Source organism: Pseudonocardia wallangbongensis (genome assembly GCF_054486945.1).
Window position 1 is genome coordinate 1 of record NZ_JBRERS010000017.1, and the last position, 115343, is coordinate 115343.

A 115343-nucleotide genomic window follows, 5' to 3' on the forward strand; every position below is an offset into this window, starting at 1 on the left:
CCAACCAGAGGGCTCGGCAAGATCAGGGATCATGCCGCCAGACTCCGCGATCCAGTCCCGTGCCCTGGTCTCCGACACTCCGACCAGCTCCGCGGCGTCAGCGACTGACACCCCCGCCAGCCGTGCCCGCCAAAACGCCCGCACCCGCTCCCGTGGATACCGCCGAGACCCTGCCATCACAATCACCCCAGTTCAGAAGGGTGTTGCGATCACTCCTTGAATCCGCCCTTGAGCTGAGGCCTGTCACGTCGATTTCGAGGCTGTGGACACGGGCCCGGCCAGGACGAGGCGGGAGGCCGGCCGCGACCGGTCGGGCACGGCGCGCCCACCGCAGCGCTGCACCGTCGCGACAGGCTCATCGGCGATTCGGCGACACCCTCCGGGAGCGGTCGGAGAACCGCAAACGCTGATCAAGCCTGGGAGCGCGCCCCCGCTTCGGCGACACCCTCCCTGCGGCTCTCACGATCGTGCTGATCAGGGTCGGCGCGCCGATGTGCGGCGTTGCACGCTGATCCGAGGTTCGGGCGCTCAGCGCACGGCGCGCAGGTCCAGCGCCAGCTCGTCGGGCGCCCCGTCGACCAGGCGCACCGGGATCCCCCAGTCCTGCTGGTAGCGGTGGCACGCGGCGAACACGCCGTCGCCGTCATCGCAGGCCGCGGCCGCGACGCTGACCTGCAACACCCCCTCGGCGGGGGCATCCGGGGCGAACCGCAGCGTGCGGGTGAGGCCCGGGGACGTGCCGGCGCCGTCGGTGAGCAGCTCCGGCGGGGATGCGGCCACGGTGAGCGATGCGGGGTCGCCGAACCGGGCGTCCAGGTGCTGGCCGGTGGGTGGCGTGAAGTCGATCCGCAGCGCGAGCGTGCCGGGGGCGAGGTCGGTGCGCGCCCGGCGCACGCGATGGGCGCCGGCATCCACCCGGGAGCTCGCCGGGATCGCCAGGCGGACGAGCCGGTGCGCCGCCGACTCGACCACGACGAGCGTGTCCCCGTCGACCAGCAGGTCGCTGGGCTCCCGCAGGTCCCGCGCGAGGGTGCTCACGGTGCGGGTGGCCGGGTCGTAGCGGCGGACGGCGCTGTTGTAGGTGTCGGCGATCGCCACCGACCCGTCCGGCAGCACCGCCACGCCGAGCGGGTGTTGGAGCAGGGCCTCCCCGGCCGGGCCGTCCCGGAACCCGAAGTCGAACAGGCCCATCCCGACCGCCGTCGCCACCTCTGGTCCCGCGGCCGGCGCCGCCTGCACGGTCCGCAGGGCCGAGATCTCGGAGTCCGCCACCCACAGCGTGCCGCCCGGGCCGGTCGCGAGGCCGGACGGCTGCGCGAAGAAGGCGTCCTCGAGGGCGCCGTCGCGCAGGCCCTCGTTGGTGGTGCCCGCGAGCACCGTGACCGCGCCGGACCGCGGGTCGAACGACCACAGCTGGTGGCTGCCCGCCATCGCGACGACCACCCGGTCCTCCCACCACGCCAGGTCCCACGGGGACGACAGCTCGGCCGCGCCCGCACCGACGTCCACGCGCGTGCGCAGCTGCTCCCCGGTGCCCGCGAGCGTGGTGACCGCGCCGTCGGCGAGGCGCACGCCGCGCAGCGCGTGGTTGACCGTGTCCGCGACCACCACGTCGTACCCGGCGACCGCCTCCGGCAGCAGCAGGAGCCCCTGGGGCTCCGAGAACCGGGCGGGGGAGTCGGTGAACCCGCGCTTCCCGGTGCCGATCCGCCGCCGCTCGGTGACCAGGTCGGGTTCGAGCTCGACGAGCTGGTGGTGCGCGGTGTCGGACACGAGGAACGTGCCGCCGGGCAGCGCGATCGCCTTGCCCGGGAAGCGCAGCGCGGTGGCGGGCTCCGCCGGGGCGACGTACGGGCCGTCGCCCCGGTGCAGGGTGCCGGCGGCCTCGTGCTCGGCCACCAGCTCCTCGATCAGCACGCCCAGCCCGTGGGCGTGCCCCTCTCCGGACAGCTGCGCCACGACGTAGCCGGTCGGGTCGATCACCGCGAGGGTCGGCCATGCCCGCGCGGCGTACGCGTCCCAGGTGACCATCTCGGGGTCGTCGAGCACCGGGTGGTGCACCGCGTAGCGCTCCACGGCGGCCGCCACGGCCTCCGGGTCGGCCTCGTGCACGAACTTCGGCGAGTGCACTCCGACCGTCACGAGCACGTCGGCGTAGCGCTCCTCCAGCTCCCGCAGCTCGTCGAGGACGTGCAGGCAGTTGATGCAGCAGAACGTCCAGAAGTCGAGCAGCACGATCTTCCCGCGCAGCCCGGCGAGCGTGAGCTCCGCGCCGCCGGTGTTCAGCCAGCGGCGCCCACGCAGCTCCGGCGCCCGTACCCGTGATCGACCCACGAGCATGCCAAACGCGCAGCGTCACCGCCGTGTTCCGATGGCGTCGGGACCCTCGAACTCACCGTCGCCTGGGTCCCCGCAGGTGTGTGGACGTGCTCAGCGCTCCTCGGCGTCGCGCGCCTGCTGCGCCTTGAGTTGGGCTGATACCTCTGACCAGCGGAACCGGTACCGCCCGCCGGGTGTGGTCACCGCCGGGGTGACGAGCCCGCGCGCGACCCAGCGGCCGACCGCCCGAGTGGTGACGCCGAGTCTGCGAGCCACCTCACCGGAGGTGATCAGCTCCTCGTCGCTCTCGGGCACCGCCCGACGCTATGTCGAACTGGCGCCGTATCGGGCCCGACTGTCGCAACGGTCGCAACGGTCGCATTAGTCGCTATGATGTGCGCCGGGGGTGCGACGCCATCGCGTCGAGATCCGGAATGACGGCCGCCATGGGGAGGACCATGTGGGCGACACCGAGTGGCACTACGAGCGTGTGGTCGTGGCATTGGCCGAATGGCCTGGGCTGGTTCGAAGGCTGCTCGCGCAGCATCCCGCATCCGGAAGGTGTTCGATCTGCACGATCCCGAATGGTCGGGCAGCGGGCCCGATCCCGTGCGTGCCCCGTGTGCTCGCCGAGCGTGCCGCGGCACTCATCGATACTTCCAACCGGACGAACGGCGCGTTCGTGCCCCGTAGACATCGGACCACACCGCTGTGATCGGCGAAACGCGGATCTTGCGCCCAGGTGCGGTCGTCAGGTCCCGATCCTGACGATCAGGGCCTGCTCCCCGGCACGACCACTGCGCGACGAGCGCGCCGGATCAGTGCCGTTCGCGCTCGCAGAGCGACACCAGCATGAACACGATGGTGAGCACGACGATGATGCCTATGAGGTCGAGCCAGGTCATGAGGACCACATCCTGCGGCCGCTGATCGGTTCGGAGCGCGGCCCTGCAGTGTCCTCGCTCCGCGGGTTGCGTTGGTTACGGCACACCCCGCGCCACCCGCGCCCGGGCACGCCACCAACTCCAGGCGGCCACGCAGACCGCGAGCCAGGCGCCGCCGACCAGCCAGCCGGCGACCACGTCGCTGAACCAGTGCACACCCAGGTAGAGGCGGGTGAGGCCGACCGCGCCCACCCACAGCGAGGCGGCGGCCACCAGCCCGGCCCGGACCGCGGGGGCGCGCCCGGGCCAGGCCAGCACGACGAGCGTGCCGATCACGACGATCGCCGTGGTGGCGTGCCCGGACGGCAGCGACTCGCTCGCCGCGTGGACGAGCCGGTCGTCCGCCGGGGGCCGGGGGCGGTCCAGCAGCTCCTTCAGGGCTCGGAAGACCAGCTGGGCGCCCGCCATCGCGCCGACGACGAACACGGCGTCGGCGCGGCGGTCGAGGAACCAGAGCCGGGTGCCGACCACGACGGCGAGTATCGCCATCGCGGCCGTGCTGCCCAGGTGGGTGACGGTGACGGCCGCGGCGGTGAGCAGGTCGGTGCGCGACTCGACCGACCCGTCGAGCACCGTGGCGTCGAGCCGGGCCGGGCCGACCCCGCTGAACGCGGCCCAGAGCCCGGCCAGTGCCCCGACTCCGAGGAGGGCGGCCACGACTACGCCGGTGGCCGGGCGGGGCCCAGCCGGCGGCGCGGGCCCGTTCAGGCCTGCGGGCCGGTCGTCCGGATCGGTGGGTCGAGCCATCCGTTCCTCATGGGTCAGGCGGGGCGGCCCCGCATCTCCCGGTAGCGCCGCACGAGCGCCGCGGTGGAGGCGTCGAGCCCGGCGGTGTCGGCCTCGTCCGCCGCCAGCACCGGGGCGAGCTGCTTGGCGAGCACCTTGCCCAGCTCCACACCCCACTGGTCGAACGAGTCGATGCCCCAGATCGTGCCCTCGACGAACGTGACGTGCTCGTAGAACGCGATGATCTGACCGAGCGTGGCGGGGGTCAGCTTCGCCGCGAGGATCGTGGAGGACGGCCGGTTGCCCGGCATCACCTTGTGCGGCACCACGTCGGCGGGTGTTCCCTCGGCGGCGATCTCCTCGGCGGTCTTGCCGAACGCGAGCGCCTGGGTCTGCGCGAACAGGTTCGACATGAACAGGTCGTGCATGTCGCCGTCGGAGTCCACGTCGATCACGTGGTTGGGTTGGGCGAAGCCGATGAAGTCGGCGGGCACGAGCCGCCTGCCCTGGTGCAGCAGCTGGTAGAAGGCGTGCTGGCCGTTGGTGCCCGGCTCGCCCCAGAAGATCTCCCCGGTGACCGTGGTGACCGGGCTGCCGTCGCCGCGCACCGACTTGCCGTTGCTCTCCATCGTGAGCTGCTGCAGGTAGGCGGGCAGCCGGTGCAGGTACTGGCTGTAGGGGAGCACCGCGTGGGTCTCGGTGCCGAAGAAGTTGACGTACCAGACGTTCAGCAGCCCCTGGATCGCCGGCAGGTTCTCTTCCAGGGGGGCCTTGCGGAAGTGCGAGTCCATCGCGTACATGCCGGCGAGGAACTCGGCGAACTGCTCCTTCCCGATCGCGACCATCAGCGAGAGCCCGATCGCGGAGTCGACGGAGTAGCGGCCGCCGACCCAGTCCCAGAAGCCGAACATGTTGGCCTCGTCGATGCCGAACGCGCTGACCTCCTTCGCGTTCGTCGAGACGGCCACGAAGTGCTTCGCCACGGCCGACTCGTCGCCGAGCCCGTCGACCAGCCACTGCCGGGCGACCTTCGCGTTGGTGAGCGTCTCCAGCGTGGTGAACGTCTTCGAGGAGACGATGAACAGGGTGGTGGCCGGGTCGAGGTCCCTCGTTGCCTCGACGATGTCGGTGGGGTCGATGTTCGAGACGAACCGCATGGTGAACGAGCGGTCGGCGTACGCGCGCAGCGCCTCGTACGCCATCACCGGGCCGAGGTCGGAGCCCCCGATCCCGATGTTGACGACGGCGCGGATCCGCTCGCCGGTGTGGCCGGTCCACGCCCCGGACCGGACGGCGTCGGTGAACTCGCCCATCCGCCGGAGCACGGTGTGGACCTCGACGGGCACGTCCACGCCGTCGACGGCGAGGGCCGTGGCCTCCGGCGCCCGCAGCGCGGTGTGCAGCACCGCGCGGTCCTCGCTGGTGTTGATGTGCGCGCCCGCGAACATCGCGTCGGTGCGTTCGGGAAGCCCGGCCGCGCGGGCGAGGGCGGTGAGCAGCGGCAGCGTGTCACGGCTGATGCGGTGCTTGGAGTAGTCGAGGACGAGGTCGACCCCGGTGGCGGTGAGCGCGGTGGCGCGCTCCGGGTCGCCGGCGAACAGCTCCCGCAGGGTCCGGCCCGCGACGGCCGTGTGGTGCTCCGCGAGGGCCGACCACTCGGGGGTGGCGGTGATGTCGGTCATGGACACGGGGCCATAGTGCCGCGTCGTCAGGATGCCGTCGCGGTCGGGACGCGCGAGCCGTCACCCGTCCGGTCCCAGAGGGCGATGCCCCCGAGCAGCCCCGAGATGTTGGGCACGATCGTCCGGTTCGGGCCGATCGTGTCCGGGTCGAGCCGTTTCGCGTTGCCGCCGCCGACGTACATGTGGTCGGGCAGCACCATCGCGTCGAACGCGTCGAGGGCCTCGTGCACCCGCTTGCGCCACTTGTCCTTGCCGATCTTGTGGCGTTCGTTGTCCCCGCAGGCGACCTCGATGGACGTGCCGCCGAACGTGCCGTGCGAGAGCTCCATGTGTGGCAGCAGCGTGCCGTCGAAGAACACCGCGCACCCGATGCCGGTGCCGAGCGTGATCACCAGCTCCATGCCGTGGCCGGAGATGACGGCGCAGCCCTGCACGTCGGCGTCGTTGGCCACGCGGGTGGGCTTGCCGAACCGCTCGACGAGCGCGGTCTCCAGCTCGAAGCCGGTCCACAGGCTCACCAGCTCGGCGTCCGGCGGCTCTCCCGGGCCACGGCGGGAGAACGCCGGCACCTCCCGCACCCGGCCGTTGCGGATGGCGCCCGGGAACCCGACGGACACGCGGTCGTGGTCCGGCTGGGTCGTCACCAGTTCGGCCAGCTCGTCCAGCAGGACGGGCGGCGTGCACGGGTACGGCGTCTCCCGGCGCGTCCGCTCGGACACCGGGTCGCCGCCGGCCGTCAGCACGATGGCCTTCAGGCCGGACCCGCCGATGTCGATCGCCAGCGTGAGTGGTCCGTCCATCGCTGCGTCCTCCTCATGCACCTGCCCCACGCCCGGGGACGTTAACCGGCGGCGGGGGCCGGCGCACGCTCCTGGGGCCGCTCCTTGCGGCGTGCCGTGCGTGCCGCCTCGATGTCGGGGCTGCGGTAGAGCCGTTCCGGTACGCGGGCCAGCGTCGAGGGGTGCACCTGCGGGCCGAGGCCGTAGAGCTTCTGGAAGCTCATGATCAGCGGGCGCCACGCGTCGGGGTCGATGTGGTCGTCGGTGCCGGGGAGCCGGACGCTGTCGTGCACGAGCACGCGCTGCACCCGGACCTCGACGGCGACCACCGCGCCGCGCTGCCGCTCGTCCTCGTCCGCGAGGGGGTGCACCGCCTCGACGACCACCTCCATCGCCACCGGGCACTCCGCGACCCGCGGTGGCCCGACCGTCTCGGACGGCACGGGGGACAGGCCCGCCCGGCCGAACTTGTCGGCGACGTGGACGTAGCCGCGCTCGCGCTTGCGCGGCGGCACCGGGTCGGAGCCGGTGGTCAGCGCGAGCCGGTCCACGGCCGGCGCCAGCGCGTCCGACGGCAGGTTCAGCACGGCCTCCCCGGTGCGCAGCATGTTGCGGGTGGTCCGGGAGCTCGCGCCGATGCCGAGGATCGCGCGCCAGCCGAGCCAGAACGCCGAGGAGATGGGCGCCAGGTTGGCCGCCCCGTCCTCGTTCTCTGTGGACACGAGCACGACCGGGGTGCCGAAGTACAGGATTCCGGGCTCGATCGCCTCGTGCACCGGGGTTTCCGTCGTCATACGTCCAGGGTGGGAGCGGCCCCGGGCCCGTGCTGGCGGGAATCGGTCGTGCTGATCGACTGGCACCGGCCGGGGTCCGTGCGGGGCCGGTCCTTATTGTGTGGCGGTGCCGTGGAGCGTGGAGCGGGTGCTCGCCCTCGCGCCCGACCCGGCGTCCGCCACCACCGGACGTGGTCAGGCGGTCCCGGCGACGTGGACCGGGCTCGGGGCGTCCGAGGCGGCGGTGTGGGGTGCGTGCCGGGGGAGCGGGAAGCAGCCCTACGAGGTCTGCGTCGAGCTCGCCGGGCCGGCGTTCCGGTGCACGTGCCCCAGCCGCAAGGTGCCGTGCAAGCACGTGCTCGGCCTGCTGCTGCTGTGGGCGCAGGGCTCGGTGCCGGCCGGGGCCGAGCCCGAGTGGGTGCGTACCTGGCTCGCCGACCGGGGGGCGGGGGCTCGCCGCCCCGCCGGGTCGGCCGGAGAGCCGCCCCGCGACCCCGAGGCCGCCGCGCGGCGGGCCGAGCAGCGGGCCCGGCGCATCGCGGCGGGGGCCGCCGAGCTGCGGGAGTGGCTGACCGACCGGGTCCGCGGCGGGCTGGCCGGGGCGGACGCCGAGGAGCTCCACGGGGTCGCCGCCCGCATGGTCGACGCGCAGGCGCCGGGCCTGGCGGGCGGGCTGCGGCGCGCGGCGGGCGTGATCGGGCGCGGCCGGGACTGGCCGGGGCGGTTGCTGACGGAGCTCGCGCTGCTGCACGTGCTGGCGGAGGCGAGCACCCGGCTCGCCGAGCTGCCCGCCGACCTCGCCGCCACCGTCCGCACCCGGCTGGGGTTCCCCACCGACACCGCCGATGTGCTCGGAGGTGGGGAACGCGTCGCCGACGAGTGGGTGGTCACCGGCGTGGTCGACGAGGTGACCGAGCGGCTCACCACCCGCCGCGCCTGGTTGCGGGGGCGGGAGAGCGGGCGGCCCGCGCTGGTGCTGTCGTTCGCCCCGCCCGGCCAGCCCCTCGACCGCTCGCTGCCGGCCGGGCACGTCGTCCGCGGCGAGCTGGCCTTCTACCCCGGGGCCGCGCCGCTGCGGGCGCTCGTCGCCCGGGCGGACGAGCCGGTCCGCGCCGGCCGTCCGGACGGTGACGTGGTGTGCGCCGCGCTGGAGTCCGTCGCGCAGGCGCTTGCCGTCGACCCGTGGCAGGACCGCTGGCCGCTGCTGCTCGCCGGCGTCGCCCCCGCCGCGGACGGCGGCGGGTGGCTCCTCGTCGACGCCGGGGGTGCGGCGCTCCCGCTCGACGAGCGCGTCGACCCGTGGCCGCTGCTCGCCGTGTCGGCAGGCGCCCCCGTCACGGTGGCCGGCGAGTGGACCGCCGCCGGGCTGCGGCCGATGACCTGCTGGGACGGCGACCGGACCGTGCGGCTGTGACCACCGCCTGGGACGAGCTCGTGAGCGCGTCGCTGCTGGGCACGCAGCGCCGCCGGTTCGACCCCGGCGGGCTCCCCGCGGTGGTGCGGCCGCTCGTGCCCGACTCGCCCGAGGCCGCTCTGCTGACCGCCGCCGCGGTGCTCGCCACCTACCGGCGGGCCGGGCGCGTCCCCGCGCGGCCGGACGCCCGACCGGCCGCGGCCGAGCGCGACGAGCGCCCGCTCGTCCCACCCGCGGCGCGGCGGCGGCTGCTGCGGTTGCCCGCCGAGCTGCTCGCCGAATGGCTGGACGCCGTGCGCGAGCGGGGCCTGCGGGTGCCGCCGGAGCACCTGCCCGCGCTCGCCGACGCCGCGCGTACCCGCCCGCCCCTGCGCGCCCCCCTCGCGGGCGCCGCCGGGCCGGCCGGGGCCTGGCTGGGGGAGCGCAACCCGGCGTGGGCCTTCCTGGTCTCGGCGGTTCCGGGCGCGGTCGGCGACGAGGCCTGGGAGTACGGCAACGCGCTGCAGCGGCGGGACTGGCTGGACCGCGCCCTCGCCGCCGACCCGCCCACCGCGCGTGCGGCGCTCGCGGCGACCTGGGCGAGCGAGCCGGCCGGCGTCCGGACCGAGTTCCTGGCGGTGCTCGCCGAGCACCTGGGCTCCGGCGACGAGCCGTTCCTCGAGGCGGCGCTGGACGACCGCGCGGCGCCGGTGCGGGAGGCCGCGGCGGACCTGCTCGCGAGGCTGCCGGGGTCGCGGCTGGCGGCGCGGATGCGGGAGCGGGCCGCTCGGCTGGTGCGGGCCGATGCGGGCGCCCTCGCCGTCACCTTCCCGGACCTCGACGACGAAGCCCTCGTCCGGGATGTCGGCGGCCCGCAGGCGCACGCCGCCCGGCTGCCGGCCGACCTGCTGCGCGCGGTCGTCGCCGCCACCCCGCTGGAGCACTGGGAGAGCTACGGCGCGCCGGCCGAGGTCGTGGCGCGGCCGGTCCGCGGGTGCGAGCCCCGGGTGCTGCACGCCGGCTGGGCCGAGGCCGCGGCCCGCGCGCGGGACGCCCGCTGGGGTGCGGCGATCCTCGCCGCGATCGACCCGGCGGCCGTCGACGGCCCGGTCACGGGGATGGTGCGCCGCCTCCCCGCCCCGGTGCAGGGGCCGGCGGTCGCGGTGCTCGCCGCGAAGCTCCCCCCGCACGTGATGGCCTCCGCCGTGGGGCGGCTGCCCGCCCCGTGGTCTCCTGAGCTGGGCACCGCGGTGCTGGACTGGATCGCCACCCAGCCCGGCAACCGCGGGCTGGGCGCCGCCGCCCGGGCCGCGGGCGTCCGCGTGCCCCGGGCGTGCCTGCGCCACCCCGTCGCCACCGGCCCGCTGCCGATCGGCTCCGCGCCGTGGTGGCGGGAGCTGGCCACCACCCTGACCGTCCGCCGCGAGATGCACGAGGAGCTGGACCGATGACCCAGGCAGTTCTGCGGCCGCACGCCGAGCAGGACCACGCCGACGAGCTGGCCGCGCTCGCCGCGGCCGACGACCGGCCGCGCCCGCCGTCGTGGCGGCTCTCCCCGTGGGCGGTGGTCACGTACCTGCTCGGCGGCACCGTGGGCGACGGCACCGCGATCACGCCGAAGTACGTGGGGCCGCGGCGGCTCGTCGAGGTCGCCGTGGCCACCCTCGCGACGGACCGGGCGTTGCTGCTGCTCGGCGTGCCCGGCACGGCGAAGACCTGGGTGTCCGAGCACCTGGCCGCCGCGATCAGCGGCGACTCCACGCTGCTCGTGCAGGGCACGGCGGGCACCGCGGAGGAGGCCATCCGCTACGGCTGGAACTACGCGCGCCTGATCGCCGAGGGCCCGAGCCCGGCCGCGGTCGTGGAGAGCCCGGTGCTGCGGGCCATGCGGGACGGCAAGATCGCCCGGCTCGAGGAGCTCACCCGCCTCGCCGCGGACGTTCAGGACGCGCTGATCACGGTCCTGTCCGAGAAGACGATGCCGGTGCCCGAGCTGGGCACCGAGGTGCAGGCCCGGCCCGGCTTCAACCTGATCGCCACCGCCAACAACCGCGACCGCGGCGTCAACGAGCTCTCCAGCGCCCTGCGCCGCCGGTTCAACACGGTCGTGCTGCCGCTGCCGGACAGCGCCGACGCCGAGGTGGAGATCGTCGCCCGGCGGGTGGCCCAGCTGGGCGCGTCCCTCGAGCTGCCGTCCGAGGTCACGGCGCTCGCGGAGATCCGCCGGGTGGTCACCGTGTTCCGGGAGCTGCGGTCCGGGCGCACCGAGGACGGGCGGACGGCCGTGAAGTCGCCGTCGGGCACGCTGTCCACGGCCGAGGCGATCAGCGTGCTCACCGGCGGCCTCGCGCTCGCCGCGCACTTCGGCGACGGTGTGCTGCGCGCGCCCGACGTGGCGGCGGGGATCCTCGGCGCCGTGGTCAAGGACCCGGTTGCCGACCGTGCGGTGTGGGTGGAGTACCTGGAGACGGTGGTCCGCGAGCGCGAGGGATGGGCGGACTTCTACCGGGCGGGCCTGGAGGTCACGGGCTGACGCCCGGAGCCGCCGGGGTTGGCCGCACAAACCGGGTGGGGCCGGCACACATGGTGGGGCGTGTGTGCCGTGCCGCGAGGGTGTGTGCGGCCGGATGGAGACCTGGATGCTGGACCACGGAGGTCATGGGATGACGCAGGTGCGGCTCTTCGGGATCCGCCACCACGGGCCCGGATCGGCGCGGGCCCTGGTCGCGGAGCTGGCGGCGTTCGCCCCGGACGTCGTGCTCATCGAGGGACCGCCCGAAGCCGACGCGCTGGTGCCGCTGGCCGCCGACCCCGGCCTGCAGCCGCCGGTCGCGCTGCTCGCCTACGTCGTCGACGACGTCTCCCGGGCCGCGTTCTGGCCGTTCGCGGTGTTCAGCCCCGAGTGGCAGGCCATCCGGCACGCCGTCGCGGCCGGCGTGCCGGTCCGGTTCTGCGACCTGCCGGCCGCCCACCAGTTCGCCCTCGCCGGCCGGGCCGGTGGCTCCGCCGACCCCCTGGGACGCCTCGCCGCCGTCGCCGGGTACGACGACCCGGAACGCTGGTGGGACGACATGATCGAGCACCGCCGCGAGCCGGCGTTCGCCGTGATCGCCGACGCCATGGCCGCCCTGCGCGCCGACCAGCCGACCGAGGAACACGACTCCCGGCGCGAGGCCTACATGCGCGGCGTGCTGCGCCGCACCCGCAAGGACGGCTTCGAGCGCATCGCGGTCGTCTGCGGCGCGTGGCACGTGCCGGCCCTGACCGACCCCCTCCCGCCCGCGTCCCGCGACCAGGCCCTGCTGCGCGGGCTGCCGAAGCGCAGGACCGCCTGCGCCTGGGTGCCGTGGACCCACGGTCGGCTCGCCGCGGCCGGCGGCTACGGCGCCGGCGTGACCTCCCCGGGCTGGTACCACCACCTCTTCACCACGGAGGAGGACGCAACCGCGCGGTGGCTCGCCGCGGTGGCCGGCGTGCTGCGCGCCGAGGACCTGCCCGTGTCCACCGCGCACGTGATCGAGGCCGTGCGCCTCGCCGACACCCTCGCCGCGCTGCGGAACCGGGTGTCCGCCGGGCTCGCGGAGGTCACGGACGCGACCCTCTCGGTCCTGTGCGGGGGCAACGAGGTGCAGCTCGACCTCGTCACCCGCAAGCTCGTCGTGGGGGAGCGGATGGGCGCCGTGCCCGACGACGCCCCGCTCACGCCGCTGGCCGCCGACCTCGCCGCCACCACCCGGCGGTTGCGCCTGCGGCGCGACCCGCAGCCCCGCCAGCTCGACCTCGACCTGCGCAACCCCGGCGGGCAGGAGCGCTCCCGCCTGCTGCACCGGCTGCGCGTGCTGGGGATCCCGTGGGGCCGTCCCGCCGCGAGCGCCCGTCGCAGCACCGGCACGTTCCGGGAGACGTGGGAGCTCGCCTGGCAGCCGGAGTTCGAGGTGGACCTCGTGGCGGCCGGCGTGCACGGCACCACCGTTGCCGGGGCGGCCACCGCGCGCGTCCGGGCCGCCGTCACCGACGCGCCCGCGCTCTCCGACGTCACCGCCGCCGTGGAACGCTGCCTGCTCGCCGACCTGCCCGAAGCCCTCCCGGACGCGCTCGCCGCCCTGGACGCCCGGGCCGCGGGCGACGCGGACGTCGCGCACCTCATGGCCGCCTTCCCGGGGCTGGCCCGGGCCACCCGTTACGGCGACGTGCGCGGCACCGACACCGGCGCGCTGCGCGCCGTGGCCGAGCGGGTGCTGGCCCGGATCTGCGCCGGGTTGCCACCCGCCGCCCACGGCATCGACGAGGGCGAGGCGGCCCGCCTGGCGGGCCTCGTCGACGGCGTGCACGACGTCACGGGCCTCCTCGGCGAGGAGGCCACCGGCCGCTGGCTCTCTGCCCTTTCCCGTCTGGCGGAGCGGCCGTCGCTGCCCCCGCTGCTCGCCGGCCGGCTCGCGCGCATGCTCTCCGACGCCGACCGGATGGCTTCTGGGGAGGTCGAGCGGCGGCTGGCTCGCGCGCTCACGGCCGGTACACCCCCGGCGCACGCCGGCGCGTACGTCGAGGGGTTCTTCGCGGGCGGTGCGCTGCTGCTCGTGCACGACGACCGGCTGCTGCGGGTGGTCGACCGCTTCATCGCCGAGGTGGCGGCGGACCAGTTCGACGAGGTGTTGCCGCTCCTGCGGCGCACGTTCGGGGCGTTCGCCGACCCGGAGCGGCGGGCGATCGGGGAGCGGGCCGCCGCACTCGACGGCGCCGCCCCGGCACCGCGCGTCGCCGACGGGCTGGACGAGCGGCGGGCCGAGCTGGTGGTGCCGGTGTTCGCGCGCCTGCTGGGGGTCGGTTCATGACGGACGACGAGCGGCTGCGGCGCTGGCGCCTCGTGCTGGGCAGCGGCCCGGAGGAGACCGCGGACGGCACCGGCGTCGCGCTCGGGCCCGAGGACCGCCGCGTCGACGCCGCCCTCGCGGCCCTCTACGACGGCGGGGGCGGCGAGGGGAACGGCCCGCGCACGGGCGGCCTCGGCGGCTCGTCGCCACAGGTGGCGCGCTGGCTGGGCGACATCCGCCAGTACTTCCCGACGTCGGTGGTGCAGGTGATGCAGCGCGACGCCGTGGAGCGCCTCGGCCTCACCCGCATGCTGCTGGAGCCGGAGCTGCTCGCCGCCGTCGAACCGGACGTGCACCTGGTCGGAACGCTGCTGTCGCTCAAGGGCGTGCTCCCGGAGCGGACGAAGGAGACCGCCCGGGCGGTCGTGAACACCGTGGTGGCCGAGCTGGAGCGCCGCCTCGCCGACCGGGTGCGGGCCGCCGTCACGGGCGCGCTGGACCGTTCCACGCGCACCCGCCGCCCGCGCCCCGCCGACATCGACCTCGCCCGCACCATCCGGGCCAACCTGCAGCACTTCTCCCCGGACCTGGGCACGATCGTGCCGGAGCGGCTGATCGGGCACGGGCGGCGGCACCGCAGCGTGCAGCGCGACGTGATCCTGGCCGTCGACCAGTCGGGCTCGATGGCCGAGTCGGTGGTCTACGCGGGCCTCTTCGGCGCGGTGCTGGCGTCGATGCCGGCGCTGCGCACCCGGTTCGTCGCGTTCGACACGGCCGTCGCCGACCTCACCGACGAGCTGGGCGACCCGGTCGAGCTGCTGTTCGGCACCCAGCTCGGCGGCGGCACCGACATCAACCGGGCGGTCGCCTACTGCCAGTCCCTCGTCACCCGCCCGACGGAGACGCTGCTGGTGCTGATCAGCGACCTGTACGAGGGCGGCACACGGGCCGAGCTGATGCGCCGGATCGGGGCGCTCGCCGGCGCCGGTGTGCAGGTCGTGACGCTGCTCGCCCTGTCCGACAGCGGGGCACCGGCCTACCACCACGACAACGCCGCCGCCCTCGCGGCGCTGGGCGTCCCCGCGTTCGCCTGCACGCCCGAGCTCTTCCCGGACCTGATGGCGGCCGCGATCCGGGGCGAGGACCTGACGCAATGGGCGGCCACCGCGCTCGCCTGACGCATTACCGTCGGGAGCATGCGCGCACTGGTGCTTGCCGACTTCTGGAAGCTGACCGTCGACGACGTGCCGGAGCCCTCGCCGGGCCCGGGAGACGTGCTGATCGAGGTGGTGGCCACCGGGATCTGCGGCTCCGACATCCACGGCTACACCGGCGAGAACGGCCGCCGCGTGCGCGGGCAGGTCATGGGACACGAGACCGTGGGCCGGGTTCTGGCCGTCGGGCCCGACGCCGGCGCCGACCTCGCCGTCGGCGACGCGGTGACCGTGAACCCCGTGCTGTGGTGCGGAGAGTGCCGGCAGTGCGGGATGGGGCGCGAGCAGGCGTGCCCGGACAAGACGGTCATCGGCGTGACGCCCGAGCTCCGGTCGGCCTTCGCCGAGCGGATGGCCGTGCCCGCCCGCAACGCCGTCAAGCTCCCCGCCGGGATGCCGATCGAGCACGGCGCGCTGGTCGAGCCGCTCGCCGTGGGGTACCACGCGCTGGTCCGCGGCGGGTGCGGCGCGGGCGAGTCCGTCCTCGTCATCGGCGGGGGACCGATCGGGCAGGCCTGCGTGCTCGCGGCGCGGCGCCAGGGCGCCGAGCGGGTGGCCGTCTCGGAGCCCGCCCCGCACCGGCGGGAGCTGAACGCCCGGCTCGGTGCGGCCGTCGTCGACCCGTCGGACGGCGACGACGTCCCGGCAGCCGTGCGGGCCGCGCTGGACGGGGATCCGACACTGGTCGTCGACGCCGTCGGCACCCCGCAGACGCTCGCCGCCGCCTTCGCCTGCGCGCCGATCGGCACCAGCGTCGTGCTCGTCGGGATGGGCGCGCCCACGCTCGACGTCGCCGCGTACGAGATATCGACGAAGGAACGGTCCGTGGTCGGGAGCTTCTGCTACAGCGCCGCCGAGTTCCGCGACACCGCGCAGTGGGCCGCCACCGCGCCCGACGCCCTGAACGCGCTCATCGAGGGCCGCGCCGACCTCGACGGCGGCCCCGCGTCGTTCGAGGCGCTGGCCCGTGGCACGGCACAGGCGAGCAAGATCCTCGTCTTTCCGGGCGGCGTGGGCGCATAATTTGCGGATCCGCAGTTTCTGCGGCAGCATGCCGGTATGGCGGAGAGCGGGATCGACGCGAGCGGCGTGGACGCGGTGCGCGGATGTCTGGACGCCGCGGCGGGGCTGCCGCCGATCGAGGCCCTGCCGCACCTGCGGGAGGCCGCGGAACGGCTCACCGACCTGCTCGACGAGACCCTGGCCGCCGCCGTGCTCAGCGGGCAGGCCTCCCTGCGCGCCGCGGGTGCGCGCGCCGGGCTGACCGAGAACGCCGTCGGCCCCCGCCTCGCACGCACCCGCGGGCTCGCCGCCTACGCCGACGAGCGCGGCCGCGTCACCGCGGCGGCGGTGGCGCGGGCGAGGTACGACCACGAGTCCGGCACCCCGCGGCCGGCGCCGCGGACCACGGCGATGCGGTTCAAGCCGCGTCGCCCGACATGAGGGGAGACCGGGGATGACGCGTTCCGACCTGACCCACATCTACTTCCTGCTCGACCGCAGCGGGTCGATGCAGTCGATCAAGTCCGACACCGAGGAGGGCTTCGCCGCGTTCGTCGACGAGCAGCGGCGGACGCCGGGTGACTGCCGGGTGACGCTCGCCCGCTTCGACCACGAGTACGACGTCGCCTACTCGGGCGTCCCGGTGTCCGACGTGCCGCCGCTCGCCCTGGAGCCGCGCGGCCGCACGGCGCTGTTGGACGCGATGGGCCGGCTCGTCACCGACGCCGGCACCGAGCTGGGCGCGCTGCCCGAGGACGAACGGCCGGGCACCGTGATCGTCGCGGTGATGACCGACGGGCACGAGAACGCCAGCGGCGAGTGGACGCACGCGGCGGTCAGGTCGCTCGTGGAGCAGCAGACCTCGGTGTACTCCTGGCAGTTCCTGTACATGGGTGCCGACCAGGACGCGATCGAGGTCGGCACCCGGCTGGGCGTCGACGCCCGGTTCGCCGTGACCTACAGCCGCGGCCGGTCCAAGGAGGCGCTCGCGAGCGCCGCGGGCAAGGTCAGCCGCCTGCGCAGCGCCCGGCGCGCGAACCGGGCCGCGGTGCTCGAGGACTACACCGACGAGGAGCGGTCCCGGCTCGGCGACCGATCCGAGGTGTAGGACTGACCCGTGAAGATCGTCGGATACGAGCTGTTCCCCGTCGCACCCCGCTGGCTGTTCCTGCGCGTCGACACCGACGCCGGCATCAGCGGCTGGGGCGAGCCGATCGTCGAGGGCCGAGCCTCCACCACGGCGCGCGCGGTCGAGGAGGCGATGGAGTACGTCGTCGGCCAGGACGCCACCCGCATCGAGGACCACTGGCAGGTCCTCACGAAGGGCGGGTTCTACCGCGGGGGCCCCGTCATCAACTCGGCGGTCTCGGGCATCGACCAGGCGCTGTGGGACATCGCGGGCCGGGCGCTCGGCGTGCCGGTGCACCAGCTGCTCGGCGGCGCGGTGCGCGACCGGGCCCGCGTGTACGGCTGGGTGCACGGCAGCGAGCCCGCCGAGCTCGCCGACGCGGCGCGGGCCCAGGTCGAGAAGGGCCTCACGGCCGTCAAGATGAACCCGTCGGAGCGGCTCGCCCCGCTCGACACGCCGGCCGCGATCCAGCGCGTGATCGACCGCGTCACAGCGGTCAGGGACGCCGTCGGCCCGCAGGTCGACGTCGCGATCGACTGCCACGGCCGCTTCTCCACGGCCATGTCCCGCCGGGTCCTGCCGCTCCTGGAACCCCTGCGGCCGCTCTTCGTCGAGGAACCGGTGCTGCCCGAGCACACCCGCGACCTCGGCGCCGTCGTGGCGGCCACGACGATCCCGGTCGCCACCGGCGAGCGCCTCTACTCCCGGTGGGACTTCCGCCCGGCGTTCGAGGCGGGGATCGCGGTCGCCCAGCCGGACGTGAGCCACGCGGGCGGCATCTCCGAGACCCGCCGCATCGCGGCCATGGCCGAGACCCACGACGTCCTGCTCGCCCCGCACTGCCCGCTCGGCCCGATCGCGCTCGCCGCCTGCCTGCAGGTCGACTTCGCCGCGCCGAACTTCCTCATCCAGGAACAGTCGCTCGGCATCGGCTACGGCGACTCGAGCGGCCTGCTCGGCTACCTCGTCGACGCGGCCCCGTTCACGTTCGTGGACGGCAGCATCGAGCGCCCCACCGGCCCCGGCCTGGGCATCGAGGTGGACGAGGCCGAGGTGCGGCGGGCGGCCGAACGCGGCCACGACTGGCGCACGCCGTTGTGGCGCCACCCGGACGGGTCGCTCGCGGCCTGGTAGTCACCCCTGGAGGGCGGAGCGCTCCCACCGGCCGTCCGCGTCCAGCTCGAGGAGCTCGTCGTGCACGCGGCGCAGCGAGCTGCGGTGCCCGATGCTCACGATGACGGTGTCGGGCAGCTCCTCGCGCAGCAGGTTGTAGAGGCTCAGCTCGAGGCCCTCGTCGAGGGCCGAGGTGGCCTCGTCGAGGAACACCACCTTGGGCCGCACCACCAGGATCCGCGCGAACCCGAGGCGCTGCTGCTCGCCCGGCGAGAGGCGGCGGGCCCAGTCGTCCACGTCGTCGAGCTGGTCGTCGAGCTGGGGGAGGTGCACCTGCCGCAGCAGCCGCGCCGCGTGCTCGTCGTCCATGTCCTTCGCCGGCCCCGGGTAGGCCAGCGCGTCGCGCAGGGTGCCCAACGGCAGGTACGGCTGCTGGGGGAGGAAGAGCGTCCCGTCGTCGGGCGGGCGCCGCACCGAGCCGCTCGCGTACGGCCACAGCTGCGCCAGGCTGCGCAGCAGCGTGGTCTTCCCACCGCCGGACGGGCCGGTGACCAGCAGCGAGGTGCCGCCCGCCACATCCAGGTCCAGGTCGTCGACGAGCACCCGGTCGTCCGGGCGGCGCACGGTGAGGTCGCGCACCTGCAGGTCGTCGCCGTCCTCGACGTCCGCGGTCGGGAGCGCGCGGGCGGCGCTGTTGGCGTCCATGAGCTGGGTCAGCCGGTCGAGGACGGCCCGGTAGCTCGCGAAGTCGTCGTAGGCGTTGCGGAAGAACGACAGGGAGTCGTGCACCTGACTGAATGCGGTCGAGGTCTGCGTCATGTCCCCGAGCGTGATCTCCCCGGAGAAGAACCGTGGAGCCTGGATGATGAGGGGGAACGGCTCCGCGATCTGGCTGACCGTGACGTTGAAGCCCTGGAACTTGAGGCTGCGGAACACGATCGCCCACATGTTGCCGATCACGTCGCTGAACCGGGTGCCGAGGACCGCGCTCTCGACCCGCTCGCCGCGCTGGAAGGCGACGTTCTCCGAGTTCTCCCGCAGCCGGACCAGGGCGTAGCGGAAGTGAGCGTTGAACCGCTCGTTGAGGAAGTTCAGCAGGATCAGCGGCCGCCCGATCCGGAACGCGATCACCGACGCGATGATCACGAAGATGTAGGCGAGGAACGTCATCGCCCGCGGGATCTCGACGCCGACGAGGTTCAGCGGCCCGGACAGCTCCCAGAGGATGAGTGTGAACGAGACGAGGGACACCAACGAGCTGATCGCTCCGATGCCGAGCGTGATCGAGTCGACCGGGAACGTGTGGATGTCCTCCTGGATGCGCTGGTCCGGGTTGTCCACGGCGACCTTGGTGTACCGGCCCTTGTGATAGGCACGGCCGTCGAGCCAGTCACTGATCATCCGGTCGGTGAGCCACACCCGCCAACGGATGATCAGCGACTGCTGGACGTAGTAATCGATCAGCGCGCGTGCGATGTAGATCGTGGCGAGGACCACGAAGATTCCGATGTACCGCCAGAAGGCTGCAACGTCGAGGTTCTGCAGCGCCGTGTACAGGCCGTTGAAGTAGTACGACTGCAGCACGTTGAGGCGAACCGCGGCGATCGCCAGCAGCAGCACGAGCAGCACCGTGATGAGCGGTCGCCACCCCTCGTCGCCGCGCGGGGAGAAGTAGGGGAAGGCGAGGCGCCGGAACTGCCGGCCCCACACCGTGTACCGCGATAGCAGGGCGACCAGCACCGCCGAGCCCAATGTGGTCGCCACGAAGACCGCGACTACCCAAATGAGGCTGGTGAGCCACTCGGTCGACCAGTCCAACTCAGTGCCCACGGGGCCTCCCCGCTTCTCGATCCTCCGGCGGGATCATCAGGCCGCGGAGCCTAGTCGGGCGCCGTTGAGCACGGTCGTGAGGACCGTGAGCAGTGCGCACGGCTCGTCGTTACACACGTTCGGTAACGGCTTGATCACGATGAGCGGTCCCTCGCGCGGGGTGACTGACCGCGTACGTGCAGTTGCACGCTCGCCTGTTACCGGGGGTTCAGCTCGTCGACAGGATCCGTTCGGCCGCCGCCACGATGGTCTGACAGGGCGTGTCCGGACGACTCCGTCGGGTTAACTGCCGTCACCCCCGGAGGTAGTCCGATCACAGTCCGTATGGAGGTATCAGTTGAACCGCCCGCTTCCCCTGCCAGCTCGTGACTGGGCACTTCTGCTCACGCGCGTCCTCATCGGCGTCGTCATGTTCGCGCACGGCTACCAGAAGATGGTGATCAACGGCATCGGCCGTACCACCGAAGGCTTCGAGAACCTGAGCATCCCGCTGGCGATCGTGTCGGCGTCGTTCGCCACCGTGGTCGAGTTCGCCGGCAGCGTGATGCTGATCCTGGGCGCGCTCACCCCGGTGATGTGCGGGCTGCAGCTCGTGATCATGGTCGGCGCGGCCGTCTTCGTGCACGGCGCCAACGGCATCTTCGTCGCGAACGGCGGCTGGGAGCTCGTCGGCGTGATCGGTGCCGGGCTCCTCGCGGTCGGGGCGGTCGGTCCCGGCCGCTTCAGCATCGACCACCTCATCCGCGGCCGGCAGGCACAGCACCGCCGCGAGGTCGAACGGTTCCACGCCCCGCAGCCGATGATGGCGCCGCAGGTGGCACACGTGACGGGTCACCGCCGCTGAGACGACCCCGCGCGGGTCGGCATGTCGAGTGGGGTCGCCTCTCCCCGGTAGGCGGCCCCACAGTGCTGTTGGGGCGGAGTGCGACGATGATCCGGTGCTCCGCCATGTCACGGCCACGCGGTACGTCACACCGCTGCGCGAGGGCGGGTCCCTCCCCGGGTTGATGGAAGCCGACGACCTGGGCACCTACGTCGTCAAGTACACCGGCGCCGGTCAGGGCAGGAAGGTGCTCGTCGCGGAGATCGTCACCGGCGAGCTCGCCCGCGGGCTGGGTCTGCCGGTTCCCGAGCTGGTCACGGTCGAGCTCGACCCGGCGCTCGGCGTCGCCGAACCGGACCAGGAGGTGCAGGAGCTGCTGCGCGCCAGCCCCGGCCTCAACCTCGGCGTCGACTTCCTGCCCGGCGCACTCGACCTCGATCCGCAGGCGTTCCCGGTCGACCCCGCCTTCGCCGGGCGGGTGCTGTGGTTCGACGCGCTCGTCGGCAACGTCGACCGGTCGTGGCGCAACACCAACATGCTGTTCTGGCACGGCAATCCGTACCTGATCGACCACGGCGCCACCCTGACGTTCCAGCACGCCTGGCCGGGCGCGGCGGCCTGGGTGGCGCGGACGTACGACGCGGCCGACCACGTGCTGCTCGGCTGCGCACCCGACCTCGACGCCGCCGACGCCGCGCTCGCCCCGCAGCTCACAGCGCAGATCGTGGGCGCCGCGGTCGACGCGGTGCCGGACGAGTGGCTCGCCGGCGAACCCGGCTTCGCCGACGCCGCGGAGGTGCGCGCGGCCTTCGTCGCGCAGCTGCTCGCCCGCCGGGACTCGCGCGACGGGTGGCTGCCGGGCATCCGCGCGGCGATCGATGAACGGGCCGCCGCCACCGGCCCGCCCGCGACCAGGGGTCCCGGGAAGCCGTTCTGGGTGGGCCGATGACCACGAGGCACCCGTTCGAGTACGCGCTGCTCCGCGTCGTGCCGCGGATCGAGCGCGGCGAGGCCATCAACGCCGGGGTCGTGCTCTACAGCCGGCCGCTGGACTTCCTCGGCGCCCGCGTCCACCTCGACGTGGAACGCCTGCGCGCGCTGGACCCGGCCGCCGATCCCGCGATGATCACGGCCGCGCTCGAGGCCGTGCGGGCGCACTGCGTGCACGAGCGTGTCGAGGCCCGCCATGCGGGGCCCGCGGGCCGGGAGGACCGGGGTCGCCGCTTCCGCAGGCTGACCGCGCCGCGCAGCACGATCGTCCAGGCCGGCCCCGTGCACACCGGCCTCACCGCCGACCCGGAGACGGAGCTGGAACACCTCCTCGCCACGCTGGTCCTCCCACTGCGGTAGGGATGGGGGCATGACCGACGCCGTTCCGCCCGGACCGTTGACCGACTGGCTGCGCCGCGAGGTGCCGCAGGTGGCGGTGGGGGACGGGCCGGTGGTGGTCGAGCGGATCTCCGGCGGCCACTCCAACCTCACCTACGGGATCACCGACGCCGCAGGCGGGCGCTTCGCCCTGCGCCGCCCGCCCACCGGGATGGTGCTCGCCACCGCGCACGACATGGGCCGGGAGTGGCGCTTCATCAGCGCGCTGGCACCCACCGCGGTGCCCGTGCCCCCGCCGGTGGCGTTCTGCGCCGATCCGGACGTGATCGGTTCGGACTTCTACCTCACCGAGTTCGTCGAGGGTGACGTGCTGGGCGACGAGGCGTCCGGCCACCGGCTCGCGCTCGCGGTCCGCGGGACCGCAGGCCTGGACGTCGTCGACGTGCTGGCCGACCTGCACGCGGTCGACCCGGATGCCGTGGGCCTCGCCGACCTGCGCCGGCCCGGGCGCTACCTGGAACGCCAGCTGCGTCGCTGGCACCGGCAGGTCCACGAGTCGGGCGTGCCGGACCTGTCCGCCGTCGACGCCGCGCACGCCCGCCTGGTGGAGCGGGCCGCCGGGCTCGCACCGTCGGAGCCGTGCATCGCGCACGGCGACTTCCGGCCGGGCAACCTGGCCGTCGGCCCGGACGGGAAGGTCCGCGCGGTGTTCGACTGGGAGCTCGCCGCCATCGGCGACCCGCTCGCCGATCTCGGCTGGCTGATCGCGTCCTGGGGCCGCCCCGGCGACGAGGTGCCGGCCACCATCCCCGGCCCCAGCCTCGTCGAGGGCTACCCCGAGCGCGCCGACCTCGTCGCGCGCTACGCCGAGCGTTCCGGCCGCGACCTCGCCGCCCTCCGGGACGAGCTGGACGTCTACGTCGCCTTCGCCCGCTGGCGTTCGGCCTGCATCGGTGCGGGCGTCTACGCGCGCTACGTCGGTGGCGTGATGGGTGGTCGGGCGGAGGCCGACGGCGGGGCCGCCCGCCTGGCGTCCCTGCAGCAACAGGCCGAGGTCGCCCTGGCCGCGCTCGGCGGCTGAGCGGCGCACCCAGGCCCCGACTAGCGCGCACCCAGGCCCCGACTCGCGGAACTCGGGGGCCACCCCGCCCGCGAGTCGCGGTGTGAGTGCGCGCGAGTCGGGGCCTCCGTGCGGGCGAGTCGGGATCAGGCGCCCACCGTGGCGGGGGAGAGGCGCACCGGCATCGCCGCGAAGCCGCGCAGCACCCGCGTGGGACGGCGGCGGGGCGCGCCGGCGAGTGCGAGGTCGGGGAACCGGTCGAAGAGCGCCCGCAGGCCGACCTCCCCCTCCATCCGGGCGAGCGCGGCCCCGAGGCAGAAGTGCGGGCCGCTGGAGAACGCGAGGTGGTCGCCCGCGTTCGGGCGCGTGACGTCGAACCGGTCGGGGTCGGCGAAGACCGCCGGGTCGCGGTTGGCGCCGCCGAACATGAGGACGACGACCTGGTCGGCGCGGAACCGCTCGCCGGCGACCTCGGTGTCGCGCTGCGCGATCCGGCCCGTGCGCTGCACCGGGGAGTCGACGCGCAGCACCTCGTCGACGGCGCGGGGCCAGTGCTGCGGTTCGGCGCGGAGCAGGGCGAGCTGGTCGGGGTGGGCCGTGAGGAGCCCCACGCCGTTGCCGATGAGGTTCACCGTGGTCTCGAAGCCGGCGGCGAGCAGCAGCATCGCGATGTTGATCAGCTCGCCCTCGCTGAGCCGACCTCCGTCGTCGCGCGCGTGCACGAGCGCCGAGAGGATGTTGTCGCCCGGGTGCCGGCGCAGGTGCGCGAAGTGCCCCTCCATCCACGCCTGCAGGGCCGCGAGGTCCCGCTCGGACCGGCGGAACTGGGAGTAGGTGAGGCCCGCGTCCAGCGACAACGCCGCCCCCTCGCCCCACTGCAGGAACTGCCGGCGCATCTCGGTCGGCGCCCCGAGCATCTCGGCGATGACGGTGGCCGGCAGCAGGCTCGCGTAGTCCTGGACCACGTCGGCTGAGGGCCCCTTCGCCGCCATCCGGTCCAGGAGCTCGGCCGCGATCTCCTCCGTGCGCGACCGGAGCGCGGCCACGGCCTTCGCGCTGAACGCCCTGGTGACGAGCTTGCGGTAGCGCGTGTGGTCCGGCGGGTCGGTGGCGAGCATGGACGGCGGCTCCACGGGCCCGTGCGGGCCGCGACCGCCGGCGGCCACCGCGTAGCGCAGCGCGGCGGGCGCCCGCCCGCTCGGCCCGCCGACCACGCCGAAGTCGGGGCTGCGCAGGATCGCGGTGACGACGTCGTGGTGCGCGCTGTTCAGCACGATCCCGTTGTCGACGACGCGACCCGTCGCGCGGATCGTCGCGTAGTGCGGGAACGGGTCGGCGACGAAGTCGGCGTCGAGCATGAGGCGGGCCGTGATGTCGCCCTCCCGGCGGCGCTTGCCCAGCGCCCGCCGGATGAACCCGTGCCGCACACCCCACCGGATCGCCTGCCGCACCGGTGCAACCACGCTCATCGCGACCTCCCCGATCGTCACCCCGCACCGAAGTTACCGCCGGTAAGTCGATCCTGGCCACCCGGTGCGACGAGCGTCGGGTACGACTAGGGGGTGACCGACCCGCGCCTCGTGGCCGTCAGCGACCTGCACGTGCGCTACCCGGACAACCGCGCCGTCGTCGACTCCCTGCGCCCCGCCGGCGACGGCGACTGGCTGATCGTGGCGGGCGACGTCGCCGAGCAGGTCGAGGACGTCACGTGGGCACTGGGCCTGCTGCGGGAACGGTTCGCCCGCGTGCTGTGGGTGCCGGGCAACCACGAGCTGTGGACGCGCGGCAAGGACCCGGTGCAGCTGCGCGGCGTGCAGCGCTACCTGGCGCTCGTGCAGGCCTGCCGCGAGCTGGACGTGCTCACCCCGGAGGACCCGTTCCCGACATGGGACGGCCCCGGCGGCCCGGCCGTCGTCGCACCGCTCTTCGCCCTCTACGACTACTCGTACCTGCCGGCGGGCACGACGACGGCCGACGAGGGCCTGGCCGCCGCGTACGCCGCGGGTGTGGTGTGCACGGACGAGCACCTGCTGTACCCGGACCCGTACCCGGACCGGGCGGCGTGGTGCGCCGCCCGGATCGAGGAGTCGGAGCGCCGGCTGGACGCCTGCGACCCCGGCCTGCCGACGGTGCTCGTGAACCACTGGCCGCTCACCCGCCATCCCACCGACGTGCTGCGGCACCCCGAGTTCGCGCTCTGGTGCGGCACCACCCGCACGGCCGACTGGCACGTCCGGTACCGCGCCGCCGCCGTCGTCTACGGGCACCTGCACATCCCCCGGGTGACCTGGGAGGACGGCGTTCGCTTCGTGGAGGCCTCGCTCGGCTACCCGCGCGAGTGGCAGCCCCGCGACCAGCGCAACGGCACGGTGGTCACGGAGCTGCTGCCGCGCCAGGTGCTGCCTGTGCCGCTCGCCGAGGTGCAGCGGTGAGATGATCCCGGCCGTCGGGTGGCAGCCCGCGCCGTCCGGGTGCCTGTGGCAACCTGGCCCGATGAGCCAGGAACGTCTCGAGGCCAGCCGGATCATCGACGCGCCGGCGTCGGAGATCTTCCGGATCCTGCGCGACCCGAAGGGCCACGTGGCAATCGACGCGTCCGGGATGCTGCAGGATGCCACGGGCGAGGCGGTCACGGGCACCGGCGACACGTTCGTGGTGCACATGGACCGGGAGGCCCTCGGCGACCGGCCCGAGATGGGCCGCTACGACGTCACCGTGACCATCCGGTCGTTCGTGCCGGACGCCGAGATCAGCTGGACGATCCTGGGCACGATCCGCCCGCAGATCGGGCACTACTACGGCTACCGGCTCGCGCCGGCCGACAGCGACGACCCGGCCGGCGCCACCCTGGTCACCTCCTACTACGACTGGTCCGAGATCGACGAGCGCTACCGCGGCCGACTGCAGTTCCCGGTGATCGACCCGGGTTCGCTGCGGGCCACGCTGGGCATTCTCGACCGCACCGTCCGTCGCCGTCGCTCGGGGTGAGCTGCTGCCACGCCAGGTCCGGCCCGCCCCTGACGCTCAGGCACGCCGCCCGCCGTAGCGGCGGCGGAACTTCTCGACCTGGCCTGCCGAGTCGAGCACGCGCTGCGCGCCCGTCCAGAACGGGTGCGAGTACGCGGTGATGTCCACGCGGATCAGCGGGTAGGTGTTGCCGTCCTCCCAGGCGACCGTCTCCCGCGACGTCGCCGTGGACCGGGTGAGGAACGCCTGTCCGGTGGATCGGTCCTGGTAGACGACGGGGCCGTAGGCGGGGTGGATGTCGCGGCGCATGGCTGCCTCCTGCGATGGCTGGGCTTCGCGGACACCACAGTAACGATAATGGTTGTCGTTAAATTCCAGCCCGGCGGGCCGCGTAGGAGCGGAGGGCGCGCAGGAGGTCGATGCGGCGGAACCCGGGCCAGAAGCTGTCGCAGAAGTGCAGCTCGGAGCGGGTGGACTGCCAGATCAGGAACCCGGACAGCCGCCGCTCGCCGCTCGTCCGGATGATCAGGTCCGGGTCGGCCCGGCCGGCGGTGTACAGGTGTGCGGCGATGTCGGCATCGGTGAGCCGCCCGGCCAGCTCCCGCGCCGTCGCGCCGGCCCGTGCCTCCTCCTCGAGCAGCGAGCGGACGGCGTCGACGATCTCCTCCCGGCCGCCGTAGGCGATCGCGATCGTGACGTCGGCGTCGGTGGCCCGCCCGGCCGTGACCTCGGCGGCGTGTTTGAGCGCCTGCGCGGTGGAGTCGGGGAGCAGGTCGAGCCGGCCGGCGAGGTGCACCCGCCACGGGCTGCCCGGGCGGGTGAGCTGTTCGGCCACGACCTCCTCGACGAGCCCCATCAGGTGGGCCACCTCGTCCGAGTGCCGCTTCGTGAGGTTGTCGGTGGACGCGACGAACACGGTGACCTGCCGGATCCCGAGCCCTCGGCACCAGCCCAGCAGCGTCGCGACGTGCTCGGAGCCGTAGCGGTGCCCGACGCCCGGGTCGGCGAACCCCACCTGCCGGGCCCAGCGGCGGTTGCCGTCCATCACGATGCCCACGTGCCCGGGGCGGGGACGGCCGCGCAGGAGCCGCTCGATCCGGCGCTCGTCCAGCCGCCGGATCGCGTCGATCACACCCATCCGGCGACCGTACTGCCGGCGCGATCACGCCAGGTCGTGCCGGAACTCGAACAGGGCGCCGGTCTGGTCCGAGGGCGCGGGCCACGCCTGCTGGGAGGTCGGCTCGAACCCGTCACGCTCCTCGGCCGTTCAGCGGAACGCGCCGGGGCACGACCTTGCGGTGGCTGATCCGCCAGCCCGCGCCGTCGTCGACGACCGTGTCCTCGTACGTCCCGGTCGCGACCGTGCCGTCCGCGTTGACCCCGATGAACTTGCAGCGCACGCCGACCGTGCCGTCCTCGCGCTCGGCGACGACGACGTTGGTGACGTGGTGGCCGAGCGGGTTCCTCGCACCCAGCGCGAGCGCGGCCGCGCGGATGGCGTCGATGCCGTGCAGGGCGCCGCCGCCGAGCTCGGACACGTCGTAGACGACCGTCGGCGTGAACAGGATGTCGAGCCGTTCGAGGTCGCCGTCGTCGAACAGGTGCCCGTGCAGCGAGATCAGCTCGCCGATCGCGGCCCGGTCCTCAGGGGAGATCGCCACTGAGCCAATCCTCCAGTTCCCGCACGTACTGGGGCGCCCACTTCGGCGTCCAGCGCAGGAAGTAGACACCCATGGACAGCGCGTGGACGGCGCGCCCGAGCCGTACCCGGGACTCCCAACCGGCCGGGAGCGCGCACACCTCGTCGTAGGCGGCGAGGAACGCCGCCCTCCCTTCGGGGAACTCGCCGAAGATGTGCTCGTCGAGCTTCCCGAAGTCGAGGAAGCGGTCCGCGAAGAGCCCGTGCTCGAAGTCGAGCACGCACGCGATCCGCCCCTCGCGGAGGACGAGGTTCTGGCGCCACAGGTCACCGTGGGTCAGCGAGGGCGTGTCGTCCGCGGGCACGGCGTCGACGGCCCGGTGGAGCGCGGCCGACACACCGCTGCGGCCCGCCGACGTGAGGTCCGCCGGTGCCTCGGCCAACCGGGCGTCGACCAGGGCGTGCAGGAAGCTCGGGCCGTCCGGGTACTTCTCCGTGCCCAGTACGTCGCCGAACCAGGGGCCGGAGCACGAGTGGATCCGTCCGACGACGCGGCCGAGGTCGTCCGCGAACGCCGCGCGTTCCGCGGGACCCATCGACTCCCACGCCTCGTCGGCGGGAGTGCCCTCCTGGAACTCCTGCACGAGCACCGGCCGCCGGAGCGCCGCGCTCCTCGGCACGAAGGCGCGGAACCGCACCACGGGGACACCGCCGTCGGCGGCCCGGCGGGTGGTGGCGATCAACCGGCGGACGTGCTCCGGATCGGTGTCCCGCACCGGCGTCTTGACCAGCAGCGGGCCCTCGTCGGTGTCGGCGACCCACTGCCGGCTGGTGTAGCCGGCGTCGAGCGGCCGGAGCCCCACCACCCGGGTACCGGGGCACGCCTCGGCGAGGGCGCCACGGACGGCTTCGGAGGTGATGGGTGCTTCGTCGACGTCGGCCGTCACATCTGCGGATGGTATCGGTGCCCCGAAACGAGAAACGGCCTGGCTGGGAGCCAGGCCGTTCATCGTGGTGGGCGATACTGGGATTGAACCAGTGACCTCTTCCGTGTCAAGGAAGCGCTCTCCCACTGAGCTAATCGCCCGAGGCGGAGGCGGGAATCGAACCCGCGTACAGGGCTTTGCAGGCCCTTGCCTAAGCCACTCGGCCACTCCGCCGGGTCTGGATCCTGGTCCTCCGAGAGTTCCGTGGATTTCCGATCCGTGGAGGTCCGACGGGACCGAGGTTCCTCCGAGCGGACGACGGGACTCGAACCCGCGACCCTCACCTTGGCAAGGTGATGCGCTACCAGCTGCGCTACGTCCGCATGTGCAGCGTTTCCGCTGCGGTGATGGGAGAACCTTAGCGCAGGCGCTGAGGGGGGTTCAAACCGCCCCCCTCCGGTCGCGCAAGGGGTCTCTGACCTGCAGCTCAGTCGCGAGCCGGGTCGTTGAGAAGATCGGAGAGAGCCATGTCGAAGTCCAGCCAGGAGTACTCGCTGTCCGCCGGCACGGCCAGGTAGGTGCGGTGCAGGAAGTCGCCGAGGGCCTGCGCACACGTCGTGAAGACCGCGTGGCCGGACGGCGACGACAGCTCGAGCTGCACCTTGCCCGGGCTGAGCGGCACCGGCTGGACGCGCACGTCGCCCGTGCCCGCCGGACCGATCAGCCCGTCGTGCAGGAGGTCGCGAGCGAACACCCACTCGACGGCCGTGGTGGAGCCGGTCCGGAACGACGCCTGCACGGCGTAGGGGTCCCGACTGCTGTAGGTCAGTTCGACGTTGACGGGCACCGCCGGGGCGTCCGGAGCGATCAGTTCGAACACCGCCGGTGAGCAGATGACCGTGTGCTCGTCGCGCATCGTGCGTCCTCTTTCTGGGTCCCGCGTGGTTCGTCATGCTGGAAAACGACCGTCCCTGGAAGGCGTGACGGGTCGAAGTCGGATGTCCCCTCGACGCGGGCCATCGGTCACTCTGACGGCGCAGTCACCGACGACGAGCGGTTCCGCACGTGCGATGTGCGGCACCCGTCCGTGGCATGGCTGCCCGGCGGGCGGAGCGGCGCCACCCGGCTCAGTACGATCGGCGGCAGACCGGACGAGGGGGTGGGGAACCTTGAACAGCGCCGAGAAGGAGAAGCGACCGGGCTTCCGGGCACGCATCGAGGAGAAGCCCACGCTCCGACGCACCTACCGCGTCGGCGTCGCGGTGCTGGGCGGGATCGTCCTCGCCGCCGGCGTCGTCATGATCCCGTACCCCGGTCCGGGGTGGCTCGTCGTCTTCGCCGGCCTCGCGATCCTGGCCAGCGAGTTCAACTGGGCCCGCCGCGTGCTGCACTTCGCCCGCGGCAAGTACGACGCCTGGACCGCCTGGCTCGCCCGCCAGCCGATGCTCGTGCGGCTCGCCGTGCTCGCCCTCACCGGCCTCGTCGTCCTGGTCACCCTGTACCTGCTGAACGCCTTCTACCTGATGGCGGGGATCGTGGGACTCGACCACTGGACCTGGTTGCGAAGCCCGTTCTTCGCGTGAGGTAAGGTCTTCGACGCAGGGGCGATTAGCTCAGGGGGAGAGCGCTTCGTTCACACCGAAGAGGTCACTGGTTCGATCCCAGTATCGCCCACCGCGCCAAAAGGCCCCTGACCTGCGAGGTCAGGGGCCTTTGGCTACTCAGGAAGATCGTCCTCACCGTCGACGGTAGCCGAAACGGTAGCCAAGTCTGTTCGTAGCCACCTCGCCGACCGCCCCCCGTCCTAGGTTGGGGACTCGGTTCTGTCGTCGAGGTGATCGTCGAGGGCGTCCAGGAACAGGCTGCTGACGGTCTCCGCCGCGTCGTGGTGGAGCTCGGGGACATCCTCGGTGTAGGTGTCCAGCGTGAAGGCCACCGTCGCGTGTCCGAGGCGCTCGCTCACGATCTTGGGATTGACACCCGCCCGCAGAGCCATGGTCGCGTACGTGTGACGCACGTCATGGAGTCTGATCGGCGGAACGCCGGCGCGGTCGACAAGACGGTTGAACTGCTCGGTGATCGTGTCGGGGTGGATGGGTCGGCCGTCGGCCCAGCAGACGAGTAAGCCGTGGTCGCGGTAGTCGTCCTCGAAGGCTCGCCGCTCCGTCTCGAGCATCTGCAGATGGGTCGTGAGCGCCGCTGCCGTTTGCCGATCGAGAGCGAGTACGCGGCGCGACCGTTCGGACTTCCCGTCCGAGGCTTGAGCCTTGCCGTTCGCTACGACACGGGTCTCGAAGACCGTGAGGGTCCGCGCTGTGAGGTCGAGGAGGTTGATCGGGGCGCCGGCGACCTCGGAACGGCGGATGCCGGTGGTGGCGAACATCAGCCACATCGCGTAGAGCCGGTCGTCGCGTGCGGTTGCCAGGAAGCGCTTGAGTTGTTCGGGTGTCCACACGTTGTGCCGCTTCCGGCTGCGCCGTATCCGTGCGGCGCCCTTGACGGGGTTGACGTCGGCGTACTGCCACTTGACGGCGTCGCTGAAGGCCCGGTTCAGCATGATGTGGATGCTTTGCACGCTGCGGGGCTCGAGGCCCCCGGTCGCACGTGGACGCGGCAGCCGGCCCGCCCGGAAGCGCTGACGCGCACGGACGCCGGCCGAGTAGCTGACCTTGGCCGCCGTGGCAAGTTCTCGCGGGCTGGGCTCAGCTCCCTTTGCCATCCCGGAGCGCCACACGTCGTGCATGGTCGAGTTCGTGTCGCGGCTCCGCCGTCCCTCCTCCAAGAGGTGGGCGTAGAGGCGGTTGATCGTCTCGGTGGAGATGTCCTGCAGCTTTCGATTTCCGATGATCGGGATGACGTAGTACTTGGCGTAGGAGCTGTAGTTGCTGTGGGTCGTGGGTTTGACCGAGATCTTGATGGCGGTGAGCCACTCGTCGAGGAACTGCTGAACGGTGCGCGGCGAGTTCTTGACATAGGTGCTTGCTCGGAGCTTGGTGTTGGCCTCAGCGAGGGCCTCCCACGCCTCATCCTCGGTCAAGAACCCGCTTCGGGAGTCTCGGCGCCGTTCGCCGGTGAGTGCGTCAGGCCCGAGGTCGATCAGGTACGCCCACTTGCGTCCTCTCGGGTACACCGTGCCCGAGATCCCACGTCTCGAGCGCTTCCGGTTCTGGCTGGTGCTCATCCGACGCCCCGGACGCGCCGGCTCAGGCAGGCTTCTCGACGAGGTCGCGGAGTCGGTCGCGGATGACGTAGATCCGGCCGCCGAGTTTCCTGATCGGCAGATGGCCCTGTTCCGCGTACCGGTAGGCCGATGCGCGGCTGATGCCGAGTACCTCGGCAGCCTTCTTCACGCTGATCAGCACTGGCAGTCCGTCGAAGTCGGCCATCGTTCCTCGCTCCTCGAGATCCCCGAGTTGTGAAGGGCGAGGTCGAGCCTGATGCGTGAGACGTACTGATCCGTGGTCTGATCGAGCAAACGCAGTCGTCCCTCGAGGCCAGCGCGGCTGCCGTGAGAACTCGGAGTGACGTGGGTGCGCCGAGCAGGTTCGGGCAGTCAGCAGCCGTCGACCGTGGTCTGTTCGCCATACCGGCGACGTTGATCGGTTCAGCGCGAAGTGCGGAGAAGTCACGCGAGGTTGTCCACAGGCCAGCACAGCTCCTGGGTGTCGCTACGCGGCCTGTCGCGGATCTCGTCCTGCAGGAGCGAGATATGCGAGAAGCGATGCTTCTCGCGCTGTGCCGAGGAACGAGGGCGTTCCTCGGCAGCTGTAGCGGCTCCATGCAGCCACGCTTCGACCACGGGGTTGGTGAGCATCGCCGGGATGAGCCGACCTGCTGACAACATCGAGCGTCGGCGGCGAACCCGTGCTGACGCGCCCCGCACGGCGCAGGTCGTCGTCCGGTTCGCTCCGGCCGAGCTTGCGCTCGTCGCCGCAGCGGCGGACCGCGACGAGCTCGCTGTGGGCGCGTGGATCGGCGATCTGGCCTGCAAAGTTGCGCGAGGCAACGTCGACGCGGTCCCTGTCGCCTGGGCGGACGTGGTGCGGATCCTGCTGCGGTACGGGCCCGACTTGCCGGCGACGCGTGAACGGCTCGACGAGCTCCTGGACGTAGCGGTCGCGCGATCGATGTCGTGATCACGAAGGTGGTGCATGGCTGGCGGGTCGGCGGGCTGCTCGCGTATCTGATGGGGCCCGGTCGCGCCGAGGAGCATCGTCGGCCAAGAGTGGTTGCGACGTGGGACGGGCGGGACTCGGGGTGGCAGCCGGCGGCAACGGGCCCGGGGGAGTGGGATCTGGAGCTGGGCCCGCTGATCAGGGCGATGCGGGCCCCGGGCATCGGCGCGGGGCTGCCCGACACCCCTGGTCCGGATAGCCCGCGGGGGTACGTGTGGCATTGCTCGGCGCGCGTCGCTGTCCACGATCGCGTGCTGAGCGACGCCGAATGGGCCGAGGTCGCCCGGGATCTGCTTCACGGTGCCGGTGTTGGGCGCCGGGGCGACAAAGGGGGTCCGCGGTGGGTGGCTGTTCGGCACGCCGATGACCACATCCACATCGCTGTGGTGCTGGTGCGGCAGGACACCGGGCGGCGGTTCTGGCCGCGCCGGGACTTTCCGAAGCTGCGGGTGGCCGCTCGCGAGATCGAGCAGCGGCTGGGCCTGACCTTGACCGCGGCGGCGGACGGCACCGCGCCCCGCGCTCCTGGCCGGGGCGAGCTGGAGAAGGCGGCACGGACAGGTCGGGATGCCGCCCGGCCGGAGCTGGCGCGCGCGGTGAAGGCGGCAGCGGTAGCGGCACATGACGTCGCGTCGTTCGAGGCCGAGCTACGCGGAGCCGGGTACCTGGTTGAGATTCGCTTCGGGCCGTCGGGGGATCCCCTGGGCTACAAAGTGGCGCGTCCCGGGGATGTGACCGCCGCCGGGTTTCCGGTCTTCTATTCGGGCAGCAAGCTGGCGTCAGATCTGTCGATGCCGCGGCTGCTGCGCCAGTGGGTCGGGGTGCCAGCGGGGTCGGTCGACGCTGCGGACGTTCTCGTGGAGGCGCGGTACGCCGTCGATCGGGCGCGGCGGACACTCACGGCGTCCCGACGCGGTGCCGCGGGCGTGGACGTAGACGAGATCGCCCACGCGACGCAGGACGTGTTGACGGCGGTGCGCGGGCACACGCTGGCCGGCCGCGATCTGGGATCGGTGGCTGATCTGTTCGATCGGGCGGCTCGGATCCCGGATCGTCGTGCCGGGGAGCAGAGCCGGGCCAGTGTGAGTTTGCGGTGGGCTGCTCGGCAGTTGATGCGGCGTCGTCGGGTGCTGCCGCACGACGAGGTGGCCGCCGGAGTCGCGATGGCGATCGCGCTGGCGGCGCTGCTGCAGGAGATCGCGGCCTGGCAGCGGGAGCGTGGACGAGCGCACCAGGCCGCAGCCGCCGAGGCGTCGAGCGAGGCGGCGCGGACCTGGGCGGCGGCGTGGCCGCCGCGTCGGAATACCCCGACGGTAGCCGGATCGCGGGTGGTCGAGGTCGACTACCCGCCGGACCCGCGGCAGCCACGGAACCGGACACCGCGAGATCGAAAATCGCGACAACCCCGGGCCTGAACCCGGAGGCCTTCGGATGCGGGGAGGACGCGGTGCACGAGCGGCAGTTCGTCGGGGTCGTGCTCACGCTGCACGGCGTCCAGGACTTCGCCGTCGTCGCCCATCACGCCAGCACCCCGGAGGCTGCGGTGAGCGTGCGGATCGGCCGGATGCTGATGTACATCCACGATCGGCCAACCGCTGCGCGGTTCGCGGCTACCTGGCGACGATTCAGCCACGATGCCCTGAGACTTCCGCGGGAGTCCGGCCGCCCTCGGGTACCGCCCGCCGCGCAGGACGATCGCGGTAGCGCAGAGGCCGCCGTACTGATCGATGCTCGCGGCGCGCCGCCGGCGTCGGGGCAGATGCTGCGGCCGACCGGACGAGCGTCCACGCTGCGCATTCAGCTCGAGCGGGTGGTCTTCGACGTCCGGGACCTCGGCGCGTTCGCCTCGACGAAACGCGCTTTCGCCGACGCCGAGGCTCTCGCCGCATCCGCCTTGCCGGATCCCGATCCGGATGCGGCCCGGCGGTCCGTCTTCGAACGGGCGGCCCAGGCGCTACCTGCGGATCGCCGACCCCGACGGGTCGCGTCGCCGCCGCGATCTGATCCGACTCGCGCTCCGGTGCGCGCTCCACGTCTCGGAAGGGCATGGATGTCATGACCGCGGACTATCCATTGATGACACTGCCGAGCTACGAGCTGTACCAGCTCGCGCACATCGCGACCTTCCTCGCCGATGCGCTCGCCCGCCACCGGCGCGCCGCACAGAGGCCCGAGCGGGAGGCCGCCACCCGCGACATCGCGGGTGGCCACGCCGCATTCGATGAGGCAGTCGGGGCGGACCGGGCGACGCCTGCGGGAGAGCTGCCCCGCACCATCGACGTCGCCACGTACAAGTCTGCGCGCGAGATGGTTGAACAAGGACCGCGCCAGGCGGACGTGGTCTCACTCGCCCCGACCGGACGCAGCGAGTGGGCGATCGTCGGGCACGTGCCGGGCATCGGTCCGGTCGGCGGGCTCGTGCCCAACGAGCCGATCGCGAACGCCCTGCGTCAGCACCTGCTGACCCAGCCGGTCTCCGACCTGGTGGCGTGGGCGGTGACGGATAAACCATCCCGCGTGCCGAAACTGCCGCGGCAGGTTGACCTGGCGGCGTTCGTTGAGAACCTTGATTCACAATCGCCGCGCGCCCGGGCCGTCGCCCGGAGCCTGCGTGGCCTGAACCGACGCACCGACGCCGCCATCCGCGGCCGGTTCGCCGGGATCGACCTGGACGCCCCGCTCGTCGTCGCTCCACCGGACTCGCCATCGGCCGCCCCTTCCGCGGCGCCGAGGGCGACGGCGTCACCGGCACCGCGCCGAACCGGACATCGATCAGCTGCCGGTGCGGTCAAGAAACGAGGACGTGACGTGGTCGCATCGCGACACGTCTGCGGACTCGGGCCTCAGGCGACCAGCGGAGCTGCGAACGCCCCCACGACGAGTGCGGGACCGTAAGGCACTGGATCGCCATACCGTTGTTCCCTGGTGGCCGTGAACAGCACAACGGTGATCGCCAGGAGAGCCATCGCGCAGACCAGTCCGACGAACAGGCCATGCGGATGCAACGTCGACAGCGACGCGGCCAGACTCGGGAGGAGCTTGACGTCTCCCCAGCCCAGGACATCGGTGTTGATCGACTTGGCTAAGAGGGCGACTGCGAGAATGCACGTGCTGGCCTCGATCGCCGGGCCGACCGCTGTGGTCCCGGCGCCAATTGCGATGAGGGCTGCCCCCATCGCCAGTGTGCCAGTCAGCGGGTTGGGCAGCCGGCGCTCGTCCAGATCGACCACGGCGGCCGCGACGCCAAGGACGATCAGTGGCACGAACCCAGGGCTACCGGACACCGCAACGAGGAGACCCACAAGTACGGTCACCGCGACCGTCTCCGGTGAGGTGGTGGGGCGAGCGGAGATTCGGGTCGCCGCGACGAGCCGGATCGTGATTGGGGCGAGTGCGGCTCCGCTGACCGCGGCGGTCATGGCGACTGGCAGCTCGTTCATGACCGTCGCCGTGGACCGTGTGGGAGCAACTCGTTAAGAACGGCGAATGTCTCGGGCGGAAGCTCCTCCGGGACGTCGAAGCCGCGTGCATCGAGCAGGATCGCCGCGTAGCGCTCCATCTCCCCTTGTCGGTCTTCCGCGTGAGCGATGCGCATGAGATCGGTCAACGGACGGTCGAAGACGACGTCGACGTCAACGCCCCGGGCCGTCTCGGCAGTTCGCCGAGCGAGTTCGAGGTCGCCGGCTGTCAGGGCGATCTCGACGAGCTCGTGTGCAGCGTCCACGAGGAAGCCGGGGATCTGCAGGTCGTGGCGTTGGTCGTGATTGTTGAGCCACGCATAGCCGCCTGGGCGCAGAGCGCTGAGGACCGGACCACGGATCAACCCAAGGGCCTGCTCGTAGTCGGCGGCGGCTCCCTCGTGGGCGGCGGCGTGTCGTGCCTGGGCTCGCTTGCGCAGGCGGCGGAAGAGATCCCAGTCCAGGAGGTGGCCGCGGAGCCGGTAGGTGCTGTCGCTCTGCATGTCGCTGACGTATGCGCGCTCCGGGTCCCCGTCCAGGCCGCGCCCGGCCCATCGGCGTGCCCCGTAGAAGGCGTGCCGGACGGTGGCGGGGTCGATCTTGTGCCCCTCGGGCCACAGGTCGGTCATCGCCTTCTGCATGGTGACCCCCAGCGGGTGGAGGCTGAGGTAGACGAGCACCTCGGTGAACCAGCTCGGCCGCACCGACGGGAACTGGCCAGGCGCCCGCACCACCGGCTCGCCGAGGATGCCGATCAACGGTACGTCCGGTGATCCCTGGGTGGCCCACCGATCGAGATCCTGGTCGAGGTACGGGTCCTGTTGGTCCACGATCGCTAGGCGCCGGACGGCTTCCGGGTCCGCCGGCGACGTTGCCGCCTGCTTGGGCGGGTCGCTAAGGGTTCCGTCTTCCTGCATCCCTTCCGCCCACGGCTCGGCGCCTTCCGCCGGTTCCGCCGGCTCGTCGGGCTGTGTGGTCGGCGCGAGGATCTCGGCCAGACCAGTACCGGTGCTTCCCGACATGATCTCGGCGGACCATGGCCCGTCACCGATGTCGGCCATCAGCAGCTGACTGCCGTCGGTGACGTGTACTTCGTGGCCGGCGAGCGCGACGCCGGCGGTGACGACGGCGACCGGCGCGCGTTCCTCTCCGCCGATCTCGGATGCGAGGTCGGCGAGCTCCGACCGTTCCTGGTCGGTCGCGGGACCGGTCGCCAGCAGCACGACCGGGAGCCAGGCATCGGGGGCGATGCCGCCGAGGCGGCCGTGCAGAAGCGATGGGACCTCGACCTGCGCGATGGTGTCGCGCGCGGAACGCAGACGGGCGCGCACCTCGGCCAGGCCCGCGGCGATGTCCGGCAGCACGCGCAACCGTTCCGGGTTCAGCGGGATGAGCTCGGCCCCGAATCCGACGAGCAGCACCTCGCAGTCCTCGCTCCACGGACTGTTCGCCAGCTCCGCTGCCACGTGCCGGAGCAGACCGGTGGCGAGACCGAGGCCGCCGGTGACGTGTGCGACTCCGAGTTCCTCGAGGTCCACGAACAGCGTTTGCTCTTCGAAGCCAGTCGCGACCGAGACGAGCGCAGGGAACGGCGCGCAGTACCCGCGGGACTCGTCCGGCGCGACGGGTAAGGCAGCGGTGCCCGGAGCCGACCAGGACCCATGCCCGAGCGGCTCGAACGGCTCCGGCAGCGCGACGTCGAAGCTCAGGGACACGACCGCGCGCTCGGCCTCGAGCATCGCTGTGCGCAGTCGGGGCGGGTCGAGCTCGGTCCAGTCATTCAGCGCGAGGCCTCGCAAGATTGCGTCGAGGAACGCGATATCGACCAGCGGTTCCGCAGCCGCGGCGAGCCACTCGGCATAGCCGGCCTCGTCGCTCGGCACCGCGATCCGGTGATACGGCCGGCGGGCACGCAACTGGCGACGTCGCCGTACTGCCAACGCGGCCACGGCGCCCGCGACGACAAGCGACGATGCGCCCAGGACGATCGTCGGCATGGCCACGTCGTGATCCGAATCGGCCTCGGGGGCTCCGACCTGCTCTCCTGCGTCGTGCGTGGGAAGCGATGCTCCGCGATCTGGTCTTGATGCGTCCTGTTCCGGTCGCATCGGCAGCGCGGGTTGGGTGGTCGCGACTTCTGGTGCGCGCTCGTCGGGCGGCGTGCGTGGAGATGGCGCGGGTGCGGGCCGCCGACTCGTCCGGTCGGGAGGCGCAGGCTGCTCATGGGTTGGGGCTGGCTGCCGCTCCCGGGCTGGCTGGCGTCGCTCCGGGTCGGGGGTTGTGGGTGCTGCGGCGTCTGATTGGGTCGATTCGGGCAGCTCCAAGGTCCAGCCAGGAAGGATGAGATCGGGTCGGGACAGCGTCCGGCCGTCCGGCTGGAGCCGGCCCCGGTTCTCGTCGAACAGCTCCTCCGCGCGGCCGGGGTAGTCGAGCCGGTCCGCGGCGATCCCGCTGAGTGTGTCGCCAGGACGGACGACGACCATCTCGCCGTCGAGAGCTGCGTCGGCCGGAAGCTGCAGCCGCCAGCCGGTCCGTAGGAGCGACGCCTCGCTGAGCTCTTCGCCGTCGGGCTGCTCTCGGCCGGCATTGAGCGTGTAGATCTCCCGCCAGCGCAGTGGATCGCCAAGGGCCTTCTCCGCGATCCGCCAGAGGGTGTCCCGTGGCTGGACCTCGTACTCGGGCCCCTCGCTCGACGCGGTGGCCGACGCGCCATCCGGCGAGGTGCGCAACGAAGCAGCAGCGGACAGTGGGGCCGGCGCAGCGGAGGCGGTTGCCGACCCGACCGACAGCAGCGCCCCGACGAGGAGCGCGGCGATCGTCCGGCTCAGCCTGAGCCCGGGCAGCTCGACCCGGACCGTCGGCCGGTGCCGCACGACGCCGACGAACTCCGCGATCAGCGACAACGTCAACTGCGCCCACGCCGCGGCACCAACGAGCAGAAGGAAACCCACCAGCAACCGGCCGTCGTCGGGGCGGACCAGGAGCGCCAGAAGATCCTCTGGGGCCGGCCAGTCCACGGCGAACGCCACCCGGGCAACCATCCAGAGCACAGCCGGGACACCCGCGACGATTCCGAGGATCGCCACAGCGGCGAAGACCGAAGAGACGACTCGCCCGATGGCCCTCATGGAGACCCGCCCTCCGGAAGTACGGGCACGAGGATCGCCTCAGCGGAACCGCGGCTGGTGAACTCGTCCCGACCAACGAGCCCCAGCAGCACGGCCGAGCGGCGCACCGTGACCTCCACCTGGATGCGGTCGGGCGCGATGATCACCACGTCGCCTTCGACACCCGCGGCATCGAGATATCGACGAGCCGACTCCGCAGCAGGCCCCGGGTCGACCCTGATGACGCCCTGTGCGAGACCGGCCGGGTCGAGTTCCTGGCCAGCGGCGCGCGCGGCCTCCTCGGCGAGTGCATCGGCCCGCGCGACGCCTTGTGCGGCGCGGACCCCGTCGATCGCGAACCCGACGACCAGCATCATCGCCAGCACGCTGATCGCCATCGGTGTGCTGACCGAGCCGCCTCCGCGATCCGCGGTCATGTCCGCTCCCGGTAGCGATCGATCGGGCTGACGAAGTCGGCATTGATGTCGTGACTGCCGGGAAGTCCGGGGATACCGACGTCGGACCACCGGACGGCGCATGTCACCCGCGCACGCACGACGGCCTGCGTGCCGAACGGAGCCGACGGTGGATCCGGCTCGACCCTCACGTCGAGCTGATCGCAGGCAATCCCTTGGCCATCGAGAACGCGACGTGTCTCCGCCTCCGCCGCGACCTGGCCGGCCGTCGGATCACGTTGCACGGACGCGATCCGCGCGGCCCCTCGTGCCGCCTGGTCAGCTGCTGATTCGGCCGCCGCCACGCGCCCTGCCGCTGTCGTGAACGCGAGCAGCAATCCGACGATCACGGTCAGGATCGCCGCTTCGGTCGCCGGCGCGCCGCCGCGTTCCACACCGCTGACGGGGCTGTTCATGGCGTCACACGCTCCACCGCACCTGTCGCCTCCTTGGTCACTTGCAGCGACACACCAGGCACGACCGACAGGGCGTCGCCACTGACGCGCACGCGCAGCAATCCAGTCGCTGGGTCAACCTCGGCCGCGACCGAGGGTGACTGCAGGCTGGTGCCGGCAGCGCGTCGCAGGAACGCTTCCGCGTCACGGCGAGCCTCGACGACGGAGGACGCATTGACGTACCGCCCGGCACGGAGACCGTCCTCCGCCGCCGTGAGTGCGAGCTGGCCGGCGTAGAACACCAGGGCCACCTGGACCACTGCCATGATCATCACGAGCATCGCGAGCCACAGCAGGGCCATCTCCACGCTGGTCGAGCCGCCGCGCTCGGGCTCGTCGACCGACAGCGTCTGCGCCGCCATCAGGTCATTCCAAGGCCCCGAGCTTCTTGGCCACGAATGCGCTGACACCGGCGACGATCGCGCCCGCGACCAGTGCGCCCCCGGAGATGTGGAAGCCCTCGTCGGTGTTGCGGCCACCGCCGCGCTCGTCGATCGGTCCGAGTCGCTGTTGCAGCCAGAACACGAGGTTCGTGATGTGCAGGTTCGCGGTGGTCCACATGGCGTTGTCCTCTCCTCAGATGGTCAACAGTGCGACACCGGCCGGGTACAGGACCCAGGCCGAGATCAGGAAGACCTGCAATGCACCAGGGGTGCTCATCCGTCCGCTGGCCCGATGCGCCTCCGCGTGCTCCTCGGCGCGCAGCTCGTCTTGCAGGCTGTCCGCGCGAGCAAGCAACGTGTCGATGACGGCGCCGCCGTCCTGTCCTGCGGTTGCGGCGATCGTCGAGAGATCGGCCAGCTCACCGATCTCGACTCGCTCCCCGAGCCGCCGCAGGCCCTCCCACGGCATATGCCCGGCGCGAGCCGCGTCGTCGAGCTCGTCACGGATCCTGCGCATCGCCCAGCCGTCAGCCAGGAGCTGGGCGGGAACGGTCAGGGCAGTCACCACACCCGCGCCGCCCCGTCGCAACAGGCTCACCTGCTGCAGGTAAGCGACGAGCGCGTGGCGCAGCTCCTCCCGTGCTGCTTCCGCGCGGTCGGAGACCTGTCGGCCATAGGCGCTCCAGCCAACGACGACGCCGGCGATCGTGAAGCCGGCGGGAACCACGACGTGCATGCCGATGTCGAGGGCGGCCAGCACGGAAGCGAGCGCCGGCCCCGACGCCCCGTACAACGCGGCCGCCTTGACCCGGCCGAGCAGGAACCGTTCCGAAGTCCACCCCAGCAACGTGAGGTCGGCAGTCGGCACGTGTCCCGGCAGGCGGCGCGCCAGTCCGAGCGGGTCGCACCGGTTCCGCGCGAGCCGCGCTGCAGGCGTGCGCTCGTCGAGAGCGGCCAGGGCGTCGCCGAGCAACGGCCACCCCCGCACGAAGGCGGACACACCCAGCGCGACACCGATTCCGAGCACCCCACCGGCGAGGAGAACGACGACGAGAACGCTGTTCATCAGCGTGCCTCCGCGCCGAGGAGCCGTGGCGCGCGCCGCCCCAACGCCATCCGCCGCATCCATACGAGCAGACCGACCGTTCCCGCCAGCAGCACAGCCATGACCAGCTGTCCGGTCACACCGCTGTACGGCGCGGCGAACGAAGGCACCAGCGCCAACATCACGAGCATCACTGCCTGGATCAGCAGCAGCATCTTGATCGACTGGCGGGACTCGGCTCGCGCCGACTCGATGTCCCGGCGGGCTCGGACATCTCGGGCCACGCCGTCGGCCAGCTGGCGCAGCACACGGGCGACACCGGCGCTCTGCTGGTGCAGGGCGAGCATGACAGCGGCCGCCACGGCGTCACCGTCGCGGTCGTCGAGCGAGTCCGCGAACTCCCGCATCGCGGTTGTCGGATCCGCCCCCTCGTCCGCGATCCGGTGCGCGAGGGTCGCGACAGGTCGAGCGATGAGCTCATCGACATGCGGCGCGGTGACCCGGATGGCCTGTGCCAGCCCCACCGCGCCGCCCCCGACGAGGGTGTCGGCCATGCGTCGACACCACGCCTCCAGGGCCTCGGAGCGCGAAATGCGTTCCTGAGCCACCGATGCGGAGCCGAGAAGCCAGGGTACCCAGAGCCCTACCGCCATCACGGCGACACCGACGACCGGCCAACCGGTCAACACCCAAGTCGCCACTCCTGCCGCAGCCCAGGCCATCAGCCGAACGCGCCTCCGGACCTTGTCCGGTCCTCGTGGCCGCACCGTGGCCAGAGCCAGAGCGATGCGTCGTCGCCAGAGTGAGGGCGCCGCCACGGGGGTCGGCAGGCCGGCGAGAATCAGCAGCACCCCGATCAGGGCAAGGGCGCCGGCGACGGCCGCGAGGGCGCTCACCACGACCGTCCCGCAACGTCCGGCCAGTGGTCGATGCCCGGCTGGTGGAGGAACGTCAGCGGCACCCCCGCCTCATCGAACGCGTCCCGCCGTTGCGGCAGCATCTGGAACCGACCTCGCGGATCCGCCCCGCCCGGCGACGGCGCGAAGATGCGGTTCGTCGTCAGGCAACCCACCTCGTTCATGCCGGTGACCTCGACGATCTCGGTGACGAACCTCCGCCGCCCGGGGAACACCGGATGCGCCATGTGCCGCATGTGCACGACGTAATCGATGCCGGCGGCGAGGAGGCGCGTGATGTAGCTGTCCGAACAGTTGGGTCCCGCGCCTTCGAGAGCCGCCACGATGAGGCGCTCGAGAGCGTCGGTGGCGGAGTTCGCGTGCAGGGTGCACATCGAGCCCGGCATACCGGCTGTCATCGCCTTGAGCATCGGGAGTGCCTCCTCGCCGCGGACCTCGCCGACGACGATGCGCGTGACGGACATCCGCAGTGTCTGGTGCAGCAGCTGTGACAGCGACACCTCGCCGGCCCGGGTTCCGGTGGCTGCGTCCGTCTCGGTCGAACCCGGTCGCGCTTGCATCGCGTACAGCAACGATGGCGACCTCGGCAGCCGGTGCAGGTCGAGCTCATACTCCGTCTCCAGCGTCGCGAACCGCTCATCTGGTGCAATCTCTCGCGCGAGCGCGCGCAGCAGCGTCGTCTTCCCGACCGACGGCGGGCCTGTGATCAGCACGTTGCGCCGGGCCGGGACGAGTGCGCGGAGGAACCGAACCATGCCGACCGAGATCGTCCCGCGGTGCAGCAGATCGTCGAGTGTCACGTCGACCAGCCGATGGCAACGGATCGTGACCGTTGGCCGGGGGACGACGTCGCGCAGCGCCGCCAGCCGTGACCCGTCCGGCAGCTGCATGTTGAGCATCGGCTGCGCCGAGGAGAATGCGCGCTCCGACGCTCCGTGGTGCGCCGCGACGTACTGCAGCTGCGCGATCAGGTCGTCGTCCGAGTCTGCAACCGGTTCGGGCGCTCGCCGGATCGAACCGTCGCGCAGGCGGAGCAACGGAACCTCGTTGCCGGTGATGTGGATGTCCTCGACGTCGGGCAGGTCGAGCAGCTCCTGCAGGCGTCCCAGCCCCCAGATCGAGTTCTCAACGGCCTGCACCACCCGCGCCTCGTCCGGCCTTGTCAGGGGTGAGCTGCCGGCCGTCATTCGTCGGCGGGTCTCAGTGGCAAGCTCATCCTCGATCCAGCCCCGGACCAGCTGGCGCTGGTCGGATCCGCTGAGAGCGGCGCGCTGGGGATGCTCGCTCAACCGTCGCAACACGGTTGTCCGAATGCGCTCGACGACGGTCCGATCCAGGTGGATCGGTACCTGCTGTGCCAGCTGGCTCGTCATGCCGTGACCTGGATCGAGGGCGCGGCGTGGGCGAGCCGGTGTGCCTCGCGCTGCAGCGCGCTGCGCCGGAAACCAGGACGGGGCTCGTACCCCTCTGTCCACACGCGAGCAGCGCGTGGGTCGAATGGCAGTCGACCGAGAAGGGGCGTTCTGCAGGCCGCCGCGATGTCCATCGGAGAGTAGGGCTGCCCAGGAGCGACCACGAGGACCCACATCGCGGTTGGCTCGGGTAGCACCTCCTCCCGCAGGAGGGCGGCGAGCCGGGCCGTGGACCGTACCGCAGGCAATGTGGACCACGTGACGATCACGACGTGGTCGCTTCCCTGCAGCAGCGGTGCGATGCCGTCACCGGACAGGTACCGGCCGCCGTCGCACAGGACGTCGGAGTCGCCGAGATTGCGAAATCCGGCTGCGAGCCTGGACCACGGGACGGCGGCCGCCTGACCCGGTTGGCCAAGCCCGGCGAGGACTGCCGGCCCGTGGTCGACCGACACGGCCAGGCGGCGCAGGACAGCTTCGACCGGTTCGTGACGTGCCTCGATGACCAGCTCCATGACGGTGGAGCTCGAGGGCCAACTGCCACGTCCCAAGCCGGCTGCCATGTCGCCGCCGGACGGGTCGGCGTCGACCACGAACGCTGGACGAGGCCACTCCGCGGCCAGCGCGAGTGTGGCCGTCGTGACTCCAGGACTGTTCTTCGCGGATACGAGCGTGACCAACATTGCGATTCACCCCCTCGCGACCAGGACGAGCACCGTGCGGTCGTCACCGGCGGCCCGCGCAAGCGAGGGGACGATGCGTTCCGGCACGAGCAAGTCGACCGTGCGCCGCCCGGATAGGTCGGGCGCGCCAACAGCCAGAACGACAGCACGCACGGTGGAGCCGGCCTCGTCGAGCTGGACCACGAGCACCTCGTCACGGACAGCCAACGGTGTCGTGGGGAGCTGGCCCGGACCGACGGCCAGCCCGATGACGGCATCCCCGTCAGCCGGGATTGGCTCGGCGCGCAACGCGTCCGGCGGAAGCGGCTGCCCGGCGAACAGGTCGGTCGCCGCCGTCCGGCCTACCACGGAGTCCACGTCGCTCCACCGGACGCTGCTGAGATCGGAACCTGCGGACAAGGCGGCCGGCCGGACGTCCAAGTTGGAGATCACCTGTCCGAACGGCACGGGCCGAGCCAGTGCCACCACTGCGATTTGCCGTGTTGCTTGTTGGAATGCGAACCAGCCCAGAAGCGCACCCATGACGCCGAGCAGCACGCCGAGCATGAGCAGGCGCGATGATCCGCGCCGCCGCAGTCGAGGCCGTGAAAATTGCTCGTCCTGCTCCGCGGCCGGTCCCGCGGCCGGCATCACTGGCCCGCTCCGCTCACGAGCACCTGGACTTCGCCCACGATGACCGATTCCTCAGTGGTGAGGCGCACCGTCTCCGTCCCGACAACGGGAGACCCCGCAGAGAATCCGCCCCACTCCACCTCCCAGATTCCCGTTGCCGTGATCGGCCAGCGGCCGTTGCCGTCCGTGCGCTCCGGAAGCGAGCGCAGCGTGTACGTATAGCCGCAATCCGGGGATGGTCCGCCTTCACCGGACCACGCCGTGCCAGATCCGGGGCACCGAACCTCTGCACCAGGAGGCCCGAGTGTCCATTCGACCGCGGCGAGCCGGGCCGTCGCCGTGACACTCGACGTGCCGGCACTCGCCGTCGCCGACACAGGACCCGATCCCTGTGGTCCGGGCTCGATCCACAGCCACACCGGCACGCCGACGTATGCGACTTCGGACACGGACATCTGAAGCTGGGGCGGCTCCAGGTTCAGCAGCTGGACCGCGCGTTGAGCGAGTACTGCCGGCGAACCGGCAGGCTCGAGATCTTCCGGAATCGGGATCTCCTCGAAGTTGCGTACTGCGCTGCCCGTGCGCCCGCCCGCCAGCAGCGGGACGCCTCCGAAGGAAGGCGGTTCTGGCTTTCGTGCCGGCTCTCCGCTCTCGTCCGAGGGCGGTGTCGGATCCTGGCGAGGAGTCGAGCGACGGTCGCGCGGACCTCCTGTATCCCGTTCGCCGGCACGTGGCCCGCCGGGTCGACCCGGGTCAGCTGCTTCCACGAGGCAGCGCCCCGCCCCGTCGATCACTGCGCACCGGCCGGTGTCCGGTGGCGGTAGCTGCGATGGCACGAGCGGAGTCGGGAGTGGCAGTACCGCCAACCCGCATGCGGCCAGGGACGCGATCAGCATGGCTCGTCCGCATCCGGTGAGGTCTGCTCAACGAGCCAGCGGTCATCGACCCGGACGATCAGGGCCCGGAGCCGGAAGCGTTGGGGCTGGTTCTCGAGATCGTCGAGGACCGTCCCGTCCGCGCGAATCAACCGCGACTCGCCGATATCGACGCAGTCGAGCACGGTGACGCGTTCTGGTGTGCCGTTCTCCACCACGGGGGACCGCCTGATCGTCCCCACCGTGTGCGCGGGGATGCTCGCGTAGTTCTCGACGTCCGTCAGCGCGGTTTCGAGCGCCTGGCCACGCGCCACGGCTTCGAGATCCCGGCGCCAGCTCCGGTCGTCAGGAGCAGCCCGCGCGGCATCCGAGACTTCCCAGTACTCGAGGTACGCCGCGAGCGCGGAGTCATACGGCGACGGCAGCGATCGAGACGGAGGAATCGGGGTCGGTGGCGGCGGCACAACAGGCTCGCTGCAGCCAACCACCGCAAGCGAACCGGCCACGGCGCCGCAGAGCAGCGCCAGCGATCTCCGTGCAGTCACGCCATCACCTCCAGTGCCCGCGGCTGATGGTGGTGTGGCGCGTGGCCGCACCGTGGTTGCCGCGTGGTCAGCGCTATGAGCTCTGCCAGTGGGGCCTTGCCGATGCGCTCTGGCCTACCAGACGGCCGATGAGTTCGTGGCGTTTTCGTGAAACTGCTCCGCTCCTTCTCCGACCACGTGGTCGTCACGACTCGAGCGGAGAGTCCCGCGCGGGTTCGACCGACGGAGGCGCAATGCCTGTTCCCGCGCGTGAGCGCTACCTCCTGTACATGGCCCTGCGAATCGCCAACGGAGGAGCTCGTGTGTTCCCGCTGAGTCCGCGTAGGAAGGTGCCTGCGCTTTCGAAGGACTGGCTGACGCTCGCGACGCGGGATCCCGCTCAGCTCCGCCAGTGGTGGCGAGATCGGCCGTACAACATCGGCGTCGTGACCGGCGGGCCATCCGGGCTCGTCGTCATAGACCTCGATGCGCCGCCCCGCATCGGCGAGCCGCACGGTCGCCAGGTACTTGCTGACCTCGCTCGCGAAGCCGGCGAAGAGATCCCGGCCGACACACGGATCGTGAACACACCGAGCGGCGGACAGCATCTGTACTTCCGGCTGCCAGACGGGCTCGAGCTGCGGAACACAGCAGGCTTCCTCGGACCGCACATCGATACCCGTGCATCCGGCGGGTACGTCGTCGGCCCCGGCTCCTTCGTCCACAAGGGCCGGTACCGGCTGGTCTCCGCAGCCGATCCGCAGCCGCTTCCCGGCTGGCTCCTCGATCGGCTCCGCCCGCGCACACCCACCGCGGGACGGGGTGGATCGGTCGTCGGCGCCCGCGTTCGGTCGGCGTACGTTGCGGCCGCGGTGCGGGGCGAGGTGGAGCGGGTCGTGCGGGCTGGCGTTGGAAGCCGCAACGACACACTGTTCCGTGCGTCAGCCAGGCTCGGCGCGTTCGTCGCCGAGGGCGGACTCTCCGAACCGGAGGCGTGGCGTGTTCTGCGAGATGCGGCAGCGGGCCACCTGAGGGTCGCCGGTTTCAGCGCTTCGGAGATCGACCGGACGATTCGGTCGGGTCTGACCCGGGCGTCGCGAGCCCCAATCCCCACCTCTCACAGACCCGGCCTGCGACGCGACGGACCGTCATCGTGACCATGCCGAACCGACCCCGGTCGCCATCCCGGTCCGCGGCCGAGCGAGCCGCTCGCGTCGACGCGCTGAACGCGAAGCTCACCACCGCCGTCCAGAACCTCACCACCAGCGAACAGTGGACGACGATGTTGCGTACGGCGGCCGCGTTCCACAGCTACAGCCCACGCAACATGCTGCTGCTGTGGATGCAGGCGCAGGAGCGCGGCGTAATGCTCACGCAGGTCGCTGGATACACAACCTGGCGCCGGCTCGGTCGATCGGTGCGGGCAGGCGAGCGCGGCTTCGCGGTCCTTGCGCCGGTCACTCGTCGTGACTCCGAGCAGGACGGGCGAGAGGACGAGCCGACGCCAGCCGGCCGACGACGGATGGTCGGCGTGCGGGTCGCACACGTGTTCGACATCGCCCAGACAACCGGTCAGCCCCTACTGACGCTGCACGCGCCCGGCATCCTTCAGGCGCCCGACGCTGGGCGTCTATGGGGACCGCTCGCGCGCCTCGTCGCAGGGCACGGTTACGGGCTGCTGCGGTTGCCGGAGTTGGGAGACGTGCAGGGCTGGACGGATCACCGCGGCCGTGTCGTATCGGTTCGCCCCGACATCGACGACGCTCGGGCCACGGCGATACTGGCGCACGAGCTGGCGCACATCCGTGCCGACCACGAGCACCGTCCGATAGGCCGAGCTCAACGCGAGACGGAGGCAGAGTCGGCTGCGCATGTCGTCCTCACCGCGTGCGGCATCGATACCACCTCACTCGCGGTGCCCTACGTCGCCGGCTGGAGCCGCGGCGACCCCGAGGTGATCGGCAAAGCCGCCGAGACCGTCCACAAGGTGGCTGCAGGCATGCTGGCCGACATCGAGCGCCTCGCCGAGGACGCCGCGGTAGCACGCCGCGTACCAGCCTCGCGCCGGTCGTTGCAGGACGAGCGTGATCCGCAGCGTTCGGCAGCGATGCCTGCGCCGCCTGGTCCCACCGCCACGGCGTAGCTTCGGGGTTGTCCACACCCGAATGCCGCAAAGTGGTGTGCGTACAACGCTGGTCCGACACCCTCCCGCCGTGATCCCTGCCCTCGTCGTCGGCGTGCTTCTGCTCTCAGCCGGCTGCGCGACTGCGCCTGATGCGGTCTCCAGAGCGGAGTGGGACGGCTGCAAGTCGGTCGCCGTCGAGTACCAGCACGGTGCGGACCGCACTGTGCTGTCCATCAGCGCTCTGGAGTGCCATCGCAGCGACGGTGACGCACTGTTGCCCGCCGCGGAGGCACTCGAGGTCCTCCAGCGCTCCGCCTGGCGATCGAACGGACCGCGGTTCGACGCGGTGTACGGGACCGTCTATCACTTCGCTGAGGACGAGGGCGTGCTTCGTCCGCGGTCCGCGACAATCGATCGGGCGGCCCTCGCCGGCCGATGGGGTCCGCGGCCCTCACACCTCGAAACGCGTTCCGGCGACGAACGCCGCCGAGATACAGGCTCGCTCTGGGCTTGGTTGTTCGCCGCCTTTGCTGGCGTATGGCTCGTGGCGTTGGTGGGCTATGTGCGAGCGGTGCGGTCGGGACGCATTCTAATCCTCTTCCTATCGGCGCCACCACGACCACCTTGGTAGGCCGGCGGTCAAGTGGGAGTGCCGGCGGCATCTCGGAGCACCGCTGCCAGGCTCGGAAAGTCGCCTTCGAGTACGGCGGCTGCTGCCCTGAGCTGGTCGGGGCCGGCGACGGCATGCAGGAGTTCCGTTGTCGATCGGCCGCTCCCTCTGCCGCCCTTGTGTCTGTGGTGCGGCCACGGTTGCTGGACTCGCACCACGTCATCGAGGATCGCGTCGACTTTTGCAGCGGTCTGTGGTCGTCCGGGCCAGGTTGCGGCGTTCGTCGAGGATCATCAACCGGGTATGCGCAACGGGATTGCCGATCTTGATCCGATCTGCCGAGACGAGCTGGCTGAGCATCGGCGGACTGATCCCGATGGTGTCCGCGAGCCGAGCCTGGCTGATGCCATAGTCCTCGGTCAGTCCTTGAACAAGTGTGCGGAGCGGCGCGCCATAGAGGTCCCGTTGTCGCTCTCGGATGATGGCCCTGCGGGCGGCGGGCGTCGCGATGAGGGAATCGACCATGCCCAGATGGTTACAGCTGTGCCCGGAGTTTCGTGGCCGAATGGGAACATTCGCAAGCGCGGCGCGGGGGCGCGGTGCCGCGTCGCACGGCCCGACTTTCCATGCCGGCTACAGCTTGGGATCCACCGGCTTTCGCTCGGCCACCCGGCGTGCCGCGTCGGCCAGGAGGTACAGCCCGCAGGGCCATGGATCTGCCGAGCGCGTCTGCCACCGGCAGGTGGAACACCGCCCCTCTCGGTCAGGAACGTGTGCGGCCAGGAGTTCGCTCCAGACGCGCACCATGGGCGCGAGGGCGACTGCTGCGGCGCTCGGTGCGGAGGAATCCATCATCGGCCTTGCCTCTCGTGCCGCAGACGACGGATCGCACGGCGCCCGCGGACGATCGCGCACCACCATCGCAGGAACATCCAGTCGGAGCTCTCGTCCCGCCATGACGGCCTGCGTGACACGCGATGGACGCGGTGTGCGTTCCGGTGCCGAGCGAGTTCGACCCGGGTCCTGGCAGGACGGGATAGCGTGACCGCGGCGGCATCGCGCGGCACGCTGATCGTTCGCGTATCGCCGATCGTGAGCTCTGGGAAGTAGGTGGTGAGCGCGCGACCGCTGTGTCCGTGGACGGTCACCACCACGGGCACGGTCTGAAGCGCCGGGCCCCAGGCGAAGCTCACCGGTCGCTTCCCTTGACGATCAGCCTGTGCCGAGGGCAGTAGGTAAGGATGGAGATGTCCGGCGAGGCGCGCGGCGTCCCCACGGAGCGTGTGAGAACGACTGGGGCAGCGCTCGTGTCAGCACCGGATTCGTCGCGGCCAGGAATGGTCATTTCGCTCGCCTCGGCATGCACAGGTAGCAGCTCGTTCGCTCCGGCTCGGCCATGGACGCAGCGATAACCCACGAGCCGCAGCACGTGGGGTACATGCCCGTGTCCCGCCACTCCACGAGCGCGTAGTCCGGGACGAAGTGCTGCTGGCCGTCGCGGTCCGTGACCGGGACGACATTGACCAACCGGCTAGATTCTCTCCGCACGGGCGATGAGCAGGAACCCATAATCGGCAGAATACAACCGGCACGGGCGACTTACTAGAGGGCGCTCCCAGCTTCCTCGGTGGACCTACGGCCATGCCAGAATCCGCACGTGGCACAGGGACCGACCGTGCGCCGTCTCCAACTCGGGCGCGAGCTGAAGCGGCTGCGGGAGCATGCCGGCCTCCTCCGCGACGCCGCGGCGGAAGACCTCGGGCGCGACGCCTCCACCATCTCCAAGATCGAGAACGGCAAGATGACGATCTCGCTCGGGGATGTGAAGAGCCTCCTGGCGCTCTACAACGTTTCTCTCGAATCGGATGAGGCCGTCCGCATCCTGGACGTCGCCCGCGAGGCCCGGAAGCGGTCGACGCACCGAGTGCCGGACTGGGTGCGCGCCTTCGTCGGTTTCGAAGCCGAGGCGGTCGAGATCAAGCAGTTCGAGGTCGGGCTCGTGCCAGGTCTGCTCCAGACGGAGGCGTACATCCGTGCCATGACGGAGGCGGGCGACCCGACGCGCGACCCTGCCGAGGTGGAGCGGCTCGTCGCGATCCGACGTGAGCGGCAGGCCCGACTCACCGGTGACAACCCGCCACGCCTGTGGGTCGTGATGGGTGAGGCCGTCATTCGGCGCCTGGCCGGCTTCGGTCGAAAGGTGATGCTGGAGCAGTTGGAGCACCTGGTCGCCATGGCGGAGCTGCCGACGGCCTCCGTGCGGATCATCCCGTTCGCCGCCAGACCGCACCCCTCGATGGGCACGTCGTTCCACATCCTGCGGTTGCCCGACCCACCCGGCACCGAGGTCGTCTACCTGGAAGACCTGTGGAGCGCCGACTACGTCGACCGCGACTCGCAGGTGACCGCGTACGTACAGGTGTTCGATAGGCTTTGTGACGCCGCGCTTGACGCTCCGAGCACGGCAGACATGCTCAAGGAAGCAATAGGTGAGCTCCGATGATCGACCTGGCGGGAGTGGCCTGGCGGAAGTCCAGCTACAGCAACGAGAATGGCGGAGCATGCGTGGAGGTGGCCGACCTGCCCGACGGCAGCCGAGCCGTGCGCGACTCGAAGGACCACGGCCGGGGGCCGATCCTCCGGTTCGCCGCTGGTGAGTGGCAGGCGTTCATCCTCGGCGTGAAGGATCGCGAGTTCGAGTGAGCTGGGCCGCCGCGGCTGGTCGCGGCGCTCCGTTTGTATTCCTCGATCTCGCTGCGTGCAGCTAGGTCGATCATCAGACGCTGACCTCACCCGCAGTCCACCGAAACCTGGCTCACAACAACGGCGTCTTCGCCACCGCGTGTAGTCGCTGCATCTGAGCCTTGAGGATCACCACGTGGAGGATCACGCCGACGACGGTTCGGTCGCGCGGTCGTCCGTGGCGTGACGCCCGGCTGCGTCGGACGAGAGGTCGGAGCATGGACTCCCCGGCTCGGCCCCGTGGCTAGGGCCGGACGCGACGGACCGGATCTTGCGGCGCATGTGCAACCACATCAGGAGTCCGCCGAGGATGGCGGCGCCGATGATCGGGAGCGAGATGAACCAGCTGGTGGGTAGACCACTGAGCAGCGGGGTCTCCTGACGTGCGAGTGGAGCCGGTGCGGAGCTCGGACTCGCCGGGGGCTGCGCCGCTGCCGAAGCGGCGGCGGAATGTGGCTCCTCCTGGCCGAGGAACTCGCGCAGCATCCCCGTATTAGTGATGATGTTGAAGTTCTGGGTGAAGAACGGGATGCTCATTTGGGAGTTCACCCCTACCACTTCACCACGTGAGGTGAGAGCCGGTCCGCCGGATGTCCCTGGCGCGAGGTCGGCATTCGTTTGGAACACTGCCGAACCGTTCTGGTACTGCCGTGCAGTGATGGTGCCGGACGAGCTGACGGGTTGCAGGCGGGAGTCCTCCAGTGTCTTTGCGGGGTTGCCGCCGCTGAGCAGGGCGTCGAGGTCGATGCCGTCGGTCTGCCCGACGTTGAAGCCCGGGAAACCGATGGACGTCACGCCGTCCCCGAGGGCCGGCTCGTCGGCTGCGATCGGCAACGGTTGTCCGGGTGGTTTGCCGTGGAGTTCGAGTTTGGCGGTGTCGCCTTCCTCGGCGGGGCGGAAGCTGTGCACGCGAACTTCGGTCGGTGCATCGATGACGCGCCCTTGGAGTTCCCGGGGTTGGAACACCAGAACTGTGCGCACAGGCTCGGGCCGGTTCGGCGGTGGGGGAATCGGCATCCCGGTTCCGGGGTCGAACTGCAGGTCCTGCTGGTCGAGGGCAAGTCGACCCTCCGCCGGATCGACGCAGTGGCCTGCGGTGACGATCGTCGACGGAGTGTCGAAGAAGCCGGTGCACAGTGACATGACCGGCATCTCTTCTTCCGCGGCAGGATCGGCTGGTTCGGGCATCATCCAGGCGAACGGATCTTCCCGTTCCCGCCAGAGAGTGATCACTCCGACGATCGACCGTTGGGCTTCTTCGACGGAATTGGGTGTGGCCGGCTGCGGTGCGCTCGGCAGAGGGGGCGGCTCCGCTGCCGCCGACGGCACGAACAACGTCGTGGCGGAGCAGGCGATTGCGAGTGGCAGCGCCAGCCTACGCAGCCAGCGCGTCGACGCTAGCGGAGTCGATGTGGTGCTCATGTCGAGTTCCTCGTCGGGCTCGCGATGGTGCGACGGCAGGTTGGGGCCGTCGTCGGCGGCGGCGACGTAAGGCCCGTCGTTGTTATCGTTCATTCCGTGCTCCTCTCGATTCTTTGGCTGCGCGGCGGGGATCGATCTTGGAAGGGGCGCCTTCCGATCATCGATATCTCGGCACGGCTGGTCGATCCTCGTGGCCGTTTGGGAGATGTTCACCCGAATGGCGCACACTGATGGTCGCTGTGTCTCGGTGACCGGGTCTCACTCCTACGAGGTCACACTGAAATGAATGTGGTCGTAGTGGCCTCCCGTTGCGTCGTGGACGTCGTAGATTCCGCCGCCCGAGTAGCGGCGTCCCCAGCCGTCGTTGTCTGGGGTAGTGGGTGACCAGATGCGGCCTTGCCAGATGATGTAGCGAACCCGAAGCGGGTCAGCATGAGCCCGCAGCCAGTTGGCCAGTCGCCAGCCGTCCGTCACGTCCGATTCCGCGGGAAAGGCGCCGGGTTGCGCCGGGAAGAAGTCGCAAGCGCGGCCGTGGCCGTGGTCGCTGGACGGGTTCCAGGCGTGTTCGTCCCAGCAGGTGAAGGAGCGGATGGGTGCATCGGGTCCGGGAGTACCGAAGGCACGCAGGATCTCGTCGAGGGCGTGCTCGGCGGCCGGAGTCAGGCAGCCGCTGCTGCTGGGATCCGGTTCGGTACATCCAGCTGAGTTGCCGGAGAACGCGGTGGGTGTGGGGAGGCCCTCGAGGGAGGCGGGGACGGGTTCGGCCGTGAGGCGCTGTGCCTGGGTTCGCACCGTGGTGACGTACCTCGTGATGGTGTCGGCGCAGGCAGAGTCGCAATCCGCTTCGCCTGTGCTCGGCATCCCGGTCGCCGAGCCGGTCACGCGAGTGCAACCGGCGATGTGGCAGACGAGGAGGGCGTCGAGCGGGTCGGTGGGTTTGCCGGTGTCGGCCAGGTGGGCGCGGATGCGGCGCAGGTTCGTGCATAGCCAGGGCAGTGCGACCTCGAGGTGTCGAACCGCGTCGAACACGTCGGCGTCTGCCGGAGGAGGGTCGGCAGACCAGGGTTTCCCTCCTGCGGAGATCCATGTGGCCTCCCGAAACTGGTAGAGCCCTGCCGCGCGGCCATCGGGGTTGAAGGCGTGTGGTTTCCAGCTTGACTCGACCTGGATGTGCGCCGCGGCGAACGGCAGCGGGAGCTCCGGGCACTCGCTGGCCAGGATTCCTTCGAGCGCTGGCAGCAGGCGCGCAGCGTCTGGGGAGAGCCGGGAGGTGTCGATCGTCGCGCCGTCGGCCTGCCCATCGGCGACCCCGCCGATCAACAGCCCGACCACCAGGATCGGCGCGACCATGAGTGCGACGAGGCCTCCGCCACCGGCGATCGCCGTTCGAGCTGCCCAGCTCATGGCGACGGGTCAGTAGTCGGCAGCGTCGGCAGCGGAGCGTGTTCGTTGAGGGTGCGGTATCGCTCGTTGTGGCTGCAGTCGGCGAACGGACCGAGTGGGCTGAGCAGTTCGCGGAGGCAGGGGTCGAGGTGGTCGCGGATCCAGAGCGAGAGCGCGACGCCGGGCTCGGCGGCCAGTTCGGTCCAGGCGCGGTGCAACGCCCCGAAGCGGAAGACGGCTTCCGGGTGCTCCCACCAGACGGGACACCATTTCAGCTCGCCGCGCATTGGGCGGGCGATGACGCCTGCGACGCTGCGGTGTACCCAATCGATCAGGGTCCGATCGTCCAGTTGGTCTGGCGCGGTGTCCGTGGCGCCGTCGGCCGCAGGTTGCAGATCGTGGCGGAGATCGGTATCACCGTTGATGAGGTCGTCGAGCAGGTCGCTCTGGTGTGCGCGCCACGCCTCGAGGGCGTCGACCCTGGCGAGGAGTTCGGTGAGCGCCCTTGCGACGTCGTCGGTCACGGCTCCTCCTGCGGCGAGATGACGGGGTGATGCGGGCCGAGGGCTGCGGAGGCGGCCGCGCGGAGCTCATGCAGCGCGCTGTCGGCATAGGAGCTGATGTGGCCGGCGTCCTGCTCGCGATACCAAGGCAGCAGTTCGCCGAGGCCAGCCGTGCGTCCGGTAGCAAGCAGGACCGCGTGGGTCTTCGGCATTGCGCGCAGGGCGGCTGCGGACAGGATCGGCTGGCGGGCGGTTGAGTACTGGCGCGACGGGCCGCCGGAGCGGCTCAGGCTGATCGACTGCTTCTCGACATCGTGCTCGCCGATGAGGCCCGACAGCTTCTGCAGGAACGCGTGATCGTCGACCCCGGCCCCGACCAGCTTGAGCGTGGCTGCCGACCACAAGGCGTCCATACCTTGCACGCCCCACACGCCGACGCCCTGCTGGTAGCTCTGCAGCATGGTCATGACCTGTATCCCGCGGGAGCCGAAATGGCTGTAGAGCTGCGGGAGCTGGCGGATCGGGCAGATGTTGGCGGCCTCGTCCAGGACGGCGACCACGGGCGGGTCGACGCGTCCACCTCGGGCCTGCGCGAGCAGTTCGGCGACCTCGAGCATGCGGTCGACGAGCGCGGCGACGACCGGTGCGGCGGTTCCAGCACCTTCCTTGGAGAGCAGGTGCAGGGTGGTCGGTGTGCGCTCGGCGGTGGCGAGGATCTGCCACGGGTCGAGTTCGATGATCTCGGGCCCACCGGGATCGCGCCAGGTTTCGGTTGGGGTGATCCAGCGCAGGATGCGTTCGGAGGTCAGTGCCTTCGTCGCCGTGCGCGCGGTCTGGAAGATCCCCTTGGTCGTGACCTCGGCGCCGGAGAGGCTGGCCTCGAGGTCGGCGGCCTCGAGACCGGCCCCGGCGCGGTCGAGGGCGTTGACCGCGTCGCGGCGGCCGATCTGCAGCCAGTACAGAGCGTCGCGCATTGTGCCGCTGGTCAGGGCTGCGGCGAGGAAGGTGCCGGTGAGGACCTGCTCGCCGGCCGCGTGGAAGAACGGGTCGCGGCGCGTCCCGCCGATGGTCTGCATGAAATGGCCTGCGAGCCGCGTAGCGGCTTCGAGCCGGGCGGCTTCGGGCGCATCGCGGATCGAACGCAGCGGGTCCCACCACCAGGTCTGGGGGCAATAGACGATCTCCTGCGGGTCGAACGTCCATACCGGGCCACCCCGGGAGCGCATCCTTGACGTGAGTGCCCACAGGTCGGCCTTGTTCGACGTGGCGATTGCCAGGCCGGGCGCTGACAGGACCGAGGGGACCGCGATCGCGCTCGTCTTGTTCGCCCGTGGGCCCATGATGACGAGGGCGACGTCCTCCCACGACATTTGCACATCCCGGCCACCGACGCGCAGCAGTCGGATCCCGAGTTGAGCCGCGGGCACCGCGTCCGCGCGTTGCAGCTTCGGGCGAAGGTCGCGTGCCTTCAGCTCCGCCTCGCGGCCAGCGAGGTCGCCGAGCTCGCGAGGTCGCAGGAGCGGTTCGTGCCGGACGGATCGGCGTCGCAGCACGATCACGGTCGTGGCGGCGCCGCCCTCCGCGACGATGAGTGCCGCCAGCACGGTCCAGAAGGCCGGCGCGCTGGCCGGCGCAGGGAGGGCGCCGGAGGCGAGGACGAACGGGAGCTGGAACCCGAGCGGTGGCGGCGCCCAGCTCCCGGTGCTGACCAGGGCTGCAGTGCCGGCGGCGATCCACACGTCGACGGACAGCAGGCCGACGCCGCCCATGGCGCCGAGAAGCATTAGCGGTGCAGCCGCATCTCGGACGAGTGCGCCAGGCAGGCCGGTCATCGCCGCTGCCCTCGCCGGTGGAAGGCACGGTCGGTGTCGTAGAGGGCGGCTTCGGTCGGAGTGAGGGTCAGTGCGACCGGTAGTCCGATTCGCTGGCCGGACTTGATCAGGTACTTGCCCCTTCCCGGGTGCGCCCGGCCGGTGTGCCAGGTCGACGGCGCGGCCCAGGAAGCGATCAGCGCCCGTTCGCCTTCGGTCAGCGAGGTGATGCGGGCGAGTCCGTCCAGCTCGGTCTCCGCGAGGCCGCCGAGTAGCAGGATCGCGTTGCGGGACACCAGCCCGCGGGCCTTGGCCCGGTCGGACTCGCTGGGAAGGGCTTCGAGGTCGTCGAGCGAGTGGGTGATCTGGAACGAGACCACGCCGCGGTGGCGGCCGAGGCGGGTGATGCGGTCGGAGCGTTCGACCAGTCCTGGTGCGACCCGCAGGGCGCGCCACAGCTCGTCCTGGACGAGCACGACGTTGCGCGAGGCGGTGTTCGCAGCATCGACCACGCCGGCTGACCAGGCCCAGGAACAGAGCATCGCGGCGGCGACGACGTCGTCCTCGTCGTGGTCGAGGGCGCTGATGTCGAGCGAGAGCGCGGGGGTCGTGGCGTCGGCGCGCACTGTGGACGGACGGTCGAACAGCCCGCGGATGGCGCCTTCGCAGAGCAGCCCGAGGGTGTTGGAGAGGTCGCGGGTGAGCCAGGCGTAGTCGGAGGCGCCACGACAGGCTGCGATCCGTCGCATCGGGTCCGGACCTTCGGCGAGGATGCGCAGCACGTCGGGCACGACCGGGTCGTCGGTGGCTTCGGCGGCGAGATCGAGTGCGGTTCCGAGCAAGCGACGTTCGGTCGGGGTGACGTCGGCACGTCGGACGATCGTGATGAGGGCCTCGACCAGCGACAGTCGGCGGGCGCGGACGGTTTCGGCAAGCCGGAGCCGGTGGCTGCCGGTTGCGCGGGTGAGCTCGGCGTGGAGCGGGCCGTCGTCGAGTGGGTTGAGGCTGTGCAGACCGCGCCCGATCCGCCAGACCGTGCCGCCAAGGGCGGTGACGAGCGGGCTGTACTCGCCCTTAACATCACCGGGAATGACGGCGCGCATGCCGAAGCCGATCAACCCGGTGAGCATCCGCTTGGTGATCGATGACTTGCCGATACCGGGCTGTCCCTGCACCCAGATCCCGGTGTTGGACACCAGGCCGGTGCGCAGCCAGTGGGCCGGGTCGAGCCCGATCGGTTCGGCGGTGTGCAGGTGACGACCGAGCGGAACGCCGCGGACATCGGTTCCGGCGGACACGGCGAACGGGAACAGCCCGCACAGCTGGCTGGTCGTACCCGAGAACCCGGCGCCTGCCTCGACGTGGCCGGCGCGTCCGCCGCCGCGAACTGCCCACCCCCAGGCTCGTGGTAGGGGTCGGGCGTGCATCAGCGCGCTCCTCGGTGTGCGAGGAGGTCGACCGGGTCGATGCCGACGCCGAGTGCGGCGGCGAACCCGGCGGCCTGCGAGCCGCGCAACCGGCGTAGCCGCAGCTTCGCCTGGCCTGCGCGTTGCTCGACGTCGGCGACCGCGGCGTCGAGGTCGGCGTCGTGCTGGACGGTGGTGGTGATGTACGCGGTGATCTGACCGACGCCGGCGCCTTCGGCTTCCTCGCGCGCGGACTGCACTGCGCGGTCGCGATCGTCGCGTTCCCGCTGGGTTTCGTCGCGGCGAGTGCGGGTCGCCCAGGCGCGGCGGATCTGGCCACCCGTGACTTCGGCCTCGACCTTCGCTGCGGCCTGGTCGGCCGGGTAGGGCTGGTAGAGCCAGGTGACGCGGCGTCGGAACGGGCCCGGGGCGAGGAGCGGGGCGAGCACGGTGGGGCCGACCGCTTGGCGTGGAGCCTCGCGAAGCGCCCAGCTCACGGAGAGGCCGCTGTCGTGACGGTAGTGGTCCCACCGCTCGATGGCGGCGACAGGGCCGGCGTCGGCCCATGCCAGCAGCTGCGCGGCTTCCCCGGCAGCGGTGACGTCGCCGTGGACGGCCGGGTCGAACGCGGCGCGGATCCGCCCGGTGAGCCACCCGACCGCGGCGCGACCGAGCACGGCGACGCCGCACGTGCCGAGCGTGAAATCCAGCCCGGGGAGCCACCGCCCGACTTCGATGATGGCCGCGAACAGGTCGGCGGGCTTCGGGGTGGCACGGTTCGGGTCTAGGCACACGGTGAGGCGGACGTCGACTGCGGCGCAGGTGGCCGGGGTCGCCCGAACCAGCTCGTCGAGCACCCGCTTGGCCAGTGGGGGAGCAGCAGGGTCGAGCTCGCGGGCGACGTGATCGGGCACTGTCGTCCCGCCGGCCGGGACTGTGTCGACGGTGACCGCGACGTGCCGTACCAGCGGCTGGTAGCCGAGGTCGGCCAGGAACGCGCCCCAGGATGCGACCCAGGCGTCGGTCTGATCTCGGTCTGCGAGATCCAGGCCGATGGGGGAGCACCGCAGGACCGCGGAGAGTGTCCCGGTCCGGCGGTTCCACAGCAGAGCGTGCCGGCCGCCACGGCCGTCGTCCACGTCGAGGGGGAGGAGTGGGGCGAGCACTCCGGGCAGGTCGGCGGCGCGTGGATGTTCGGTGAGCACTCCCGCGGACAGTTCGGTCCATCCGGCTGCCCGGGCCCGGGTGAACCTGGCCCGTCGCACGAGGACGTCGGCGAGACTGACCCCGCCGATGCGCACGACCACACCCGCCACCACGACCGCCGCGGCCGCCGCCAACGGCAGCGCAGCCGTCGGGGCGATCGACGCCGCCAGCAGTGGGACGAGGATCGCGACGAACACGGTGATCGTTGCCGCGGAGCTGAGCCCCGCGACGCCCCACCCGCGTTCGGCCCGCCAGTTGCCGTAGAGTCGCGGCTCCACCGGCCGGGTCTCCCGGCTGTTCATGCCGGCCCCCCACCTTGCGGGGGCGCGCCGGTCATCCGGTCAGAAGCACCACGGGCTGCGGCCGTGCCGGCGGCAACCGCGAGTCCTGCTGCGCCGGCCCGCCCGACGACGGTGGCCGCCCCGGCCGGCTGCGGCGACGCGTGAGTGGCCACCGAGCCGGGACCGGTGGCCTCCATCGCCGCCGCGCGTCGCACGGCGGGGGACTGTCCGTAGCTGCGGGCCATCGTGACCGCGCCGACCGCGCCGAGGAACCCGGATCCGCCGTTGGAGGCGCCGCCGATCTGCGTACCGGTCCAGGAGAAGAACTTCAGCATCACCGGCATCGCGATCACGGCCAGCACCAGCACCATCAGGCCGGTGATCAAGGTGCTGATGTTGCCCGGTGCGTTCGAACTGGTCGTCGACAGGTAGGAGAAGCCGATGTAGTAGATGAAAGCGGCGCCCGGCTTGTAGGCGACGATCGCGATCAGCCACACGATCAGCCGGGCCAGCCAGCCGCGGGTGGAGCGGGTCAGCGAGCCGGACGCGGCCAGCGGCAGCATCGCGGCCAGCACCAGCAGCCCGGCCTGCCGCATCGCCATCAGCACCCACTGCACCAGCGACAGCACCGCGGAGACGACCGCGACCAGCAGGATGACGAACGCACTCGCGGTGCTGGAGGTCAGCGCGTCACGCATCAGCAGCGCGAAGTTGTTCGCCGCGCCATCAAGCAACTGCTGGGCCAGCGCGTCCCCGGCACGCAGCGCCGACTGTAGGATCGTGATTCCCAGCGCGGACACGACGGCGAACCGGAACAGCCCGGTCACCACCATGACCAAGGGCTCGCCCTTGCGGCTCACGATCATCCGGATGGCCTGCACCAGAATCGAGCCGACGAGGATCGTCGCGACCAGCGGCGCGGTCACGTCCTGCGCAGCAAGCACGGCCGAGTCCGCGGGGTTCACGCTGTCGGTTTCCGCCCACCACGTGGAGGTGGTGACGACCAGGTCGGCGGCGCCGCGGGCGACCTCGGTGACGAGCGCCTGGAACGTCGAGGAGATCGCCTGCCCAGCCTGACAACCCAGGTCGAACGTCCCGCACTCCTGCGGTGGCTGCGCGATCACGCCGTCCGCCCGAGAAGTGTGTAGCCGGCGGCAGTGGGGTGGATCGATGGCCGTGGTAGTGGCACACGGAGCCGCCAGTCGCCATCGATCCACCGCAACGTGGCGTCGACGCGAGAGAGCCCTCCCAGGTCCCGGGCCTGGGGAGTCTCGGCCAGCAGCGACACGACGACGGCGCCGCCGCGTGGGTCGCCGGCGAGAACCCGGTAGTACAGTGCCCGCGGTTGCAGCGCTGCCCGGGAGGGCGAATCCGAGACCGGCAGCGTCAAACGCAGCCGGGCCAGTGTGGCCGGGGTATCGCCAAAACACTGTTCTGAGACCGTTGCCTCGGCGATCGCGCCAGCGACCGGGGAAACGCGGGCGGTGAGGTTGCTGGCCGCGATCGCCGCGCCCAGCTCATCGCGCGCGAACCCGATGCTCCGCCCGTCGCGACGGACCCGCGGCCCGTGCGTGTCCGACACCGCCGCAACGCCGCCGGGAACCAACTCGATCGCCACTCGCGGTGAAGCCGGCGCCGGTGCGGGCCGGTCCGCCGTGAGGTAACCAACCGTGCCGATCAACAGCATCGACACCGTCATTGCTGCGGCGATGGCAAGGTTGCGCCGCCACGCCGCCCAGCCTGAAATCGGGGCACTCATAGCTGGAACGCCCCGACGATGAGCGCCGCGACCGACGCCAACCCCAGCCCGCCCAGCACCCACGCCGACCCGACCAGGCCCTCGTAAGCCGTGGCTGACCGGTTGCGTCTGCCGATGATCAGCATCAGGGCGCAGACCAGGATGCCGACCAATCCAGAGAAGAGCACACCCCACTTGAGCCAGCCGAGCAGTTGGGACGCGAGCTCGGCCAGGCCCGGTGGGGGAGACGGAGGGGGGTCCGGCGGCGCGGCGTATGGCGTGATCATCATGCGTTCCTCCCGATCATGGGGACGGGTCGCGATTGCGGCACGGCCTGCCGGATGGCGGCGGGTGGGCGCGGGGCACCGAGCGCGGCGCGTAGCTCGCGGGCCGCGATGGCGTAGCGGCGCAGCGGGCGGGGGAGTTCGGTCAGCGGCCGGGTGAGCAGGTCGCGGACGTCATCGAGTGGCACCGCCAGCTCTCGCCACCGCCGCACGAAGGGCAGCACCACCACCGCGGCGGCGTGGGGCTCCAGCAGCCTCAGCCGGGCCGCGACCGGCCGGCTGCGGCCGGACACGTCGGCACCGGTGACCGCTACAACCGGCCGGAGCTCGCTGGCAGCGAGAACCTGGATGGCCCGCGAGGCGCGCAGGATTGAGTCCCCAGTCGCGCGGCAGACCAGGACATCCACCGGCTTACCGGTGAAGACCCCGCGGTCCACGCCCGCGATTGCCCGCGCCACCGTGGTCGCGCCGACACCACCAGCGACGCCGGCGACCCTGGCCCGCCGCGCATCGCGCTGGGGAGCTGCCGGTCGCCCGCCGGTACTGGACATGTCCGCTCCTCGCACCCGGAATTCGGTGCAGGACGATGACGAGCGGACGTGGTCACGCGGTGGTGGGCCCGTGGTCGGTCAAGCAGCGCCGAAGACCACGTCGTGACCACAGAGGTCGTCACTGCGGTCCAACGCTCGGGGGCGTGGATCGACACCCGTTCTCCGCACGTTTCAGCGCCTGCTTGACGGAGGCATGGGAAACGAATCGACGAGGAAGCGGCCGTTGACAATTGGACACAGAAACGTAGCGCACCTGCGCAATGCAGGTGTTCATATTGCGAATGCTGCTTGACTTCGGGCCGGTCTGGCCATTGACTTCGAGAGTAGCTGCGCAGCGGCTCTTCCAGTGCAGCCGCCGCTTCGCCAGGAAGGCGCGTACTTCTTTCGCCCGTTCCTCGGTGCTCGCCGTCGAGTTGGATCGCCCTCGGTGATGGCAGGTCTCAACCTTTGATCGACATCTCTTGTAGCGACGCAGCGTCACGGGCGCGCCCACGATGATCTCGTGCACCAGGTCCGGACGAGGTTGTCGAGTCCTGCGCTCCCGACGACCTCGTTGATCAGGTCCCAGTCCGCGGTCTGCTCGCCGGTGATGCTGGGGCGGCGGCGCGCATGCTATCGGGCCCGCCCCTGTGGGCTGTCGGTGCGGATCGCTCCCGCGTCCGCGAGGCGCCCGACGGCTGACCACCGGTGAATGGAGGGGGACACCTCGCCGAGCGGCGTCAACCTTCGGGCGCCCGCGACTCGCCCTCGATAGGCGACAGAACTTCGTCCGGTCGAACCGTTGACAACTACCTTTGTGTGCTGCCACCCTGCATCAGGGTTCCTGATGGTCGAGTGGGACCGCGGCCAAGGCGTACCGCGAGCAGCTCGAGTCGGCCCGTTCCCGGAGGTGCACATGGGTGTGCGCGACGCGCAGGATGTCTCGCGACGCGTCGCCGACGTCGTCGCGGGTTGTTCTGAGCGCCGGGTGCCCGAGGGCGCGAAGGCGGCTGCGGCCCGCTCGTTGCTCGACGCCGTGGGCGTCTCGTTGGCGGCGACCGGCCTCGGGGAGGGCACCGCGCCCTTCAGCGAGCTGGTCCGTGCGGAGGCCGGCCGTGGCGTGAGCACGCTGCTGTGGGACGCGTCCCGGGTGCCCGCTGCCGCTGCGGCGTTCGCCAACGGTGCACTCGCGCACGCGCTGGACTTCGAGGACGCCGTGGACGGTCTACCGGTGCACCCGAACGCGCAGGTGATCCCCGCGGCACTCGCACTCGCCGAGGAGTACGACGCCTGCGGGGCGCAGCTGCTCGCGAGCGTGGCCCTCGGCTGTGATGTCACCTGCCGGATTGCCGACCTCGCCGGCGAGCGAATGGCCGTGCGGGGGTGGTATCCGCCGCCCATCGCGGGTGCGATCGGGGCCACCGTCGCGGGTTCGTTCCTCGCGGGGCTGACGGCCGAGCAGGTGGTCGACGCGCTGTCGCTGGTGATCTCGCAGAGCACGGCCAGCGGTGAGGTCAAGAACAGCCCGGACTCCCTGATCCGCGGGATCAGGGACGCGTTCGCCGCGCAGGCGGCGGTCCGCGCGGTGCAGCTCGCGGGCCGTGGCGTCCGCGGGTTCGCCGCCCCGCTGGAAGGCACGGCGGGCTTCTTCGCCGCCTACGCGGGGGCCGACATCGATCCGGGCCCGCTCCTCGACGGTCTGGGCGAGGACTTCCGGGGTACCGGGGTGAGCTTCAAGGCCTGGCCGAGCTGCCGGGGCACCCACGCGTTCGTCGATGCCGCGCTGCGGGTGCGGGCGGAGGCGGACCTCGACGCCGTCGAGGCGATCGAGCTCGTCGGCGCGCCCGTCAACCGGATGCTCGCCGAACCGCTCGCCGCCAAGCGGGCGCCGCGCACGGCGATCGACGCGAAGTTCAGCCTGCCGTTCACGGTGGCACTGGCCCTGGTCGACGGCGGTGTCGGCCTCGGCTCCTTCGCGCCCGACCAGCTGCGTAGGCCCGACCTGCTCGCGGTGGCGCGGAAGGTGGCGTTCCGCCCCGAGCCGGCGTGGGACACGCCGGAGCGCATGACCTCCGGCCGCCTCACCCTGCGCTACCGCGACGGGCGCGAGCACACGCTCGAGGTCGCCCGGCCGCCGGGCGGCCCGGACGCGCCGATGTCCACGGACGCGCTGGTCGCCAAGTTCGTCGACTGCGCCGCGCACGCGGTGCACCCGCCGACCGACCCCGAGGGCGTCGCCGCGCAGCTGCTGGACATCGGCGCCGCGCCGTCCGTGCGCGGCCTGTTCGCGCGCTCGTTCCCCGAACCCGCGATGACCGGGAGCAGCTGACCATGCCCGTCGACGTGCTGTTCGTCGGAGACCTGATGCTCTCCGCGCCCGACCCGGAGCGGTTCTTCGCCCCGACTCGGGAGATCCTCACCGGCGCCGACCTCGCCGTCGGTCACCTGGAGTGGCCGCACACCGAGCGGGGCCAGGTGTGCGTGGTGGACATCCCCGCCCCGGCGAACCCGCCGGGCCACCTCGACGCCGTGGCGGACGCCGGGTTCGGCGTGCTCACGATGGCGAGCAACCACATGTTCGACCAGGGCCCGTACGGCGTGGCCGACTCGATCGACGCCGTGCGGGCCCGCGGCATGGAGCCGGTCGGCGCCGGCACGACCATCGAGGAGGCCCGCCGCCCGGCCGTCGTGCGCAGGGGCGGCATCACCTTCGGGTTCCTCAGCTACAACGCGGTGGGGCCGCGGGAGTCGTGGGCGACGGCGGTCAAGGCGGGCGTCGCCCCGATCCGCGTGCTCAACCACTACGAGCTCGACGTCGCCTCCCCGGGCAGCGCGCCCGCGGAGTTCACCAGCGTCGAGCAGGAGTCCGAGGAGGCGATGCGGGCCGACATCGCGGCCCTCGCCGCGGCCGTCGACGTCGTCTGCGTGTCGATCCACAAGGGGATGGGCTTCGTCCACGCGACGCTGGCGTCCTACGAGCGGCCGCTCGCGCGTGCCGCCGTCGACGCGGGCGCCGACGTGGTGATCGGACACCACGCCCACATCCTGCGCGGGGTCGAGGTGTACCGGGGTCGCCCGATCTTCCACGGGATCAACCACTTCGTGCCCGCCTACACGGCCGAGACCGACCCGCTCGGCGGGAAGCGCCCGCGGCCGCGGCGGGCCCCGAGCATCGGCTTCTTCACCCCGGACCCCGGGCGCGCCCCGTTCCCGTTCCCCCGGGACTCCCGTCACACGATGATCGCGCGGGTCGCCGTCGACGGCGACGGGATCGTCGAGGCCCGCTTCATCCCCTGCTACCTCGACCCCGATTCGGTGCCGGTGCCGTGCCACGGCGCCGACGCGGACGCCACGGCCGACTACGTCGACCGCATCACCCGCGACGCCGGCCTGTCCGCCGAGTTCGTCCGGCGCGGGCCGCACGTCACCTTCCTCGACCGCGCGAGGACCGGGGAGCGCGCATGGGCATGATCGTGCTGCGGCGGCTGGTGTTCGCGATCCCGCTGCTGTTCGCCGTCTCGCTGGTGACGTTCACGCTGATCGCGATCGCGCCGGGCGACGCGGCCCGGGTGCTCGCCGGGCCGGAGGCGACGCTCGCCGAGTACGAGGCGCTGCGCCAGGAGCTCGGGCTCGACGACTCCTTCGTCGTGCAGTACGGGAACTGGTTGTCGGGCGCGCTGCAGGGCGACCTGGGCACGTCCATCGTCAACGGCCAGGACGTGGCGCAGGCGCTCAACCAGCGCCTCGGGGTGACCCTGTCGATCGTGATCCCGGCAGTGGTGATCTCGTCGCTGCTCGGGATCCTGATCGGCTGCCTCAGCGCCCACCGCGGCGGGTGGCTCGCCCGGCTGGTGGACACCACGGCGGTGGTCGGCAACGCGCTGCCGAACTTCTGGATCGCGCTGGTCCTCGTGACGTTGTTCGCGGTGACGTTCCCGATCTTCCCGGCCATCGGCTACGTCGGGCTGACCGACTCGCCCGCGGGGTGGGCGCGCTCGCTCACGCTCCCGGTGCTCAGCATGGTCATCGGCGGCCTCGCCGGCACGGCGAAGCAGACCCGCGACGCCATGCTCACGGGCCTGTCGGCCGAGTACACGCTCGCGCACCGGGCGGACGGGGTGAGCGAGCGAGTCATCGTCTACCGGCACGCCCTGCGCAACTCGGCCGCGCCGATCATCGCGATGGTCGGCCTGCACTTCGTCGGGGCCCTGGGCGGCACGGTGCTGGTGGAGAGCATCTTCGGGTTGCCCGGCCTGGGCGGGCTCGCGGTGAGCTCCACCGCCACCCACGACATCCCGACGATCCAGGGCGTCGTCATCTACTTCGCGGTGCTCGTCGTCCTGGTCAACCTCGTCCTGGACCTGACCTACCGCCGGATCAACCCGAAGGTGGCGTTGCGGTGAGCGCTCCCACCCCCACGGCCCTTGCACCGGTACCCGCGGCCGAGGCCGCGCCCGCCCGGCGCCCGGGCCTGCTGACGCGGTTCCTCCGCAAGCCGGTCGCCGTCGTCGCCGCCGTGTTCCTGGTGCTGCTGGGCCTCGCGTGCGTCGCGGCGCCGCTCGTCGCCCCGTACGGCGAGAGCGAGGCCGTCCTCGCCGACGCCTCCTCCGGCCCGTCGGCCGCCCACCTGCTGGGCACCGACAAGCTCGGCTACGACATCTTCAGCCGGCTGCTCCACGGCGGCGCCCACACCCTCGGCCCGGCGGCCCTGTCGGTGGTGATCGCGTGCCTGGTCGGGGTGCCCGTCGGGATGGCGTCGGGTTTCCGGGGCGGGCGGCTGGACCGGGTGGTCGGCTGGGTCCTCGACGGCGTGATGTCCATCCCGTCGACGATCTTCCTGCTCGCGGTCCTCGCCGTGTTCCCGCACGACCTGACGGTGGCGATGGCGTTCTTCGGCCTGCTGATCTCGCCGCCGGTCGCCAAGGTGGTGCGGTCGGTGGTGCTCGGCGTGCGCGCGGAGCAGTACATCGACGTCGCCCGGGTGAGCGGCATCAGCGACGTGGGGATCCTGTGGCGCCACGTGCGCTCCAAGCTCGCCGGTGTCGTCGTGGTGCAGCTGACGCTGGTGGCCGGCGTGTCGATCCTCGCCCAGAGCGGCCTGGAGTTCCTCGGCCTCGGCCCGCAGCCGCCGACGCCGACCTGGGGCAACCTGGTCAGCACCGCCGCCGACTCCATCCACCAGCAGCCGTGGCTGCTCGTGCCGACCGGTGGCCTGATCGCGCTGGTCGTGCTCGCGCTGTGGTCCGTGGGAGACGGGCTGCGCGACGCGCTCGCCGAGCGGTGGCAGGGCCCGCCCACCACCCGCAGCCGCCGCGCTGCCCCGGCCGCGGCGCCGGGCCGGTCGACGGCGGTACCCGTCGACGACGGGGTGCTGGTGCTCGACGGCCTGACGGTGAGCTTCGGCGACGGTGCGGCCCGCACGCCGGTCGTCCAGGACGTCGCGGTGAGCGTCGCGCCGGGGGAGACGGTGGCGCTGCTCGGGGAGTCGGGGTGCGGCAAGAGCGTCACCGCGCGGGCCGCGGCCGGGCTGCTGCCGAGCGCCGCGCACGTCGACGCGGGATCGGTGGTGTTCGACGGGACGACCCACGACCTGGCCGGGCAAGACGCCGACCTGCCGCGCGGCGCGGGCATCGCGATGATCTTCCAGGAGCCGGTCGCGGCCCTCGACCCGTCGCTGACCGTCGGTGCCGTCCTGACCGGTTCGGTCCGCCGCCACACCGGGGTGGACCGCAGGGCCGCCCGGGCCCGCGCGCTCGAGCTGCTGGAGCAGGTCGGCATCCGCGACGCCGAGTCGGTGCTCGCCCGCTACCCCCACGAGCTCTCGGGTGGCATGGCGCAGCGCGTCTGCATCGCCCGCGCGCTCGCCGGGAACCCGAAGGTGCTCATCGCGGACGAACCCACGACGGCCCTCGACGTCACCGTGCAGGAGGGTGTGCTCGACCTGCTGCGCGAGCGGCAGGAGGAGACCGGGCTGGGCATCCTGTTCGTCACCCACGACTGGGGCGTGGTCGCCGACATCGCGACGCGCTGCGTGGTGATGTACGCGGGCCAGGTCGTCGAGGTGGCAGGAGTGGACGACCTGTTCGCCGACGCCCGGCACCCGTACTCCCGCGCGCTGATGGCCGCGAACCCGGCGGCCGCCCGCCCGGGCGAACGCCTCACCGCGCTCCCCGGCCGGGTGCCCGCGGCGTCCGAGTGGCCGGTCGGGTGCCGGTTCCAGGCCCGCTGCCCGTGGGCGGCCGAGGAGTGCGGCCGCGCGCCGATCCCGCTCACGACCGGCGCCGACGGGCGCCAGGTCCGGTGCGTCCGCTGCGAGGAGGTCGCCGGTGCCGGATTCTGACCTCGCGCTCGACGTCCAGGGCGCCTGCATCGACTACGGGCCGAGGAAGCGCCGCGTCCGCGCCGTGGAGGACGTCTCGCTCACGGTGGCGGCGGGCGAGACCGTCGGCCTGGTGGGGGAGTCCGGTTCGGGGAAGACCTCGGTCGCGATGGCCGCGCTCGGGCTGGTGCCCCTCAGCGCGGGCAGCATCCTCGTCAACGGCCGCACGGTCGACCCGCGGCAGCGGGGGAGTGTGGTCGCGGCCGGGGCGCAGGCGGTCTTCCAGAGCCCCTACAGCTCGCTGGACCCCGCGATGCCGGTCCGGGCGATCCTCGCGGAGGCGGTCGCCCACCTGCGGCTGCCGCGCCACGGGGTCGGTACGCGCGTCCGCACGGTGCTGGAGGAGGTCGGGCTCGACGAGCGGGCCGCCGAGCGCTACCCGCGGGAGTTCTCCGGCGGGCAGCGCCAGCGCATCGCGATCGCCCGGGCGATGATGGCCCGCCCCCGGCTGATCATCTGCGACGAGCCCACCAGCGCCCTCGACCTGTCGGTGCAGGCGCAGGTGGCCAACCTCCTGATGGACCTGCAGGAGCGGCACGGCATGAGCTACCTGGTGATCAGCCACGACCTGGCGCTGGTGCACCACCTCGCGGCCCGCATGTACGTCATGCACCGCGGCCGCATCGTGGAGGCGGGATCCGCCTCCGAGGTCTACCGATCGCCACGGGACCCGTACACGAGGGCGCTCATCGAGGCCGCCCCGCTCCCGGATCCCGCGGCTCAACGTCGACGGCGGGTCCGGGCCGCCCCGTCAGAGGTGGAGTTGCAACGATGACGTCGTTCACGCGCAGCGCGGTCCGGAGACCGGCGCTGGCACTGGCGGCGATGGCCCTCGTGGTCGGGTCGCTCACGGCCTGCGGTGGCGCGTCCGCCGCCGGGGGTGACACCACGCTGGACATCCAGTTCGCCGGGCCCCCGATCACCGGCCTGGACCCGGCGAAGTCGGGCGGCGGGGGATCGATGATCTACAACACCCTCGCCTACGACCCCCTGATCTTCATGCAGCCCGACGGCACGCTGGTGGCGGACCTGGCCGAGTCGTGGCGGTGGGCCGACGACCGGTACACGGTGTTCGAGCTGACGCTGCGCACCGGCGTGAAGTTCAGCGACGGCACCGAGATGACCGCCGAGGGCGTCGCGCAGTGGCTGCAGTACTTCAAGGAAGGCAAGGCCACGCAGAGCTCCAACCTGGCCACGATGACCGAGGCCCGGGCCGTGGACGCGACCACCGTGCAGATCACGCTGAGCGAGCCGGACCCCGACTTCCCGGCGCTGCTGTCGCAGCAGTACCCCACCGGGCTCGTGGCCGCTCCCGCCGGGATGAACGAGCCGGGGTCGCTGGACGCCGCGACCAACGGCACCGGCCCGTACGTGCTCGACCCGGGCGAGACGGTGACCGGCGACCACTACACCTACGTCCCGAACCCGCACTACTGGAACCCGAACGGGATCGTCTACGACAAGGTCGTCGTCCACGTGATCTCGGACCCGAACACCATCGTGTCCGCGATGTCGGCGGGGCAGCTCGACATCGCCCTCGGCAGCCCGAGCACGGCCACGACCGCCGAGAGCGCCGGGATCGAGGTGCAGTCGGTGCCCGGCCGGGTCGTCGGGCTCTACCTGCTCGACCGCGAGGGCACCCTCGCCCCGGAGCTCGGCGACGTGCGGGTCCGGCAGGCGATCAACTACGCGATCGACCGCGAGTCGATCTCCGCGGCGCTCAACCCCGACGGCTTCGCCGATCCCACCTCGCAGATGGGCCTGCCCCAGCAGGCGGGGTTCGACCCGGCGCTGGACGCGATCTACCCCTACGACCCGCAGAAGGCGCGGCAGCTGCTCGCCGAGGCCGGTCACCCGGACGGCATCTCCTTCGAGGTGACCTGCGCGGCGGTGCTCAACCTCTGCCCCTACGCCCAGGCGGTGGGGACCTCGCTGGCGAGCGCCGGGATCACCATGACCATCAACGAGGAGTCGGAGGTCTCCTCGTTCAACCAGAAGTTCGCGGGCGGCGAGGCGCCCGCGGTGATGTTCCAGTCCAGCGGCCCGGCCTTCCGCATGGCGCGGGGCCTGACCCGCCCGGACGTGCTCGCCAACCCCTTCGACACGCAGGACCCGGAGATCGAGGCGGCCTACCAGCAGCTCGCGACGGCCGGGGAGGACGCGGCCGGGCCCGCCTGGCAGGCGCTGGTGCGGCTGCTGGCCGACAAGGGCTGGTTCGCGCCCGTCGAACGCCCGCACACCGTCGTGTTCTCGAAGGGCGTCGACAACGTCACCGTGACCGAAGGCTTCCCCGCCTACTACTCGGTGATCGACCCCACCGGTACGCACACCTGGAGGCCCGCGCCATGACGCTCGCCGGGACGACGATCGCGGACACCACGCGGGGCAAGGTCGAGGGCACGGCCGAGGACGGCGTGCACCGGTTCCTCGGCATCCCCTACGCCGCCCCGGTGAGCGGGGCGGGCCGGTTCCTGCCGCCGCGGCCCGCCCCGGGGTGGACCGGCGTCCGGGAGGCCGTCACCCCCGGCCCGATCGCGCCGCAGTTCGCCGTGCCGAGCCGCCCGGCGCTCGCCGAGCAGGGCGAGGACTGCCTGGTCCTGAACGTGTGGACGCCCGCGCTCACCGGCGACCGGCCGGTGCTGGTGTGGATCCACGGCGGCGGGTTCTTCACCGGCACCGGCTACATGCCGCACACTGTCGGGGCGGCCCTCGCGAGCAGCGAGGACGTGGTGGTGGTGTCGCTCAACCATCGGCTGGGGCTGCTGGGGTTCCTCCACCTCGCCGAGCTGGGCGGGGCGGAGTGGGGGTTCGAGGCCAACCCCAGCCTCCTCGACCTGGTGGCCGCGCTGGAGTGGGTGCGCGACAACATCGCGGGCTTCGGCGGCGACCCGGGCCGCGTGACGGTCTTCGGCCACTCCGGCGGGGGCGGCAAGGTCACCTCGCTGTTGACGTCACCGGCCGCGCGCGGCCTGTTCCACCGGGCCGGGGTCCTCGGCGGGCCGCCGTTCGGCCTGAAGGATGCCGGCCGCGCCACGCTCGAGGCCGAGCGGACGCTGCGCATGCTCGACCTGGACCGCGCCGACCTCGCGGCGCTTCAGGACGTGCCGCTCGACCGGCTGCTCGACGTGCAGGGCCGCCTGGGCGTCGGGCGGGGGCCCACCGAGGACAGCATGCGGTTCGCGCCGGTGGTGGGCACCCCCTCGGTGCCCGCGTACCCCCAGGAGGCGCTCGCCGCGGGCGTCGGCGCCGACGTGCCGCTGCTGATCGGCACGGCGCGCGACGAGGCGCGCTTCATGCTCGCCGCGCATCCGGGGTGGCTGGATCCCGGCGTGGACGTCGACGACGACACCGTGGTCCGGCTCGTCGAGCCGGGTGTCGACGACACCTCGGCCGCGGCCGGCGTCGTCGCCGGCTACCGGGCCCGGGCCGGCCGCGGCACCCGCAACGTCGACCTGCTGATGGACGTGCTCAGCGACCAGTTCACCGTGCGCTCCGCGCGGCTCGCCGACGCCCACCACGCCGGCGGCGGCCGGGTACGCGGCTACTTCTGCGACCTCGACCGGGATGAGCCGCTCGGGGCGTTCCACGGGATCGAGGTGCCGGTCTTCTTCCGCACGGTCGGCCTCGGACCGGTCGGCGCGTCCGGACCGGCCCTGGAGCGCGCCGCGGCGGTGATGGGCGCGGCGCTGGCCGCCTTCGCCCGCACCGGCGACCCGGCCGACGGCGTCACCGGCGCCGGGGTCGCCTGGCCCGCCTACGAGCCCGGCGCCCGCACCCAGCTGCGGTTCGGCGACGACGGGTTCGACGCGACCAGCCGGTTCGCCGACGAGCGGGTCGGGTGGTGGCACGGGGTGTCGACCTCCGGGCGGACCGATCCGTGGGGGCGGGCGTTCGCGGCCGCCGCGGAGGCCGGGTGACGGCGCTGCCCGGTGTGAGCGCCCCCGGTGTGACGGCCCTGCCGGATCCCGGGCGGGCGTTCGGGGCGGGCGACGCCGGGGCCGGCCACCGCCAGGAGGAGTTCCTCGTGGCGGGGGTGGCCTGCGGGGAGCCGTTCCGGACGCGGGTGCTGCTCCGCCGGCCCGAGGTGACCGCGCCGAGCGGGGTGGTCGTCGTGGAGCCGATGCACTTCGGCGGCGGTCGCCCCGTCTGGGACCACGCCCACGTGCAGCTGCTGCGCGCCGGCCACACCTGGGTCGAGGTCGCCTGCCAGACCACGCCCGCGTACCGGCGGATGATCCCCAGCGACCCGGACCGGTACGCGGGCATCCGGCTCGCGGGCACGCCGACGGCCGGTGGCCCGGAGGTGGGGCCCGATGCCGATCTCCGACGGGCCTCCGACGCGTTCGCCCGCGAGTGGTGGGAGAGCAGCCCGCAGCTGTTCGAGGTCCTCACCTCGGTGTTCGCGCTGCTGCGCGCGGGCGGGCTCCCGGGCGTGCGGGCGGAGACGATTGTGCTCGCGGGCGCCTCGCAGACCGGTGGCGTCGTGCGGCGGTACGCCCGGCTCGCCGCACCCGGCGGCCCCCTCGCGGGTGCGGCCCGGCCCGACGGCCTGCTGCCCCTGCACAGCGGCGGCACCGCGCTCCCGGCGGAGCTGGACCTGCCCACCGTCGAGCTGCTGGCCGAGTCGGAGATCGAGTCGGTGCGCTCGGCGGCCGGCCTGCCCGGCCAGGGGCGGGACCTCGCGCACCGGGACTGCGCCGGCCCTTCCTACCGCTGCTACGAGGTGCCCGGAATGGCCCACGTGGATTCGCGCGACCGCGTCCCCGCCGCCGCGCCGCCGCCCGGCTCGCGCTGGAGCCGCTTCCCGCACGCGCACATGGTGCACGCGGTGCTCGAGGCGCTCGTCGCCTGGATCCGCGACGGCCGGGAGCCGGCCCCCGCCCCGTGGCTCGAGACCGACGCCCGCGGCCGGCTGGTCCGGGACGCGCTGGGGCACCCGCTCGGCGGGCTGCGGCTGCCCGCCGTCGAGGTGCCGCTCGCCCGGATCCGGGTGATCTCCGACGGCGCGCGGTGGTCGCGCGGGCACGAGTTCGCCCTGGGCGCCGACGAGCTGCGGGCGCGGTACGGCAGCGCCGCGGCCCACCTGCGCGCCTCGGGCGAGGTCCTGGACCGGCTCGTCGCCCACCACCACTACCCGCGGGCGGACGCACAGCGCTGGCTCGCCGAGACCTCGACCGAGCTCGCGGCAACCTTGGAGGAACGCACCATCGTGAACGCCCGGCACATCCCCGAGGACTTCGACCCGGCAGCGACCGACGACCCCGACGAGGTGCACGCGCTGTACCGGGGCCTGCGGTCGCGCTGCCCGGTGGCCCACACCGACGCCTACGGCGGCTTCTGGGCGCTGACGACCCACCAGGAGGTGCGGGCGGCCGCCCTGGACGACGCGCGGTTCATCTCCTCGGTGAAGGCGGTGGTGCCCAGCGACCCGCGCGGGCTGCGGCGGCCACCGCTCAACTTCGACGCCCCGCGCCACACCCCCTTCCGCAGGGCCCTCGACGCCACGCTGTCGCGCCGCAGGCTCGCCGGCCTGGAACCCGCGCTGCGCGCGCACGCCGTCCGCGTGCTCACCCCGATGCTGAAGCGCGGCACCGGCGACATCGCGCAGGAGTTCGGCGCGCTCTACCCGGCCTGGGTGACCACGGAGTGGCTGAACCTGGACCCGGAGCTCGCCCCCGCGCTCGCCGAGACGGCCGCGCGGTGGGTGCGGGCGTGGCGGCAGCAGGACGCCGAGGTGGTCAACACCATGAGCGGTCGCATGTACGAGATGGCACGGGCGCTCGTCGCCGACCGCCGGGAGCGCCCGCGCCCCGTCGAGGAGGACCCGGCCAGCTCGCTGCTCGCCCAGCGGGTGGACGGCGAGCCCCTCGACGAGGAGCACATCGTCGGCGCGCTGCGCCAGTCGCTCGTGGTCGGCATGGTCGCGCCCCCGATCGTCGTCGGCTCGATCGCCACCCACCTCGGCACGGACCAGGAGCTGCAGCAGCGGTTGCGCGCCGAACCGGACCTCGTCCCCGCGGCGCTGGAGGAGTTCCTGCGGCTCTACGCGCCGTACCGGGGCTTCGCGCGCACCGTGGTCGAGCCGACCGTGGTGCTCGGCCGGGAGATCCGGCCCGGTGAGCCGGTCACCCTGACCTACGCGTCGGCCAACCGCGACGCGACGGTGTTCGACGACCCCGACGAGTTCCGCCTCGACCGGCCCAACATCGCCGACCACCTCGCGTTCGGGCGGGGCCGCCACCGGTGCCCCGGCGCGCCGATGGCGCGGTTGATGTTGCGGGTCGCGCTGGAGGAGCTGCTCGCGCGCACCGCTTCCTTCACCGCGGTCGGCTCGCGGGAGGGCGCGCGGATGCCCGAGCTCGGCATCGTCTCCTCCCACCTCGAGTTCGTCCTCCCCGCTGATGGGCGCTGACGGCTCGCCCGAGAACCACCTGGTGGCCGTGCCGCCGCGGCCGAACGGCACGGCGCTGGTCTACTGCCCCGGCTACGGCGCCGGCGCGGTGCCGCCGCTCGCACCGGCGGCGCTGCCGGCGTCGGCCCTGACCGAACGCGGCTACCTGCTGGTGGCGGTCCCGGGAGCCCCGGGCTGGTCGGTGACCGAGGGCATCCGCGCCACGCTGTGCACGGTGGAGGCGCTGCGGCGCCGCGGGGACGTCGACCGCTGCATCGTGTGGGGCCAGTCCATGGGCGGGCTGGCCGCGGTGGCGATCGCCGAGACCCCGGACTCCGGTGTCGACGGCGTGATCTCGCTCTGCGGGTCCGTGGCCGGGCCGGTGGCGATGCTGAACCAGGCCCTCGACGCCGCGTGGGTCGCGGCCGTCCTGGGCCGGTGGGAGAAGATCGACCTGATCGGGGAGGTACCGGACGCCCAGCGCGCCGCCCGGGCGCGCGTCCTGCTGCGGCGGACCCACGAGACGGCCCTCGGCCGGGCCCGGATCGCGCTCGCCTGCGCCGTCGGGCAGCTGCCGACCTGGTCCCGGCCGGGCACGCCGCGGCCCGTGACGCCGGCGGCACGGCAACGGCAGCAAGCCGCGATCTTCGAGTGGGCCGTGCTCGCGCCGCGCAACGACCTGCGGGCCCGCGCGGGGGGCACGTTCTCCTGGAACACCGGCGTCGACTACGCCGCCCAGCTGGCCCGCAGCGGGTACGCCGACCTGGTCGGGTCGCTCTACGCTTCCTGCCGTGCCCATCTCGCCGCCGACCTGGACCGGCTCGCGGCCGCCCCTCGGATCGGGGCCGACCCGGAGGCGGTGGCCCGGATGCACACCATGATCACGCCCACCGGCCGGCTGCGGGTACCGACCCTCACCGTGCACCAGAACGGCGACGCCGCGCCGGTGGTGACGCAGGCGATCGCCTACCGGGACGCCGTCGCCGCGGCGGGCCGCAGCGCCCTGCTGGCGCAGCGCTTCATCGACCGGCCGGGGCACTGCAGCGAGGCGCCCGCCGAGCTGCTCGGGAGCATCGCCGAGCTGGAACACCGGCTCGGCACCGGAGACTGGCCCGCGGCGGAACCGGACCGGTGGGGGAGTCCGCCGGACCACGGGTTCCTGCGGCCGTCGGGTCCGCGTGACGGCTGCGATGGTCGCTGAAGCGGCGCCGTCGCGCCCGCCGCGCCCGCGCCTGGGCCCCGAACCGCAGCGCCTGCTGGTCATCGTGCTCGGGGACTACTGGTACTGGCGCCCCGAGCCGATCCCGTCCCAGGTGCTGGTGGCGGTGCTCGGGGAGTTCGGGATCACCCCGGTGGGCGCCCGGGCCGCGGTGCGCCGGCTGACCCAGCGCGGCCTGGTGCGCCGCACCAAGATCGGCCGGACCACGTCGTACGGGATCCCGCTGCGACCGGCCGCGGTGATCGTGGCGCGGCTGAAGACGCTCTTCGACGTCGCCGGTGCGGCGCCGTGGGACGGGCGCTGGACCGGGGTGGCCTACTCGGTGCCCGAGGAGGACCGGGAGGCCCGCCGCAACCTCCGCGACGACCTGCGGCTGCAGGGGTTCGGCCCGCTGTTCGACGGCCTGTGGGTCTCCCCGTGGGACCGGCGGGTGCCCGCCCACTCGGCGGTGGAGCGGCACGGCGTCGAGGCCGCGACGGTCTTCCGCACCGAGCTGGACGGAATGTCCCCCGCGGCGATCGTCACGCGCGCCTTCGACCTGCGCGACCCGGCCGAGCGCTACCGCAGGTTCGCCGAGCGCTACGAGCCGGTGCGGCAGCGGGTCCACGCGGGCGAGATCGGCCCGCGGGAGGCCCTGCGGGTGCGCACCGAGCTGACCGCCGAGTGGCGCTACGCCGAGCTGACCGATCCGCGGTTGCCCGCGGAGCTCCTGCCGCCGGACTGGCCCCGTGCCGGCGCACGGGCCGGCTACACCGACATCTACGACGGGCTCGCCGAGCCGGCGCTGCGGCGGTTCCGCGAGCTGCTCGGGCAGGTCGACCCGGCGCTCGCCGAGCTGGCCACGTTCCACACCTGCGAGTCCGTCCGCCTCCTGCCCGACGGCGCGGCGGCACCCCGGGCGCAGGAGACCGAGTTCGAGCGCGCCACCCGGGAGGACCGCGTCCGCTCGATGCGCCGGATCACCCCGTGACGGGCTCGTCGCCGGCTCGGCCACCGGACCCGGGGTCCGGGTGATCCCGGCGGAGGCCACCCGCAGCGTCGGGACGACGGTGCGCGGTGGGTCGCGTCGAACGCGCCGAGGACGGCGGACACGCGTGCGGCCACGCCGGCCCCTGGGGCCCTTCCGCTCACGTCGTGTCCGGCGCCTCGTCGCCGAGGGCGCTGCAGCACAGCTCCAGGTTCTGCCGGAACAGCGCGTGCTGCACCTCCGGCACGGCGCCGAGCATCGTCTGCTCGATCGCCTCGACCAGCGGGTCGCACCGCTCCAGCAGGTCGAGCCCGGCCGGGGTGAGGGTGATCAGCAGGACGCGGCGGTTGTCCGGGTCGCGCCGGCGGGTGATGTGCCCGCGGCGCTCGAGCCACTGGACCATCTCGTGCATGGTCTGGGGGGTGACGAAGGAGCGCCGCGCCAGCTGGGCGGACGACAGCTCGTCGCGGGCACGCAGCGCGGCGAGCGCCGTGAACTGCAGGGTGGTCAGGCCGTGCGGGCGCAGCGCCTCGTCCATCCTGGCCCGCACCGCGAGTTCGAGGCGTTTGACCAGGTAGAGGGTCAGGGGTTCGTCCGTCACCCCCGGATCGTCCCGCACGGCCCGCGCCGTCACGCGAAGTGCTCGCGGACCACCGCCTTCTGCACCTTCCCGGACCCGGTGCGCGGGAGCTCGTCCCAGAACTCGACGTGCGTGGGCACCTTGTACCCGGCGAGCCGCTCCCGCAGGAACGCGCGGATCTCCTCGGCCGTCGCCGCGGCACCGGGCGCGAGCACCACCACCGCGCGCGGGACCTCGCCCCACTTCGGGTCCGGCGCCGCCACCACCGCGCACAGCTCCACGGCGGGGTGTTCGTACAGCGCGGACTCCACCTCGGCCGGATAGACGTTCTCGCCGCCGGAGATGATCGTGTCCTTGATCCGGTCGACCACGGTGAAGAACCCGTCGTCGTCCACGGTCGCGACGTCGCCGGAGTGCAGCCAGCCCCCTGCGAGGGCCTCGTCGGTGGCCTCCGGCCGGTTCCAGTACCCGAGCATGACGTTCGGGCCGCGGACCACGATCTCGCCGCGTTCCCCCGGTACCACCGGGGCGCCGGACGGGTCGACGATCCGGACGTCGGTGAAGAAGGACGGCACGCCCGCGCTGCCTGCCTTGGTGTGCACGGCCTCGGGATCGAGGATGAGGACCCCGGGGCTGGCCTCCGTCATGCCGTAGCCCTGCACGAAGGTCAGGCCGCGGTCCAGGTACCGGCGGATCGTCGCCTCCGGGACCGGGGCCCCGCCGCACAGCAGGGTGCGCAGGCTCGACAGGTCGGCGCTCGCCCACCCCGGCTGGGCGGCGATGGCGTCGTACATCGCCGGCACCCCGAACAGCGTGGTGACGCCGAGGTGGGGGATCAGCTCCAGCGTGCGGGCGGGGTCGAAGGACTCCTCCAGCACGCAGGTGCCGCCCTTGAGCAGCGTCGGCAGGCAGCTCATGCCCAGCGCCGCCGCGTGGAACAGCGGGGCGGAGACCAGCGCGACCTCGCGCCCGGACACGTCGCTCTCCACCAGCACGTTCACGCAGTTCCACGTGAGGTTGCCGTGGGAGAGCACCGCGCCCTTCGGCCGGCCGGTCGACCCGGACGTGTACATGATCAGGCAGGGGTCGTCCAGCGAGACCGGCACGTCGATCGGCTCGGCGCCCGGCGGGAGCGCGCGGGGGAGCGACCCGGACCCGAGCCGCGCGTGCAGCCGCGGGCCCGCAGCGGCGTCGACGAGCGGGCCGGCGGCCGGCGCGTGGACGAGCACCGCGACGCCGGCGTCGTCCAGCACATAGGCCAGTTCCGGCGCGCTCAGCCGCGCGTTCACGGGCACGAACACCCCGCCCAGCGAGGCGGTGGCGAACAGCGTCTCGAGGTAGGCCGGGTGGTTGGGCCCCAGGTATCCCACCCGGTCGCCCGGGCGCACCCCCAGCTCGCGCAGGTGGTGCGCCAGCGCGGTGGTGCGCCGTGCCAGGTCGGCGTAGGTGATCCGCTCCTCGCCGTGGACGATCGCGGTCCGGCCCGGGGTCATCCGGGCGCGGCGCGCGGGCCACGATCCGAGGCCACCGTCGCGCATCGTCGCGCCTCCCGTGCCGTCAGTCGTGCGAGTAGGCCGACAGGCCCGGCCGGAAGGACTTCTGGTCCAGGAACTGCGAGAGGCCCTTCTGGCGGCCCTGCTCGGCGTCGAGGAACTGGGACTGCTCGAGCTTGGCGTACAGGTAGTCCTCCGCCTGGTCCCACGACATCTCCTGGGCGAGCTTGTAGCCCACCTTCGCGGCCCGGAGCACCGTCGGGTTCATCGACGCCAGCTTGAGCGCCAGCTCGCGCGTGCGCTCACGCAGCCGGGCGGCCGGCACCGCCTCGTTGACCAGCCGCATCTCGGCGGCCCGGCGCCCGTCGAACGGCTCGCCGGTCATGATGAAGTACAGCGCGTCGCGCTGGCTCACGGTCGCGGCCAGCGCGCGGGAGACCACGCCGCCCGGCGGGATGCCCCAGTTGATCTCGGAGAGGCCGTACTGCGCCTCCTCGTCGGAGACGGCCAGGTCGCAGGCCACGAGCGGGGTGAACGCACCCCCGAAGCACCAGCCGTTGACCATCGCGATCGTCGGCTTGGACCAGTTCGCCAGGCGCTTCCACTGCCATTCCGCGGACGCGCGGCGCACGCGGACCTGCAGGGCGGGGTCGCCGGACTCGTCGACCTCGCGGAAGTACTCCTTGAGGTCCATCCCCGCGGAGAACGCGTCGCCCGCCCCGGTGAGCACCAGGACCTTGCAGCGGGGGTCGCCCTCGAGGGCGTCGAGGGTGCGGACCATCTCGTCGTTGAGCGTCGGGTTCATCGCGTTCCGCTTGTCCGGGCGGTTCAGCGTGACCCAGGCGATGCCCTCGTCGAACTCGACGAGAACCGTGTTGCCCCACGCGATCTCGGCGGGGGTGGTGGTGGGTGCTGCCATGACGGTCGTACCTCTCAGAACGGGTACCGCGCCGACTCGGCGCGGACGGTGACCCACTGGGTCTCGGTGAAGGCGTCGATGTTGGCGCGCGCGCCGCCGACGCGGCCGGTGCCGGACGCGCCGACGCCGCCGAACGGGACGGCCGGTTCGTCGTTGACGGTCTGGTCGTTGATGTGGACGAGCCCGGTCGGGATGCGGTCGGCGAGCGCGAGCCCGGCGGCGGGGTCCGCGGTGAGCACGCCGAGGGACAGCCCGTACTCGGTGTCGGCGGCGAGCTCGGCGGCCTCGTCGGCGGTGTCGAACGGCCGCACGCACGCGACCGGCCCGAACACCTCCTCCTCGTAGGCGGGGATCCCGGCGTGGCAGTCGGCCAGCACGGTCGGCCGGAAGAACGGGCCGTCCGCCGTGCCGCCCTGCACGAGCCGGGCCCCGGCGGCGACGCTGCGGTCCACCAGGTCCTGGACCCGGGCGAGCTGGGCGGCGTCGATGATCGGGCCGAGCGCGACGTCGCTCGTGTACGGGTCGCCGACGGGCAGCTGCTCGGCCTTCTTCCCCAGCAGCTCGACGTAGCGCTCGTAGAGCGAGCGGTGCACCAGGTGCCGCCCGGTGGCCATGCAGATCTGCCCCTGGTGCAGGAAGGACCCGAAGGCCCCGCAGGAGGCCGCGGCCTCCAGGTCGGCGTCGGCGCACACGATGAGCGCGCTGTTGCCGCCCAGCTCCAGGTGGGCGCGTTTGAGCAGCTCACCGGCCTTCGCGCCGATGACGCGGCCCGCCCGGGTGGAGCCGGTGAAGGAGATGACCGGCACCCGCGGGTGCTCGACCAGCGCGGCCCCCGCCTCGGCCTCGCCGGGCAGCACCTGCAGCACACCGGTCGGGACCCCCGCCTCCTCGAACACGCGGGCGATCACCACGCCGCCGCTCACCGCGGTGCGCGGGTCCGGCTTGACGATCACCGCGTTGCCCAGCGCGAGGGCCGGGGCCACCGAGCGCATCGACAGCAGCAGCGGGAAGTTGAACGGCGAGATCACCCCGACCACGCCGGCCGGGACCCGCCGTTCGAGGCTGATGCGCCCGCTCGCGGGCAGCAGCTCCCCGTACGGGGCGGACGCGTGGCCCGCGGCCTGGGTGCACTCCCCGGCCGCGCCCGCGATCTCGATCCCGGCCTTGAGCCGGACCGATCCCGCCTCGCGCACCAGCCACTCGGCGATCTCGTCGGTGTGCGCGGTGAGCAGCCGCGCCGCCTCGAACAGGACCGCGGCGCGCTCGGTGTGCGGGCGTGCGGCCCACTCCCGCTGCGCCGCGACGGCCCGCCGGACCGCGGCGTCGACGTCCGTGGCGCTCGCCAGGCCTACGGTGCCCAGCGTCGCGCCGGTCGCGGGTTCGCGCACCTCGCGCGTGCCGCCGGCACCTTCCTCCCAGGAGCTCGCGTAGAGCCGGCCCTGCCACACCGCGGCATCGAGGAAGGACACCGGAACCTCCTTGGTTATTAATCAGGACTCCTGATGAACATAACCCACGGAGGACCCGTCGGCGCATGTGATGCCGCGTTCGTCACACGGCGAACGTCAGGATGCCTGGGGAGTCGGAGACCGATGGGTAGGCCGGCGTATTTCTCCGCCGGCCCCGTGGCGCCCGCCTCGCTGGTCCCTCTCCGGCCCGGGGCGTGCGGTGGGGGAGGATGGCGCCGATGACCCTCGCCGAGTCGACGTCGCTGCCCCGGCACAGTCAGCGGCTGCTCGGCACGCTGCTGGGGGACTACTGGTTCTGGCGTCCCGAGCCCCTGCCGTCGGCCGCCCTGGCGGAGATCATGGGGGAGTTCGGGCTCGCCGAGCAGGCGGCGCGGGCGGCGATGCGGCGCGCCGCTGCCCGCGGGGCGGTGGTGGCCACGCGGTCCGGGCGGACCACCGCGTACGGCGTGCCCGCGCGCACCCGCGAGACCGTGGTGGCGCACCTGACCCGGCTGATGCGCTTCGGTGCCGGGGACCGGCGGTGGGACGGCCGGTGGACGATGGCCCTGTTCACCGTGCCCGAGGAGGAGCGCGAGACCCGGCGCACCGTCCGCACCCGGCTGCGCTGGCTCGGGCTCGCGCCGCTGTACGACGGGGTGTGGGTCTCGCCGTGGGAGGTCGGCGACCGGGTCGCGGCGGTGCTGGCCGACCTCGGGGTGGAGACCGCGACGGTCGTGCGGGCCGAGGTGGTGACGGCGGGCCCGGCAGGTGATCCGGTCACGGCCTGGGACCTCGCTGAGCTCCGGGAGCGCTACGCGGCGTTCCTCGTCGAGCACGCCGACCTGCGCGAGGGCGTGCGGGCGGGCCGGGTCGACCCGGCCGAGGCGCTGGTGGCGCGCACCCACCTGATGACCGCGTGGCGGGAGTTCCCCGACATCGACCCGGAACTGCCCCCCGAACTGCTGCCCGCCGACTGGCCGCTGCCGGCCGCCCGCGCGTTGTTCGTCGAGGTCTACGACGGGCTCGGGCCGCTCGCCGAGCGGCGGTTCGCGGAGCTCGTCGGCACGCACGATCCCGCGCTCGCGGCCCTGGCCGCCCACCGGACGAGCGCGGACGTCCTGCGGGGGGAGAACGCCGCCGCGATCCCGGCGGGCGAGGAGCCGTGGATCGGCCCGATCGGCGAATAGGCGACGACTCGTTGTCCGAACGGACTCGAGGACGTAACGTGTTGCTCGCCGGACGGCAGCCGCCGTCGCTCCGGTCCCCGCTCGCCGTCTCACCGTGGAGCACGACGTGACCGAACCCGCCCCTCCCGCCCCACCCGGCCTCCGCGCGCTGCTCGCGGGGCCGGTCGGCATCTGCCTCGCGAACTACGAGTTCGGCGTGTACGGCACCATGGCCGCGCTCGTGATCAACGACCTGTTCTTCCCGACGCTCGACCCCGCGGCGGGCACGCTCGCCGCCTTCACCACCTTCGCGGCCGGGTTCCTGGCCAAGCCGCTCGGCGGGCTGCTCTTCGGCCGGATCGGCGACCGCTACGGCCGCCGCGCGGTCGTCGTCGGCGGTCTGCTGCTGATGGGCGTCGCGACCATCGGGATCGGCCTGCTGCCGACCTACGCGACGATCGGCGTCGCCGCCCCGGTGCTGCTCACCGCGTTGCGGCTGCTGCAGGGGCTCGCCGTCGGCGGGGAGTGGGGTGGGGCCGCCACGCTGGCCGTCGAGCACGCGCCCGTGCACCGCCGCGGGCTGTGGGGCGGCGCGGTGGGCGTCGGCGGCCCGATCGGGTCGATCCTCGGCGCCCTGACCGTGCTGCCGTTGACCGCCTTCCTCAGCCACGAGCAGTTCCTCGCGTGGGGCTGGCGGCTGCCGTTCCTGGTGAGCGCGGTGCTGCTCGCCGTCGGGCTCTGGATGCGGCTGGGGGTGGCCGAGTCCGCGGTCTTCCGGAAGGAGGTCGCCACGCGCACCCGCCGCCGCGGCGACCTGGGCCGCGTGCTCACCACGAACGGCGGGTCGATGGCGCTGGTGTTCTTCCTGGCCGGCGCGGCCGTCACCGGCATCTACCTGCTCAACACCTACTCCCTGTCCTACGCGGTGAACGAGGCCGGCCTCGACCGCACCACGATGCTCACCTGCATGACGACCGCGCAGATCATCGCGGTGGTGGCCGCGATCGGGATGCTCACGCGCATCGACCGCATCGGTCTGCCGGGGCTCTACCAGGTGAGCGCGATCGGGCTGGCCCTCACGGCGTGGCTGCTCTTCGCCGCGCTGGACACCGGCACCGTGCCGGTCGTGCTCGTGGCGCTGTGCCTCGGCCAGGTGGCGGTCAACGGGATGGTCGTGTCGTCCGTGCCGATCTACGTGCTGCTCTTCCGCCCGCAGGACCGTGTGACCGGTGCGGGCGTCAGCTTCAAGACCTCCGACGCCATCCTCGGCGGCACCACGCCGCTGCTGGCCGGCCTGCTCGTCCGCGCGACCGGCTCGGGCTGGGCGGTGGCGCTGTACGTCACGGTGCTGGTGCTGATCGCGCTGGCCGCGTCGGTCGCCGGACGGCGGCTCCTCGCCGAGCGCACCCGGCGCCCGGCCCCCGAACCCCTGGAGGCACCCGCGTGACGGCGGAGACGACACCGCAGGACCCGATCCCCGCGCAGCCGGGCGAGCACCACTTCGACCCGCTCGCGGAGGAGACGTTCACCAGCTCGCACGAGCTGTACGAGGAGCTGCGCGGGCGGTGCCCGGTGGCGCGGAGCGAGACCTACGGCGGGTTCTGGGCGTTGCTGCGCCACCGCGACGTCGTCTCGGTCCTGCAGGACTCCGAGACGTTCACCACCAGCGTGCAGAACGTGGTGCCGAAGTTCGCCTTCACCGGCCGCCGGCCGCCGCTGCACCTCGACCCGCCCGAGCACACCGACTACCGCAGGGTGATCAACCGGTTCTTCACCAAGGGCCGGATGGCCACGCTTCAGCCCGCGGTGCGCGGGCACGTCGCGCGGCTGGTCGCCGAGATGGTGGCCGCCGGAGAGGCCGATGTCGGCCCGGCGTACGCCCAGACCATGCCCGCGCACGTCTTCGCCGAGTTCTTCCACCTCCCGCTGGAGCTCGCCGCGCGGATCGAGCAGATCAGCGCCGAGTACGTGCGCGCGATCCAGCTCGTCGACGACGACGAGGTCAAGCGCGGCAGCAGGCTGCTCTACGGCATCGCCGCCGACGTCATCGACGCCCGGAAGGCCGAGGGCACCGATCCCGCCCAGGACCTCACCGCGGCGCTGCTCGCCGCCGGGCTGCCCGACGACATGGTGCTGGGCTGCGTCCGGCAGCTGCTGGTCACCGGCATGGTGGCGCCGAGCGTGTTCATCGGCACGATGCTCGCGCACCTGGCCGAGCACGGGGACCTGCAGGCGCTGCTGCGCGCCGAGCCGGACCGGATCCCGGCCGCCGTCGAGGAGTACCTGCGCCTCTTCACGCCGTACCGCGGCATGTCGCGCACCGCGCGCCGCGACGTCGTGATCGGCGGCAGGCTGATCCGAGAGGGCGAGCCGATCGCGCTCGTCTACACCTCGGCCAACCGCGACGAGGAGGTCTTCCCCCAGGGTGAGGAGTTCGTGCTCGACCGGCCGAACCTGCGCACCGCCATCCCCTTCGGCGCGGGCATCCACGCCTGCCCCGGCGCCCCGCTCGCGCGGATGATGCTGCGGATGACGCTGGAGGAGCTCCTGGCCCGCACCAGCTCGTTCGAGGTCTGCGGCGAGATCCTCATGGCCCGGTGGGCGGAGTGGGGCACCCGCTCGGTGCCGATGCGCTTCACGCCGGTCTGATCCCGCCTGCGGCCCAGGCTGCTCGCGGGGGCATGATCGAGGACGGACCGGAGGTCGGGGTGGGTCAGGCGGCCGCGGCCGGTCTCGGCGATCGGCCCGGCGAGATTCCCGGGCTCGGCCCGGTCGGCGCCGGCGTCGCGCGGGCGGCGGTCGCCGCGCGGCGCCGGGGTGCGGCCTGGCGGTTCGCCACCGTTGACGCGGCCGGTCACCTGCTGCTGGCCGGGCCGCTAGGGCGCCGCCCGCGCAGCACGAGCCGGCCACCCGCGGTCCGGGGCGGGGTGGTCGAGCGGCACGTCACCGTCGCCGAACTCCAGCGTCACGGCATCGACCCCGGCCCGCGCCGCGCCGCGTGGGCCGGCGTGCTGGCCGAGATCGCCGCCTGGGCCGACCGCGACCGCCTCCGCGGATTGCTGACCGCCGATCGCGACGCCCGGTTCGCGCGCGGGCCTCTCGCCGAGTGACCCGGTGACGGCCACGTGCACGGTGACCCGCACACCCTCGTTCATGTCGCCGGCGCCCAGGGCGCGGCCGCGGCGGCCGCTGCCTCGTGGGCGGCGCGCACCGCGCGTTCGGCGGCGACGGCGGCCGCCCGCCCCACGTCACCCCGGGTAGGGGCGGTTGAACCTCGGCGGCTGGAACGGGATGTAGCGCGGAGTGGGGTCGGCGCCCAGCTCACCGGCCCGGTCGTTCATGGCGCGCGGGTCGGTGGCCGGCCAGCGGCCGGTGTCGAGGCGCTCGGCCATGACGCGGAGGGCGGCCTGCTGCTCGGCGGGGGAGAAGGTGCAGTGGCCGACCGACCGGACGTAGGTCTGGCGCAGCAGCGCGTTCTTCCCGGCGCGGCGCACGATCTCGCCGTAGAACTGCTGCTGGGCCACCGTGGAGATCTGGTCGCCGGTGCCCGACACGGTGAGCACCGGGACGCGCAGGTCGCCGTCGAACACGAGGCCCCGCGCGAAGCGCTCGACGGCGGCCGGGTCGGCGGCGATACGCGGAGCGGCGGCCAGCGCGTCGAGGTCGGCCCGCAGGTCGAGCCCCGCCTCGCGGTAGAGGGTGTCCACGGCGCGGTGCAGCGCGGGCTCGGCGGAGCGCAGCTGCGCGGCGTAGTCGACGCCGGTGTTCCACGACGGGTTGCCGCCGGAGACCTCGGTGAGCTGCCGCCTGCTGCCCATGGCCTGTCCCATGTAGGGCAGGCTGCCGCCGGCCAGGGCGAGGTAGGTGCCCTCCTGCAGCGCCGCCGCGTCGCGGTCCTCCGGTCGCGGGGTGGGCGTGCCGTCGGGGTTCGTGCCCCACGCCGGCACCTGCCCGATCGCGGCGGCGAGGGCGATCCGGGCTCGGCCCTCGGGGGTCTGCTGGGCCTGCCCCAGCGCGTCGAACCAGGCCTTTCGGGCTCCCTCGACGTCCTCCGGCACGTCCACCACCGGCAACCCGGGGGCGACGAGCCGTTCGAGTACGAAGACCGTGTCGAGCTTCTGGTTCCACTGGGCCACGGACCCGCCGAGCCCGCCGCAGAACGGCACGGCCGCGTCGAACGCGTCCGGGTGCAGCTGGGCGGCGCCCGCGGAGACGAACCCGCCCATCGAGCTGCCCGAGGCGATCGCGTGCCGCGCCGGGCCGTAGGTCTCCTCGAAGCGGGCGAGCGCCTCGGCCTGGTTGTCGATGGCGTCGCGGATCCGCCACCCGGTGACGGTGCGGGTGGTGCCGCCGCGGGCCACCCCGTCGGCGAGCAGGCGCTCGGTCAGCTGCTCGGACTCGCCGCCGTCGGCGTAGTCGAGCGCCACGACGACCGTGCCGTTCCACTGCGTGGGCACGGCGAAGGCGTACGGCGTGCCGTCGGCGAGGGTGCCGGAGATGCAGGTGGGCCGGGCAGCGGAGTCCGGCATGCAGGGTTCCCCTCCCGACGATGCGGGCGGGGCGGCCGCGGCCGTCCCGGTGCCCGCGAGAGCGGTCAGGGCGACGGCCGCGCCCAGCACGGCGCGGCGGATCCGGGCGTCGATCACAGCGGCAACCCCTTCGTCTCGACGGTCCACTCCGGCTCGGAGCACAGACCGCATTCCGGTCCGACGAACCGGGCGCCTGCCCGCTCGTCGCCGCGCAGCACGTAGTCGAACCAGTCGGCGGCGACCTGCCAGCCGGTGGTCGCCTGCTCGCCGGAGACCAGCCCGCTGTGCCCGACGGTCGCGTGCCCGGCGAGGACCGCGGGCACGGTGAGCAGCGCGTGGTTGTCGATGCTGTTCTGGTACGCCACGTCGTCCGGGCCGCCGTTCACCAGCAGCGTCGGGCTGTGCAGCTGCGCGAGGCGGTTCCGGCCGTAGCCGCCGAACGCCGGCTCGGGCAGGTAGCCGGTGTTGAACCCGGCCACGGCGCCGACGCGGGGGTCGGTGCCCGCGGCGAGCGCCTCCACACCGCCGCAGGAGTGGCCGAGCACGCCGATGCGGTCGGGGGCCGCGCGCCCGTCGAGCTGGCGCCGCGCCTGGCGCGAGGTCGTGGCCCAGTCGATCGCGGCGAGCAGCGCCTCCGGGTGGGCGGTGGTGGTCTCCGGGGCGCTCGGCACGGGGAAGGCGTCGGGGGCGCCGTTCGCGATCACGATGTAGCCCTGGGAGGCGAGGCCGGTGAGGAAGGTGATCGCCGAGAGGTTGCTCGCGGCGCAGGCACCGTTGCCGTAGGCGATGACGGGCACCCCGCCCCGCGGCAGGGCCCGGAGGTCGGCCGGCCGGTACACGGTGTGCCCGGGCAGGCCCTCGGCCGCCTCCCGGACGGTGGCCCGCACGTCGCGAGAACCGGTGCCGGTGGCCGCGTGCCCGGCGCCGGGTGCGGCGAGGGCGGCCAGCGCGACCGCAGCGGTGAGCACCACGATCCGGGTGCGTGTTCGGGGAGACACCAGTGTTTCCTCTCGATCAGCCGGCGACGGGGAGCTGCACGAGCGAGGGCTGGGCGGGGTCGGTGAGCACCTCGATCCGCGCGCCCTGCGCGTCCGGCAGCGGGCCGCTCTCGCGGTAGTCGGCGCCGGTGACGCTCACCTGGATGCGGTGCCCGGCGCGCACGACGTAGGACGTGGGGAGCAGCCCGAAGCGCAGCCGCGCGACCTCGCCGGGTGCGAGCGGGGCCGCGTCCTGCTCGTAGGCCCGGTGCCAGGGCACGCCCTCGGGCACGGCGTACGGGGCCGGGTGCTCGGCGCGCAGCGAGGCCCGCAGCCTGCCCTCGGTGATCACGGTGACGGTGCCGTCGGGCGCGACGTCCTCGAGGTAGGCGAACACGTGCGCGTCCGGGCGGTCGACGCGGACCTGCAGGTCGGCGACGGGCGAGCCGGTCAGCTCGGTGTCCGCGTCGAGGACCGGCCCGGTCCAGGACGTCCCCGCGCCCGGCACGTGGCAGGGCTGGGCGAACGGGCCCGAGCCGGAGTCCGGGCAGGTCACGTCGGCGCCGACGGTGAGCGTGCGCGCGCCCGGGGCGTCCGACCCGAGCACGCCGTCCCCACCGAGCGGGGTCGGGGTGGCGCTCACACCGGCCGGGGGCCAGGTATCCGCGGTGCGCCACTCCAGCCCCGTCGCATCCGGCACGGCGGAGTCCGGGGTGGCGTAGTGGATGCGCGGCTCGGCGTCGAGCCCGGTGTCGATCCCCTTCAGGTGCTGGTCGAAGAACCGGTGGGCCTCCTCGGCGAGCGCGAAGCCCGCGTTCTCGCAGTGCTCCCACGGGCCGATGAGCAGCCGGGAGCCCGGCACGGTCAACAGGGTGGCGACGCCCTGCCCCCGCAGCTCGTCGCGCCAGCCGCCGACGATGTAGACGGGCACCCCGGACGCGCGGATCTGGTCGGGGTAGGAGCCGACGCTGCCCTCGGACCAGAACCGCGACTGCACCAGCGGGGAGAAGCTGTCGCGGTAGGGCATGGCGCGCCACATCTCGGCGAGCGGCGGCGAGGCCTGGTGCTCGAGCGCAGCCTGGTGCAGCAGCGCCTTGTCCTCGTCGCCCTGCACGGGCGTGTTCTCCATGTCCTGCTCGACGGTCCGCGCCGGGCCCACGCCCCACTGCGCCGGGATCCCGCCGACGCGCCACGCGTCGTACTTGTCCCACGAGAAGCAGCCGGCGAAGGCGGCCGAGAGGTGCGGCGGCCGGACGGTGAGGGCGTGCATCGCCGCGTCCCCGGTGTTGGAGCAGCCGTAGATGCCGACCTTCCCCGTCGACCACGGCTGCGTGGCGAGCCACTCGGTGACCTCGTAGGCGTCGTGGGCCTCGATGCGGTCGTTGTAGCCGCGGCGCACGCCGAACGACTGGCCGTTGCCCCGCCGCGCGACCTGCGCCACGACGTACCCGTGCTCGGTCAGCGCGGGCATGGCGGAGAAGCCGCCCTCGCGCGGGCCCGTGCCGTTCTCGGCGTCGCTGTCGATCGTGAGGCTGTGGTGCCACAGCACCGGGAACGGGCCCGGCGCCGCCTGCCCGTCGACCGCGGGCCGGTCCAGCCGCACCGCGAGCCGGGTGCCGTCGCGCATCGGCAGGTAGCGGCTCTCCGTGACGTGCTCGGTGAACTCCGGCGGGGGCCGGTAGTCGCCGAACGACGCCGCGGACGCCGCGGGGCGCGCGGGTTCGTCCTGCGGGACGGCCAGCACCGTGGCCGTCACGGCCACGGCCGCGAGTGCCGCGGCGGCGGCCCCGAGGTGGAGCGGTCGGACCATCGGATCCTCCGTGCAACGGTCGTTGGTGCAGGGCGGGAGGGGAGCGTCAGCGGGTGCCGAGTGCGGATTCGCGGGTGAGCAGCACGGCGAGGAGCGCGAGCGCGGCGATCGGTACGCAGGCGAGGAAGACGGTGCGCAGGCCTGCGGTGTAGGAGGTGCGCACGGCGTCGGCGAGGGGGGCCGGCAGCGCCGCGATCTCGGCGGGCGTGCCCAGCAGGCGGCGCAGCGCGCCGGCGTCGGCGGGCAGGCCGGCGGACGCGAGCGCCGCAGGCAGGTCGGACCGGAGCCGGGCGGCGATGAGGGCGCCGAACGCGGCCACGCCGAGCGCGCCGCCCAGCATCCGGGTGGACGTGGCGGCCGATCCGGCCACGCCGACGTCCTGCGCGCCGACCGAGTCCTGGGCGACGAGCACGAGGACCTGCTGGGTCATGCCGGTCCCGCTGCCGAGCACCGCCATCGCGGTGGCCAGCAGCAGCGGCGGGGTGTCCGGCTCCAGCCCGGCGAGCAGCGCGGACCCCGCAACCAGCAGGGCGCAGCCCGTCACCGGGAACACCTTCCAGCGCCCGGTGCGCACGATCGCGCGCCCGGTGAGCGCGATGGTCACGATCATCGCGCCGACCAGCGGGAGCATCAGCAGGCCGGCGGCCGTGGGCCCGTGGCCGCGCACCACCTGCAGGTACTGGGGCAGGTAGATCACGGCACCGAACATGACCGTGCCCAGCAGCACGCTCGTCGCGCAGGCGAGGGCGAACGTGCGCACGCGCAGCAGGCGCGGGGGCAGCACCGGGTCGGCGGCCCGGCGGGCGCGGACCACCGCCGCCACGGCCAGCAGGGCGACCCCGGCGCCGAGGCCCAGGGTTCCCGCGCTCGCCCACGGCCAGGCCACGCCGCCCGCCGACAGCAGCAGCACCAGGCCCGCGACGGTCGCGGCGATCAGCACGGCGCCGAGGTGGTCGGCGGGCAGCGTCGGGCGCTCGGGGCGTCGGTGCGGGGCCCGGCGCACGAGCACGGCCGCCGCGGCGGCGACGGGCACGACGGCGAGGAAGCACCAGCGCCAGCCCAGCCCGGGGGCCGCGACGAGCACACCGCCGAACAGCGGGCCCCCGACCGACGCCACCCCGAACGCGGCCCCGAACCAGGCCGTGTAGCGGCCCCGCTCGCGCGCCGGCACGAGCACCGCGACGAGGGCGTTGACCAGCGCGAGGATGCCGCCCGCGCCGACCCCCTGCACCGCGCGTCCGACGATGAGCCAGGCCATCCCGCCCGCGGTGCCCGCGACGAGCGACCCGGCGACGAACACGGCGATCGCCGCGAGGAGCAACGGCCTCGGGCCGCGCCGGTCGGCCGCCTTGCCCCACACCGGGGTCGCCGCGGTCATCGTGAGCAGGGTGGCGCTGGCCACCCACGCCACCTGGTCCTGCCCGCCGAGGTCGCCCGCGATGGTCGGCAGCGCGATCCCGATGATCGTGTTGGTCACCGACGCGGTGAAGAGCGCCCCGAGCGCTCCGACGAGGACGGCGGGCCGGATCGCGGTCTGCGCCGCTCCGCCGCGCGGTTCAGCCACGGGCGCCCGCCGCGCGCGGCAGGACCACCTCGTCGAGCCACTCCCGCACCCGGCGGTCCAGCGTGTCCGGGTCGGTGGTGCGGGCGTCGACGTTGTCGGCGTGCAGCTCGAGCACCGGGAAGCCTGCGGCTTCGAGGCCGCGGGTGGTGAACCAGCTGCCCCGCGGGTCGTCGGACACGAGGTGCACGACCCCGTCGACGCCGTGGTGGCGGGCCTCCTTCACGTACCACTCGACCGACCACGGCGGGGTGTAGAGCTGGTCGGAGAACGTGGCGAACCGGGCCGCGAGGGCGCGCAGCGGGTCGTCGCCGTAGCGCAGGTAGCCGTCGGCGGCGATCGCGAGGTACATGGACCAGACGAACACCGCGCCGTGGCTGTCCTCGAAGCGCCGGTAGAAGTCCAGGTCGAACCACAGGCCACGGCCGATCCACATCAGCCGGGCGCGCTCGTCGACGCCCACCCCGGTGCCGGCATCGACGCGCTCGGCCACCTCGTCGTGGAACGCCTTGGCGGCCTCGACGCCCCAGGCGGTGCCGCGGTGCCACTGCGGCACCATCACGCTCGGGATGCTGTCGGTGACCTCGAGCGGGCACGGCCGGGCCGCCGCGACCAGGTCGCGGGTGCGCCGGTTCCACTCCTCCTGCTCGTTGACCAGCGCCATGACCTCGCGGAACCGGGTCTCGGAGAACACGAGCCCGGTGGTGGTCTCGAGGAACCGGATGAGGCCCTCGAGCTCCCCGACGAGCAGGTCGAGCCGGTCGGAGCCGATGGCCTCCTCCCAGCGGTGCGGCATGAGCTCCCACCACTGGGCGGGCACGGCGTTCTCGGCGGCGCTCTCCAGCGCGTAGAAGGTGGTGCCGGGCTGCTCGTCCCAGACGTCGAAGACCTTGCGGGAGGCGTCACCGGTGGTCTCGGCGAGCACGATCGTCGGGTGGGGGAGCCCGCCCCACGGCGCCGCCTCCGGATCGGGGTCGAGCACGCCGGCCAGCGGCAGCGCGTTGTACTGCTCGCTGTCGTCGGGGTAGCCGTGGGCGCGGACCCGGCGCAGGTGGTCCTGGCCCTGCCGCTTCGCGGTGATGATCGAGGCCCACCACTGGTTGACGACGTACGGGATGCCCATCGCCCGGAAGATCTCCTGGGGGGCGTCGGCGTTGACGAGCGCGAGTGGGGCTCCGGCGTCGACCTGCGCGCGCAGGTCCTCGAACCACTGCCGCTGGTGGCGGGTGGCGCGGCGGGCGCTCTCGAGGCGGGTCACGCCGCCACCCCCGGCATCCGCAGTGCGGCGAGCGCGTCGAGGTCGACGCGGCCGTAGGGCTGGCGGTCGACGAGCACGGCCGGCAGGCGGGTGGCCGCCCGCTGGGCGGGGAAGTCCCAGCGCGGCGCGTCGTCGTGGATGCGGGCGTAGGACACCAGTGCCTCGGCGCCACACGCGGTGGCGGCGGCCGCGGTGTGGGCGGCCCGCTGCCGGATGGACGCGGCCGCGGCGCTCGGCCCGTTGTGCTGGTACCGCTCGGCGAGCGCGAGCTCGAGCAGCGCCGGGTCGGCGGGCGGGTCGACGAGGCGGTGGTGCAGCAGGTCGCCCCAGTCGTGGTCCTCGCCGACGACGAGCAGCCCGGCCTCCTCCAGCGTCGTGTACACGCCGGGGTGGTCGTGGCTGCTGCCGGTGAGGAACACCCGGGTACCGGTGGCCTCCGGAAGGCCGTCGGCCTCGGCGAGCAGCCCCTCGAGCAGGGTGGCCGCGCGGTCCGGCGGCAGCGCGGTGGTCGCGGCGACCACCGCGAGGGTCTGGGTGCCCGTGAGCCGGGCGGGCCGGCGTCGCCGCAGGTCCGCCGCGCGCCCGAGCAGCGCGCGCACCCGGTCGTGCGCGGCGGTGGCCGCCGCGAGGTCGGCGTCGGTGACGTTGCGCCCGCTCCAGCCCTCCACCTGCGTGCGCAGCTGCCGGATCTTCGCCAGCACGTAGCGCGTGGTGGTGCGGTGGGGCAGGTGCAGCACGTCGACCAGCCGCGCCGGGGGCAGCCCGATCCCCGGCTCGATGCGGTGCAGCTCACGGACGGCGTAGAACAGCCGCAGCGAGGCCTCGCAGTCGTGCGAGACGACCAGGGCGGAAAGCGGCCCGTACGCGCCGTCGAGCAGCCGGGTGAGCACGGAGCGGGCCACCGGGTCGAGGCCCCGTCCCAGGTAGCGGTCGCCCGCCTCGGAGGGGGCGCCGGGGTCGCCGGTGAGCCGGACGGGCAGGAAGCCGGCGGCAGTGAGCACCTCCACCGGCACGTCGGCGCCGACGTACCCGGCCACGGGCCGCCCGGCGGCCGACCACTCCCGGGCCGCGGCGGTGCGGTCGGCGGCGAGCGCGGTGAGCTCGGCCAGCGTCCCCATCAGATGACGGCCCGCTCGGCCAGCTCGGCGAGCTCCTCGGGGCTGTAGCCGAGCAGCTCCCGGTAGACGTGGTCGTTGTGCTCCCCGAGCCCGGGCGCCGGGCGGTCCAGCGTGGCGTGCGCGGCCGAGAACCGGATCGGCACGCCGGTGGCCACGATGTCGGTGATCGCGCCGAGCCGGGGGTGGACCAGCGGCACGACCTCCTCGCGCTCCTGCACGAGCGGGTCGCGGAACGCCTCGGCCGCTTCCCGGACCGGCGCGGCCGGCACGCCCTCGGCGGTGAACGCGGCCACGATCTGCTCGACCGTGCGCTCCCGGCACCAGTCCCCGATGAGCCCGTGCAGCTCGTCGGCGTGGCGCACGCGGGCGTCGCGGTGGCGGAAGCGGTCGTCGTCGGTCAGCGCGGGGCGGCCCATCGCGCGGAACACGCCCCCGGCGAACGCGTCCGTCGGGGCGCACAGGGCGACGTGCCCGTCTGCCGCCTCCAGGATCCCGAACGGGGCCAGCCGCGGCACCATCGACCCGGTGCGCTGGGGGAACCCGACGGCCTCCAGCGCGTCGAACGGCTCGCAGGCCATGAGGGAGGTGAGCGCGCCGAGCATCGAGACGTCCACGTGCTGGCCCTCGCCGGTCTGCTCGGCCTGCAGCAGCGCGGACACCGTGCCGATCACGGCGAACAGCGGGGCGAGCAGGTCGCCGATCGGGAGCCCGAAGCGCACCGGGCCCTCGCCGGGCTCGCCCGCGGTCATCATCACCCCGGACAGGGCCTGCACGATGGAGTCCATCGCCTTGCCCGAGCCGGGGCCGCCCTGGGCGCCGAACCCGCTGATCGAGGTGTAGACGATCCGCGGGTTGATCTCGCGCACCGCGGCGTAGTCGATGCCGAGGCGCCGCGTGACGCCGGGGGAGTAGTTCTCGACCACGACGTCGGCGTCGCGGACGAGGTCGGCGAAGACCGCCCGGGCCCGCGGTTCCTTGAGGTTGAGCGTCACGGACAGCTTGCCGCGCCCGCGCACCAGCATCGACAGGCTCATGTCGTCGGCGTGGGTGCGGTCGAGCGCCAGCCCGCCCGGCCCGTAGTAGGGGGAGTTCGTGCGCGCCACGTCCCCGCCCTCGGGCTTCTCCACCTTGATGACGGTGGCGCCCAGGCCGGCGAGCAGGAGGGTGGCGTAGGGGCCGGCCAGCGCGGTGGTCAGGTCGATCACGGTGCGGCCGGCGAGAGGCTGGTCGGTCATGCAGTGCGCTCCTTCGTGGGGCCGGCCCCGGTGACGAGGACCTCGGCGCCGCGTCGGACGAACTCGCCGTTCAGCCCGGCGGTGCGGGTGATCTGCTCGACGTAGTCCGCGACGCGCGCGTTCTCCGGGCCCTCGGGCAGCGGGACGGGCCGGCCCGCGTCGTCGATCCAGCAGGGTGCGAAGCCGGCCTCGACGAGGCCGTCCGCGTTGAACCGGCAGATCGCGACGACGGTGTTGCGGCTCTCCGGGTGGAACGGGTAGTAGGGCATGGCGGGGTCGGGGGCGAACCCGTAGAGCGTCTTGCGGCGCTGCGCCCACGCCGCGCGTTCCGGGCTGTCGGCGCCCTCGCCGGGGGTGAGGGCGCGGGTGACGGTGGCGAAGTTGCCCAGGCCGTGGAAGATCGGGCGGCCCCGGTGCACCTCGATGCCGCGCATGATGTGCGCGTGGTGGCCGAAGACGGCGTCGGCGCCCGCGTCGATCGCCGCGCGGGCCACCGGCTTCTCGTACATCGCGACCGCCGCCGGCGTGTGGCCCACGCCCTTGTGCAGCGCCACGAGCACGACGTCGGCCCGGGCCCGCAGCTCCTCGACGTCCGCGGCCATCGCGTCCAGCGAGTCCGGGTCGGCGAAGGTGTAGATCGTGGGCGGGCTGCCGGGGGCGGCGACGTCGAGCTCGTAGTGGCTCAGCACGTGCACGTAGGCGCAGCCCGGTTTGCGGGAGGTCGCCCACGACTCGCGCGGGCCCACGCAGTTGTAGGACAGCACGCCGACCCGCAGCCCTCCGCGCTCGACGACGGCGGGCGTGCGCGCCTGCGCGAGGTCGGCCCCGGCACCGGTGGTCACGAGCCCGGCCGCGCGGGAGTGCGCCACCGTGTCGAGGACCCCGACGGGACCGAGGTCGGCGATGTGGTTGCCGGCCAGCGTGACGACGTCGAAGCCGGCGTCGGCGATCGCGGGGAGCGCGGCGGGGTCGGCGGGAGGCGCCGGGACGTCGGTGCTGGCCTCCGTGCTCGCTGTGGTGTGCGGGACCTCGACGTGCCCGATCGCCACGTCCGCGGCGCGCAGCAGCGGGGCGGCCGGCGCGAGGAAGCCGGCCGGGTCCGGCTCGTCGAGGATCAGATCCCCCACCGAGGCGACGGTGATCATGGCTCGCTCCTCCCGGAGGCGGTGTGGCGGGACAGGAAGGCCCGCAACCGCGGGCTGCGGGGGTTGCCGAAGAACTCCTCCGGCGGGCCGGTCTCGACGACCCGGCCGCCGTCCATGAACACGCAGCGGTCGGCGACCTCGCGGGCGAACGCCATCTCGTGGGTGACCACGACCATGGTCAGGCCGTCGGCGGCGAGGCCGCGCAGCACGGCGAGGACCTCGTCCACCAGCTCGGGGTCCAGCGCGCTCGTCGGCTCGTCGAAGAGCATGACGCGCGGGCGGGTGGCGAGCGCGCGGGCGATGGCGACGCGCTGCTGCTGCCCGCCCGAGAGCTGCCGCGGGTAGTGGTGGGCCCGGTCGCGCAGCCCGACCCGGTCGAGCAGCTCGATGGCCTCGGTCTCGGCCTCCGCGCGGCGGCGCCGGTGCACCCGCACCGGGGCCTCCGTGACGTTGCGCAGCGCGGTGAAGTGGGGGAAGAGGTGGAACTGCTGGAACACCATGCCGATCCGGCGCCGCTGGGCGGCCGCGGCCCGCTCGGTGAGCGGCCGCAGCCGGCCGCGGTGGTGCTCGTGGCCGAGCAGCGCCCCGTCGAGGTACATGGCGCCCGCGTCGATGCTCTCGAGCTGGTGCACGCACCGCACGAGCGTCGACTTGCCCGACCCGGACGGGCCGACGACCACGACGACCTCGCCCTCGGCGACCTCGAGGCTCACCCCGTCGAGCGCCGCGTGGCCACCGAAGACCTTGCGGACCTCGTGCAGCCGCACGACCGGCACGGAGTCGGTGGTCCCGGCCTCCGGGGCGCGGGCAGCCGTCACGTCGCCGGTCATCGGGCGACCTCCTCGCCGGTCGTCGCCTGCGCGGGGGCCACGTGCCGTTCGTGGCCACGGGCGAAGCGCCGCTCCAGCCGGCGCTGCCCGGCGGTGAGGAGGGTGACGAGCACCAGGTACCAGACGCAGGCGACCAGCAGCAGCGGCACGATCTGGTAGGTGCGGTTGTAGATCACCTGCACGGCGTGCAGCAGGTCGGACATGGCGATGACGCTCACGAGCGCCGTGCCCTTGAGGACGCTGATGAACTGGCTGCCGCTCGGGGGGATGATCGTGCGCATCGCCTGGGGCAGCACGATGCGGAAGAACGTCTGCACGGGCGTGAAGCCCATCGCCCGTGCCGCCTCGCGCTGGCCGAGGTCCACGCCGAGCACCCCGGCCCGGATGATCTCCGCCATGTAGGCCGACTCCACCAGCGAGAGCCCGACGACGGCCGCGGTGAACGGCGTGATCACGTCGTTGGCGTCCCACGAGGTGAACGACGGGCCGAACGGGATGCCGATCGAGAGGCGGGGCAGCAGGTAGGCGAGGTTGAACCAGAAGATCAGCTGGACGAGCGGGGGGATCCCGCGGAACACCCCGAGGTAGAGGGTGGCCGCCCAGCGCAGCGGAGCGAAGTCCGACAGCTGGGCCGCCGCGACGAGCCCGCCCGCCACCGAGCCGATCACGATCGCGAGCACGGCCAGCAGGACCGTGGTGCCGACGCCGGCCAGGACGCTCGGGTCGAACAGGTACTGCGCGACGACGTCCCACTCGAACCGCCGGTTGCCCACGAGGAACGCCAGCAGCTGGGCGGCGACCACCGCGAGCACGGCGCCGGTGACCCACCGCCACGGGCGGAACCTGCGGCCCGAGCGCGCGACGTCGTCGACCTCGATCGGTGCCGGCGCCGCCGGCGCGGTCGTCGCGGGCGTCATCGCGCCCCCTCGGCCGTTCCGGCGTTGTAGATCGGTTCGGGGACCACGACGTCGGTCAGGTCCCACTTCTGCATGATCTCGGTGTAGGTGCCGTCGGCGAACAGCTCGCGGAACGCGTCCAGCAGCACCGGACCGAGCCCGCCGTCCTTGGGCACGAACAGCGCGAGGTTGTCGGTGGTGGCGCCCTGTTCCTCGGTCTGCGTGACGTAGGTGAACCGGTCCGGCTGCTGCGTGGTGACGTCGATGGCCGCGGCCTGGGTCATGCCGGCCGCGTCGACGCGACCGGACTCGGCGGCCAGCAGGGTCTCGTTGGTGTCGGCCAGCGCGACCGGCTCGGCGGCCGGCCGGCCGATCGTCGCGCAGTACTCCGACAGCTTGCGCAGCTGCTCCTCGGTGATGCTCCCGGTGGTCACCGCGACGCGCTTCCCGCAGAGGTCCTCGGGCGCCTCGATCGCGGCGGTCGAGCCCACCGGCACGATGTAGGAGGAGCGCGTCGTCATCCACGTGACCGTGTCGAACTGCTGCTCGCGCTCGGCCGTGGCCTTGACCGGGCCGTTGAAGGCGTCGTAGCGGCCCGCGAGCATGCCCTGCAGCGCGGCCGGCAGCCCGTCGACGACCTGCGTCTCGGCCCGGACGCCGAGCACCCGCCCGAGCGCGTCCTGGAAGTCCTTGTCGATGCCGGTGACCGTGCCGTCGGAGTTGACGGTGCGGTAGGGCGGGTGCGAGTCGCCGGCGAAGCGGATGACCCCGGCCTCCCTGATCTCGTCGGGGAGCGCGGCGTACAGCTCGGGGACGGCCCCCGCCGGCGGTTCGGAGCTCGGTGCCGAGGCCGGTTCACCGCCACACGCCGCGAGAGCGAGCAGCGGGGCGAGCGCAGCGGCGACGAGACCGCGCCGCAGGCGGCGGGTGGCGCGGACGGGGTGGCGCATTGCGGTTCTCCCTGCATTGGGTCTGACCGGGCCGGCGCAGATCAACTGTCGCGAGCGGAGACGAGCGTCGGCTAAAGTGTCGCCAATGTCAACCGTCTCCCTCGGCACCGCCGGCGCGGCCCGCCGCCCGGATGCCCGTACGCTGGAGCGCCGGCGCGGGCCACGGCCGGACGGACGACAGGGGTGACGACGATCGACTTCCCGCGCGCCCAGAGCGGCGCGGAGCCCCAGCTCCTGCTCACGTCGCTGCTCGGCGACTTCTGGTACTGGCGCGACGAGCACATCCCCTCGACCGCGCTGGTCCGTCTGCTCGACGAGTTCGGCATCACCGCCGACGGAGCCCGGGCCGCGATGCGGCGGCTGGCGGCGCGCGGCCTGCTGACCGTCGCCCGCAGCGGCCGCACTACCGCGTACGGCATCCCGCCGCGCACGTCGGAGGTGATCGTCGAGCGGACCCACCGCATGCTGACGTTCGGGGCGGCGGCGCCGGAGTGGGACGGCCGCTGGACGGTGGTCGCGTTCTCGGTGCCCGAACAGGACCGGGAGGTGCGGGCGGCACTGCGCGTCCGGCTCCGGCTGCTGCGCTTCGCCGCGCTCTACGACGGGGTCTGGGTCTCCCCGCACGACACCGGCGCCGACGCGCGTGGCGTGCTCGACGAGCTCGGCGTCGGCACGGCCACCGTGCTGCGGTGCGCCGAGGTGCCGGGCGGGTCACACGCGGGCAGCCCGCGTGCGGCGTTCGACCTCGAACCGCTCGCCAAGGACTACCGGGGCTTCGCGGAGCAGTACGAGCCGGTGCTGGCGGAGGTCGAGGCGGGACGCATCGGCCCGGCCGACGCGCTGCGCCTGCGCACCCGGCTGCGCGTCGACTGGCGGCGCTTCCCCGAGACCGACCCCGACATGCCGGCCGAGCTGCTGCCGCCGGACTGGCCGCGCCGGCACGCGCAGCGGGTCTTCGTGCAGATCTACGACAGGCTGGGTCCGCTCGCGGAGCTGCGGTTCCGCGAGGTCCTCGCCCGCACCGACCCGACGCTGGCCGCGCTGGCCCGCCACCACGACTCGGCCACGGTCGCCGCCCTGTTCGCTGAGCTCGGCGAGCGCCGGCCGCGCGGCGACACGCCGTTCGAGCGCGCCGCCGAGGCGCGCAGGCTGGCCGACGCGGCGTCACCGGGGCCCGCCCGGCGCCGGTCGCCCGGGCGGACGTCCGGCTGATCGGGGGTTCGCCCGCCGCCCCGGGCAGCGGCCGGACATCACCCCGGAGGTCATCGGCGTCACCGGTGGCTCGCCGATCACCTGACCGTCGCGCCGCCGCGCGGGGATCCGTAGTGTCGGCCGTGCGGACAGGGCGGGAAGGTGAAGGTTGGGCAAGGTCGAAGGCCGCCGGTGGAGCGGGGTCACGATGACCGACGTCGCTCGGCGCGCCGGTGTCTCGCAAATGACCGTGTCCAACGTGATCAACGGCCGGGCGCAGCGGGTGAGCGAGCAGACCAGGCTGCGGGTGCTTGCCACGATCGACGAGCTCGGCTACCAGGTCAACATGACGGCCCGCAACCTGCGGATGGGACGCACCGGGGCCGTCGGGCTCGCGGTGCCCGCCTTCGCGCCCGGGTACTACGCCCAGCTCGCGCAGCGGCTGGCGGACCGCTTCGGCGCCCACGGGCTGCGGCTCGTGGTGGAGCGCACCGGGGCGAGCCGTGCCGCGGAGCTGGACGCGCTGGCCCCGCCGCGGCTGAGCAGCTACGACGGGTTCGTGCTCAGCGTCGTCGCGGGTGACGCGGCAGACCTGGAGAAGCTGAGCATCGACACCCCGGTCGTGCTCATCGGGGAGCGGGCCGTTCCCGCCCGGTTCGACCACGTTCTCATGGACAACGTAGGGGGCGCGCGGCTGGCCACGGAGTTCCTGCTCCGGTCCGGAGCGCGCCGGATCGCGCTGCTCGGCGGCGCCCCCGGCGGCTCGGAGTCGATGCAGGAGCTGCGGACGCAGGGTTACCAGAGCGCGCACGAGGCCGCAGGTGTCGGGGTGCGGGACGAGTTGGTCGTCGGCTGCGACTTCGGGGTCGAGGACGGCTACGCGGCCACCCACGAGCTCGTCGCGCGCGGGACCGCCTTCGACGCGGTGTTCGCGCTGACCGACTCGGGCGCGGTCGGGGCGTTGCGCGCGCTCGCCGAGACCGGGCGGAAGGTCCCGGACGACGTCCAGGTGATCGGGTTCGATGACCTGGACGACGGGCGGTTCACCGTGCCGGCGCTCACCACCGTCGAGCCCGGCAACGCGGAGATGGCCGACGCGATCTGCTCGTTGCTGGTCGAGCGGATCGCGTCGCGCCCCGAACCGGTCCCGGCCCGGGTCGTGATGCCCGAGCCGCGGCTCGTGGAACGGGAGACGACCCGCGGGCCGTGACCGGCGCGGGGGAGCGGATCAGGCCAGGTCGAGCTCCACGGTGGCGAACGAGTGCGGCGGGAGCACCGCCGTGAGCTCCGCGGCCCCGAGCTTCCCCGCACCGAGGTCCACGGCGAACTCGGTGGGCGCCACGGCGTGCGGCGTGGCCACGGTGTTGTGGCTGCTCGCCGCGTCGGCCGTGAGGATCCGGCCGCGCGCCCCGGTGACCTCGTGGCCGCGCAGGTCGAGCCGCACGGTGGTGGGGGCGTCGAGCGCCAGGTTGCTCAGCGAGACGAGCGCCCGGCCGTCCTTCGTGCTCGCGGAGATCGAGAGCGGGTCCAGGTGGTCGTCGCCGACCGCCACGCGCTCGGGCCGTTCGAGCAGGTGGACGAGGAGGGCGGCGGCGTCCTGGTGGCCCTTGTTCATCTCGAAGACGTGGTAGGTCGGGGTGAGCACGAGCCCGTCGCCGTCCTCGTCGGTGAGGATCATCGCCTGCAGCACGTTGACGGTCTGGGCGATGTTGGCCATCCGCAGGCGGGCCGCGTGCCTGTGGAAGACGTCGAAGTGCACGCTCGCGACGAGCGCGTCGCGCAGCGTGTTCTGCTGGTGCAGGAAGCGGGGGTTCGTGCCCGGCTCGGCCTCCCACCAGGTGCCCCACTCGTCACAGACCAGCCCGACCTGCCGCAGCGGGTCGTAGGCGTCCATCACCGCGCTGTGTGCGGCGATCACCCGGTCGATGTCGGCCGCCTTGACCATGGTCCGGTAGTACTGCTCGTCGGTGAACGAGGTGGCCGAGCCCTTGGCGATCCCGTCCCCGGCGAACGAGTAGTAGTGGAACGAGATGGCTTGGAAGGTGCCGCGGGGCCGGGTCGTACAGCCGAGGCAGCTGACGGCCTTCATCAGGGCCTCGGTCCAGGCGAGGTCGTCGTCGGCGGCACCGGCCGCGATGCGGCACAGCTCGTTGCCGTCGTGGTCGTGCAGGAACGTCGCGTACCTGCTGGCGAGGTCGGCGTAGGTGTCGGCGCGCATGTGCCCACCGCAGCCCCACGCCTCGTTGCCGATGCCCCAGAAGGGGACCTTCCACGGCTTCTCGCGGCCGTTGGCCTTGCGCTGCCGGACCACGGGCGAGTCGCCGTCGCGGGTGAGGTACTCGACCCACTCGCTCATCTCCCGGACCGTTCCGGACCCGACGTTGCCGTTGACGTAGGGGTCGGCGCCGAGGAGCTCGCACAGCGCCATGAACTCGTGGGTGCCGAAGTGGTTGTTCTCCTCGACGTCGCCCCACAGCGTGTTGACCATGCCTGGTCGCTCGTCCTTCGGGCCCACCCCGTCGCGCCAGTGGTAGGCGTCGGCGAAGCAGCCACCCGGCCAGCGCAGGTTCGGGATGTCCAGTGCGCGCAGGGCCTCGACGACGTCGAGCCGCAGACCACCCTCGTTCGGGATCGGTGAGTCCTCGCCCACCCAGAAGCCACCGTAGATGCAGCGGCCGAGGTGCTCGGCGAAGTGGCCGTAGAGGTGCTTGCTGATCGTCGGGCCAGCGACGTCGAGATCGACGACAGCACGGGCATTGCAGGTCGGCATGGAAGTCCTCCGCCTTTCGAAAGTTTCGGCTGCAGGGTCCTGTCGCGCCGGACCTTCCCCGGAGAGATTTTACGATATACCGTGTCCGCCGCCACATAGTTTGCCCGTTCGGGTCGGCGGCCGATCGCCGTGTCATTCGAAACTTGCGAAGCAGGAGGCACATCGCCGTGATACTCCGCACCAGCCCGCTGCTCGCGCTGCTCGCAGCGTCCGCGCTCGTCGTGGTGAGCGCGTGCTCGCCGGGGTCCGCGTCCGGCGGTGGCGGGGATCCGAACGCGTTCGAGTTCTGGTCGATGTCCGGCATCGACCAGCAACGGTCCGTCGACCAGTACGTCCAGAAGCATCCCGAGATCCGGGTGGGCCTCACCGAGGTCGGCAGCTCCCAGGAGACCGCGCAGGCGCTGACGACCGCGCTGGCCGGCGGGAAGGTGCCCGACCTCGTCCTGATCCAGGGCGATGACCTGCCCAAGTTCCTCGAACAGCCGCAGAACTTCTACGACCTGCGCGAGTTCGGCGCCGACGAGATCAAGGGCGACTACCTGGACTGGGTGATGGCGCAGGCCACCGCCGTGGGCGGCGAGGTCATCGGGATCCCCACCGACGTCGGCGGCCTGGCGGTCGCGTACCGCACCGACCTGTTCGCCGCCGCCGGGCTGCCGACCGACCGGGAATCGGTCTCTGCGCTGTGGCCCACGTGGGACGACTTCATCGCGACCGGGCAACGGTACGTCGCCGCCACCGGGAAGCCGTTCGTCGACAACGTGCCGACCAGCGTCTTCTACCAGGCCGTGAACCAGGTGTCGCAGAAGTACTACGACGACGCGGGCAACCCGATCTACGCCGACAACCCGGAGGTCAAGGACGCGTTCGACCTGGCGCTCCGCGCGATCGACGCGGGGATCTCGGCCAAGCTCTCCTACGCGTCGGAGGGCTGGAACGCCGCCCTGCCTCGGGGCGACTACGCCGTCGTCTCGGCACCCTCGTGGATGCTGAACAGCCTCCGACGGATCGCGCCCGACACCGCGGGCAAGTGGGACATCGCGACGATCCCGGGCGGTGCGGGCAACTGGGGCGGCAGCTACCTGGCGATCCCGCGACGCGCGCAGAACCCGCAGGCCGCCTGGGCGTACATCAAGGAGATGCAGGCGCCGGAGCGGCAGCTGTCGCACTTCCTCGACGTCGGCACGCTGCCGACCACCCCGGCGGTCTACGAGGACCCGCAGCTCCTGGCCGAGACCGAGCCGTTCTTCTCCGACGCGCCCATCGGGCAGATCTACACTAAGGCACTGCTCGGGCTGGAGCCGTTCCACATGGGCCCGGACACGGCGACGATCGGCGCGGAGTTCCTCAACGCGCTCGTAGACGTCGAACAGACAGGCGGTGATCCGGCCACGGCCTGGGACCGGGCGGTGGGCAACATCCGCACGGCCATCGGTCGATGAGCCGGGGCCGGCACCGCGGCCTGCGGGGGAGGTGACGACGCATGACCACCACGTTGCCCAGCAGGCGAATCCCGGCGCCGGTCGGCACCGGCGGGCCGCGGTGGCGGCTCCCCTTCGTGGAGAGCCTGACCCCGTACGCCTACATCGCACCGTTCTTCGTGCTCTTCGGGATCTTCGGGCTCCTGCCGTTCCTGTTCACCTTCTACGTCGCGCTGTTCGACTGGAACCCGATCGGCGACCAGACCTTCATCGGGCTGGACAACTTCACCCGCATGCTGGCCGACCCCCGGTTCTGGAACGCCACGGCCAACACGGTCAGCATCTGGTTGCTGTCGACGATCCCGCAGCTGGCGCTGGCCCTCCTGTTGGCGCACGTGCTCAACCACGCCCGGTTGCGGTTCGCGCTGTTCTTCCGGATGTCGATGCTGGTGCCCTACATCACGTCGGTCGCTGCCACCGTCATCGTGTTCGCGCAGCTGTTCGACCGGAACTACGGGTTGCTCAACTGGCTGCTCGGCTTCCTCGGGCTCGGACCGTTCGACTTCGTCCAGACGACCTGGGGGAGCCACCTGCTGATCGCCGTCATGGTGGCCTGGCGCTGGTTCGGCTACACGACGCTGCTGTACCTCGCCTCGCTGCAGGCGGTCCCGCGCGACGTGTACGAGGCGGCGTCGATCGACGGGGCCGGCGGGTGGAAGCAGTTCGTCCACATCACGATCCCGGCGCTGCGACCGGTGATCATCTTCACCGTCGTGACGTCCACGATCGGCGGGCTGCAGGTCTTCACCGAACCGCTGCTGATCTCGGGGGGCGTCCTGACCTGCGGCCCCGTGCGCCAGTGCCAGACGCTGTCGCTGTTCCTCTACGAGCAGGGCTTCGGCCAGTACGAGTTCGGCTACGGCTCGGCGATCGGCGTCGCGCTGTTCGTGATGGTGATCGTGGCCGCCGCCATCAACTACCTGCTGTCGAGCCGGATCAGGGCGGAGCGATGACGACGGAGCCGACGGTGGTCACCGGGGCACCGCCCCTCGCACGATCCCGCCACCGGGGCCGGCTCGGGCGCGTGCGGTGGTGGAACTACCTGCTGCTGGCCGGCGCCGCCATCCTCTGCCTCTTCCCGCTGTACTGGATGTTCATCGTCGCCTCCACCGACTCGGCGACGGCGACCCAGATGCCACCGGAGATCCTCCCGGGCGGGAACTTCTTCCACCTCGCCGGGCTCGTGTTCGACACGGTGCCGTTCCTGCAGTCGATCCTCAACAGCCTGTTCGTCGCCACGTCCATCGGTGTCGGGCATGCGGTGCTGTGCGCGCTCGCCGGGTTCGCGTTCGCGAAGCTGCGCTTCCGCGGCAACAACGCGCTGTTCCTGATCGTCGTGCTCACGATGACGGTGCCGACGCAGCTCGCGGTCATCCCGCAGTACCTGATCATCTCCTGGTTCGGGTGGGTCGACACCCTGCAGGCGCTGGTCGTCCCGGGGCTCGCGAGCGCGTTCGGGATCTTCTGGATGCGCCAGCACATCAGCTCGACCGTCAGCGACGAGCTGATGCAGGCCGCCCGCATCGACGGGGCGAGCACGTGGCAGATCTTCTGGCGGATCGCCTTCCCGATCGTGCGGCCCGCGGCGTTCGTGCTCGGCCTGTTCGGCTTCGTCAGCGCCTGGAACGACTTCCTCTGGCCGTTCATCGTGCTGAAGTCACCGGAGCGGTTCACCGTGCAGATCGCCATCAAGGCCCTGCAGAACGAGCGGACGATCGACCTGGGCCTGGCCATGTCCGGTTCGTTCCTGGCGACGCTCCCGCTGCTCGTGCTGTTCGTCCTCGTCGGGCGCAGGATGGTCGCGGGCATCCTGGATGGGGCCTTCAAGGGGTGAATGCCGGCGGGCCGCGCCACGGCATCCACGACACCGCGCCCGCTGCGCGGTGGGAGGACGCGTTCGTCTCGGGCAACGGGGAGACCGGCGTGCTGGTGGCCGGCGACCCGGCCGCCGAGCGGCTGATCGTCAACCACCACCGGCTCGTGCTGCCCAACGGCACGCGGGACATGTCACCGCCCGCGGTCGCGCACCGGCTCGACGAGGTGCGTGACCTCGTCCTCGCGGGCGAGGCGGAGGCGGCGCAGCGTGCCTTCTCCGACGGCAGGCGGCTGGCCTGGACCCAGCCCTTCCACCCCGGCTTCGTGGTGGAGCTGGACCGGGCGAACTCGGCTCCGCCGCTCGACTACCGGCGGGAGACCGACTTCCGCACGGGCGAGGTGAGCGCCGCCTGGACGGACGTCGCGGGCACGTGGCGGAGCCGGGCCTTCGTGTCGCGGGCCGATCGGGTGGTGGTGTACGAGCTCGCCGGGCCCGTGCTCGACCTGGCGGTGCGGCTCTCGGGTGACCTGCCGGGGCGGCCCGCAGATGTCCGCTACTCCTGTGTGATGGGGACCGGTGGCGCAGGGGAGGCACTGCTCACGCTCCGGGGCACCTACCCACCCGGGCTCGGGGCGTACGGGTTCACCGGCGTCACCCGGCTCGTCGCGGTCGACGGGCCGGTGCGCGGCGACGGCGACCGCGCCGTGGTGCGCGGAGCGTCCCGGCTCCTGCTGTTGACGGTGCTGGACCGGGGGGACCGGCCGCCCGACGAGGGACTCCTCCGGGAACGGCTGGGGGCGCTCCCGGCCGAGTACGGGTTGCTGCTGCGCCGCCACACCGCCCTGCACACCGCCATGTACGAGCGCGTGGAGCTGGATCTCGGCGTCTCCGCGACCGAGCGGGCGCTGCCGGTGGCGGAGCTGCTCGCGGCGCAGCGCTCGGACCCGGTCCCGAGGCCCGCGCTGCTCGAGGCGATGTTCCACGCGGGGCGCTACCTGCTGATCAGCTCGACCGGCGTGCTGCCGCCGCGGCTCACCGGGCTGTGGCTGGGGGAGTGGGGTGCGGCGTGGTCGGGGGACTTCACCACCGACGCGAACCTGAACCTGCAGTTGGCCGGCGCCGCCATCGGTGCTCTCCCCGAGGCGGTCGAGAGCTTTCGGGACTTGATCGCTGACCAGATCGGCGACTGGCGCGAGAACGCTCGGGCCGTGTTCGGGGCTCGGGGCGTGCTCGCCCCGAGCCGCACCGACGGCGAGCACGGGCGCCTGTTCCACCTCGACGCCGAGTGGCCGTGGGCGATGTGGGTCGCGGGCGCGGACTGGCTGCTGTTCCCGCTCGTCGAGCACTGGATGGTCACCGGTGACGACGAGTTCCTGGCCGATCCGCTGGCGCCGTGGCTGGTCGAGGCCGCGATGTTCTTCGAGGACTTCCTGGCGCGCGAGGACGAGCACGGCTCCCTGGTGTTCGTCCCGTCCTACTCCCCGGAGGTGGGCCCGGCCGCCCGCTCCGGGGCCGCTGCCGTGAACGCCACGATGGACATCGCGGCCGCCCGCCACGCGCTGTCGGCGGCCGTCGAGGCGTGCACCCGGCTCGGCATCGAGGAACCCGCCGTGGCGCGCTGGCAGACCCTGCTGAAGAAGTTGCCGCCCTACGTCGTGGACGAACGGGGCGCGCTGGCCGAGTGGGCATGGCCCGGCTCGGTGACCCCGGACGACCACCGGCACGTCAGCCACCTCTACCCGGTCTGGCCACTGCACGAGATCACCCCGGACCGCACCCCCGAGCTGGCGGCGGCCGCACGTCGCGCGCTCGTGCTGCGCGGCGACGAGAACCTCTCGGCACACGGGAGCCTGCACCGGGCTCTGTGCGCGGCCCGGCTGAAGGACGCGGCTCTCGTCGACGAGAACCTGGGCAAGGTCCTCGGCAACGACATGGTCTTCCGCTCGCTGATGACCTCGCACAACCCCGGGCTGGAGACCTACAACGCCGATGCGGCGCACGCGATCCCGGCGGTGGTCCTCGAGGCGCTGGTCGACTCGCGGCCCGGGGTGATCGAGCTGCTCCCGGCGCTGCCCCGTCGGTGGGTGCGTGGCCGGATCAGCGGGGTCCGCTGCCGGAACCGGGTCACCGTCGCCGAGCTGGTGTGGGACCTGGAGCGAGCGCGCGCCCACGCCGTCTTGCGATCCGACGTCGACGTGACGGTGTCGGTGCGCTGCGCGAGGGCTGCCGGGTCGATCCGTCGGGGCGAGCCCGTTCCGGTGGGTGCCGGTCAGCCGGTACGTGTCGAGTTCGAGGTGGAGGAGCGAGATCGTTGAAGATCACCGAAGTGGTGCCGTGGCTGGTCGCGTCGGGGGGCACGGGGTGGGGTGAGTACCTGTTCGTCGAGGTGCGCACGGACGAGGGGGTCAGCGGCTGGGGTGAGATCACCACGACCACGCCCACCGCCAACCGCGGCGTCGCGGCGATGGTCCGGCAGGTGAACGACCTGGTCGCGGGGGACGACCCGGCGCGGATCGAGGACACGTGGCACAAGGTCTTCCGGGCCTTCACCTACATGGGCAGCCGCGGTGCGGGCACGAACGTGGTGAGCGCGCTCGACATCGCGTTGTGGGACATCCGCGGGAAGGTCCTCGGCCTGTCGGTCTGCGACCTGCTCGGCGGCCGGGTCCGGGACGACCTGCTGATCTACACCCACCCGGACCAGCGACGGTTCAGCACCCCGGAGGGAGTGGCCGAGGAGATCCGCGCGATCGTCGACTCCGGGCACACCGGCATCAAGTTCGACCCGTTCCCGAGCCGGCCCGGCGTGCCGACGGCTGACGACCGTTACCTCGACGGCAGGATGAGTCGCGCCGACGAGCGGCGGGCGATGGAGCTGACCGCGCTGATCCGGGAGGCCGCGGGCCCCGACGTCGAGCTCCTCATCGACGCGCACGGGCGCTTCGACGTGCCGACGGCGATCCGGCTGGGCCAGGCGCTGGACGAGGTCGGTGACATCCACTGGTACGAGGAGCCGGTGCCGCCGGAGAGCTACCACGCGTTGGAGCAGGTGCGTGAGCGGGTGCGGGTTCCGATCTCGGTGGGGGAGCGGCTGCACACCCGGTGGGACTTCGTGCCGGTCCTGGAGAAGGGGCTCGCCGACTTCGTGATGCCGGACGTGACGTGGACCGGCGGGATCTCGGAGCTGAAGAAGATCGCGACGATGGCGGAGGCCTACTACGTGCCGATCTCCCCGCACGACGCGGCGGGGCCGGTGAACCTGGTCGCCGGCGGGCACGTGATGGCGACGGTGCCGAACTTCTACCGGATCGAGTCGAGCCGCCACGACCTGGGCGGCTACAACCGGTTCCTCACGGCCCCGCTCGACAACAGCGGCGGCCGGCTCACGCTGCCGGCAGGGCCGGGGTTGGGGCTCGAGTTCGACCTGGACTACCTGCGCGGCCATGCCCGCGACGGGTTCCACGGCTGATTCGGGCGCCGGCCGGTCCTGGAACGGGTCCTGAGCCGGCAACCTCGTCGGCCGGACGGTGTTCTGGTCGCTGTTCCGCCGGCTCGCCGGGCTATTGACCCGCTCGAGCGGCGGCGTGCAATATAGGGATCCTAACTATTAGGGGTCCTTACCAAGGAGCGGGATGAACCCAGCGGGGTCTGACCGCCTGTTGCACCCGACGGTCCCGAGAGTGCGGACGGCCTGGTACGCCGCGCCATGCTCGACCGGCGGTGCCGTGTCCGATGAGCACCGGCCGGTGCCGTACGAGTCGCTCGCGGCGGGCTACGACGCCGCGACGGAGGTGTTCCAGCGGCCGGCCCCGGCCGACGTCTCGGCAGCTGGGACGGCTTGCACCGCCGAGAACTGAGGCCGTCCCGGAGCACCTCCCCACGGTGCCCGGCGCGAGAGGAGATCACGATGAAGTGTTCCCCGTCGGACCGGACCAGGAGACGGCGTTGGCCGTTTGCGCTGTTGAGCGTCCTGAGCATCGCACTCGCGGCATGCGGCGGCGGTGACACGGAGTCGGCGGCAGCGGCCGGCTGCGGGCCGCTGACCGAACCGCAGAGCCTCCGGCTGGGGGTCAACCCCGGCGCCCAGGACATCGTCATGTTCGTGATGCAGGAGCAGGGGTTCGCCGAGAAGCGCAACCTGAACCTGGAGATCAGCTCCTTCCAGAACCCGGCCGCGCTGCACGCGGCCATCGGCCAGCAGGCCGTGGACGTCGGCTTCGGCGGCCTCACCGCGATGGCCGCCGCGCGGCAGCAGGGTCGCGGAACGATGATCTTCGACGTCCTGACGAGCCCTTCGAACGCGGTGGTGACGCGCAAGGACACGGACCTGCGCACCCTGTCCGACCTGCCCGGGCACAAACTCGGGGCGTTCGGTGGCCGCTCGGGCATCACGTTCGCCCTCGCGTCCTTGGTGGCCAAGGAGAAGTACGGGATCGAGAACCTGGAACGCGACGTCGACGTGATCGAGGCCCCGGATGCGGCGATACTCGGCCTGCTCGACGAGGGCAACGTCGACGCCGCGCTCGTCGGGACCGTCGCCACCGTGCAGGCGATGCTGTCGGACGAGTACCGCGTGCTGAGCGACATCTCCGAGGACTACCAGGAGCGGTTCGGCAAGCTCCCCGGGCACGTGATGGCCGCGACCACCGACGACTATGCCGAGGGGCACTGCGGGGTGCTCAACGCGTTGAGCGGAGCGCTCGACGACACGATCGCGTTCATCCAGGCCGACGGAGGTGTGTGGGCCGACTACGCGAAGAAGATCGAGCTGACCGACCCGCGGGCACCGCAGCTGCTGCAGGAGCGGGTGGCCTCGCGCTACATCGCCGACTGGGACCAGGGCCAGGCCGATGCCGAGGCCGCGCTCATCGAGCAGCTCATCCCGGTGCTCGGCGCCGACAACTTCGTGCCGGCGGTGCCCGACGGGCTCTTCCGCACCGACCTGAGACCCGCAGCGGCGTGAGTGCGGCTGTTCGGGCTGGAGGAGGACGGGGGCGGGTGAACATCAAGCTGGAGGACAACTTCGCCTCGCACTTCGAGCACATCGCCGACCTGGCCCCCGACCGGGTGGCGATCGTGGCCGGGGAGCGGGCGCTGACCTGGGCGCAGTTCGACGAAGCGGCCGACCGGCTCGCCGGTCACCTCGTCGCACGCGGCATCGGAGCCGGGCAGCGGGTGGCGCTGCACGCCCGCAACACCGCCGAGTACCTGGTGGCGTTGTTCGCGCTGTTGAAGGTCACCGCGACCCCGGTGAACGTGAACTACCGGTACCGGGCCGAGGAGGTCCGCCACATCCTGGCGAGCTCCCGGGCCCGGGCGGTCGTCGCCGACGCGGATCTGGTCGACATCGCGCGGGAGGCCGCCGCGCCCCTGCCCGGCTGCCGGCTGGTGGTCGCCATCGACCCGGCCGGCGGGTTCGGGCCCGAGGTCGCCACCGCCGACCGGTATCCGCGACGCCCGCGCGGGGACACCGAGTGGCTGTTGTTCACCGGCGGCACCACCGGCTACCCGAAGGCCGTGGTGGGAAGCCACAGCGACCGGCTGCGCGGGGTGCGGTCCGGATGGTTCGCCGCCCTCGGCATCACCTCGCGCGTCGACGAGGTCGAGGCCCTGCACCAGGCCCTCGATCTCGACCCGTACGGCCCGGGCGGGATGGTGCTGCTCCCCGCGCCGCCGCTCATGCACGGCACGGGGCTGTACTCGGCGCTCGGTGCGCTGGCGATCGGCGCTCCGGTCGCCCTGCTGCCCGGTCGCACCACCACCGGGGCGGACGTCGTCCGGACGGTCCGCAAGCACGGCGTCACCGACCTGGTCATCGTCGGGGACGCGTTCGCGCTGCGCCTGCTCGACGCCCTGGACGAGGCCACAGCCGCCGGCGGGCCGCTCGGGATCGACACGCTGCGCCGCATCCGCAGCATCGGTGCGGTGTGGAGCACCGGGGTGAAACGGCGCCTGCTCACCCACGCCGACCTCGTCCTCATCGACACGATCGCCGCGTCCGAAGGCGGGATCTACGCCACCTCCACGGTCACCCGGGCCGGCATCGAGGACGAGGCCGGCACCTTCCGGCTCGCCCCCGGTGCCCGCCTGCTCGACGAGAACGACCGCGACGTCGAACCGGGCTCCGGCACCATCGGGCTCCTCGCCGCCCCGGTGGCGCCGGTCTCCGGCTACGAAGGCGACCCGGACCGGACCGCCGGCGCCTTCCACGACATCGACGGGGCGCGTTACTCCGTTCCCGGCGACATGGCGTTGTTGGAAGCCGACGGGCGGTTGCGCCTGCTCGGCCGGGGCAGCTCAGTGATCAACACGGGCGGGGAGAAGGTCTACACCGACGAGGTGGAGCTCGTGCTGCTCGAGCACCCCGCCGTGCGTGACGCCGTGGTCCTCGGCGTGCCCGACCCGCGCTGGGGCAGCACCGTCGGCGCCGTGGTCTCGCTCGAACACGGCGCGACCGTCGACCCGGACGCGCTCGCGTCCTTCGTCGCGACCCGCCTCGCCGGCTACAAGAAGCCCCGCCGCGTCGTGTTCGTGCCCGAGGTGCAGCGCGCCAACACCGGCAAGGCCGACCTGGGCTGGGCCAGGCGCCAGTTCGAGGACCAGCACACCGTGCCCGCACGATGAGCCCGGCGAATCTCACGGCTGGCGGGTGCCCCTGAGCCGCCGAGCTCTGCGGTGAACCGTCCCGGACGGGCGATCAGGCGCGGGCGAGCTGGACGACTGCCCAGGACAGCGGCGGCAGCGTGATCCCCGCGGTGCCGTCCTCGACCTGCACGCCGGAAAGCGGGCGCAGGGCCACGCGGTCGGGGTGCTGCTCGTCGTTGGTGGCGTGCCGGTCCTGGCCCTCGGCCGCGGCGAGCACCGCGGCGTGCTGCACGCGCAGCTCCCCGAAGCCGCGCACACCGACCTCGACGGTGGCCGGTTCGGCCTGGTCGCGGTTGGCGAGGAACAGCGAGACGACACCGGCCTCGGCGTCCCAGGTGCCGGCGGCGTCCACGAGGTCGACGTCGCCGAAGCGGGGGGTCTCGTAGCGGTCGCTGCGGACCCGGACGTCCAGGATGTCCCCGGTGGCCCGGTGGCGGACCTGCTCGAACGGGTGCGCGATCGGCTGCTTCCAGGCCGGGCCGCCGGGCTCGCTGCGCAGCATCCCGATGACGTTCACCAGCTGCGCCTGGCAGGCGACGGTGACGCGGTCGCCGTGGCGGAGCAGCGAGTTCAGCAGGGTGCCGACGACCACCGCGTCGGTGATCGAGTACTCGTCCTCGATCACCCGCGGCGCGACCTCCCAGTCGCTCTCGTGCTTCGCGATCGCGGACGCGCGGTGGCGCGTCTGGTACCAGACGTTCCACTCGTCGAAGGAGATGTCGATGCGCTTGCGGTGCTTGCCGCGGGCACGCACGGCGTCGGCGGTGGCCACGACCGACTCGATGAAGGTGTCCATGTCCCGGGCGGAGGCGAGGAAGTCGCCCGCGCTGTCCGGGCTGTCGTCGTGCTCCTGGTAGTAGGCGTGCGCGGAGATGTAGTCGACCTGGTCGTAGGTCTCCTCCAGCACCACCCGCTCCCACTCGCCGAACGTCGGCATGGCGTACTTCGAGCTGCCGCAGGCGACGAGCTCGATGCTCGGGTCGACCAGGCGCATGGCCCGGGCCGTCTCGGCGGCCAGCCGGCCGTACTCCTGCGCGGTCTTGTGCCCGACCTGCCACGGGCCGTCCATCTCGTTGCCCAGGCACCACAGCTTGATGTCGAACGGGTCGGCATTGCCGTGGGCGCTGCGGAGGTCGGAGTACTTGGTGCCGCCCGGGTGGTTGGCGTACTCCAGGATGTTGCATGCCTCCTGGACGCCGCGGGTGCCGAGGTTGACCGCCATCATCGGCTCGGTACCCGCGGCGCGGGCCCAGCGGGAGAACTCGCCCAGGCCGAACTCGTTGGTCTCGATCGAGCGCCAGGCCCGGTCCAGTCGCCGCGGGCGCTCCTCCGTGGGGCCGACGCCGTCTTCCCAGTAGTACCCGGAGACGAAGTTGCCGCCCGGGTAGCGCACGACGGTGGGGCCGAGCTCGCGCACGAGGTCGAGCACGTCGGTGCGCAGGCCGTCGGCGTCGGCCTTGGGGTGGTCGGGCTCGTAGATGCCGGTGTAGACGCAGCGGCCCATGTGCTCGACGAACGTACCGAAGAGGCGCCGGGGGACGGGGGCGATCGTGAAGTCGGGGTCGATGGTCAGGCGTGCGCGGGGCAAGTGGTTCCTTCCTGGGTCACGTGCCGCCGAGGCCGGTGGTGGCGACCCCGCGGATGATCTGGCGTTGGAAGAGCATGAAGACGATGATCAGCGGGAGGCCCGCGAGGAGCGCCGAGGCCATCACCTGGGCGTAGCGGACTCCGAACGCGCTCTGCACCTGCACGAGACCCACCGGGAGCGTCATCAGACCGGGGTCGGAGGTGATGATGAACGGCCACAGGAAGTTGTTCCACGCGTGGATGAACACGAAGATCGCGACGGCGGCGAGGATCGACCGCGACAGCGGCAGCACGATCTGCAGGAAGATCCGCAACGAGCCGGCACCGTCCACGCGGGCCGCCTCTTCCAGCTCGTGCGGGATGCCGTCGAAGAACTTCTTG

The 115343-nt window shown here is 72.7% G+C and carries 105 protein-coding genes and 4 tRNA genes (1 of these 109 running past the window's edge); 49 read left to right on the plus strand and 60 right to left on the minus strand.

All coding sequences use genetic code 11. The features are described 5' to 3' along the window. The 7 genes from ACU436_RS37685 to ACU436_RS37715 all read right to left on the minus strand — a co-directional run. A partial coding sequence (locus ACU436_RS37685) for a helix-turn-helix domain-containing protein (RefSeq protein WP_459032019.1) occupies positions 1–177 on the minus strand: 177 nt, incomplete at its 3' end. A gap of 351 nt (positions 178–528) precedes the next feature. Beyond that, entirely contained in the window at positions 529–2340 is a 1812-nt protein-coding gene (locus tag ACU436_RS37690) for an NHL domain-containing thioredoxin family protein (RefSeq protein WP_459031897.1), read from the minus strand. Between the two features lie 90 nt (positions 2341–2430). Next, entirely contained in the window at positions 2431–2634 is a 204-nt protein-coding gene (locus tag ACU436_RS37695; RefSeq protein ID WP_459031898.1) for a MerR family DNA-binding transcriptional regulator, read from the minus strand. 665 nt (positions 2635–3299) lie between these two features. After that, positions 3300–4010 carry a phosphatase PAP2 family protein gene (locus ACU436_RS37700; protein ID WP_459031899.1) on the minus strand — a complete coding sequence of 237 codons (711 nt, stop codon included), beginning with the start codon at positions 4008–4010 and terminating at the stop codon, positions 3300–3302. A 14-nt stretch (positions 4011–4024) separates the two neighbouring features. After that, positions 4025–5671: a glucose-6-phosphate isomerase gene (gene pgi, locus ACU436_RS37705; protein ID WP_459032020.1), complete on the minus strand. Its 1647-nt coding sequence runs from the start codon at positions 5669–5671 to the stop codon at positions 4025–4027. Positions 5672–5697: 26 nt separating this feature from the next. Next, complete coding sequence (locus ACU436_RS37710; RefSeq protein ID WP_459031900.1) at positions 5698–6471, minus strand: ROK family protein; 774 nt, start codon at positions 6469–6471, stop codon at positions 5698–5700. Between the two features lie 41 nt (positions 6472–6512). Beyond that, positions 6513–7244, minus strand: coding sequence for a flavin reductase family protein (locus ACU436_RS37715; RefSeq protein ID WP_459031901.1), 732 nt, complete (start codon positions 7242–7244; stop codon positions 6513–6515). Between the two features lie 106 nt (positions 7245–7350). Between ACU436_RS37715 and ACU436_RS37720 the strand changes: the two genes are divergently transcribed. The 9 genes from ACU436_RS37720 to dgoD all read left to right on the plus strand — a co-directional run bounded on the left by ACU436_RS37720 (position 7351) and on the right by dgoD (position 17906). Continuing rightward, complete coding sequence (locus tag ACU436_RS37720; protein ID WP_459031902.1) at positions 7351–8637, plus strand: SWIM zinc finger family protein; 1287 nt, start codon at positions 7351–7353, stop codon at positions 8635–8637. Then, a complete protein-coding gene (locus tag ACU436_RS37725) occupies positions 8634–10067 on the plus strand; it encodes a DUF5691 domain-containing protein (protein WP_459031903.1) in 1434 nt (477 codons plus the stop codon). Before ACU436_RS37720 ends, ACU436_RS37725 begins: the two co-directional genes overlap by 4 nt. Further along, positions 10064–11149, plus strand: coding sequence for an ATP-binding protein (locus tag ACU436_RS37730; protein ID WP_459031904.1), 1086 nt, complete (start codon positions 10064–10066; stop codon positions 11147–11149). Before ACU436_RS37725 ends, ACU436_RS37730 begins: the two co-directional genes overlap by 4 nt. Positions 11150–11279: 130 nt before the next feature. After that, positions 11280–13448: a DUF5682 family protein gene (locus ACU436_RS37735; RefSeq protein WP_459031906.1), complete on the plus strand. Its 2169-nt coding sequence runs from the start codon at positions 11280–11282 to the stop codon at positions 13446–13448. Next, positions 13445–14605 carry a VWA domain-containing protein gene (locus ACU436_RS37740; protein ID WP_459031907.1) on the plus strand — a complete coding sequence of 387 codons (1161 nt, stop codon included), beginning with the start codon at positions 13445–13447 and terminating at the stop codon, positions 14603–14605. Before ACU436_RS37735 ends, ACU436_RS37740 begins: the two co-directional genes overlap by 4 nt. An 18-nt stretch (positions 14606–14623) precedes the next feature. Continuing rightward, positions 14624–15664 carry a zinc-dependent alcohol dehydrogenase gene (locus tag ACU436_RS37745; RefSeq protein WP_459031908.1) on the plus strand — a complete coding sequence of 347 codons (1041 nt, stop codon included), beginning with the start codon at positions 14624–14626 and terminating at the stop codon, positions 15662–15664. A gap of 36 nt (positions 15665–15700) precedes the next feature. Further along, a complete protein-coding gene (locus ACU436_RS37750) occupies positions 15701–16084 on the plus strand; it encodes a hypothetical protein (RefSeq protein WP_459031909.1) in 384 nt (127 codons plus the stop codon). A gap of 13 nt (positions 16085–16097) precedes the next feature. Beyond that, a complete protein-coding gene (locus tag ACU436_RS37755) occupies positions 16098–16751 on the plus strand; it encodes a vWA domain-containing protein (protein ID WP_459031910.1) in 654 nt (217 codons plus the stop codon). A gap of 9 nt (positions 16752–16760) precedes the next feature. After that, on the plus strand, positions 16761–17906 hold the full coding sequence (dgoD, locus tag ACU436_RS37760; protein ID WP_459031911.1) for a galactonate dehydratase: 1146 nt from the start codon (positions 16761–16763) through the stop codon (positions 17904–17906). Here the strand turns inward: dgoD and ACU436_RS37765 are convergent, their stop codons facing one another. Continuing rightward, positions 17907–19715, minus strand: coding sequence for an ABC transporter ATP-binding protein/permease (locus ACU436_RS37765; protein ID WP_459031912.1), 1809 nt, complete (start codon positions 19713–19715; stop codon positions 17907–17909). It abuts the gene before it with no gap. 337 nt (positions 19716–20052) lie between these two features. Here ACU436_RS37765 and ACU436_RS37770 point away from each other — a divergent pair, with 337 nt between their 5' ends. The 4 genes from ACU436_RS37770 (at position 20053) to ACU436_RS37785 (ending at position 22948) form a co-directional block, all read left to right on the plus strand. Then, positions 20053–20559, plus strand: coding sequence for a DoxX family protein (locus ACU436_RS37770; RefSeq protein ID WP_459031913.1), 507 nt, complete (start codon positions 20053–20055; stop codon positions 20557–20559). 94 nt (positions 20560–20653) lie between these two features. Next, positions 20654–21487: a HipA family kinase gene (locus tag ACU436_RS37775; protein ID WP_459031914.1), complete on the plus strand. Its 834-nt coding sequence runs from the start codon at positions 20654–20656 to the stop codon at positions 21485–21487. Beyond that, positions 21484–21888 carry a DUF3037 domain-containing protein gene (locus ACU436_RS37780; protein ID WP_459031915.1) on the plus strand — a complete coding sequence of 135 codons (405 nt, stop codon included), beginning with the start codon at positions 21484–21486 and terminating at the stop codon, positions 21886–21888. Before ACU436_RS37775 ends, ACU436_RS37780 begins: the two co-directional genes overlap by 4 nt. Before the next feature lie 10 nt (positions 21889–21898). Next, positions 21899–22948: a phosphotransferase family protein gene (locus ACU436_RS37785; protein ID WP_459031916.1), complete on the plus strand. Its 1050-nt coding sequence runs from the start codon at positions 21899–21901 to the stop codon at positions 22946–22948. A 125-nt stretch (positions 22949–23073) separates the two neighbouring features. On the opposite strand, the gene ACU436_RS37790 is transcribed toward ACU436_RS37785, so the two are convergent. Then, positions 23074–24396, minus strand: coding sequence for a cytochrome P450 (locus ACU436_RS37790; protein WP_459031917.1), 1323 nt, complete (start codon positions 24394–24396; stop codon positions 23074–23076). 93 nt (positions 24397–24489) lie between these two features. Here ACU436_RS37790 and ACU436_RS37795 point away from each other — a divergent pair, with 93 nt between their 5' ends. After that, a complete protein-coding gene (locus tag ACU436_RS37795) occupies positions 24490–25359 on the plus strand; it encodes a metallophosphoesterase family protein (RefSeq protein WP_459031918.1) in 870 nt (289 codons plus the stop codon). A gap of 61 nt (positions 25360–25420) precedes the next feature. Further along, complete coding sequence (locus ACU436_RS37800; RefSeq protein ID WP_459031919.1) at positions 25421–25915, plus strand: SRPBCC family protein; 495 nt, start codon at positions 25421–25423, stop codon at positions 25913–25915. 36 nt (positions 25916–25951) lie between these two features. Here ACU436_RS37800 and ACU436_RS37805 read toward each other — a convergent pair whose 3' ends face one another. From ACU436_RS37805 to ACU436_RS37840, 8 genes are all read right to left on the minus strand, one after another. After that, the gene (locus ACU436_RS37805) at positions 25952–26203 is read right to left on the minus strand and encodes a type B 50S ribosomal protein L31 (protein WP_459031920.1); all 252 of its coding nucleotides are present in this window, start codon (positions 26201–26203) and stop codon (positions 25952–25954) included. A gap of 58 nt (positions 26204–26261) precedes the next feature. After that, the gene (gene uppS / locus ACU436_RS37810) at positions 26262–27032 is read right to left on the minus strand and encodes a polyprenyl diphosphate synthase (protein ID WP_459031921.1); all 771 of its coding nucleotides are present in this window, start codon (positions 27030–27032) and stop codon (positions 26262–26264) included. A gap of 112 nt (positions 27033–27144) precedes the next feature. Further along, positions 27145–27555: a nuclear transport factor 2 family protein gene (locus tag ACU436_RS37815; protein ID WP_459031922.1), complete on the minus strand. Its 411-nt coding sequence runs from the start codon at positions 27553–27555 to the stop codon at positions 27145–27147. Then, entirely contained in the window at positions 27539–28480 is a 942-nt protein-coding gene (locus ACU436_RS37820) for a phosphotransferase family protein (protein WP_459031924.1), read from the minus strand. The genes ACU436_RS37815 and ACU436_RS37820 overlap by 17 nt, the downstream gene beginning before the upstream one ends. A 65-nt stretch (positions 28481–28545) precedes the next feature. Then, positions 28546–28620: transfer RNA gene (locus ACU436_RS37825), tRNA-Val, on the minus strand. 1 nt (position 28621) lies between these two features. Further along, positions 28622–28693: transfer RNA gene (locus tag ACU436_RS37830), tRNA-Cys, on the minus strand. Between the two features lie 76 nt (positions 28694–28769). Continuing rightward, a tRNA-Gly gene (locus tag ACU436_RS37835) sits at positions 28770–28842 on the minus strand. Between the two features lie 104 nt (positions 28843–28946). After that, entirely contained in the window at positions 28947–29375 is a 429-nt protein-coding gene (locus ACU436_RS37840; protein ID WP_459031925.1) for an SsgA family sporulation/cell division regulator, read from the minus strand. 253 nt (positions 29376–29628) lie between these two features. Between ACU436_RS37840 and ACU436_RS37845 the strand changes: the two genes are divergently transcribed. After that, positions 29629–30042: a TIGR02611 family protein gene (locus ACU436_RS37845; RefSeq protein ID WP_459031926.1), complete on the plus strand. Its 414-nt coding sequence runs from the start codon at positions 29629–29631 to the stop codon at positions 30040–30042. A 19-nt stretch (positions 30043–30061) separates the two neighbouring features. Further along, positions 30062–30133 (plus strand) — tRNA-Val (locus ACU436_RS37850). A gap of 130 nt (positions 30134–30263) precedes the next feature. Here the strand turns inward: ACU436_RS37850 and ACU436_RS37855 are convergent. Together ACU436_RS37855 and ACU436_RS37860 are read right to left on the minus strand one after the other, a co-directional pair. After that, positions 30264–31640, minus strand: a complete 1377-nt coding sequence (locus ACU436_RS37855; protein ID WP_459031927.1) for a tyrosine-type recombinase/integrase — start codon at positions 31638–31640, stop codon at positions 30264–30266. A gap of 22 nt (positions 31641–31662) precedes the next feature. Beyond that, a complete protein-coding gene (locus ACU436_RS37860) occupies positions 31663–31845 on the minus strand; it encodes a helix-turn-helix domain-containing protein (protein ID WP_459031928.1) in 183 nt (60 codons plus the stop codon). Positions 31846–32265: 420 nt separating this feature from the next. Between ACU436_RS37860 and ACU436_RS37865 the strand changes: the two genes are divergently transcribed. The 4 genes from ACU436_RS37865 to ACU436_RS37880 are packed head-to-tail and all read left to right on the plus strand — an operon-like array spanning position 32266 to position 35529. Continuing rightward, complete coding sequence (locus ACU436_RS37865; protein WP_459031929.1) at positions 32266–32595, plus strand: hypothetical protein; 330 nt, start codon at positions 32266–32268, stop codon at positions 32593–32595. Continuing rightward, complete coding sequence (locus ACU436_RS37870; protein WP_459031930.1) at positions 32592–34049, plus strand: relaxase/mobilization nuclease domain-containing protein; 1458 nt, start codon at positions 32592–32594, stop codon at positions 34047–34049. Before ACU436_RS37865 ends, ACU436_RS37870 begins: the two co-directional genes overlap by 4 nt. 32 nt (positions 34050–34081) lie before the next feature. After that, on the plus strand, positions 34082–34693 hold the full coding sequence (locus ACU436_RS37875) for a hypothetical protein (protein WP_459031931.1): 612 nt from the start codon (positions 34082–34084) through the stop codon (positions 34691–34693). Then, complete coding sequence (locus ACU436_RS37880; RefSeq protein WP_459031932.1) at positions 34690–35529, plus strand: hypothetical protein; 840 nt, start codon at positions 34690–34692, stop codon at positions 35527–35529. Before ACU436_RS37875 ends, ACU436_RS37880 begins: the two co-directional genes overlap by 4 nt. On the opposite strand, the gene ACU436_RS37885 is transcribed toward ACU436_RS37880, so the two are convergent. The 12 genes from ACU436_RS37885 to ACU436_RS37940 all read right to left on the minus strand — a co-directional run bounded on the left by ACU436_RS37885 (position 35478) and on the right by ACU436_RS37940 (position 46581). Then, complete coding sequence (locus tag ACU436_RS37885; protein ID WP_459031933.1) at positions 35478–36074, minus strand: prepilin peptidase; 597 nt, start codon at positions 36072–36074, stop codon at positions 35478–35480. The genes ACU436_RS37880 and ACU436_RS37885 overlap by 52 nt on opposite strands. Beyond that, positions 36071–39220, minus strand: a complete 3150-nt coding sequence (locus ACU436_RS37890) for a LysM peptidoglycan-binding domain-containing protein (RefSeq protein WP_459031934.1) — start codon at positions 39218–39220, stop codon at positions 36071–36073. Before ACU436_RS37890 ends, ACU436_RS37885 begins: the two co-directional genes overlap by 4 nt. Continuing rightward, positions 39217–39636, minus strand: coding sequence for a pilus assembly protein TadG-related protein (locus tag ACU436_RS37895; RefSeq protein WP_459031935.1), 420 nt, complete (start codon positions 39634–39636; stop codon positions 39217–39219). The genes ACU436_RS37890 and ACU436_RS37895 overlap by 4 nt, the downstream gene beginning before the upstream one ends. Next, a complete protein-coding gene (locus ACU436_RS37900) occupies positions 39633–40070 on the minus strand; it encodes a hypothetical protein (RefSeq protein WP_459031936.1) in 438 nt (145 codons plus the stop codon). The genes ACU436_RS37895 and ACU436_RS37900 overlap by 4 nt, the downstream gene beginning before the upstream one ends. Next, the gene (locus tag ACU436_RS37905) at positions 40067–40471 is read right to left on the minus strand and encodes a TadE family protein (protein WP_459031937.1); all 405 of its coding nucleotides are present in this window, start codon (positions 40469–40471) and stop codon (positions 40067–40069) included. The genes ACU436_RS37900 and ACU436_RS37905 overlap by 4 nt, the downstream gene beginning before the upstream one ends. Positions 40472–40475: 4 nt before the next feature. Next, positions 40476–40670, minus strand: coding sequence for a hypothetical protein (locus ACU436_RS37910; RefSeq protein WP_459031938.1), 195 nt, complete (start codon positions 40668–40670; stop codon positions 40476–40478). Positions 40671–40685: 15 nt separating this feature from the next. Further along, positions 40686–41558 carry a type II secretion system F family protein gene (locus ACU436_RS37915; protein WP_459031939.1) on the minus strand — a complete coding sequence of 291 codons (873 nt, stop codon included), beginning with the start codon at positions 41556–41558 and terminating at the stop codon, positions 40686–40688. Further along, a complete protein-coding gene (locus tag ACU436_RS37920; protein WP_459031940.1) occupies positions 41558–42433 on the minus strand; it encodes a type II secretion system F family protein in 876 nt (291 codons plus the stop codon). The genes ACU436_RS37915 and ACU436_RS37920 overlap by 1 nt, the downstream gene beginning before the upstream one ends. Continuing rightward, the gene (locus ACU436_RS37925; RefSeq protein WP_459031941.1) at positions 42430–43827 is read right to left on the minus strand and encodes a CpaF family protein; all 1398 of its coding nucleotides are present in this window, start codon (positions 43825–43827) and stop codon (positions 42430–42432) included. The genes ACU436_RS37920 and ACU436_RS37925 overlap by 4 nt, the downstream gene beginning before the upstream one ends. Next, the gene (locus ACU436_RS37930) at positions 43824–44549 is read right to left on the minus strand and encodes a hypothetical protein (protein ID WP_459031942.1); all 726 of its coding nucleotides are present in this window, start codon (positions 44547–44549) and stop codon (positions 43824–43826) included. The genes ACU436_RS37925 and ACU436_RS37930 overlap by 4 nt, the downstream gene beginning before the upstream one ends. 6 nt (positions 44550–44555) lie before the next feature. Continuing rightward, positions 44556–45095, minus strand: coding sequence for an SAF domain-containing protein (locus ACU436_RS37935; RefSeq protein WP_459031943.1), 540 nt, complete (start codon positions 45093–45095; stop codon positions 44556–44558). Positions 45096–46050: 955 nt separating this feature from the next. Next, the gene (locus ACU436_RS37940; RefSeq protein WP_459031944.1) at positions 46051–46581 is read right to left on the minus strand and encodes a hypothetical protein; all 531 of its coding nucleotides are present in this window, start codon (positions 46579–46581) and stop codon (positions 46051–46053) included. 233 nt (positions 46582–46814) lie between these two features. Here ACU436_RS37940 and ACU436_RS37945 point away from each other — a divergent pair, with 233 nt between their 5' ends. Together ACU436_RS37945 and ACU436_RS37950 are read left to right on the plus strand one after the other, a co-directional pair. Further along, complete coding sequence (locus ACU436_RS37945) at positions 46815–47717, plus strand: bifunctional DNA primase/polymerase (protein WP_459031945.1); 903 nt, start codon at positions 46815–46817, stop codon at positions 47715–47717. A 2-nt stretch (positions 47718–47719) separates the two neighbouring features. After that, entirely contained in the window at positions 47720–48703 is a 984-nt protein-coding gene (locus tag ACU436_RS37950; RefSeq protein WP_459032021.1) for an ArdC family protein, read from the plus strand. Between the two features lie 811 nt (positions 48704–49514). Here the strand turns inward: ACU436_RS37950 and ACU436_RS37955 are convergent. After that, entirely contained in the window at positions 49515–49820 is a 306-nt protein-coding gene (locus tag ACU436_RS37955; protein ID WP_459031946.1) for a hypothetical protein, read from the minus strand. A 1132-nt stretch (positions 49821–50952) separates the two neighbouring features. Between ACU436_RS37955 and ACU436_RS37960 the strand changes: the two genes are divergently transcribed. Together ACU436_RS37960 and ACU436_RS37965 are read left to right on the plus strand one after the other, a co-directional pair. Continuing rightward, the gene (locus ACU436_RS37960) at positions 50953–51798 is read left to right on the plus strand and encodes a helix-turn-helix domain-containing protein (RefSeq protein ID WP_459031947.1); all 846 of its coding nucleotides are present in this window, start codon (positions 50953–50955) and stop codon (positions 51796–51798) included. After that, entirely contained in the window at positions 51795–51998 is a 204-nt protein-coding gene (locus ACU436_RS37965) for a DUF397 domain-containing protein (RefSeq protein WP_459031948.1), read from the plus strand. The genes ACU436_RS37960 and ACU436_RS37965 overlap by 4 nt, the downstream gene beginning before the upstream one ends. Positions 51999–52181: 183 nt before the next feature. On the opposite strand, the gene ACU436_RS37970 is transcribed toward ACU436_RS37965, so the two are convergent. From ACU436_RS37970 to ACU436_RS38015, 10 genes are all read right to left on the minus strand, one after another. After that, positions 52182–53552 (minus strand): trypsin-like serine peptidase, encoded by a 1371-nt coding sequence (locus ACU436_RS37970; RefSeq protein WP_459031949.1) that lies wholly within the window; start codon positions 53550–53552, stop codon positions 52182–52184. A gap of 171 nt (positions 53553–53723) precedes the next feature. Then, positions 53724–54809 carry a lysozyme family protein gene (locus tag ACU436_RS37975; RefSeq protein ID WP_459031950.1) on the minus strand — a complete coding sequence of 362 codons (1086 nt, stop codon included), beginning with the start codon at positions 54807–54809 and terminating at the stop codon, positions 53724–53726. Between the two features lie 50 nt (positions 54810–54859). Then, positions 54860–55366 carry a DUF4913 domain-containing protein gene (locus ACU436_RS37980; RefSeq protein WP_459031951.1) on the minus strand — a complete coding sequence of 169 codons (507 nt, stop codon included), beginning with the start codon at positions 55364–55366 and terminating at the stop codon, positions 54860–54862. Then, a complete protein-coding gene (locus ACU436_RS37985) occupies positions 55363–57177 on the minus strand; it encodes a type IV secretory system conjugative DNA transfer family protein (protein ID WP_459031952.1) in 1815 nt (604 codons plus the stop codon). Before ACU436_RS37985 ends, ACU436_RS37980 begins: the two co-directional genes overlap by 4 nt. Beyond that, entirely contained in the window at positions 57174–58583 is a 1410-nt protein-coding gene (locus ACU436_RS37990) for a hypothetical protein (protein ID WP_459031953.1), read from the minus strand. The genes ACU436_RS37985 and ACU436_RS37990 overlap by 4 nt, the downstream gene beginning before the upstream one ends. Beyond that, entirely contained in the window at positions 58583–60070 is a 1488-nt protein-coding gene (locus tag ACU436_RS37995) for an SCO6880 family protein (RefSeq protein ID WP_459031954.1), read from the minus strand. The genes ACU436_RS37990 and ACU436_RS37995 overlap by 1 nt, the downstream gene beginning before the upstream one ends. Then, entirely contained in the window at positions 60067–61014 is a 948-nt protein-coding gene (locus ACU436_RS38000) for a hypothetical protein (RefSeq protein WP_459031955.1), read from the minus strand. The genes ACU436_RS37995 and ACU436_RS38000 overlap by 4 nt, the downstream gene beginning before the upstream one ends. A 155-nt stretch (positions 61015–61169) precedes the next feature. Further along, positions 61170–61808: a hypothetical protein gene (locus ACU436_RS38005; protein ID WP_459031956.1), complete on the minus strand. Its 639-nt coding sequence runs from the start codon at positions 61806–61808 to the stop codon at positions 61170–61172. Beyond that, complete coding sequence (locus ACU436_RS38010; protein WP_459031957.1) at positions 61805–62077, minus strand: hypothetical protein; 273 nt, start codon at positions 62075–62077, stop codon at positions 61805–61807. Before ACU436_RS38010 ends, ACU436_RS38005 begins: the two co-directional genes overlap by 4 nt. Then, the gene (locus ACU436_RS38015; protein WP_459031958.1) at positions 62074–62622 is read right to left on the minus strand and encodes a hypothetical protein; all 549 of its coding nucleotides are present in this window, start codon (positions 62620–62622) and stop codon (positions 62074–62076) included. The genes ACU436_RS38010 and ACU436_RS38015 overlap by 4 nt, the downstream gene beginning before the upstream one ends. Before the next feature lie 895 nt (positions 62623–63517). Here ACU436_RS38015 and ACU436_RS38020 point away from each other — a divergent pair. Genes ACU436_RS38020 through ACU436_RS38065 form a run of 10 tightly spaced genes read left to right on the plus strand, consistent with a single transcriptional unit; the run spans position 63518 to position 77560 of the window. Then, positions 63518–64930 carry an MmgE/PrpD family protein gene (locus ACU436_RS38020; protein WP_459031959.1) on the plus strand — a complete coding sequence of 471 codons (1413 nt, stop codon included), beginning with the start codon at positions 63518–63520 and terminating at the stop codon, positions 64928–64930. 2 nt (positions 64931–64932) lie between these two features. Next, positions 64933–66072, plus strand: coding sequence for a CapA family protein (locus ACU436_RS38025; protein WP_459031960.1), 1140 nt, complete (start codon positions 64933–64935; stop codon positions 66070–66072). Beyond that, positions 66063–67004: an ABC transporter permease gene (locus tag ACU436_RS38030; RefSeq protein ID WP_459031961.1), complete on the plus strand. Its 942-nt coding sequence runs from the start codon at positions 66063–66065 to the stop codon at positions 67002–67004. Before ACU436_RS38025 ends, ACU436_RS38030 begins: the two co-directional genes overlap by 10 nt. Next, a complete protein-coding gene (locus ACU436_RS38035) occupies positions 67001–68941 on the plus strand; it encodes a dipeptide/oligopeptide/nickel ABC transporter permease/ATP-binding protein (RefSeq protein ID WP_459031962.1) in 1941 nt (646 codons plus the stop codon). The genes ACU436_RS38030 and ACU436_RS38035 overlap by 4 nt, the downstream gene beginning before the upstream one ends. After that, a complete protein-coding gene (locus ACU436_RS38040) occupies positions 68928–69755 on the plus strand; it encodes an ABC transporter ATP-binding protein (protein ID WP_459031963.1) in 828 nt (275 codons plus the stop codon). The genes ACU436_RS38035 and ACU436_RS38040 overlap by 14 nt, the downstream gene beginning before the upstream one ends. After that, positions 69752–71329, plus strand: coding sequence for an ABC transporter substrate-binding protein (locus ACU436_RS38045; RefSeq protein ID WP_459031964.1), 1578 nt, complete (start codon positions 69752–69754; stop codon positions 71327–71329). The genes ACU436_RS38040 and ACU436_RS38045 overlap by 4 nt, the downstream gene beginning before the upstream one ends. Continuing rightward, positions 71326–72897 (plus strand): carboxylesterase/lipase family protein, encoded by a 1572-nt coding sequence (locus ACU436_RS38050; protein ID WP_459031965.1) that lies wholly within the window; start codon positions 71326–71328, stop codon positions 72895–72897. The genes ACU436_RS38045 and ACU436_RS38050 overlap by 4 nt, the downstream gene beginning before the upstream one ends. Next, positions 72894–75392, plus strand: coding sequence for a cytochrome P450 (locus ACU436_RS38055; protein WP_459031966.1), 2499 nt, complete (start codon positions 72894–72896; stop codon positions 75390–75392). Before ACU436_RS38050 ends, ACU436_RS38055 begins: the two co-directional genes overlap by 4 nt. Next, the gene (locus ACU436_RS38060; protein ID WP_459031967.1) at positions 75382–76572 is read left to right on the plus strand and encodes an alpha/beta hydrolase family protein; all 1191 of its coding nucleotides are present in this window, start codon (positions 75382–75384) and stop codon (positions 76570–76572) included. Before ACU436_RS38055 ends, ACU436_RS38060 begins: the two co-directional genes overlap by 11 nt. Beyond that, a complete protein-coding gene (locus tag ACU436_RS38065; protein WP_459031968.1) occupies positions 76562–77560 on the plus strand; it encodes a PaaX family transcriptional regulator in 999 nt (332 codons plus the stop codon). The genes ACU436_RS38060 and ACU436_RS38065 overlap by 11 nt, the downstream gene beginning before the upstream one ends. A 157-nt stretch (positions 77561–77717) precedes the next feature. Here the strand turns inward: ACU436_RS38065 and ACU436_RS38070 are convergent, their stop codons facing one another. Genes ACU436_RS38070 through ACU436_RS38085 form a run of 4 tightly spaced genes read right to left on the minus strand, consistent with a single transcriptional unit; the run spans position 77718 to position 82018 of the window. After that, on the minus strand, positions 77718–78158 hold the full coding sequence (locus ACU436_RS38070; protein ID WP_459031969.1) for a MarR family winged helix-turn-helix transcriptional regulator: 441 nt from the start codon (positions 78156–78158) through the stop codon (positions 77718–77720). A gap of 29 nt (positions 78159–78187) precedes the next feature. Beyond that, positions 78188–79675, minus strand: coding sequence for an acyl-CoA synthetase (locus ACU436_RS38075; RefSeq protein WP_459031970.1), 1488 nt, complete (start codon positions 79673–79675; stop codon positions 78188–78190). A 19-nt stretch (positions 79676–79694) separates the two neighbouring features. After that, positions 79695–80549 carry a p-hydroxycinnamoyl CoA hydratase/lyase gene (locus ACU436_RS38080; protein WP_459031971.1) on the minus strand — a complete coding sequence of 285 codons (855 nt, stop codon included), beginning with the start codon at positions 80547–80549 and terminating at the stop codon, positions 79695–79697. A 14-nt stretch (positions 80550–80563) separates the two neighbouring features. After that, positions 80564–82018: a benzaldehyde dehydrogenase gene (locus tag ACU436_RS38085; protein ID WP_459031972.1), complete on the minus strand. Its 1455-nt coding sequence runs from the start codon at positions 82016–82018 to the stop codon at positions 80564–80566. Positions 82019–82236: 218 nt separating this feature from the next. Between ACU436_RS38085 and ACU436_RS38090 the strand changes: the two genes are divergently transcribed. From ACU436_RS38090 to ACU436_RS38105, 4 genes are all read left to right on the plus strand, one after another. Beyond that, positions 82237–83184, plus strand: coding sequence for a PaaX family transcriptional regulator (locus ACU436_RS38090; RefSeq protein WP_459031973.1), 948 nt, complete (start codon positions 82237–82239; stop codon positions 83182–83184). Positions 83185–83290: 106 nt separating this feature from the next. Next, positions 83291–84610 carry an MFS transporter gene (locus ACU436_RS38095; protein WP_459031974.1) on the plus strand — a complete coding sequence of 440 codons (1320 nt, stop codon included), beginning with the start codon at positions 83291–83293 and terminating at the stop codon, positions 84608–84610. Next, entirely contained in the window at positions 84607–85812 is a 1206-nt protein-coding gene (locus ACU436_RS38100) for a cytochrome P450 (protein WP_459031975.1), read from the plus strand. Before ACU436_RS38095 ends, ACU436_RS38100 begins: the two co-directional genes overlap by 4 nt. A 32-nt stretch (positions 85813–85844) precedes the next feature. Further along, positions 85845–86273 (plus strand): hypothetical protein, encoded by a 429-nt coding sequence (locus ACU436_RS38105; RefSeq protein ID WP_459031976.1) that lies wholly within the window; start codon positions 85845–85847, stop codon positions 86271–86273. 138 nt (positions 86274–86411) lie between these two features. On the opposite strand, the gene ACU436_RS38110 is transcribed toward ACU436_RS38105, so the two are convergent. Genes ACU436_RS38110 through ACU436_RS38160 form a run of 11 tightly spaced genes read right to left on the minus strand, consistent with a single transcriptional unit; the run spans position 86412 to position 99472 of the window. Further along, positions 86412–87809: an alpha/beta hydrolase family protein gene (locus ACU436_RS38110; protein WP_459031977.1), complete on the minus strand. Its 1398-nt coding sequence runs from the start codon at positions 87807–87809 to the stop codon at positions 86412–86414. After that, the gene (locus ACU436_RS38115) at positions 87806–88690 is read right to left on the minus strand and encodes a poly(ethylene terephthalate) hydrolase family protein (protein ID WP_459031978.1); all 885 of its coding nucleotides are present in this window, start codon (positions 88688–88690) and stop codon (positions 87806–87808) included. The genes ACU436_RS38110 and ACU436_RS38115 overlap by 4 nt, the downstream gene beginning before the upstream one ends. Before the next feature lie 16 nt (positions 88691–88706). Then, entirely contained in the window at positions 88707–90479 is a 1773-nt protein-coding gene (locus tag ACU436_RS38120; protein ID WP_459031980.1) for a CocE/NonD family hydrolase, read from the minus strand. A gap of 46 nt (positions 90480–90525) precedes the next feature. Further along, positions 90526–92043, minus strand: coding sequence for an MFS transporter (locus ACU436_RS38125; RefSeq protein ID WP_459031981.1), 1518 nt, complete (start codon positions 92041–92043; stop codon positions 90526–90528). Continuing rightward, entirely contained in the window at positions 92036–93298 is a 1263-nt protein-coding gene (locus tag ACU436_RS38130) for a 2-hydroxyacyl-CoA dehydratase (RefSeq protein WP_459031982.1), read from the minus strand. The genes ACU436_RS38125 and ACU436_RS38130 overlap by 8 nt, the downstream gene beginning before the upstream one ends. Continuing rightward, a complete protein-coding gene (locus ACU436_RS38135; protein ID WP_459031983.1) occupies positions 93295–94416 on the minus strand; it encodes a 2-hydroxyacyl-CoA dehydratase in 1122 nt (373 codons plus the stop codon). Before ACU436_RS38135 ends, ACU436_RS38130 begins: the two co-directional genes overlap by 4 nt. Then, positions 94416–95651 carry a CaiB/BaiF CoA transferase family protein gene (locus ACU436_RS38140; RefSeq protein WP_459031984.1) on the minus strand — a complete coding sequence of 412 codons (1236 nt, stop codon included), beginning with the start codon at positions 95649–95651 and terminating at the stop codon, positions 94416–94418. Before ACU436_RS38140 ends, ACU436_RS38135 begins: the two co-directional genes overlap by 1 nt. Beyond that, positions 95648–96796 carry a CapA family protein gene (locus ACU436_RS38145; RefSeq protein ID WP_459031985.1) on the minus strand — a complete coding sequence of 383 codons (1149 nt, stop codon included), beginning with the start codon at positions 96794–96796 and terminating at the stop codon, positions 95648–95650. The genes ACU436_RS38140 and ACU436_RS38145 overlap by 4 nt, the downstream gene beginning before the upstream one ends. Further along, complete coding sequence (locus tag ACU436_RS38150; protein WP_459031986.1) at positions 96793–97626, minus strand: amino acid ABC transporter ATP-binding protein; 834 nt, start codon at positions 97624–97626, stop codon at positions 96793–96795. The genes ACU436_RS38145 and ACU436_RS38150 overlap by 4 nt, the downstream gene beginning before the upstream one ends. Continuing rightward, a complete protein-coding gene (locus tag ACU436_RS38155) occupies positions 97623–98543 on the minus strand; it encodes an amino acid ABC transporter permease (protein ID WP_459031987.1) in 921 nt (306 codons plus the stop codon). The genes ACU436_RS38150 and ACU436_RS38155 overlap by 4 nt, the downstream gene beginning before the upstream one ends. Next, on the minus strand, positions 98540–99472 hold the full coding sequence (locus ACU436_RS38160) for a transporter substrate-binding domain-containing protein (RefSeq protein ID WP_459031988.1): 933 nt from the start codon (positions 99470–99472) through the stop codon (positions 98540–98542). Before ACU436_RS38160 ends, ACU436_RS38155 begins: the two co-directional genes overlap by 4 nt. A gap of 183 nt (positions 99473–99655) precedes the next feature. Here ACU436_RS38160 and ACU436_RS38165 point away from each other — a divergent pair, with 183 nt between their 5' ends. Further along, positions 99656–100684: a PaaX family transcriptional regulator gene (locus ACU436_RS38165; protein ID WP_459031989.1), complete on the plus strand. Its 1029-nt coding sequence runs from the start codon at positions 99656–99658 to the stop codon at positions 100682–100684. A 187-nt stretch (positions 100685–100871) separates the two neighbouring features. After that, entirely contained in the window at positions 100872–101873 is a 1002-nt protein-coding gene (locus ACU436_RS38170) for a LacI family DNA-binding transcriptional regulator (protein WP_459031990.1), read from the plus strand. A gap of 18 nt (positions 101874–101891) precedes the next feature. On the opposite strand, the gene ACU436_RS38175 is transcribed toward ACU436_RS38170, so the two are convergent. Continuing rightward, entirely contained in the window at positions 101892–103433 is a 1542-nt protein-coding gene (locus tag ACU436_RS38175) for an alpha-N-arabinofuranosidase (protein ID WP_459031991.1), read from the minus strand. Between the two features lie 167 nt (positions 103434–103600). Between ACU436_RS38175 and ACU436_RS38180 the strand changes: the two genes are divergently transcribed. From ACU436_RS38180 to ACU436_RS38215, 8 genes are all read left to right on the plus strand, one after another. Then, positions 103601–104875 (plus strand): ABC transporter substrate-binding protein, encoded by a 1275-nt coding sequence (locus tag ACU436_RS38180; RefSeq protein WP_459031992.1) that lies wholly within the window; start codon positions 103601–103603, stop codon positions 104873–104875. 41 nt (positions 104876–104916) lie between these two features. Then, the gene (locus ACU436_RS38185) at positions 104917–105867 is read left to right on the plus strand and encodes a carbohydrate ABC transporter permease (protein ID WP_459031993.1); all 951 of its coding nucleotides are present in this window, start codon (positions 104917–104919) and stop codon (positions 105865–105867) included. Beyond that, positions 105864–106748, plus strand: a complete 885-nt coding sequence (locus tag ACU436_RS38190; RefSeq protein ID WP_459031994.1) for a carbohydrate ABC transporter permease — start codon at positions 105864–105866, stop codon at positions 106746–106748. The genes ACU436_RS38185 and ACU436_RS38190 overlap by 4 nt, the downstream gene beginning before the upstream one ends. Further along, positions 106745–109045, plus strand: a complete 2301-nt coding sequence (locus ACU436_RS38195) for a glycosyl hydrolase family 95 catalytic domain-containing protein (protein WP_459031995.1) — start codon at positions 106745–106747, stop codon at positions 109043–109045. The genes ACU436_RS38190 and ACU436_RS38195 overlap by 4 nt, the downstream gene beginning before the upstream one ends. After that, complete coding sequence (locus ACU436_RS38200) at positions 109042–110199, plus strand: mandelate racemase/muconate lactonizing enzyme family protein (RefSeq protein WP_459031996.1); 1158 nt, start codon at positions 109042–109044, stop codon at positions 110197–110199. Before ACU436_RS38195 ends, ACU436_RS38200 begins: the two co-directional genes overlap by 4 nt. Positions 110200–110455: 256 nt before the next feature. Then, positions 110456–110587 (plus strand): hypothetical protein, encoded by a 132-nt coding sequence (locus ACU436_RS38205; RefSeq protein ID WP_459031997.1) that lies wholly within the window; start codon positions 110456–110458, stop codon positions 110585–110587. Between the two features lie 104 nt (positions 110588–110691). Then, the gene (locus ACU436_RS38210) at positions 110692–111693 is read left to right on the plus strand and encodes an ABC transporter substrate-binding protein (protein ID WP_459031998.1); all 1002 of its coding nucleotides are present in this window, start codon (positions 110692–110694) and stop codon (positions 111691–111693) included. A 35-nt stretch (positions 111694–111728) separates the two neighbouring features. After that, on the plus strand, positions 111729–113354 hold the full coding sequence (locus ACU436_RS38215; RefSeq protein ID WP_459031999.1) for an AMP-binding protein: 1626 nt from the start codon (positions 111729–111731) through the stop codon (positions 113352–113354). Positions 113355–113427: 73 nt separating this feature from the next. On the opposite strand, the gene arfA is transcribed toward ACU436_RS38215, so the two are convergent. Both arfA and ACU436_RS38225 read right to left on the minus strand, forming a co-directional pair. After that, a complete protein-coding gene (gene arfA / locus ACU436_RS38220) occupies positions 113428–114963 on the minus strand; it encodes an arabinosylfuranosidase ArfA (RefSeq protein ID WP_459032000.1) in 1536 nt (511 codons plus the stop codon). Between the two features lie 16 nt (positions 114964–114979). After that, positions 114980–115343, minus strand: the end of a protein-coding gene (locus ACU436_RS38225; RefSeq protein WP_459032001.1) for a carbohydrate ABC transporter permease. 560 nt of this gene lie beyond the right edge of the window; the window shows 364 of its 924 coding nt (coding positions 561–924); its start codon lies beyond the right edge, outside the window; it ends in the stop codon at positions 114980–114982.

Excerpts from the sequence above, each read along its gene's own strand:
- ACU436_RS37805 (WP_459031920.1), bottom strand. The coding sequence starts at position 26,203 with ATGCGCCGCGACATCCACCCCGCCTACGGCCCCGTCGTCTACCAGGAC.
- ACU436_RS37745 (WP_459031908.1), top strand. The coding sequence starts at position 14,624 with ATGCGCGCACTGGTGCTTGCCGACTTCTGGAAGCTGACCGTCGACGAC.
- ACU436_RS38015 (WP_459031958.1), bottom strand. The coding sequence starts at position 62,622 with ATGTCCAGTACCGGCGGGCGACCGGCAGCTCCCCAGCGCGATGCGCGG.
- ACU436_RS37905 (WP_459031937.1), bottom strand. The coding sequence starts at position 40,471 with ATGGCGGCGCAGACGCTGTCGGTCGACGAGCCCGAGCGCGGCGGCTCG.
- ACU436_RS38105 (WP_459031976.1), top strand. The coding sequence starts at position 85,845 with ATGATCGAGGACGGACCGGAGGTCGGGGTGGGTCAGGCGGCCGCGGCC.
- ACU436_RS37730 (WP_459031904.1), top strand. The coding sequence starts at position 10,064 with ATGACCCAGGCAGTTCTGCGGCCGCACGCCGAGCAGGACCACGCCGAC.
- ACU436_RS37975 (WP_459031950.1), bottom strand. The coding sequence starts at position 54,809 with ATGGTCGCGCCGATCCTGGTGGTCGGGCTGTTGATCGGCGGGGTCGCC.
- ACU436_RS38190 (WP_459031994.1), top strand. The coding sequence starts at position 105,864 with ATGACGACGGAGCCGACGGTGGTCACCGGGGCACCGCCCCTCGCACGA.
- uppS (WP_459031921.1), bottom strand. The coding sequence starts at position 27,032 with ATGGGTGTGATCGACGCGATCCGGCGGCTGGACGAGCGCCGGATCGAG.
- ACU436_RS37945 (WP_459031945.1), top strand. The coding sequence starts at position 46,815 with ATGCCTGTTCCCGCGCGTGAGCGCTACCTCCTGTACATGGCCCTGCGA.
- ACU436_RS37715 (WP_459031901.1), bottom strand. The coding sequence starts at position 7,244 with ATGACGACGGAAACCCCGGTGCACGAGGCGATCGAGCCCGGAATCCTG.
- ACU436_RS37895 (WP_459031935.1), bottom strand. The coding sequence starts at position 39,636 with ATGACCGCGGATCGCGGAGGCGGCTCGGTCAGCACACCGATGGCGATC.
- ACU436_RS38145 (WP_459031985.1), bottom strand. The coding sequence starts at position 96,796 with ATGATCACCGTCGCCTCGGTGGGGGATCTGATCCTCGACGAGCCGGAC.
- ACU436_RS37910 (WP_459031938.1), bottom strand. The coding sequence starts at position 40,670 with ATGTGGACCACCGCGAACCTGCACATCACGAACCTCGTGTTCTGGCTG.
- ACU436_RS37930 (WP_459031942.1), bottom strand. The coding sequence starts at position 44,549 with ATGTTGGTCACGCTCGTATCCGCGAAGAACAGTCCTGGAGTCACGACG.
- ACU436_RS38025 (WP_459031960.1), top strand. The coding sequence starts at position 64,933 with ATGCCCGTCGACGTGCTGTTCGTCGGAGACCTGATGCTCTCCGCGCCC.
- ACU436_RS37970 (WP_459031949.1), bottom strand. The coding sequence starts at position 53,552 with ATGAACGATAACAACGACGGGCCTTACGTCGCCGCCGCCGACGACGGC.
- ACU436_RS37740 (WP_459031907.1), top strand. The coding sequence starts at position 13,445 with ATGACGGACGACGAGCGGCTGCGGCGCTGGCGCCTCGTGCTGGGCAGC.
- ACU436_RS37925 (WP_459031941.1), bottom strand. The coding sequence starts at position 43,827 with ATGACGAGCCAGCTGGCACAGCAGGTACCGATCCACCTGGATCGGACC.
- ACU436_RS37750 (WP_459031909.1), top strand. The coding sequence starts at position 15,701 with ATGGCGGAGAGCGGGATCGACGCGAGCGGCGTGGACGCGGTGCGCGGA.
- ACU436_RS38160 (WP_459031988.1), bottom strand. The coding sequence starts at position 99,472 with ATGCGCCACCCCGTCCGCGCCACCCGCCGCCTGCGGCGCGGTCTCGTC.
- ACU436_RS38010 (WP_459031957.1), bottom strand. The coding sequence starts at position 62,077 with ATGATGATCACGCCATACGCCGCGCCGCCGGACCCCCCTCCGTCTCCC.
- ACU436_RS37890 (WP_459031934.1), bottom strand. The coding sequence starts at position 39,220 with ATGAGGGCCATCGGGCGAGTCGTCTCTTCGGTCTTCGCCGCTGTGGCG.
- ACU436_RS37855 (WP_459031927.1), bottom strand. The coding sequence starts at position 31,640 with ATGAGCACCAGCCAGAACCGGAAGCGCTCGAGACGTGGGATCTCGGGC.
- ACU436_RS38045 (WP_459031964.1), top strand. The coding sequence starts at position 69,752 with ATGACGTCGTTCACGCGCAGCGCGGTCCGGAGACCGGCGCTGGCACTG.
- ACU436_RS38005 (WP_459031956.1), bottom strand. The coding sequence starts at position 61,808 with ATGAGTGCCCCGATTTCAGGCTGGGCGGCGTGGCGGCGCAACCTTGCC.
- ACU436_RS37790 (WP_459031917.1), bottom strand. The coding sequence starts at position 24,396 with ATGAGCGTGGTTGCACCGGTGCGGCAGGCGATCCGGTGGGGTGTGCGG.
- ACU436_RS38140 (WP_459031984.1), bottom strand. The coding sequence starts at position 95,651 with ATGACCGACCAGCCTCTCGCCGGCCGCACCGTGATCGACCTGACCACC.
- ACU436_RS38155 (WP_459031987.1), bottom strand. The coding sequence starts at position 98,543 with ATGACGCCCGCGACGACCGCGCCGGCGGCGCCGGCACCGATCGAGGTC.
- ACU436_RS38030 (WP_459031961.1), top strand. The coding sequence starts at position 66,063 with ATGGGCATGATCGTGCTGCGGCGGCTGGTGTTCGCGATCCCGCTGCTG.
- ACU436_RS38175 (WP_459031991.1), bottom strand. The coding sequence starts at position 103,433 with ATGCCGACCTGCAATGCCCGTGCTGTCGTCGATCTCGACGTCGCTGGC.
- ACU436_RS37990 (WP_459031953.1), bottom strand. The coding sequence starts at position 58,583 with ATGCACGCCCGACCCCTACCACGAGCCTGGGGGTGGGCAGTTCGCGGC.
- ACU436_RS37900 (WP_459031936.1), bottom strand. The coding sequence starts at position 40,070 with ATGAACAGCCCCGTCAGCGGTGTGGAACGCGGCGGCGCGCCGGCGACC.
- ACU436_RS37935 (WP_459031943.1), bottom strand. The coding sequence starts at position 45,095 with ATGCTCGGCGTGCTGCTCGGCGTCATGGGTGCGCTTCTGGGCTGGTTC.
- ACU436_RS37950 (WP_459032021.1), top strand. The coding sequence starts at position 47,720 with ATGCCGAACCGACCCCGGTCGCCATCCCGGTCCGCGGCCGAGCGAGCC.
- ACU436_RS38170 (WP_459031990.1), top strand. The coding sequence starts at position 100,872 with ATGACCGACGTCGCTCGGCGCGCCGGTGTCTCGCAAATGACCGTGTCC.
- ACU436_RS38020 (WP_459031959.1), top strand. The coding sequence starts at position 63,518 with ATGGGTGTGCGCGACGCGCAGGATGTCTCGCGACGCGTCGCCGACGTC.
- ACU436_RS37700 (WP_459031899.1), bottom strand. The coding sequence starts at position 4,010 with ATGGCTCGACCCACCGATCCGGACGACCGGCCCGCAGGCCTGAACGGG.
- ACU436_RS37840 (WP_459031925.1), bottom strand. The coding sequence starts at position 29,375 with ATGCGCGACGAGCACACGGTCATCTGCTCACCGGCGGTGTTCGAACTG.
- ACU436_RS38060 (WP_459031967.1), top strand. The coding sequence starts at position 75,382 with ATGGGCGCTGACGGCTCGCCCGAGAACCACCTGGTGGCCGTGCCGCCG.
- ACU436_RS37995 (WP_459031954.1), bottom strand. The coding sequence starts at position 60,070 with ATGAACAGCCGGGAGACCCGGCCGGTGGAGCCGCGACTCTACGGCAAC.
- ACU436_RS38150 (WP_459031986.1), bottom strand. The coding sequence starts at position 97,626 with ATGACCGGCGACGTGACGGCTGCCCGCGCCCCGGAGGCCGGGACCACC.
- ACU436_RS38120 (WP_459031980.1), bottom strand. The coding sequence starts at position 90,479 with ATGGTCCGACCGCTCCACCTCGGGGCCGCCGCCGCGGCACTCGCGGCC.
- pgi (WP_459032020.1), bottom strand. The coding sequence starts at position 5,671 with ATGACCGACATCACCGCCACCCCCGAGTGGTCGGCCCTCGCGGAGCAC.
- ACU436_RS38135 (WP_459031983.1), bottom strand. The coding sequence starts at position 94,416 with ATGGGGACGCTGGCCGAGCTCACCGCGCTCGCCGCCGACCGCACCGCC.
- ACU436_RS38050 (WP_459031965.1), top strand. The coding sequence starts at position 71,326 with ATGACGCTCGCCGGGACGACGATCGCGGACACCACGCGGGGCAAGGTC.
- ACU436_RS37735 (WP_459031906.1), top strand. The coding sequence starts at position 11,280 with ATGACGCAGGTGCGGCTCTTCGGGATCCGCCACCACGGGCCCGGATCG.
- ACU436_RS38075 (WP_459031970.1), bottom strand. The coding sequence starts at position 79,675 with ATGCGCGACGGTGGCCTCGGATCGTGGCCCGCGCGCCGCGCCCGGATG.
- ACU436_RS38185 (WP_459031993.1), top strand. The coding sequence starts at position 104,917 with ATGACCACCACGTTGCCCAGCAGGCGAATCCCGGCGCCGGTCGGCACC.
- ACU436_RS38065 (WP_459031968.1), top strand. The coding sequence starts at position 76,562 with ATGGTCGCTGAAGCGGCGCCGTCGCGCCCGCCGCGCCCGCGCCTGGGC.
- ACU436_RS37860 (WP_459031928.1), bottom strand. The coding sequence starts at position 31,845 with ATGGCCGACTTCGACGGACTGCCAGTGCTGATCAGCGTGAAGAAGGCT.
- ACU436_RS37880 (WP_459031932.1), top strand. The coding sequence starts at position 34,690 with ATGACCGCGGACTATCCATTGATGACACTGCCGAGCTACGAGCTGTAC.
- ACU436_RS37915 (WP_459031939.1), bottom strand. The coding sequence starts at position 41,558 with ATGAACAGCGTTCTCGTCGTCGTTCTCCTCGCCGGTGGGGTGCTCGGA.
- ACU436_RS37965 (WP_459031948.1), top strand. The coding sequence starts at position 51,795 with ATGATCGACCTGGCGGGAGTGGCCTGGCGGAAGTCCAGCTACAGCAAC.
- ACU436_RS37690 (WP_459031897.1), bottom strand. The coding sequence starts at position 2,340 with ATGCTCGTGGGTCGATCACGGGTACGGGCGCCGGAGCTGCGTGGGCGC.
- ACU436_RS37800 (WP_459031919.1), top strand. The coding sequence starts at position 25,421 with ATGAGCCAGGAACGTCTCGAGGCCAGCCGGATCATCGACGCGCCGGCG.
- ACU436_RS37955 (WP_459031946.1), bottom strand. The coding sequence starts at position 49,820 with ATGGTCGATTCCCTCATCGCGACGCCCGCCGCCCGCAGGGCCATCATC.
- ACU436_RS38080 (WP_459031971.1), bottom strand. The coding sequence starts at position 80,549 with ATGGCAGCACCCACCACCACCCCCGCCGAGATCGCGTGGGGCAACACG.
- ACU436_RS37985 (WP_459031952.1), bottom strand. The coding sequence starts at position 57,177 with ATGACCGGCCTGCCTGGCGCACTCGTCCGAGATGCGGCTGCACCGCTA.
- ACU436_RS38090 (WP_459031973.1), top strand. The coding sequence starts at position 82,237 with ATGACCCTCGCCGAGTCGACGTCGCTGCCCCGGCACAGTCAGCGGCTG.
- ACU436_RS37785 (WP_459031916.1), top strand. The coding sequence starts at position 21,899 with ATGACCGACGCCGTTCCGCCCGGACCGTTGACCGACTGGCTGCGCCGC.
- ACU436_RS37710 (WP_459031900.1), bottom strand. The coding sequence starts at position 6,471 with ATGGACGGACCACTCACGCTGGCGATCGACATCGGCGGGTCCGGCCTG.
- ACU436_RS37885 (WP_459031933.1), bottom strand. The coding sequence starts at position 36,074 with ATGAACGAGCTGCCAGTCGCCATGACCGCCGCGGTCAGCGGAGCCGCA.
- ACU436_RS37780 (WP_459031915.1), top strand. The coding sequence starts at position 21,484 with ATGACCACGAGGCACCCGTTCGAGTACGCGCTGCTCCGCGTCGTGCCG.
- ACU436_RS37755 (WP_459031910.1), top strand. The coding sequence starts at position 16,098 with ATGACGCGTTCCGACCTGACCCACATCTACTTCCTGCTCGACCGCAGC.